Genomic DNA, 113,427 nt, shown 5'->3' with positions numbered 1-113,427 from the left:
GCAACGCGCCGAGCAACGCTGGAATGGCATAACACTCCCCCCTGTGCGGCGTCGGGACCACCCCGGCAGCGATATCGCGCCGCTGCTGCATTCGCGCGATTCGATAAAGGAGTGCAAATGTTCAATAAAGTCGTCAAGTCTTTCCAGTGGGGCCAAAACACGGTTCGCATGGAGACGGGTGAGATCGCTCGTCAAGCGTCGGGCGCTGTGCTCGTCGACATGGACGATACCGTCATTCTGGCAACGGTCGTTGGCGCAAAGAAGGCCAAGGCAGGCCAGGACTTCTTCCCGCTGACCGTCGATTACCTTGAAAAGACTTACGCCGCCGGCAAGATCCCGGGTGGCTTCTTCAAGCGTGAAGGCCGTCCGTCGGAAAACGAAACGCTGACGTCGCGCCTGATCGACCGTCCGATCCGCCCGCTGTTCCCGGAAGGCTTCTACAACGAAGTCCAGGTGGTGGTGCAGGTTGTCTCGCTGAACCCGGAAGTGCCGGCCGATATCCCGGCCCTGATCGGTGCTTCGGCCGCGCTGGCCATTTCGGGTCTGCCGTTCAACGGCCCGGTCGGTGCCGCACGCGTTGCCTACGTCGACAGCCAGTACGTGCTGAACCCGTCGCGTGAGCAGATCGCCAAGTCGCAACTGGATCTGGTCGTCGCCGGTACGGAACAAGCCGTGCTGATGGTGGAATCGGAAGCCAAGGAACTGCCGGAAGACGTGATGCTGGGCGCTGTGGTGTTCGGTCACGAGCAACTGCAAACGGCCATCAACGCGATTCACGACCTGGTGCGTGACGGTGGCAAGGCCGAGTGGGATTGGACCCCGGCCGGCAAGAACGAAGCCCTGATCGCACAAGTGACCGAGCTGGCTGACGCCTCGCTGCGCGCCGCTTACCAAACGCGTGAAAAGCAAGCACGTACGCAAGAACTGCGTACCGTGACGAGCGACGTGCTGGCCAAGCTGGGCGAAGCTGCTGCTGCCAAGGGCGAAGCGGCTCCGGACGCGATCGAAGTCGGCAACATCCTGTTCGATCTGGAAGCCAAGATCGTGCGTAGCCAGATTCTGGCAGGCGAGCCGCGTATCGACGGCCGCGACACGCGCACCGTGCGTCCGATCTCGATTCGCACCGGCGTGCTGCCGCGTGCGCACGGTTCGGCACTGTTCACGCGTGGCGAAACGCAGGCACTCGTGGTGGCCACGCTGGGCACCAAGAGCGACGAGCAGATCATCGACGCGCTGCAAGGCGAGTACCGTGACCGCTTCATGCTGCACTACAACTTCCCGCCGTTCTCGACGGGCGAAACGGGTCGCGTGGGTTCGCCCAAGCGTCGCGAAATCGGTCACGGCCGTCTGGCCAAGCGTGCTCTGGTGGCTTGCCTGCCGGGCGCTGACGATTTCGGCTACACCGTGCGCGTGGTGTCGGAAATTACCGAGTCGAACGGTTCGTCGTCGATGGCATCGGTGTGCGGCGGTAGCCTCGCCATGATGGACGCCGGTGTGCCGCTGACCTCGCCGGTCGCCGGTATCGCCATGGGCCTGATCCTCGACGGCAACAAGTTTGCCGTGCTGACCGACATTCTCGGCGACGAAGATCACCTGGGCGACATGGACTTCAAGGTGGCAGGTACGTCGAACGGCGTGACCGCACTCCAGATGGACATCAAGATCCAGGGCATCACGAAGGAAATCATGCAGGTCGCGCTGGCGCAAGCCAAGGAAGGCCGTCTGCATATTCTCGAAAAGATGACCGAGGCCCAGTCGGGCGTGCGTACGGAGCTGTCGGAATTCGCACCGCGCATGGTCACCATCAAGATCAACCCGGAAAAGATCCGTGACGTGATCGGCAAGGGTGGTTCGGTGATTCGCGCGCTGACCGAAGAAACGGGCACCAGCATCGACATCTCGGACGACGGCGTGGTTACCATCGCCAGCCCGAGCGCTGAAGGTATTGCTGAAGCCAAGCGCCGCATCGAGCTGATCACCGTGGAAGTGGAAGTCGGTCAGGTCTACGACGGCACCGTGCTCAAGCTGCTCGAGTTCGGCGCGATTGTCTCGGTGCTGCCGGGCAAGGATGGTCTGCTGCACATCTCGGAAATCCTGAACGAGCGCATCAACAACATCAACGACTACCTGAAGGAAGGTCAGTCGGTGCGTGTGAAGGTGATCCAGCAGGATGACAAGGGCCGTCTGCGTCTGTCGCACAAGGCACTGACCGAAGAAGAGCGCGTTGGCGCAGCGGTTGTGACCAAGCACGAAGGGTAAGCCACGACGGGCCGGTCGTTGAACTAATCAACCCGGCTTCGCAGTGGTTTCGGTGAGGTGGCATGCTTGCATGTTGCTGCGCTGAATGAGAACGGCGACTCTACGGAGTCGCCGTTTTTCATTTTTCGCACGAATCGGCAAAATAATGCGGAAAAAGTGCGAGAGGGGTATTTACAGGAAATGGGTTTGTCATTAGAATCTCATTTCTCTGTTCGGGGGGTATAGCTCAGCTGGGAGAGCGCTTGCATGGCATGCAAGAGGTCAGCGGTTCGATCCCGCTTACCTCCACCACGGATTCCGAAGCTTGATTTTTGGGCGCGTCGAAAGAGCAAGATTCTTGCAAAAACGATGCAAAAAACTTGAAAATAAAGCTTCACAAGCGAAGAAATGTTGTTTAGAATAGCGTTCTTCGCGAAATGCAGTAAAGAGAAGCAAACGCGAAACAGACAAAGTTTTGACGATTTTGTCCCCTTCGTCTAGAGGCCTAGGACATCACCCTTTCACGGTGAGTACAGGGGTTCGAATCCCCTAGGGGACGCCAGAATTGGTGCCGGTAGCGAGTCGGTGTCAGTTTGAAAATGCCACGAAGTCGGTGGCAAAAGCCCGCTGAAAGTTTGGCGGGTTTTTTTGTCGGTTTTGGAGCGGTAGTTCAGTTGGTTAGAATACCGGCCTGTCACGCCGGGGGTCGCGGGTTCGAGCCCCGTCCGCTCCGCCAAAACCTACGAAGTTCGGTGATCTGCGCATGAAAATGCTGCAATGCCGGACAACTAGCAGGAAAGCAAAGTGATTGACGTCACGATGCCGCAGCAAGTTTGGAGCGGTAGTTCAGTTGGTTAGAATACCGGCCTGTCACGCCGGGGGTCGCGGGTTCGAGCCCCGTCCGCTCCGCCAAATAAAAAGCCTGTTCAACGAAAGTTGGACAGGCTTTTTTCTTTGGCGCGGCGTTTTTGACGCGCTCCCGATAGGTTTCCCGGGAGCGTTATTTACCGCGAATTCATCTGAATTTTCTTCAAAAAGTGGCTTGCGGATGTTTCGCGCGATTTTCCAAAATCGCGCAGTTAGCTCGCATTGCGTCCCTGTCGTGACAGCCACCTTCCGATGACCCTCTCCAGTGCCCTCACCGCACGAGGCAGGGACGCTTCGGATCGAACTTCCAGTTAGGGATCAAATACTGCATCGCCACGCTGTCATCGCGCGCGCCGAGTCCGTGTTCAAGGTATTGCGCATGAGCAGCTTCCACGGCGTCCATGTCGAGCGTCACACCCAACCCGGGTGTCGACGGCACCTGCACCTTGCCATTCACGATCTGGAGCGGGTTTTGCGTCAGGTACTGACCGTCCTGCCAGATCCAGTGCGTATCGATCGCAGTGATGTTGCCCGGTGCCGCAGCCGCCACATGCGTGAACATGGCGAGCGACACATCGAAGTGATTGTTCGAATGCGAGCCCCACGTCAGGCCCCAGTCGTTACACATTTGCGCGACGCGCACCGAGCCTTGCATCGTCCAGAAGTGCGGGTCGGCCAGCGGAATGTCCACCGACTGCAACTGAATCGCGTGGCCCATCTGACGCCAGTCGGTCGCGATCATGTTGGTGGCCGTCGGCAGGCCGGTGGCGCGCCGGAATTCCGCCATCACCTCGCGTCCCGAGTAGCCGTTTTCTGCGCCGCACGGGTCTTCGGCGTAGGCGAGCACGTCGTGTTTGTCGCGGCATAGGCGAACGGCTTCGGCGAGCGACCATGCGCCGTTCGGATCGAGCGTGACGCGGGCTTGCGGAAAGCGTTTCGCCAGCGCCGTGACGGCTTCGATTTCTGCGTCGCCGTCGAGCACGCCGCCTTTGAGTTTGAAATCCTGAAAGCCGTATCGCGCATGGGCCGCTTCTGCCAGACGTACGACAGCGTCGGGGGTCATGGCCACTTCCGTGCGCACGCGCTCCCAGTCGTCGCGGGCGTGGCGGTTGTCGTCATACGGCAAGTCCGTCGCGTGCCGGTCACCGATGAAAAAGAGATAGCCCAGCATAGCCACTTCAGTGCGTTGCTGACCTTCGCCAAGCAGCGCTGCGACCGGCACTTCGAGATGCTGGCCCAGCAGATCGAGCAGCGCCGCTTCGAGCGCCGTGACGGCGTGAATCGTCGTACGCAGATCGAAGGTTTGCAGACCTCGGCCGCCGGCGTCGCGATCGGCAAACGCGCGGCGCGTCTGGCCGAGAATCGCCTGCACATTGGCAATCGACTGGCCAACGACATACTGACGTGCATCTTCGAGGGTCTTGCGAATCGATTCGCCACCAGGGACTTCGCCAACGCCGGTGTGCCCGGCGCTGTCTTTCAGGATCACCAGATTGCGCGTGAAGAACGGGCCGTGGGCGCCGCTCAGGTTCAGCAACATGCTGTCGCGTCCGGCGACAGGAACAACGCGCAGTTCGGTAACGATGGGGGTTCGGGTCATGGCGGGTGAGGTCTTGTCTGACGAAAGCGTGAGTGGGTACATACAGGCTTGTTGTATGTCGTCAGACAACATTCTAGGGAAACTTCTTTCCGATGCCTTTCCGGGTATACCCTTTTACGAATGAAATTACCGGCGATAGAACTCAGTCAGGTGTTCAGCCGAGAGGGAAGGGATGGCATCACCCACCCGGACGCGCCTGCCGAATCTCGCACCGATCCGCCATGTTCTTGATGAAATAGTTGTCGTACAACGATGCGTCAGGAGCGTCCGCCAAGACTGCCGCCGCCATCGACACCCAACACCTGCCCGGTGACGAAGCTGGCCGATTCCGACAGAAAGAAGACGGCGGCCGAAGCAATTTCTGCCGGGTCGCCGAGGCGGCGCATGGGGATCGTGGCGAGAATCCTGCGCTCGGCGTCGCTGCCGACGGGGCGCGATTTGCGGAACAACTCGGTTTCCACGGGGCCCGGCGCGACGGCGTTGCTGGTGATGCCGTATTCCGCGAGTTCGAGTGCCCACGTGCGCGTGCAACCCACTAACGCGCTTTTTGCTGCGGCGTACGCGGTGCGATCCAGTCCACCGTAGATGGCCCGGCTGGTGATGTTGACGATGCGCCCGTAACGGCGCGTCTTCATGGCGCCGACGAAGTGTTGCGTCACCTGAATCGCTGCACGCACGTTCAGATCGAAGACCTGTTGCAGCGTGGCGAAGTCCAGTTGTTCGAGCGGTTGCGGCGACGCGATGCCGGCGTTGTTCACGATGCCGGTGATCTCGAAGCGCTCGCCGATACTGCGTAACGCATTGCCTGTCTGGTCGACATCGGCGAGATCGCATTCGACGAGCGTGCCGGGAAAATTGACATCGGCCGTATGGCGCGCGATGCCCACGACGCGGTGGCCTTGTTCTGCGAGCAGGGCGCTGATCGCGAAGCCGATGCCGCGTGTGGCGCCGGTGACGAGAAACGTTTGTTGATGCATTTGGAAGCGGGCGCCGAGGCGAGCCTGCGAGGTCGGCCGGCGTTCTCAAAGGTGGCAGAACGAATGAGTGTATGCCTGAAGTGCGCCGACTGCCGGGCAGCCTCGGATGGCCCGATGCCCCCGCAGATATCACCCGGCGATCACTGGCCGATGCGTATCGGGCGCCCGGCTGACTAGCCAATCGATGAAGGTGGCCAGACGCGGGTCGTCGTCGGCCCGATACAGGCAGTGATAGGGCGGGCCTTCGAGACGGACGGTGTCGTCGAAGAGGGCGACCAGCTTGCCGCGATCCAGATCGTCCTGAATCACGGCGCGCGGGGCGAGACAGATACCGTGTCCGCTCGCCGCCGCGCGCAGCGCCAGCAGAAACTCGTCGAAGATCGGCCCGCGTAGCGTTTCGCCCACGCTGACTTGCGCGCAGTGGAACCAGTATTGCCAGCCTTGCGGCAGACCCGCGTAGTGCAGCAGCGGCGCATGAAGCAGATCGGCGGGGGTGTGCAGCGCGTCAAGCGACGGGAGATCCGGTGCGCAGACTGCCACGGCCTCGCTGCGCAGCCAGGGTTTCGAGATGAAGCCTTGTCGACGCAGTTCCGGGGTGTAGCGGCGAATCACGACATCGCTCGTTTCGTCGAGCTGCCCGATGTGTTGATCCGGCGTCGTGACGATTTCCACTTCGATATCGGGATGATGGCTGCGAAAGTGGGCCAGATGCGGCAGCAGCCACGCGTGAGTGAACGACGTCGAGGCGTTCACGCGAATCGGCAGGTGGTGGGTGTCATCCAGCATCTGCTCGGTGGCTTCGGCGAGCCGGCCCAGGCAGGCCGATACGTCCGTCCAGTAGTGACGGCCGCGCACCGTGAGGCGCACGGTGCGGCCATCGCGTTCGAACAGTTTTTGTCCGAAAAAGGATTCGAGCACGCGAATTTGCTGGGCAACGGCGCTCTGGGTGACGTTCAGCGCTTCGGCGGCAAGCGTCAGGCTGTTCAGCCGGCCGGCGGCTTCGAAACTTCGCAGAGCGTTCAGGGGTGGCAGTCGGCGCGAGGGGCGCAGGGGGCGCATGGCGGAACCTTGTAGAACGGCTAATGCGTTAGCAAGAATAAGTCGTTTGTGGCGGGCATCGCGGGTTCCTATTATAGGTGCGCTCTCTCGTCCTCCTAAGCTCATGAGTCATCTCTCGCCGCCGCACGCGTCTGTCGTGAAATCGCCTTGCCTTCCTGCCTTAGTCTGTCCTGTCAGCGGTACTGCCCGTCGCCTGCTGGCCGGTGTGGGGACTGCCATCGCAGGTCTCTCGTTGCTCGCCGGGATTTCCGCCTGCGCGAGCCCGCCGGCCAACGAGCGGGAGACGGGCAGCGGCGGGCAACTGGTGCGTTATAGCTCGCGGCAGGTCAGCGTCGATCTGACCGATGCGCAACGCGAGACGCTGCGGCAACTGCGGGATCATGTGCTCGCCGAAACGCAGCAGGCGCGCATTCTCGAGGCGATCTCCAGAACGCTCGCCAAGGAGGGTTACGCGCCGGTGTCGGTCGATACCGAGATGGGTGTCGTCGAGGCGGAGCGCAACACGGTGCTGGTGCCGAAATGGCGTCAGATTGCGCGGGGCGTTCTGAAGTCGCGCATCGGTGGTCTGCCGGCCAAGCCGGATCACGAGCGCATGGCGGTGATCGTCGCGGTGCGCTCGACGCAGGGCGAACAGGGCAAACAGGGCAAGTTAGGGGAACGGGGTGAGCGGGTTCAGCACGTCGAGCAGGGTTCGCTGGTGCGGGTGCGATTCGATCGCACCGTATGGGACAGCAATGGCGATGCGCGGACTGAGACCGTGCTGGAGAAGGATGTGTACGACGGGTTCTTCAGTGCGCTGGATCTGGCCGTTCGAGCCAACTAACGCAGACCAGCGCGGACCAGCGCGGACCAGAGAGAAGCAGCGCAAAGGAGCGGGGCTGGCTTGCGCGTTAGCTCGCCAGACCTCGTCCACCTTTCGCGCTGGCGACCCAGCGCAGGTAGCACAGCAGGCCGCACGCCGCGACCGCGAGGCTCGCGCCGTTGGCAAACCAGAAGCCGGTGGCGCCATGCAGCCATGCCGGGGAGAGCCCCCAGCTATCGAAGCCCAGCACGTAACCGCCACCCAAACCAACACCCCACAGCGACACCGCGTAGATGACGGTCGGGATGATCGCCACTTTCCATGCGCGCAGCACGAAGACGGCGCTCACTTGCAGTGCGTCGAACAGGTGATAGAACGCGACGAAGGCCAGCAGCGGTGTGGCCACGGCGGCGACCGCCGGGTCGGCCGTGTAGGCCTCCACGATCCATGGGCGGGTCAGCCAGACGAGGCTCGCCAGCCCTGCGCTGAGCGTGCCTGCGAACAGGATGCCGTGGCGTCCGACGAGGTGAGCCGCGTTGAAGTTGCGCGCGCCAATGGCCTGCGCCGTGAGTGTCGCGGTGGCAATGGCGATCGACATCGGCAGCATGTATGTCAATGCGCCGAGGTTGGCGGCGATCTGGTGACCGGCCAGTGTGGTGTCGCCCAAGCGCGTGATGAAAATCGCCATGAACGAGAACGCCGTGACTTCGATCAGGTAGCTCAATCCCATCGGCACGCCGAGCTTCAGCAGCGTGCGAATGGCGTGCCATTGCGGCCAGCAGAAGTGCGAGAAGATGCCGAATTCGCGCAGCTTCGAGTGCCGCACCATCAACGTGAGCCCCAGCGCGCAGGACACCCAGTTGATCGCTGTCGTCGCAATGGCGCAGCCCGTGCTGCCCAGCGGCGGAATGCCGATGCGCTCGACGCCATAAATCAGTGCGAGATTGAGCGGCACCTTTAGCGCAAGACCCGTGACCTGAATCGCCATGACGATGCGCGGTTGCGCGACGGCCGTCGACAGCGACGAGTACACACGGAACAGCAACGCGGCGGGCAGGCCGAACGCCAGAATCTGGAGATAAGCGCTTGCGCGGACTTCCAACGCAGGATTGGCTTCCGACAGGCGCAGGATGAATTGCGGATGCGTGAGCAGCAGGAAGCCCGGAATCGCCAGAAAGAGGGCGAGCCAGATCGCCTGACGCACTTCCTCGCCGATCTCCAGTCGCTCACCGGCACCAAAGCGTTGGGCGGCGATCGGGGAGAGTGCGACGAGAATGCCCATCAGGCCGACGTAGACGGTGATGTAGATCGAGCCGCCGAGCGCGAGCGAGGCCAGATCGAAGGCCGAGGCGCGCCCGACCATCGCCGTGTCCATCACCCCGAAGGCGATGACCGCGAGCTGGCCGATCAGTACCGGCCACGCGAGCGCGGCGATGCGCTTGATGTCATGCCACATGGGAAGCGAGGGAGAGGTCAACGCGGACGAGCCGAACGGCGCCACGGACGCTCTTGCAGCACGTAGAGACGGAAGCGTTCGTCACGGTCGGCCGCACGGCGGCCTTCCCAGAGCTGCCGCCATTCGTAAGGGGCGAGCGAGAGCGGTTCGCTATAGTCCTGCGAGTCCTGACGCAACAGCACGTCGCAATCGTCGTTGCTTGAGCCGAAACGCATCTTGCCGAAGTAAGCGAACGACGCGAGCTGCGCATCGCCCACGCGCACCGTGCGAATGCAGGTGTAGTCCGCCGGAAGGTGCGCCGAAATCTGTGCGGCCACGTCGCGATACGTCCGGCCGTAGTTCACCACCGGCAGCCAGAGCGTCATGAGCAGCACCCACATCAGCGTCGTGCCGCCCGAGGAGAGCACCACGCTGCGCCACATGACCTTCGGGCTGCGCGACACGCGCCACGCGACGAGCGTGACCCACGCGCCGGTTACGGCGAGCGCACTGATCAGCGTCACCCAGCTGAACTCCGGCACAAAGCCGGGCACCAGACGTCGCAGGTTGCGGGCGATCTGCGCAGGGAATCCGAAAACACCTGCCAGCCACACGATCCATACGAAGCCGGCCAGCACCGTGAACGACAGCACGGCGAACCAGTCGATGGCGTTGACCGTGCCGCGCTTGAGCGACGGCAGGCCGAACGCGGCGATGATCGAGAGCGCGGGCAGGGCCAGCATGAAGAGCTGATTGCCCTGATGCGCTTGCAATACGATCAACACCAGCACCGGCACCGCGAGCGCCAGCGGAATGGCGATGTGCGGGGCACGGCGCATGCCGCGCCACGAGTACAGCGACCACGCTGCCAGCGGCCATGCCGGCCACGCGAACAGCGCCAGATTCTTGGTGATGTAGCTGAGCGAGTTGATCGACGGGCCACTGAAGGCGTCGACACCGATGTCGGCCCATTCGCCCAGCCAGCTACGCGCGCCATCGGCAAACTTGAGTGCGGCAAGCGGCCATGCGCAGGCGATGATGAGCGCGACGGGTGTCGACACGATCAGCAACATGCGCAGCGGTACGGCGCGGCACAGCACGCCCACGGCGATACCGGCAATCCACAGCGAGAGCGTCATCAGCGGCGACGACGCGAGCGCCATGCCGCCGAGGGCGAGGCCAAACCAGACAGCGCCCTGGCGCGGCTTGTCGAGGCTGCGCACCAGACCGTAGATCGCCATCGAGATGAGCGTCAGTTGCCCGACCGTGGCGGTGGTTTCGTGACCGCGTTCGGCCAGACCGAAGCAGGCGAGCAGAATCAGCAGCGCGCCATCGGCGAGGGTTCGGCCGTAGTCGCGCGGTTCGGGTTCGCCGCCGAAGGCATATTTGAACGGTTGCACTTCCGGGCGGCGGCCCAGCAAATAGGTGCCGTACCAGATGAACGTGCAGGTGGCGTAGAAGCACAGACCGGTGACGATGCGCGCGGCGTCCGGCGCGTCGAGCCACGAGAAAGTGCGAATGGCGAGAGCGCCCAGCCACGAGACCAGCGGACCCGCGTCATAGATCGGCTTGCCGGCGATATTCGGCAGCAGCCAGTCGGACAACTGGCCGTGCGCCATCGTCCACATGATGCCGAAACCGGCGGCGTCTTCGTTCTTCCACGGATCGCGACCAAACAACCCCGCCAGCACATAGATGACGCAAATGGCAAAGAGCAGCGAGCGAGGAAGCGCGCTGGTGGCAGAGGCGGTGATGCGAACTCGTTTCATAGGCCGGACGACGTTACCGGCCATGGGGCCGGATCGCGGAAAAACAGGGCGCGAGCCAGAAATGGCTCAGGAGAAAATTCGGGGAAACCAGAAAAGCCGACAGTATGACAGTAACCCGCAGCATGGCGCAGGCCACGCCCAACAAAAAAGGGCAGCCTGAGCTGCCCCTTTCCGATGCTTTCCAACGCCGGGGAATTTCTCCCCCATTTGCCAGCCCGCCGGACATGCCGTGGGCCAGTTTTGCGTTGTGCGGCGTGTCGCCTGTAAAACTTAGGCGACCTTGCCGCCGGCGCGCGTGCCGAACTTCTTCTTGAACTTGTCGACGCGGCCTTCGGCATCCATGATGCGCGTTTCGCCGGTGTAGAAGTTGTGCGATGCCGACGACGTATCCAGCTTCACGAGCGGGTACGACTTGCCGTCGATCTCAACGGTTTCCTTCGTCTGGATCGTCGAGCGGCTGATGAATTGGAAGTCGATGCCCGGCGTCATGTCCTTGAACACGACTTCGCGGTAATTCGGGTGAATGCCTTCTTTCATGATGGACCTTAGGTTAAGTCGGTAGCCAGTCTGCGCGGGAGATTCCCCGCTAACGCCGTCGCGCGCGTTTGAACATACAAACCTGTGCGACTGAAATGGCGTCAACCACTTTCCGGGTGAGCAAAACGCGCATTATGCCACGGAAATCCGGAATTCTGCAACGATTTCATGGGCTTGGCGCGCCGGGCGGCGGTGCCTCGCCGGCCGTTGGCGGTGTCGCGGCCGGATCTTGCAGGAAATACCGGGAAAACAGCGTGTACAGCGCTGGATATTCGGTGCGGAACGCCACCGGGGCGACGAAGAACGCTTCGGCGCAGACCGCGAAAAACTCCGATTCGTGCTCCGTGGCGTAAGGGTCGAGCAGCGAGGTCGACGCGAAGGCGTCCCAGTGAGCGTCCGGCACATTCGACACGTGGTGGCAAAACTCCTCGTAAGCCGGGTCGAAGACCTCGCACCACACCGGTTCCGTCAGATCTCCGTGCAGGCGCCGGATCAGCGGGGGAACGCCATCGGCTTCGCCGTTCTCCATGTCGATCTTGTGGACGAACTCGTGAATCACCACGTTGTAGGCCAGCACGTCGCTGGCTTGCACGTCCTGCCATGAAAGCACGACCGGGCCGCCATCCCAGGCTTCGCCGCTGGCCTCTTGTGCCACGTCGTGCACGACGCCGTCTTCGTCCTGCACCGTCTTGCGAATCAGAAACTCGCCCGGATAGAGCACGATGCCCGACCAGCCGCGATAGAGCGCGGGCGGCAGATTGAGGATCGGCAGGCAGGCCTGCGCGGCCACCGACACCTGCATGGCTTCCGTGAGCGGCAGGTCATGGGCGGTGGAGAAGTGTTTGCCGCCGAGAAAATCGGCAGCCAGTGCGCGCAGCTTGTCGAGATCGGCGGCGCTGCGGGAGGCCAGAAACGGCAGGGCATCGACGACTTCGCGCCAAAGGTCATCGTCAATGGCACGGCTTGGCGTGCGCGACGGCATGAGGCGTGACAGCAGGGCTTTGAGCATGACGGCCGGGGCAGCGACAGCAAGAGTGGGGCGCCGGAAGCGGGGTCGCACGAGAACCGGCTTGAAACACAGGCCTGAACCCGTGTGCGTCCATGAGCGCGCCCTCCGGCGGGCACGTCACGATTCTAATTTAGCTGCTTCTGGAACGCTGCAAATATCGCGCCGCACAGTGCCACGATGGCAATGAAATGAAAGCCGTCGATGAACGACAGAAACGCGGCCTGCCGCTCGATCATCTGTGCAATCTGGGCGAGCGCCGCGCCGTGCGCCTGCGAGACCGCGACTCCCGCGTGCGTGAGCGCATTGGCGAGCGTGTCGAGCGTCTGCGTGAAGATCGGGTTGTAAGGGTTGGCGACTTCCGTGAGGCGAGTGCGATGCAGGGCTTCGCGATGCTGCTCGAACGCCACGATGGTCGACACGGCAAACGATCCCGAGAGCTGGCGCAGGATGTTCTTCAGCCGGTAGCCGTGCACGAAGCTTTCGTGATCGAACGTACGGAACGTGAGATTCGCGACCGGCAGCACCGTGAAGATCCCGAATACCGCTTTGAGCGCGAGCACCCCGTAGAGCTGATTTTGTCCGGCATCCGGTGGCATGGCGCCGAGCCACAGGCTGGTGGCGATCGTCATCACGAAGCCGCTCACGATCAGGTACTTCTTGCGCGTAATGAATTTCGCTACGCGGAAATAGGCCATGAGCAGGATGACCGTCAGCAGCGCCGAATAGCCGAGCAACTGCCCCGTGCGCTCCACCGTGAAACCGAGCCCTTGTTCGAGCAGGCGCGGCATCAGATAGCTCTGCGTGTTCGCCAGATAGTAATAGGCGGCGTAGAGCAGCAGGCCGACTTGAAACTCGCGTCGGCGCAGCGACTGCAATCGGATGAACGGTGCCGGGTGTTGCCACTGGTGGTAGCCGAACCACACCAGCGCGCCCACGCCGGCAACCGTCAGCAGCGGCAGCCAGGGCGTTTGCAGCCAGAGCGTGTAACGCATTTCCTGAAGCACGACCTGAAACGCGCCCATCGCGAGCGCGAACGCCATGAACGGTGCGAAGGGGTAGCTGCCGCCGGTGGCGCGATCACGCAATCGGCCGACATCCGGAATCGCGAACCATGCCAGCGCGGCGAGCAGCACGGCGGGTGGCGCCGTGCACAGGAACAGCGTGCGCCACGTGTACGCCGAGACCAGCATGCCGCCGATCAGCGGGGCGGCGGCCGAGCCCGTGAACAGCAGCAGGGCGAACGTCTGTACCGTTTTGCCGCGACGCTCAGGGGGCACGCTGACTTGCGCGAGGATCCGGCAAGAGCTCATCCAACTGCCCGCGCAAAAGCCTTGGCAGGCCCGGGCGATCACGAGTTGCGTGACGCTTTCACTGGTTCCCGCGAGCACCGCGCCGCACGCGTAGAGCAGCAGTGAGGCGGTGAGATAGCGCCGGTAGCCGATGCGTTCGACGAACCATTGTTGTTTGAGGATGGCGAGCACCGAGGCGATGCCGTAGGCCGTCGTCATCCAGACGAATTCTTTGGGCGAGGCGTCGACGCCGCCCGAGACGTAGACCGCAAAGTAGACCAGCAGCGCGTTCTCGAAGAATTCGAGTCCCGGGATGAGGCCCAGCGCGTAGCGATAGGCTTCGGCGCGGATGGGGCGCCGCGAGCCGGTGCCACTGGCGCTGCTGGCACCACCCGGCGCCGGCGCGCGGGGCGGCGGTGCGGAAGCGGAACCGGTGGGCGGGGTGGCAGAGGTCATGGCGGGCGAGGGGCGTTACGATTTGCGCAGTTTGGCCGCGCGTTCGGCGAGTAACTCGTCGGCGGGAACGCCTTGAAGCCGTTGGTCGATGTATTGGAGGTCGTGGGTGATTTGCGCTTCCATCTTTTCGGCTTCACGCAGTTCGCGCCGGACTTGAGCAGTGCGTTCGCGCAGCGTTTCGAGTTGCGAATGGAGGGCGTCGCGCACGACTTGGAGGTCTTCGTCATTCATGCGTGACTTGCCGGCTTCGACCAGACGCATGGGACGTTTGAGCATCTCGGTGATGGCGGCGATGGAGAAGCCGAGCGAGCGCATGCGGAGAATGCGGCCGAAGGTCGCGAGGTCGGCCTGCGTGTACATCCGGTAGCGGCCTTCGCTGCGAGCGGGCACGACGAGATTGAGTTCCTCGTAGTACTTCAGCGTGCGCGCCGTGACGCCGAGTGCCGTCGCGGCTTGGCTGACCGTCAGCAGGGCGTCGTCGTTAGGTGAGGCGTGTTCGGTGGGATCTGCGGGCATGGCTGCGCCTCCGATCGAGAATGGCGCATCGTAGCACAACATGTACGTGAACGTACAGGTCTGAGTGGGGCGAGAGAAGTTGGACCGCAAGCCGCTGGAGAGGCGGGGAACAGGGGCTTCGCAGGAGGCCCCCTGCGGAGGTGCGGGCGGGTGGCCAAAGCCCCTTCCTATGCGTTGCGGAAAGGGGCTTCGGTCGGCCTTGGCGGGCGGTTACGACGAGGCGTTAGCGCCCTGCTTCATTCGGTGCGGTTTCCCAGCGAATGGCGCGAACACCGGGCGTATCGCCGAGGGTGGAGACAAGGTGGACCAGCGCGGCGCGCCGGCTGCGTTCGCAGCGCAGGACGTAGTCGAGTTCCAGCAGGTAGCCGCCCGAGCGATCGGCGCGTGCGGCGGTTTCCAGCTTGAGTTGATGGGTTTGAAGAGCGGTGCGCACCTTGACGTCGATGGCGCTGGCCTTCGAGGCGAGCGTGAGCACGACCAGCCGGTATTGCGGCGAAGTCGTCGCGGTGACTGGCGTGGCGGGCGTACGGGCGCGATGGCGGCCGAACAGCGTGGGGATGAGCATTTGCAGCGTCATGGGTCCTCCTGAATCAAAGGCCGGGTGCGTGGCCTGAGACGGCGGATGCCGGGGCTTGGCGGCGTGTTTCGCTAATGCAGCGTAGTGCAGCGAAATGCAGGGCACGCGTGCAGGCCTTGGGCCCGCGCACATGGCGGCGCTGCGAATGCTGAAACACGTGAAGGCTACGCAAGCGTCGACAGGCTAGGCGTGCGTGTGTTTGCTGCCAGTGGGCTGGCGAGCCAACACGCGCATCAAGCGTGTCGTACCCGGGTGCGCGAAGGCATCCGGTGATAGCTGAACTGCGGTGGGGGTGCTGTGAAACGTGATCGCTGCCGATGAAATCGGTGCGATCGATGCACTACCGCTGCGACATTGGGGGCCGGCAGCGGCAGTCGGGGGACGACTGCGGGTTACCGGGCCAACGCCTCGTCGGTCATTGCCGACGCTTGCGTGCTACTAGAGCAACTGCCCACGGAAAACTCCGTCGTTATTGGAAAGACGTGATTTTAGGTTTTTACCGCGCTTCTGTAAAGAACGTGGCGCGATTTCGCGGCGTTTTGTCGCGAAATTGACGATATTTTTACGGAAAACGGGGCTTTTCGAGCGAAAGGCGCTGAAACCGGCCGAGACGTCAGTCCGGCAGCACCTTGCCCGGGTTCATCAGGCCGAGCGGATCAAACGCGGCCTTGATCTGGCGCATCAGTGCCAGTTCCACAGGCGACTTGTAATGTGCCGAGGCGTCGCGCTTGAACTGTCCGAGCCCGTGTTCCGCGCTGATCGTGCCGCGATGGGCATGCACGCTGTCGTGTACCGCCAACGTGACCGGCGTTTGCAAGTCGCGCAGGAAGGTTTCCGGATCGACGCCGTCCGGTGCCATCACGTTGTAGTGCAGATTGCCGTCGCCCAAGTGCCCGAACGTCACCATGCGGGCGCCCGGTGCGATCTTTTGCACGATCGGATCGGTTGCTGTGAGGAATGCAGGGACCTGTGACACCGGCACCGCAATGTCGTGCTTGATGTTCAAGCCGGTGGCCGACTGGGCGAGCGGAATGCTCTCGCGAAGGTGCCAGAGCGCATTCGACTGCGCGAGGCTGGCCGCGACGATGGCGTCGCGCACGATGCCGCGCTCGATGGCGGCCGCGAGCAGGCGCTCCAGCAAATCGCGCGCATGCGCTTCGCTCTCGTTGTCGGAGAGTTCGAGCAGCACCGCTTGCGGATGCGTTTCGGCAAACGGATAACGCTGCTGCGGGAAGACCTGCGCGACGAGACGCAGGCAGAAATCCGACATCAGCTCGAAGCCCGTGAGCAGCGGGCCTGCCATCGACTGCGCGAGATTGAGCAGCGCCAACGCCTGCGCCGGGCTATCGAGCGCGGCGAGGGCTGTCATACGTGCAGCGGGTTGTGCAAAGAGTTTCAGCGTCGCGGCGGTAATCAGGCCGAGCGTGCCTTCCGCGCCGATGAACAGATCGCGCAGATCGTAGCCGGTGTTGTCCTTGCGAAGGCCGCGCAGGCCATCCCACAATTCGCCTTGCGGCGTGACCACTTCCAGACCGAGACACAATTCACGCGCATTGCCGTAACGCAGCACTGCGGTGCCGCCTGCGTTCGTCGCCAGATTGCCACCAATCGTGCAACTGCCTTCCGCCGCGAGGCTCAACGGGAACAGGCGCTGCGCGGATGCCGCTGCGGCCTGCACATTGGCCAGCAGGCAACCGGCTTCGGCGGTGAGCGTCATGTTGTCCGCATCCACCTGACGAATGCGGTCCAGACGTCGCAGGCTGATGACCACCTGCCGCCCGCTCGCATCCGGTGTCGCGCCGCCTGCGAGCCCCGTGTTGCCGCCTTGCGGCACCATCGACACTCCATGTGCGACGCACAACCGCACGAGCGCAGCCGTCTGCATGGCATCGGCGGGGCGCAGCACGGCGAGCGCGCGGCCCACGTAACGCTTGCGTTGGTCGATCAGATACGGGGCGACGTCCGAGTCTTTATGCAACACGTGATCACGGCCGAGCAGGTCGATGCAGGCGGTGAGGAATGCGGTGTCGTTCATTGCGGCTGACGCGCTGCCGTTGCCTGCTGGCCGCGAGCCTTCGCGGCGCGCTTGAACGGGCGCAGATAGAAAACGGTGGCGAAGAAGAACACGGCCGACAACGCCGTTTCGATCCATGCGAGCAAGACGGACGGCCCCGTATCGGTCATGCCGCGCACGACCCCTTCGGCGAGAAACAGCAGGATGAACATGCTCGACCATTGCAGCGTGTACAGATTGCCGCGCAGCACACCGCGCAACGGCAGCAACAGCAGCAGCGCCTTGAGCACCAGCCACGACCCGCCCGGACGCAATGGCGCAAGCCAGAGCTCCCACGCGACCGAGAGGGCAATCAAGGCGAGCAGGCTGGCGATGCTGATGCGGCGTAGCGTGCTGGACGCGTCAGCGACGCCCGGAGCGGTCGATGCCGCTGCCGTGGCCGCACCGGCCGAGCCAGAAGCATGGGGCGTTTTCGACGTTCCCGACGTTGCCTGCTGCGGGGCAGGCAAGTCACGCGGATCGATCGATTCAGACTCGGGCGGTGTTGCAGTCATGGGCTGTCTCGGTTGCCTTAACTACTACGACTACTGCATGGGGTGACGTGCGGCGCGCGTCGCCTCTGGATGGGCGTTCCCGGCGCAGTCACGCAAAGAACGTCATTCTGCCAGCTTGAGTGCCGCGCGTGCGAGACGCGCGCCGAGTGCCGACGCCAACTGGCGCTCGTCCGCCGAGAGCGGGTTGCCGTCGTGCGCGAAGTGCGTTGCGCCATAAGGCGATCCGCCGGTGCGCGTGCTCGACAATGCCGGCTCCGTGTAGGGCAGGCCCATCAGCAACATGCCGTGATGCAACAGCGGAATCATCATCGACAGCAACGTACTTTCCTGACCGCCATGCAGGCTGGCCGACGACGTGAACACGCACGCGGGCTTGCCCGAGAGCGCGCCCGAGAGCCACTGCGGCGTGGTGCCATCGAGGAAATATTTCAGTGCGGCGGCCATGTTGCCGAAGCGCGTGGGCGAGCCGAGCGCGAGACCAGCGCATTCTTCGAGGTCGCGCAGTTCGACGTAAGGCGGGCCGCTGTCGGGAATGTCGGGGGCGCTGGCTTCACATACCGTCGAGACGGCGGGCACCGTGCGGACGCGAGCTTGCGCGCCCGGCACGCTGTCGATGCCGGAGGCGATGCACTGCGCGAGTTGAGCGGTCGTGCCGTGACGGCTGTAGTACAAGACGAGAATTTCGGTCATGAAGCGTGCGTGTCGAGTGAAAACCCAGCAAAAAGTGCGGGTATTATAGGGCGTTCCTACGCGAGTACCGTGGCTCTTGTCCTTGCGTGGCACGGCTTCTCCGTTGTCCCTCGGTTGTTCTGCTTTCGTTCTGCTTTCGTTCCTCTGCTGTTCTCTGTCCGTATTCAGGAGCCCGATTTGATCAAGCTGTCCCGCATTAACTGGAACAACGTTCGCCAACTGCTGAAATACGCGCTTGCGCGCGCTCAGGACGACCGGATTCCCCAGGTTGCGGGTAGCCTCACGTTCACGTCGATTCTCTCCATCGTGCCGCTCTTTGCCGTGACGTTCGCGTTGTTCACGGCGTTCCCGATTTTCAAATCGTTTCGCGACTCGCTACAGGGCTTTCTGATCGAGCACCTGATGCCGGAGAGCGTCAACGCACAAATTTTCGGCTATCTCAACCAGTTTGCGTCCAAGGCCACGAGCCTCACCGCGTTCGGCCTGATCGGTCTGCTGGTGACTGCCGTGCTCACGTTGATGACTGTCGAGTCCGCGTTCAACGTGATCTGGCGCGTGCCGCGCCCGCGTCCGCTGGCGCAGCGGCTGCTGATCTACTGGAGCCTGCTCACGCTCGGGCCGCTGCTGTTCGGCGTGAGCCTGTCGATCAGCTCGTACATCTTCACGCAGTCGATGTCGCTGGTCAGCACGCTGCCGCCTGCCGTCGCCTCGCTGCTCAGTCTGATTCCCCCGGCGCTGACGGCCGTGGCGTTCATGTTGATGTATCTGTACATGCCCAACTGCAAAGTCGACTGGCGCGATGCGCTTGCCGGTGGTGTAGTGGCCGCGGTGGCGCTGGATCTGACCAAGCGCGGGTTCGGTTTGTACATCCGGCAGTTTCCGACGTACACGGCGGTCTATGGGGCATTTGCGGCCGTGCCGATTTTCCTGTTGTGGATCTATCTGTCGTGGCTGGTGGCGCTGCTTGGCGCAACGATCGCATCCGTTCTGCCCGCGCTGCGGCTGGGGCATTTTCAGTACCCGCGTTTTCCGGGCAGCGATCTGCTCGATGGCCTCACGCTCATCCATTTGCTCAATGAGGATCGGGAGTCGGGCGGAAATGGCCGTACGACGGTGGAACTGGCCCGTGCCATGCGCACGAGTCTCGACCATGCCAACGAGCTGCTTTTGCGGCTCGAACGAATGGGCTGGGTTGGCCGCCTGATGATGCAACCGCCTGCCGAGCGCTGGCTGCTGCTGGCAAATCCGCATACGGCAACGCTATCCCCGCTGGTCGCTAAATTCGCGTTGAACGTGGAGGAATTGGCCCGGCAGATGGAGCGCCACGCGCTCGATGGGGCGCACGTGGCCGAGATTCTGCGAGAGGGCAAATGGGACGTGCCGCTCATCGACGCGCTGCCGCGCGAAGTCCCGCCGGACGATGGCACGTCGGCGGCGGGGCCTGAAAGTGGCGAAAACAGTGAACGAGGCGAAGGCCGTGAAGGTGAAGGCGCTAGAGCTTGATGCGCCCGAGGCAGATGTCGCGAAACATCACCCAATCGCCCAGCAGGCTGTAGAGCGGGTGGCGAAACGTGGCCGGCCGGTTCTTCTCGAAAAAGAAGTGGCCGACCCACGCAAATGCATAGCCGCACACTACGGCCGCCGGTAGCCACCAGACGTTGCCGGTGAACGCAAACACCAATACACACGCAATGACGCCCCACGAGCCGGCGAAGTGCAGTCGGCGGCAGGTGGCGTTACGGTGTTCGCCCAGATAAAACGGGTAGAAATCCGCAAACCGCTGAAACGCGGGTGCGGCGTCGTGGGAATCTCGCATGACCGGCCTCCTTTGCGAGTTGACGCATTAAGTGTCTCGTTCAGTGTCGCATGAATTGCACGAGGGCATCGAGCAGTGCGTCTGGCTGTTCTGTCATGATCGCGTGGCCTGCGTTGACGGTCTGAACCGTCACGGGGGCGCCGCCTTCACGCAAGGCGTCGAGCAGTGCCTTCGCGGCGCGCGGGGGCGTCATCTGATCGCGCTGCCCGAGCACCGCCAGCACGGGACACTTCACCTGAGCGGCGGCCTCCCAACCCCGATCGTAGCCATTGCAGGCTTCGAAGTCGGTCAGGAACACCTTTTCTCCCGGATTGCGTTTCGCCACGCGCTCCATCAGCCGCTGGTTGCCGCCCCACGTCCAGAACCCCGGCCCGGGGGCTGACGGCTTGGCGGCCATCGTGCTGTGCGACCACTCGTTGACGAGGGCGATGGCTTCCGGCTCGCGCTGTCCGGCGGCGTCCAGCAGCGCGTCGGAGACTTTCATCGGATACGCCGTGCCGACCAGTGCAATTTTCGACACGCGCGCCGGATGACGTGCGGCCGCGTCGAGCGCAATCAGCGAACCCATACTGTGGCCGACCCACGCGGCGGTGTCGACACCTGCCGCATCCAGCACGGCGGCCACCCAATCGGCCAGCGCGCCGATGCTCGTCAGCGGCGCGCCGCTGCTGCGATGGTGGCCGGGCAGGTCGAGTGCGAGCACGTTCATGCCGTGATTCGCGAGATAGCGGCTTTGCAGTCCCCACACGCTGTGATCATGCTGGGCGCCGTGCAAAAAGACGACCGTTGGCTGTGACGGCTGAATCGGTTTGCCTGCGGTGTACGCGTAGACGGTGTTGCCCGCGACATTGAAGTTCATGAATCGTGTCCCCGTTATCGTTTGGTCGATGCCGATGCCTTCAGGCCGCGCTTGAGGTCTTGAATCAGATCGTCCGGGTCTTCCAGACCGATCGACAGACGCACAGTGCCTTCGCCAATACCGGCCGCCGCCAGCGCAGCCGCGTCCATGCGGAAGTGAGTGGTCGATGCGGGATGGATGACGAGCGAGCGGGCGTCGCCGACGTTGGCCAGATGCGAGAACAACTGCAACGATTCGATGAATCGGCGCCCGGCTTCCCGGTCGCCTTTCAGATTGAAGCTGAACACGGCGCCCGCGCCGCGCGGCAACAACCGCTTGGCGAGCGCGTGATCCGGGTGCGTGGGCAGTTCGGGGTAGGCGACCGACGCCACGGTTTCATGCCCGGCCAGAAACTCGACCACGCGGCGCGCATTGTCGACGTGCCGGGCCATGCGCAGCGGCAGTGTTTCGATCCCTTGCAGCAACTGCCACGCCGCCTGCGGATGCAGACACGCGCCGAAGTCGCGCAACCCCTCGCGGCGCGCGCGCAGCAGGAAGGGGGCAACGGAGCTTTCTTCGGCAAACACCATGCCGTGAAAGCCGTCGTAAGGTTCCGTCAGCTCGGGAAATTTGCCGCTCGCTTCAAAGTCGAACGTGCCGCCGTCGATGAGCACACCGCCGATCGTCGTGCCGTGTCCGCCGAGAAACTTGGTGGCCGAGTGATACACGAGATCCGCGCCGTGATCGAACGGCTTGATCAACCATGGCGTGGTGAACGTGCTGTCTACCATCAGCGGCACGCCGGCGTCGTGGGCAATTTGTGCGACGTTCGGAATGTCGAGCACGTCGAGCCCCGGGTTGCCGAGCGTCTCACCGAAGAAGAGGCGCGTCTCGGGCCGTACCGCCGCACGCCAGCCGTCGAGATCGCCGGGGCGCACGAACGTGGTTTCGATGCCGAAACGGCGCAGCGTGTAATGCAGCAGGTTGTGCGAGCCGCCGTACAGCGCGCTCGATGCCACGATGTGCGCGCCCGCGCCCATCAACGTGGCAATGGCCAGATGCAGCGCTGCCTGACCGCTGGCGGTGGCAATCGCCCCCACGCCGTTTTCGAGCGCGGCCATGCGCTCTTCGAACACCGCGTTCGTCGGGTTCGAAATGCGCGAGTAGACATGCCCGGCGCGCTCCATATTGAAGAGCGCGGCGGCCTGATCCGAGTCAGTGAAGACGAACGACGTGGTCTGGTAGATCGGCGTGGCGCGTGCCCCCGTGGTGGGGTCGGGGGCGGCCCCGGCATGCAGGGCGAGCGTGTCGAAATGCGGTACGGACATATCGGTGATGGCCTCGTAGCACAAGAAGGAACAACGGAAAATGGGCTGGCAAGTCACGAGCGAGAACGTCAGCGGCAAGACCCATGACGCGCCGGCGACACTGAAATGTCATGTTCACGGCACGCTCACTTGACGTATACGGCAATCCTAGCACCACCTTCGTGCGCATCGACAGGCTTTCGTGGGGGCGTCAGGAAAATTGCGGTGCTGTCCGAGCCGGTGCATCAGGTGTTGTCCGAGCGAGAGGGCAGAATCGGCCGAAAACCCGCGCCACACGGCGATGGACGGCCCATCGCGCCTTTCCTTTTGGGAAGCTTTCCGATAGCATCACTTCAACTAATTACAATTCAGTGCGGAGACGCTGGCAGACCTGCCGGTGATTCGCGTCGCCATTCGGATTTTTGAATTTTCGAACTTTCGAAGTCCGGCGGTCGTTTTCGGCAGCGTTCCGAAATCGCCGCCCGAGTCATGCAAAGAGGAGTGTGTGCCATGCGTGTGTCTGACATCCTGAAGGTAAAGGGCAACACCCTTTTCACCGTGACCCCGGAAACGTCGCTGGCCGAAGCCGTCGACACGATGGCGGAGCACGATATCGGTTCGCTGGTCGTGATGGAGTTCGGCGATCTGGTGGGCATGCTGACGTTCCGGGAAATCATCAATACGATCAGCAAGAACGGCGGCACCGTCGGGACGTCGACGATCCGCAAGGTCATGGACGATCACCCGCTCACGTGCACGCCTGAAACGGACGTCAACGAAGTGCGCCGCATGATGCTGGAGCGTCACGCCCGCTATCTGCCGGTCATGGACAGCCGCACGTTGATGGGCGTGATCTCGTTCTACGACGTGGCGCGTGCCGTTGTCGAAGAGCAGTCGTTCGAGAATCGTATGCTCAAGGCCTACATTCGCGACTGGCCGGCTGAGGAAGCGGAAAGTACCAAGTGAGCGAACCGAGCCAGCGCGGGGTGCGCGGCGAGGGCCACCAATCCCGGTTATTGAAAGAGCGTCGTTTCGCGCCGTTTTTCTGGACCCAGTTCCTGGGCGCGATGAACGACAACGTGTTCAAGATCGCGTTCACGTCGCTCGTGACGTATCACGCGACCCTCTTCCAGAATGTCGACGGCAAGACGGCCGCGTTCCTGATTTCCGCGATCTTCATTGCGCCATTTCTGCTGTTTTCTGCCACAAGCGGTCAGATTGCCGACAAGTGGGACAAGGCGCGCCTGATCCGCTTCGTCAAGACGCTGGAGATCGCCATCATGGTCGTGGGTGCGGCCGGCTTTCTCTGGGCGAGCGCACCGCTGCTCTACGTCTGCACATTCCTCATGGGGTTGCACTCGACGCTGTTCGGGCCGGTGAAGTACGCCTATCTGCCGCAGCATCTCGGTAACCATGAACTGGTGGGGGGCAACGGGCTGGTCGAGATGGGCACGTTCGTGGCCATCCTGATCGGCACGATCATCGGCGGCGAGATTGCGGGCGTCGGGGCATCGGCGCTGCCGTGGCTCGGTGGCGTGTGCGTCACGCTGGCGCTGCTCGGGCGGCTCGTTTCCACGTGGGTGCCGTCGACACCGGCCGCGCAGCCGGATCTGCGCATCAATTGGAATCCGTTCACGGAAACGTGGCGTAACCTGCGCATCGCCCGCACCGATCGCGCAGTGTTCCTGAGTCTGCTGGGCATTTCGTGGCTGTGGTTTCTTGGGGCGACATTTCTCGCGTCGTTCTTCAATTTCTCGCGCGATGTGCTGGGGGCCAACCCGAATGTCGTGACGCTGCTGCTCGCCATGTTCTCGGTCGGTATCGGTATTGGCTCGATGCTGTGTGAACGCTTGTCGGGCGGCAAGGTGGAAATCGGGCTTGTGCCGTTCGGCTCGATCGGCATGACCGTCTTCGCGGTGGATCTGTACTTTGCGAGTCGCGGCGGCGTGCCCGGCGCGACCTTGCAGACCGTCGGCCAGTTTCTCGCCCAGCCGGGCCACTGGCGCATTCTGGCCGATCTGTTCCTGCTGGCGATGTTCGGCGGGTTTTACAGTGTGCCGCTCTACGCGCTGATTCAGAGTCGCAGCGCACCGTCGCACCGCGCGCGCATCATCGCCGCCAACAACATTCTCAATGCGTTATTCATGGTCGTGTCGTCGCTGATGGCCATGGCACTGACGCGCGCCGGTTTCACCATCGATCAGTTGTATCTCGTGACCGGGATTCTCAACGCACTGGTGGCCGTGTATCTCTATGCGTTGTTGCCCGAGTTCCTGATCCGGTTCGTGATGTGGTTGCTGCTGCATACGGTCTATCGCATCGGGGTCAAAGGCGCCGAGCGTATTCCGGATGAGGGGCCGTGTGTGCTGGTGTGCAACCACGTGAGCTTCGCGGACGCCGTGGTGATCGGTGCGTCCATCCGGCGGCCGGTGCGCTTCGTCATGGATCACCGGATTTTCCGTATCCCGGTGCTGTCCTGGTTCTTCCGGACCGTCAAGGCGATTCCGATTGCGCCGGCGCACGAAGATGCACAAGGTCTGACGCGCGCTTACGAAGCTATTGCGCAGGCGCTCGACGCGGGAGAAGTGGTCTGTATTTTCCCGGAGGGCAAACTTACGGCGTCCGGCGAGTTGCAGGCGTTCCGGCAAGGGGTGCGGCGTATTCTCGATCGGTCGCCCGTGCCGGTCGTGCCCATGGCGCTGCGCGGGCTGTGGGGCAGCTTCTTCTCGCGGCATGGCGGCGCAGCGATGACGCGTCCGTTCAAGCGCGGCATCCTCAACCGGCTGGAACTGGTCATCGGCGAGCCGGTGACGGCCGTGCAGGCGACCCCCGAGGTGCTGCGCGAGCGTGTCCTTGAATTGCGAGGTCCTTGGCCAGTCTGAGCGCGGCGGGGCGGGATCGCTGGCATAATAGGGCCTTCCCGTCTCACCCCAACCTGATCCCCGTATGTCTGGCAATACGCTTGGAACCCTGTTTACCGTCACCACTTTCGGCGAATCGCATGGCCCGGCCATCGGCTGCGTCATCGACGGCTGCCCGCCGGGAATGGCGCTCACGGAAGCCGACATTCAGGTCGAACTGGATCGCCGCCGCCCCGGCACGTCGCGCCACGTCACACAGCGCAACGAGCCCGATGCCGTCGAGATTCTCTCCGGTGTCTTCGAGGGCGTGACGACGGGCACCCCCATCGCCTTGCTCATCCGCAATACGGATCAGCGCAGCAAGGACTACGGCAATATCGTCGAGACCTTCCGTCCCGGCCATGCCGACTACACCTACTGGCAGAAATACGGCGTGCGCGATTATCGCGGCGGTGGCCGGTCGTCGGCGCGTCTGACGGCACCGGTGGTGGCAGCGGGCGCCGTTGCCAAGAAGTGGCTGGCCGAGCGCTATGGCGTGCAGATTCACGGGTGCATGACGCAACTCGGCGACATCGAAGTGCCGCAGACCGATTGGTCGCAAGTGTCGCAAAACCCGTTCTTCGCGGCGAATGCCGACGTCGTGCCGCAACTCGAAGCCTATATGGATGACCTGCGCAAGGCGGGCGACTCCGTCGGCGCGAAGCTGCGCGTGGTGGCGACGGGCGTGCCGGTGGGTCTCGGCGAGCCGCTGTTCGATCGCCTCGATGCCGACATCGCTCACGCGATGATGGGTCTCAACGCCGTGAAGGGCGTCGAGATCGGTGCGGGTTTCCGCAGCGTGACGCAAAAGGGCTCGGAGCACGGTGACGAGCTGACCCCGGAAGGCTTCGTCGGCAACAATGCCGGCGGGATTCTGGGCGGTATTTCCACCGGGCAGGATGTCGACGTTTCTATCGCCATCAAGCCGACCTCGAGCATTCGCACGCCGCGTCGCTCCATCGACAAGGCCGGCGATGCGGCGACGGTCGAAACGTTCGGGCGTCACGACCCGTGCGTCGGCATTCGCGCAACGCCGATTGCCGAGGCGCTGCTGGCCTTGGTGCTGATCGACCACGCACTGCGTCATCGCGCGCAATGTGGCGACGTTCATGTCGGCACGCCGGTGATCGCTTCGCACGCACCGGAGTAAATTTGCGACAGGTTTGCGGCGGCGCTGACCGTTCGCAACGCTCGCAAGCTGCATAAAAAAACGCCAGACAGAGTTGTCTGGCGTTTTGCTTTTCTACCGATCGCTACCGATCGCTACCGACCGTTACCGACCTATTCCTTGCACTGCGTGATCGGTTGCTCACCCTTCGCGGTGTACAGCGTGCCCTCCGGCCCTTTGCTCCACCAGATCAGTGTCCGCCCGACATGCTTCTCACCGCTCGCGGCACGGGTGGGCTTGAGCACTTCGCGCTTGCCGGCCCAATACAGCGTGACGTCGCCGCCCAGATTGTGATCGTCGTAGACCACGACCGCGACGTGACCGTTTTCGCAGAGATAACTCATGGTCTTTGCCTGCGCTGCCGGGCTGGCGATCAATAGTGCACCGGCGAGCGCGGCACCTGAGATAGCCGCTGAACGAAGGGAAAACATCGGGGAAAACAGCGAAGTTGGGGAAGTTCTTGGCATGAAGCCTCCTTGCCTTTGGCGTGAATCGAGCGAGGGTTCGCGATCGTCAGTCAGCGTTCGCGAAGCGACCCGCGAAACGACAAACCGCCGGGCGAACCGGCGGCTGTCGGGAATTACATGTTCGGATAGTTCGGCCCGCCGCCACCTTCCGGCGTGACCCACACGATGTTCTGCGTCGGGTCCTTGATGTCGCACGTCTTGCAATGCACGCAGTTCTGCGCATTGATTTGCAGACGCTCCGAATCGTCGTCGTTCTTCACGAACTCATACACCCCGGCCGGGCAATAACGCTGTTCCGGTCCGGCATATTCCGAGAGGTTGATACCGACCGGCACGCTCGGATCCTTGAGCGTGAGGTGAGCCGGCTGGTTCTCTTCGTGGTTGGTGTTGGAGATGAACACCGACGACAGACGATCGAACGTGAGCTTGCCGTCCGGCTTCGGATAGACGATCGGCTGGCACTGCGCCGCCGGCAGCAGACATTCGTGATCGGCCTTCTTGCGGTGGATCGTCCACGGCATCTTGCCGCCCAGGAGCTTCTGCTCGATGCCGGTCATCAGCGTCGCGACCGTCAGGCCCTTCTTGAACCACTGCTTGAAGTTGCGCGCCTTGTTCAGTTCCTCGAACAGCCACGATTGCTCGAACGCCACCGGAAAGGCGCTCAATTCATCGCGCTGGCGCTCGGCCGTGAGTGCGTCGAAGGCCGCATCGGCGGCCATCATGCCGGTCTTGATCGCGGCGTGGCTGCCCTTGATGCGGCTGGCGTTCAGGAAGCCGGCTTCGCAGCCGACCAGTGCGCCGCCCTTGAAGACGAGTTTGGGCAACGAGAGCAGGCCGCCGGCCGTGATCGCACGTGCGCCATACGACACGCGCTTGCCGCCTTCGAGGAAGTGGCGAATCGACGGGTGCGTCTTGTAGCGCTGGAATTCTTCGAACGGCGACAGATACGGGTTGCTGTAATCGAGACCGACGATAAAGCCGACGGCGACCTGATTATTCGGCAGGTGGTACAGGAACGAGCCGCCGTAGGTGTGCGAATTGAGCGGCCAGCCGGCCGTGTGCACGACCAGACCTTCCTTGTGCTTGGCCGGATCGATTTCCCACAGTTCTTTAATACCCAGACCATAGGCCTGCGGATCGCGGCCTTCGTCCAGATTGAACTTGCGCATCAACTGGCGGCCGAGGCTGCCGCGCGCGCCTTCCGAGAAGATGGTGTACTTGGCGTGCAGTTCCATGCCGAGCTGGAAGTTCTCGGTCGGCTCGCCGTCCTTGCCCACGCCCATGTTGCCGGTGGCAACGCCCATCACGGCGCCGTTCTCGTCATAGAGCACTTCGGCGGCGGCAAAGCCCGGGAAGATTTCGACGCCCAGCGCTTCGGCCTGCTGGCCCAGCCAGCGCACCACATTGCCCAGGCTGATGACGTAGTTGCCATGGTTCTGGAAGCAGGCAGGCAGCAGCCACGACGGCGTGGAGGTCGCGCCCGTTTCCGTCAGAAACAGGAAACGGTCTTCGCTGACGGGGGTGTCGAGCGGCGCGCCGCGTTCCTTCCAGTCGGGGATGAGTTCGGTGAGCGCCTGCGGATCCATGACGGCACCGGACAGGATGTGAGCGCCGATTTCCGAGCCTTTTTCCAACACACAAACGGAAATTTCCTTGCCGGCTTCCTGTGCGCGCTGCTTCAGACGGATGGCCGTGGACAGACCGGCCGGACCGCCGCCAACAATGACGACGTCATACTCCATCGATTCCCTCGGGCCGTACTGCTCGAGCAGCTTGGGATCCATTGATGCTCCTGTTATAAACGTTAGAATTCGTGGGTGCGGCCATTTTCCGGGAATGGGGAACACCTCGCAACCGCATATTAATAGCACGATCGTTCGGTTTGCTAGGTAAGAAGCTCTAGCGGCGGGCTATGCGGCAGTGTCGTTATTCAATGCGCGTCCGGGCGCGAGGGAGATCAGGATGGGGCGTTCGCTGAATCTGGAAGGGAAGGTGGCCTTGGTCACTGGCGCGTCGAGCGGGCTCGGCATGCAGTTTGCCAAGGTGCTCGCGCAGGCCGGGGCGAAGGTCGTGCTGGCCAGCCGCCGCGTGGAACGGCTCAAGGAGTTGCGCGCTGAAATCGAGGCGCTGGGCGGGGCGGCCCACGTGGTACCGCTCGATGTGACCGACTACGACAGCATTCGCGCGGGGGTGGCGCATGCCGAGACCGAGGCGGGGGCCATCGACATTCTCATCAACAACTCCGGCGTCTCGACACAGCAGAAGCTGGTCGATGTCACGCCGCAGGAATACGACTACGTACTCGACACCAACACGCGCGGCGCGTTCTTCGTGGCGCAGGAAGTGGCCAAGCGGATGCTCCGGCGCGCCAAGGGCGACCCGCAGCGTCAGCACCGGATCATCAACGTGGCGTCGGTGGCCGGTCAGCGCGCGATTCCGATGCTAGGTGTGTATTGCGTGAGCAAGGCCGCCGTTATTCACATGACGCGTGCGATGGCGCTCGAATGGGGCCGTTTCAACATCAATGTGAATGCGCTGTGTCCGGGCTATATCGACACCGAGATCAATCACGACCACTGGCAGACCGAAGCCGGCCGTAAGCTCATTCAGATGCTGCCGCGCCAGCGCGTCGGCGAGCCGAGCGATCTCGACGGGTTGATTCTGCTGCTGGCGTCGGACGATTCTCGTTTTATCAACGGCTCGATCATGACCATCGACGACGGTCTGGCCGTGGGTTGAATGACGTGAATTGACCGCATGCTGCAAGGTGGGTCCCCGATTGCGCAGGCTCGCTGCAATGCGGCAATCGGGGATTGTCCGAGGCAGTCAGTGTGCGGGGGGCGGGCGCATAATTCGTCGATGCACACGGGGTTGTGAACGACGTCGCGCTTCAGGTCGCGCCAGACGCCGGAACCCGAATCGTCTCGAGGACACCATGCGTAATCCAGGCTGGCGGGGGCTCATCGGAGTCGCGCTTGCCCTCGCCGCAACGGCATTGCCCGTTGCCGCTCAAACCTACAAGCCCGAATACACACTGTCGATCGTGCCCGATGCGGGCACGCCCTGGGGCAAAGGCACGCAACTCTGGGCCGATATGGTCCGGGAGCGCACGCACGGGCGCATCAATATCAAATTGCACCCGGGGGCGGCGCTGGTCGGCGGCGACCAGACGCGCGAATTTTCGGCGCTGCGTCAGGGCGTAATCGACATGGCCGTCGGTTCGACGATCAACTGGTCGTCGGCGATTCCCGAATTCAATGTGTTTTCGCTCCCGTTCCTGCTCAAGGGATATCGCTCGCTCGATGCCCTCACACACGGTGACGTCGGCCGCGAACTGTTCCGCCGTGTGGAGGAGCAGGGCGTGGTGCCGCTGGCGTGGGGCGAAAACGGCTTCCGGCAACTGACCAACTCCCGCCGCCCGATTCGCTCGCCCGACGACATGCGTGGCTTGCGTTTTCGCGTGGTCGGCTCATTGCTGTTCAACGATATTTTCACGGCACTCGGGGCCTATCCGACCCAGATGACGTGGAACGATGCGATTCGCGCGTTGCGCACCCGCAAGATCGACGGGCAGGAAAATCCGATGACGATCTATAACAATGTCCGGCTCGATACGGTCGGACAGCGTTACGTCACGGTGTGGGATTACGTCGCCGACCCGATCGTCTTCGTCGTCAACCGGCAGGTGTGGGATAGCTGGTCGGCGCAGGACCGCGACATCGTGCGCGACGCCGCCGTCGAAGCCGCTCGCTTCGAAGTCACGCTCGCGCGGGAAGACCTGCTCAGCTCGGGGCGCGCGATGTGGGAAGAGCTGGAGACGCGCGGCGTCAAGGTCACGCGGCTCACGCCCGACCAGCGCCAACGGTTCATCGACGCGACGCGCCCGGTTTATATGAAGTGGAAGGTGCTCGTCGGCCGCGATCTTGTGGAACGGGCCGAAGCTGCGGTGAAAGGCGACGAGGTCGCGGCCAACCGAAGCCAGCCCCTACGGCGCTAATCGGGCCAACGCGCTACACTTTGTCTCCATGACGCCCTGCCGACCGTCGGCGGGGCGTTGTCTTTTCACCATGGAGAATTCGCAGTGTCGTCGCAATACAAGGAAGTCTTTCGCATGAGCATGCCGATTCGCTGGGGCGATATGGATGCGTTCGGTCACGTCAACAACACCGTCTACTTCCGCTATATGGAGCAGGTGCGGATCAGTTGGCTGGAGACGCTCGACGTCGCCTCGGAAGAGCGCTCGGCGGGCGAGGGCCCGGTCATCATCAATGCGCACATGACGTTCCTGAAGCAACTGCGTTACCCGGGCGATATCGATTGCCGCATGTTCATTGGCGAGCCGGGACGCACGAGCGTGGACACCCGTTTCGAACTGCGCCGGGCCGACACGCCCGACGTTATCGCCGCCGAGGGTGGCGCGAAGATCGTATGGGTGAACTATCTGGAAGAGAAGTCGGTGCCGCTGCCGGCATCGATTCGCGCGCTGGTGGCGTAAGCCGGCGTCAGCGCGCGGGCATGGCGGGGTGGGTCAGTTGCCCAACAGTCGCTGAACCAGCTCGGTGGCGGTGCCCGCGCCGTATTTCTGCATCAGGCGCGCGCGGTAGATATCGACCGTGCGCGGGCTGATTTCGAGAATCTTGCCGATCTGCTTGCTGGTCTTGCCTTGCACCAGCTGTGCGGCAATTTCGCGCTCGCGTGCGGTGAGGGCGACGGCGACGCGGCGCGTGGCCGACATGTCCTCGAAGGTCCAGAGGCCAGCCGCATGCGGATCCTTCACGTCGAGCGAGCGTCCTGTCACATGGCACCAGAACAGTTCGCCGTTACCCCGGCGCATGATGCGCTCGTCGGAATATACGCCCTGCGAACTCATGATCGGCGGAATGCGCTCGCCAATGCGTTCGAACTCTTTCGGCGAGGGGTAGAGCACCTGAAACGACTGGCCGATCAGCGCTTCGTGCTCATAACCGAAGATCTTGCCAAGCTCGCGATTGCAGTCTTCGATGATCCGCTGGCGGGAGATGACCAGACCCACTGGGGCAATGTGAAAGGCTGTCTGGTAGTCGAACGTCGGCATGGGGGCTGGGCGGAGCAGGGGGCTGATCGGGTCGGTCCTCGCGCCGGAGCGCCGCGTGCAGCGGCCCGGCACGCGGGAAGATATGTAATTTCACGTATTGTGCCCCATTTGCACGGCACCGTAAGCTCTATGATTGCATGAGACGCGTGGCCGCAAGGTGGGACCGGGCAGCGCGAGCGACGCAACGCGCAAGCGCGCGGCATAATTTCAATTCTCAACCGAGGGAAAGGGACAAACGATGAACAAGGTATTCGCCAGCGCCAAGGAGGCGCTCGCCGGTGTCGTCGCAGACGGGCAAACGCTCGCTGTCGGCGGCTTCGGCCTGTGTGGCATTCCGGAGGCCCTGATCGCTGCGCTGCGCGACTCGGGTACGAAGGGGCTCACCTGCATCAGCAACAACGCGGGCGTCGACGGCTTCGGCCTCGGTCTGCTGCTCGAGACGCGTCAGATCAAGAAAATGATCTCGTCGTACGTCGGTGAGAACAAGGAGTTCGAGCGCCAGTATCTGGCCGGCGAACTCGAACTTGAATTCACGCCGCAAGGCACGCTCGCCGAAAAGCTGCGTGCCGGCGGTGCCGGTATCCCGGCATTCTTCACCAAGACCGGTGTGGGCACGGTCGTCGCCGAAGGCAAGGAAACGCGCGAATTCGACGGCGAAACCTACGTCATGGAGCGCTCGCTGCGCGCCGACGTTGCCCTGATCAAGGCCGCCAAGGCCGACCGCGCCGGCAACCTCGTGTTCCATCGCACGGCGCGCAACTTCAACCCGATGGCCGCCATGGCCGGAAAAGTCACGATCGTGGAAGTCGAAGAGCTGGTCGAGACCGGCGCCATCGATCCGGATGATGTGCATTTGGCAGGCATCTTCGTTCAGCGCATCGTGCTGAACAAGACGCCGGAAAAACGCATCGAACAGCGCACGGTACGTGCCAAGTAAGCGCCGGGATCAAGGAGATAACCATGGCATGGAATCGTGATGAAATGGCGGCGCGCGCTGCGCGTGAGCTTGAAGACGGCTTTTACGTGAACCTCGGCATCGGCTTGCCGACGTTGGTGGCCAACCATGTGCCGGACGGCATGGAAGTCTGGCTGCAATCGGAAAACGGCCTGCTGGGCATCGGCCCGTTCCCGACCGAAGACGAAGTTGACGCCGACATGATCAACGCCGGCAAGCAGACGGTGACGACGCTGGCGGGGTCGTCGATCTTCTCGTCGGCCGACTCGTTCGCGATGATTCGCGGCGGTCACATCAATCTGGCAATCCTCGGGGCGATGCAGGTCAGCGAGAAGGGCGATCTGGCGAACTGGATGATTCCGGGCAAGATGATCAAGGGCATGGGCGGCGCGATGGATCTCGTGGCCGGTGTCGGCCGTGTGATCGTGCTCATGGAACACGTGGCCAAGGGCGACGCGCACAAGATTCTGAAGGCGTGCGATCTGCCGCTCACAGGCGTGGGCGTGGTCAATCGCATCATCACCGACCTCGGTGTGATCGACGTGACGCCGGACGGCCTCAAGGTCGTCGAGCTGGCAACGGGCGTGACGAAGGAAGAAATTTCGCAGAAGACCGGCGCACCGCTCGATACGAGCGCTGTCTGAGGGCTGAAGCGTTACTGAAACGTTACTGAAACGTTAATGCGCTGAGGGCAGCCGGGCCGTTGAACCCGGTTGTCGATGGAAGGCAAAACGGGCGGGGATATCCCCGCCCGTTTTGTTTGGCCGCGCCGTTTCCGGTGCTGCCATGTGCTGCCCGGTGCTGTTCAGATCGCGATTACTGAGCGACCCACCCGCCATCCATATTCCACGCGACGCCGCGCACTTGCGCACCGGCATCGCTGCAAAGAAACACGGCGAGTGCGCCAAGTTGATCGGGCGTGACGAACTCGCCCGACGGTTGCTTCTCGCCCAGCAACGAGCGTTTGGCGTCGTCGCTCGACAGGTGTTCACGCGCGGCGCGATCGTCGATCTGCTTCTGCACGAGGGGTGTGAGCACGAACCCCGGGCAAATGGCGTTGGCCGTTACACCGCTTTGTGCATTCTCCAGCGCGGTGACCTTCGTCAGACCGACGATGCCGTGCTTCGCCGCAACATAGGCCGACTTGCCGGCCGAGCCGACCAGACCATGCACCGAGGCGATGTTGATGATGCGGCCCCAGTTGCGCGCACGCATCGTCGGCAGCGCGAGACGCGTGGTGTGAAAGGCCGACGTCAGATTGATCGCGATGATCGCGTCCCATTTGTCCGTCGGAAAATCCTGAACTTCGGCCACATGCTGAATGCCGGCGTTGTTCACGAGAATGTCGACGCCGCCGAATTCGGCTTCGGCGTATTGCATCATCGCTTCGATCTCGCTGGCGCGGCTCATGTCGGCACCGTGGTAACCGACCTTCGTGGCGGCGTGGCCGGCCTTGGCGGCGGCCTCGGCAATGGCCTTGCGGGCAGCGTCGGCGTCACCGAATCCGTTCGCGATCAGCGTGGCCCCTTGTGCCGCGAGCGCCTGTGCCATCCCCAGGCCAATACCGCTGGTCGAGCCGGTCACGAGGGCGATCTTTCCTTTCAGCATTACGTCGTCTCCGTTGGCATATTGCGCGTGAAAGTTGCCGCGAGCCGCCGCGACTGACGCGATATGCGGCCCATGAGTCGACCCATTCTAGCTTACGGTTCGCGGCAAGCGCGGTAGAATTCGGGCTGAATACCGATCTATACGATCCCTACCGATCCACATCGATCCGATGAGTCTGCCATGCCGATCCATGCGAACCACGTGCCACGTCTGTCGAGCGTTCAGTGTCTGAGCCCCTCCGGTCTGCATCGCATGGCGTATGCGGAGTGGGGTGACCCCGAGAACCCGCGCGTGTTGGTGTGCGTGCATGGGCTGACGCGCTGCGGTCGCGATTTTGACGCGATGGCGCGCGCGTTCGCCGACGACTATCGTGTTGTATGTCCCGATGTCGTCGGGCGCGGTCAATCGGACTGGTTGCGCAACGCGGCGGGCTACGTCGTGCCGCAGTACGCGTCCGACATGGTCACGCTGATTGCGCGTCTTGGCGTTGCGACGGTCGACTGGTTCGGCACGTCGATGGGCGGACTGATCGGCATGGGGCTGGCAGGTTTGCCCGACTCGCCCATTCGCAATATGGTGCTCAACGATGTGGGGCCGCATATCGATGCGTCGTCGCTCGTGCGCATCGGTCAGTACGTCGGCATCCCGAAACGATTCGCGTCGATGGATGAAGCGGTCGATTATCTCTGGTCGATCTCGTCGTCGTTCGGGCCGCACACGCGAGAGGAGTGGCGCACGCTGAGTGAGCCGTTGCTGAAGGCGGACGGCGATGGCTATGTGCTGCGCTACGATCCGGCGATCGGTGCTGCATTTTCGGCGGTCCCGGCAGAGGCGATTGCGGCCGGTGAGGCGATACTCTGGGCGTCGCTCGCCGCATTCCCGGGCCGCACGTTGATCGTGCGTGGCGAGCAGTCCGATCTGCTCTCGCGTACGACGCTAGAACAAATGCTGGCACACGCACAACATGCGCGTGCCGTAGAAATTCCCGGCGTGGGTCACGCGCCCACTTTCGTGCATGACGATCAGATTCAGATCGCACGCCGGTTTTTTGACGGATACGCCGACTGAAGGGGTGCCGAAGCGCACCAGACGGCGGTGGGTCCGAAGTCTTAGAAGAATACGAGGAGTCTTACATCATGGCAGTACAACGTTTCTACGTCGAAAAGCGCTGGTCGGATATGGCTGTGCATAACGGCACCGTCTACCTGGCCGGCCAGACGCCCGACGACCGCACGCAAGACATGGCGGGGCAGACGCGTCAGGTACTCGCCCACATCGATCGCCTGCTCGCCGAGGCCAACAGCGACAAGACCCTGATTCTGTCGTGTCAGATTTTTATCTCCGACATGAAGCACTTCGGTGAAATGAATCAGGTGTGGGATGACTGGGTGCCTGCCGGCAATGCGCCGCCGCGCGCGACGGTCGAGGCGGCTTTGGCCGACCCCGCAATGCTCGTTGAAATTGTGATCGTGGCCGCACAGCGCGAAAGCTGAGTGCCCGATCCGTACCCTGAGGGGCACCCGGTGCCCCGTGTAACGACATGACCCAACATCAAGCGCCAACGCCCGCTGCCCCGAACTCGACGAATTCCAAGAATCCGACGAGTGCCGCGGCGGGTGTGGGCGACGCATCGCCGTCCACATCATTGCCCGCGACGCTCGACGACGCGCTCGCGTTTGCCGGCGTGCTGTGCGGCGAGAACGTCCTCTCGTCCGGCGAGCCTGTCATGGCGCATGCGCGTGGCATGCTCGCCATTCTCGACACGCTGCGCGTGGACGAGGCGACGCATCAGGCCGCAGCGCTTTTTTGCGCGGGCGAATTTCTCTCCGATACCCAAACGACACTGACGCAGAAGTTCGGCGCAGAGGTCTCTGCGCTGGTCATCGACGTCCGTAAATTGCAGCGTCTCTCGGGCGCGGGCTCGCTGGCAGCCCATGCCATGCCGTCGGACGGGCGCGACCGCGATGCCTCCGATGAACGCAAGTCGCAGGTAGAAGCCTTGCGCAAGATGCTGCTCGCGTTCGCGCAGGATATTCGCGTCGTGATGATCCGGCTCGCGTCCAGGTTGCAATCGCTGCGCTGGTACGCCGCGCAGAAGAAGGCGCCGCCGGAGGACATGCCCCACGAAGTCCTCGAAATCTACGCGCCGCTGGCAAACCGTCTCGGGATCTGGCAACTGAAGTGGGAGCTGGAAGACCTGGCGTTCCGCTTTCTCGAGCCGGTGACGTACAAGCAGATCGCCAAGTTGCTCGAAGAGAAGCGGGTCGAGCGGCAGACCTTCATCGAAGGGGCGATCGAGCGGTTGCAGGACGAGCTGGCGCGTGCCGGCGTCAAGGCCGAAGTGTCCGGCCGGCCGAAGCACATCTTCAGCATCTGGAAGAAGATGCGCGGCAAGGCCGTCGACTTTGCCGAGCTTTACGACGTGCGCGCGTTTCGCGTGATCGTGGACGACATCAAGGATTGCTACACGGTGCTGGGCATTGTCCACAACCTGTGGCAGCCCATTCCGAAAGAGTTCGACGATTACATCTCGCGGCCCAAGCCCAACGGCTACAAGTCGTTGCATACCGTGGTCATCGGCGACGACGGCCGGGCGTTCGAAGTGCAGATCCGCACGCACGAGATGCACCACTTCGCCGAGTACGGCATCGCCGCGCACTGGCGCTACAAGGAAGCGGGGCAACGCGGGTACGGCGGCGCGTTTTCGGCAGGCGACGCCTACGACGAGAAGATTGCGTGGTTGCGGCAGTTGCTGGCGTGGAAAGACGATGTTGCGGACACGGTGGGCGCCGAAGGGGCCGCGCAGCCTTGGGAGCAGCTCAAGCGCGCGACTATCGACGACCACATCTATGTCCTGACGCCGCAAGCGCGCGTAATTTCGTTGCCGCAGGGCGCCACGCCGATCGACTTCGCGTATCACCTGCATTCCGAGCTGGGGCATCGCTGCCGCGGCGCACGGGTCGATGGCGCGATGGTGCCGCTCAACACCGGACTGCAAAACGGCCAGACGGTCGAGATAGTGACGGTCAAGCAGGGTGGGCCGTCGCGCGACTGGCTCAATCCGCAGTTGGGGTATTTGCAGAGCCACCGGGCGCGGCAGAAGGTGCGCCAATGGTTCAACACGATCGATCTCGAAGAGACGATTTCGCACGGCCGCGCGTTGATCGACAAGACGTTGCAGCGCGAAGGCAAGACGTCGGTCAATCTGGAAGAGCTGGCGGCACGGCTGGGCTTCAAGACGCCGGACGACCTGTACGCGTCGGTGGCGAAGGACGAGTTCAGTCTGCGTCACGTCGAGCAGGCGCTCTCGGGCAACCTGCCCGGGCCCGATCCGCGCGACGAAGATACGCTCGTCGCCAAGAAGAGTCTGGATACGAGCGTTGCGCAGGGTGCGAAGAGCGGCGTGCTGGTGGTCGGTGTGGGCGCCTTGCTCACGCAGTTGGCCAAATGCTGCCGTCCGGCGCCGCCTGACCCGATCGTGGGGTTTGTCACGCGTGGCAAAGGCGTGTCGATCCACCGGCAGGACTGCACGAGTTTTCAGGCGATGAAGGCGCGTGCGCCGGAGCGCGTGATCCAGACCGCTTGGTCGGGCGACGTGCTCGAGGGCCGTGGCGTAGCGGCATATCCGGTCGATATTCAGATCGAGGCGACGGACCGTCAGGGGCTGCTGCGCGACATCTCGGAAGTGTTTTCTCGCGAGAAGCTCAATGTCACGGGCGTGAGCACCCAGTCGAAGGGGGCGCAGGCGTTCATGCAATTCACCGTCGAAGTGCGCGATGGCGGTCAATTGCAGCGGGCACTGGCGCAACTCACCGGGGTGACGGGAGTCGTGTCGTCCCGGCGGCGATAGACGGGCAAAGCAAGACGGACGCACGGCAAAAGCGGGACAAAACCGGGTGGGCAAGGCTGAACGGTGGCGCGGTTTCTGCGCAAGGAAGCCACCGGAAAGCCCCACCCGACGCGGTTTTTAGTGATCAGGCACAATAATCGCTTGGCGATGTGCGGAAATCTTGCTAGAATCTCGTTCTCTTGCAATAGGCTCGTAGCTCAGCTGGTTAGAGCACCACCTTGACATGGTGGGGGTCGTTGGTTCGAGTCCAATCGAGCCTACCAACGAATTTTGAAGCATTACAGTCCGCGAGACCCCGCAGACACAGACGCTGGAAGAAAACACTCATGTTGAAAACGGCCCGAACTTTCACAGTGGTGAAGGTACGACGTTAGTCGAGGGTGTTTTTCGTCTGGATGCAAGGAATGAAGAGACGGCCTCGACGACAGTCGAGGCCGTTTTTTTTCGTGGTTTTGCCGCGTGGCGTGGGCCGCGCGTGACGTTTTAGCGCATGGGAGTGCGACATGATTTCGGTACGTTTGCCTGATGGTTCGCAACGCCAGTACGAAGCCCCGCTGACGGTGGCCCAGGTGGCCGGCTCGATCGGCACGGGTCTGGCCAAGGCGGCTCTCGCCGGCCGCGTCGACGGTACGCTCGTCGATACGTCCTATCTGATCGATCGCGACGTCAACCTGGCAATCGTCACGGACAAGGACGCCGACGGTCTCGATGTCATTCGTCACTCGACGGCTCACTTGCTGGCATATGCCGTGAAGGAGTTGTTCCCCGAGGCGCAGGTCACGATCGGCCCGGTCATCGAGAACGGCTTCTACTACGACTTCGCCTTCCACCGCCCCTTCACGCCGGAAGATCTGGAAGCCATCGAGAAGAAGATGCACGAGCTCGCCAAGAAGGACGAGCCGGTCACGCGCGAAGTGCTCTCGCGTGACGACGCCGTGCGTCTGTTCCTGTCGATGGGCGAGAAGTACAAGGCCGAGATCATCGAATCGATTCCCGCGACGGACGAAATCGGCCTGTACCGCGAAGGCAAGTTCGTCGATCTTTGCCGCGGTCCGCACGTGCCGTCCACGGGCAAGCTCAAAGTCTTCAAGCTGATGAAGGTGGCCGGCGCCTACTGGCGCGGCGACGCGAAGAACGAGCAGTTGCAGCGCATCTACGGTACGGCCTGGACGAAGAAGGAAGATCAGGAAGCGTACCTGCACATGCTGGAAGAGGCCGAAAAGCGCGATCACCGCAAGCTCGGCAAGGCGCTGGACCTCTACCACATGCAGGAAGAGGCGCCGGGTCTGGTGTTCTGGCACCCGAAGGGCTGGACGCTTTGGCAGCAGATCGAGCAATACATGCGCCGCGTCTACCGCAACAACGGTTACCAGGAAGTGAAGGGTCCGCAGATTCTCGACCGCTCGCTGTGGGAGAAGTCGGGCCACTGGCAGAACTACAAAGACAACATGTTCACGACGGAATCGGAGAACCGCTCTTACGCGCTCAAGCCGATGAACTGTCCGGGCCATGTGCTGATTTTCAACTCGTCGCTGCATAGCTATCGCGATCTGCCGCTGCGCTACGGTGAATTCGGTCAGTGCCACCGCAACGAGCCGTCGGGTGGCTTGCACGGCCTGATGCGCGTGCGCGGCTTCACGCAGGACGACGGTCACATCTTCTGTACGGAAGACCAGATTCTCGACGAGTGCGTGAACTACACGGCCTTGTTGCACGCGGTGTACAAGGATTTCGGCTTCTCGGACATGATCTACAAGGTCGCGACGCGCCCTGAGCATCGTGTCGGTTCCGACGAAAACTGGGATAAGGCCGAATTCGCGCTGATGGAATCGCTGCGCCGTTCGGGCTGCGAATTCGTGATCGCCGAGGGCGATGGTGCGTTCTACGGCCCGAAGATCGAGTACACGCTCAAGGACGCACTGGGCCGTCAGTGGCAGTGCGGCACGATGCAGGTCGATTTCTCGATGCCGGAGCGCCTGGACGCCGAGTACGTGGCGGAAGACAACAGCCGCAAGCGTCCGGTCATGCTTCACCGCGCCATTCTGGGTTCGTTAGAGCGGTTCATCGGTATTTTGATCGAGCACCATGCTGGTGCAATGCCCGCCTGGCTGGCGCCGGAGCAGCTGATCGTGATGAATGTGTCCGAAAAAACGGCCGATTACGCACTCGAAGTGACGAAAAAGTTGCAAGAACAAGGGCTTAGGGCTCGGGCCGATTTGCGCAACGAGAAAATTAGCTATAAAATACGCGAGCACTCGTTGCAGAAAGTTCCCTATCTCGTGGTAGTGGGGGACAAAGAGCAAGAGGCGAATACGGTAGCCGTGCGTGCCCGTGGCGGCGTGGATCTGGGTGTGATGCCCGTTGACGCGCTCATCGAACGTCTTGCGCAAGAATGCGCATCGTTCCAATAACGCCTGTCGGACAGCGCGGCTAAATTTTTGACTTTTTTCGAGGAATAGCAACATCGCTACCGATAAGTCGCATCGCATTAATGGCGAAATCACCGCGCCTGAAGTGCGTCTAACTGGCGTTGATGGCGAGGCTCTCGGCATCATGAAACTGGCCGAAGCTTTCCGTCTGTCCGAAGAGGCTGATGTCGATCTGGTGGAAATCGCACCGACGGCGCAGCCGCCGGTGTGCCGTCTGATGGACTACGGCAAGTTCAAGTATTCGGAACAGAAGAAGGCGCACGAGAACAAGCTGAAGCAGAAGATTGTCCAGATCAAGGAAGTCAAATTCCGGCCTGGCACTGACGACGGCGACTACAACGTCAAGTTGCGCAATCTGAAGCGGTTCCTCGAAGACGGCGATAAGACCAAGATCACGCTGCGTTTCCGCGGCCGTGAGATGGCTCACCAGGAAATCGGTGCTCGTATGCTGGAACGTCTGAAGTCCGATCTCGAAGAGTTCGGTCAGCCGGAACAGATGCCGAAGATGGAAGGCCGTCAGATGATCATGGTCATCGCGCCGAAGAAGAAATAAGCCGCGGCGGTGTCGACTGACACTGCCGGGCATTAAAGAATTGCACTGCGGCCCGAGAGGGTCGCGGTAGCGATACAGGGTGCAGTCAGGCCCTGAACACAAGTGATCCCGGGTTCTACAAGGGGCGCGATTTTGGCGTCACACCTGTGATCATGTTAAAAACCTCGGAGTTTTTCATGCCTAAGATGAAAACCAAGAGCGGTGCCAAGAAGCGCTTTCGCGTGCGTCCGGGCGGTACCGTTAAGCGTGGTCAGGCTTTCAAGCGTCACATTTTGACGAAGAAGTCCACCAAGAATAAGCGTCACCTGCGCGGTGCCGTCGGCGTTCATGAGTCTGATATGAACTCCGTACGCGCAATGCTGCCCTTCGCTTAAACCCCGACTTAGATAGGAGAGAAATATGCCTCGAGTCAAACGTGGGGTCACTGCACGGGCCCGCCATAAGAAAGTCATCGCAGCAGCCAAGGGTTTCCGCGGCCGCCGCAATAACGTCTTCCGCATCGCCAAGCAAGCGGTTATGCGCGCTGGGCAATACGCCTATCGCGATCGCCGTAACAAGAAGCGCGTGTTCCGCGCCTTGTGGATTGCGCGTATCAATGCAGGTGTGCGTCAGCACGGTATGACCTACAGCGTGTTTATCGCTGGTCTGAAGAAGGCCTCGATCGAACTCGACCGTAAGGTGCTGTCCGACATGGCCATCAACGACAAGCCGGCATTTGCCGCGGTTGTCGCCCAGGTGAAAGCCGCCGTCGCAGCCTAAGCTGTAGTTAGCGTATAGCGCGTTTTACCGCGCGCCATTCGCCAGGAGGGGGCTCTCATCGGAGCCCCCTTTTGTTTTTCGACTGCTTTTTTGCATGTACATGCGGCCATTCGACCGCCTAACTTGAGCCTGTAGCATATGGATCTGGAACTTATCGTCAGCGAAGCGCAGCGTGCGTTCGCCGCCGCTCCCGACGCCGCCGCGCTGGAAAACGAGAAAGCCCGCTTTCTTGGCAAAACCGGCCAATTGACCGAGTTGCTCAAAGGCCTCGGCAAGCTCGATCCCGAAGCCCGCAAGAGCGAAGGCGCACGGATCAACGCGGCCAAGCAACAGATCGAAGGCGCCTTGCAGGCGCGCCGTCAAGCCATGGCCGATGCGCTGCTCGATGCGCGCCTGTCCGCCGAGGCCATCGACGTGACGCTGCCCGGGCGCGGTCTGGGTGCCGGTAGCCTGCACCCCGTGCTCAATACCTGGGAGCGCGTTGAACAGATTTTCCGTTCCATCGGCTTCGACGTGGCCGACGGCCCCGAGATCGAAACCGACTGGTTCAACTTCACTGCCCTGAACAGCCCGGAGAACCACCCGGCCCGTTCGATGCAGGACACCTTCTATGTCGAAGGTAACGACGATGCCGGCAAGCCGTTGCTGCTGCGCACGCACACCAGCCCGATGCAGGTGCGTTACGCGCGCATGAACAAGCCGCCGATCAAGGTCATCGCCCCGGGGCGGACCTATCGCGTCGACTCCGATGCCACGCACTCGCCGATGTTCCATCAGGTCGAAGGCCTGTGGATTGCCGAAGACATCAGCTTTGCCGACCTGAAGGGCGTGTACACCGATTTTCTGCGCAAGTTCTTCGAGCGCGACGACATTCAGGTGCGCTTCCGCCCGTCGTACTTCCCGTTCACGGAACCGTCCGCCGAGATCGACATGCAATTCGAAACCGGCAAGAACGCCGGCAAGTGGCTGGAGATTTCGGGTTCGGGGCAGGTGCATCCGAGCGTGGTGCGCAACATGGGTCTCGACCCCGAGCGCTACATCGGTTTCGCATTCGGCTCCGGCCTTGAGCGTCTGACGATGCTGCGCTATGGCGTGCAGGATCTGCGTCTGTTCTACGAGAACGATCTGCGCTTCCTGCGCCAATTCATGTAATGAAGTCGACGGCCCTGTGCTGGCGCGCCAAGCCGCTGCCGCCGGGCTCTCGGATGTGAAGACTTAACTGCGAGCGAACTGATCCATGCAATTCTCTGAATCGTGGCTGCGTACCCTGGTCGACCCAGAGCTGTCGACCGACGCGTTGGCGCACGCCCTGACGATGTCCGGGCTCGAAGTCGAGGAAACCGACCCCGTTGCCCCGCCGTTTACCGGCGTCGTGGTGGCCAAGGTGCTCGAAGTGGCCCGTCACCCGGATGCTGACCGCCTGAATGTGTGTCAGGTGGATGCCGGCACCGGCGAGACGCTCACTATCGTGTGCGGCGCGCCCAACGTTGCCCCGGGCATCAAAGTGCCGTGCGCCACCGTTGGCGCCGCACTGCCGCCGGCAGAACCCGGCGCGGCCCCGTTCCAGATCAAGATCGGCAAACTGCGCGGCGTGCAAAGCTTCGGCATGCTGTGTTCTGCCCGTGAGCTCAAGCTCTCGGAAGACCATGGCGGTCTGATGATCCTGCCGGAAGATGCCCCGGTCGGCATGAACATCCGCGAGTATCTCGACCTGGACGACACCGTCTTCGTCGTGAAGCTCACCCCGAACAAGGCCGATTGCCTGTCGTTGCTCGGCGTCGCGCGCGAAGTGGCCGCGATCACCGGCGCCCCGCTGAAAGATTTGCCGGGCCAAGGCGCGCAGCCGTCGACGATCACCGACACGTTCCCCGTCAAGATCAGCTCGCCGGAAGGCTGCGGTCGTTTCGGTGGCCGTATCATCCGCAACGTGAATGCTGCGGCGCCGTCGCCGCGCTGGATGGTCGAGCGCCTCGAGCGCGCCGGTCAGCGCAGCATCTCGGCACTGGTCGACATCACCAACTACGTGATGCTCGAACTGGGCCAGCCGCTGCACGTGTACGACCTGAACCGTCTGCAAGGCGGTATCGACGTGCGCTTCGGCCGCGCGGGCGAAACGCTCAAGCTGCTCAACGAACAAACCGTCACGCTCGACGAGAGCGTGCTCGCCATTACTGACGCCAGCGGCCCGATCGGGCTGGCCGGCATCATGGGCGGCGACTCGACCAAGGCCGGTCTGGAAACGCAGAATATCTTCCTGGAAGGTGCTTTCTTCTTCCCGCAAGCCATTCAGGGCCGCGCCCGCAAGTACAACTTCACGAGCGATGCGTCGCACCGTTTCGAGCGCGGCGTCGACTTCGCCGGCAACGTGCGTGCGCTGGAACGCGCCACGCAACTCGTGCTTGAAATTTGCGGCGGCCAGGCTGGCCCGCTGGAAGATCAGGTGGCGCGTCTGCCCGAGCGCAAGCCGGTGACGATGCGTGTGGCCCGTGCCGTCAAGATTCTCGGCGTGCCCGTGAGCGAGCAGGAGATGGGTGAGATCTTCACGCGCCTCGGTCTGCCGTTCGCGCTGAAGGACGGTGTGTTCGAAGTCACGCCGCCGTCGTATCGCTTCGACATCGAAATCGAAGAAGACCTGATCGAAGAAATCGCGCGCATCTACGGTTTCGACCGCATTTCGGCCAACCCGCCGGTCGCGGCAAGCGCCATGCGTCCGACGCAGGAAGGCCGCCGCTCGCAACACGCGGTGCGTCACGCCATTGCCGCACGCGACTATCACGAGACGGTGGGCTTCAGCTTCGTCGATGTGGAGTGGGAAGCCGATTTCGCCGGCAACGACAACCCGATCAAGCTGCTCAACCCGATCGCGAGTCACCTTGCCGTGATGCGCTCCACGCTCATCGGCAGCTTGATCGCCACCACGCGCTACAACCTGAACCGCAAGGCATCGCGCGTTCGCGTGTTCGAAATCGGCCGCACGTACCACCGCGACAACACGGTGGCATCGGGTGAGCTGACGGTGGGCGGCTATCGCCAGCCGGTGACTGTGGCGGCTCTCGCATACGGTCCCGTGTTCGACGAGCAATGGGGCGCCGCATCGCGTCAGGTCGACTTCTTCGATGTGAAGGGCGATCTCGAAGCGCTGCTCGCACCGCGCTCGGCACGCTTTGTGAAGGCCGAGCATCCGGCGTTGCATCCGGGACGTAGCGCGGCCATCGAAGTGGACGGCAAGCGCGTCGGCTTCGTGGGGGAACTGCATCCGCGTTGGCAGCAGAAGTACGATCTGCCGCACGCACCGGTGCTGTTCGAGATCGAAGCGGAAGCGCTGTTCGCGCGCGATGTGGCGAGCTACGAGGAGATCTCGAAGTTCCCGCCGGTCACGCGAGACCTCGCACTCGTGGTGTCGCAATCGCAGGCGGTGCAGCCGCTGATCGACGCGATGCTGGCGGCACGTGAGGACGACCCGGCATGCAGCGTGATGCAGTCCGTGCGCCTGTTTGACGAGTTCCGTCCGAAGGCCGGCGCAGCATCGGGATCGCTTGGCGCGCAAGACAAAAGCCTGGCGTTTCGTGTTACTCTGCAAGACCCCTCGGGTACCCTCCAGGACGAGACCGTCGAGCGCGCTGTCGCTGCGTTGGTACAACGGGTTGGAGACGCGTTCGGCGCACGTTTGCGCGCGTAAAGCATTGTAGAGTCTGGTTGCGAGTGGTTTATCGCACTGTCATCGCCATCGCGTGGGACGTATGAACGAAATGAATCCTGGTGAATTTGAAGCCATGCTCGCGGCGCAGCGAATCGCGCTGGGTCGTAGCGAAGTGAATGAAGTCGGCACCGAAGCGCCGACGCTGACCAAGGCCGAACTGGCCGAGTTGTTGTTCGAGCACGTGGGTCTGAACAAGCGCGAGGCCAAGGATATGGTCGAAGCGTTTTTCGAATCGATCCGCGATGCGCTCGAATCGGGTGATAGCGTCAAGCTCTCCGGCTTCGGTAACTTCCAGTTGCGCGACAAGCCGCAACGCCCGGGCCGCAATCCGAAGACGGGGGAGGCGATTCCGATCGCCGCCCGTCGTGTCGTGACCTTCCACGCCAGTCAGAAGCTCAAGTCGATGGTGGAGTCTGGCGTACTGAGCAAGTAAGTCCCCGGCCGCCGCTTTCTGTGGCGGCCGTATCCTAACTGTCGTTCAAACACGCTGACGCCGCGATGGATCACGTTGCCTTGCCGCCGATTCCCGCCAAGCGTTACTTCACCATCGGTGAAGTGAGCGAGTTGTGTGGTGTCAAGCCGCACGTGCTGCGCTACTGGGAGCAGGAGTTCACGCAACTTCGCCCGGTCAAACGCCGCGGCAATCGACGGTACTACCAACATCATGAAGTCCTGCTGATCCGGCGTATCCGGGAGTTGCTCTATGAGCAGGGCTTCACCATCAACGGGGCGCGCAACCGGCTTGAAGCCGACACGCCGCGCGGTGCTCGCAACGCCGTTGCTGCGGCGGCACGCGCTGCCACCGAGGCGGGCGCGGACGATGCCGAGACCGGTTTCGACGTGGACGATCTGCGCCGCAAGCTCGAAGCGGTCATCGATCTGCTGAAGCCCTGAACTCCGCGTCAGCGCTTTCCCTGTAACGCGTCTGTCTCCGGGATTCTCCCGATGCAGCGAACGCCGAAAACTCCGTAATCCGAGATAAGAGACGCCGTTACGGCGGGGCTGCGCTCGCCGGTGGCAAAATCGACACGGCAAGTATCCGGATGCGCGATAAACATCCCCCGATTGAGTGACGTGGAACGGCTTTCAGGGCCGGGCCGATTGTCTTACACTTGCCGGAAAACATGGCGGCGATATCATTCGCCACCCGTTGGATCCTCTGAACATTCCGGGCCAACATCGACCATCGAGCGGGGGCGCGATGGCTGAAAGGATCTCGACCTATGGTGGAACCGAGCACGACGGGAGCGAGGCGAGGGCGCTGGACGACGTCCTATCGTTCAATCGTCGCGATTCTGATTTTCGGTTTCCTGATCCTTGTCCTCGTCTGGACAGCGGTGCTGTGGCGCATCTCCCTCGAACACAAGGCCATTCTGCGAGACGCCGCTGCGTCGGCGTCGACCGTCGCCAGCGCGCTGGAACAGCAGACCTTGCGCGCCATCCGTCAGGTCGACCAGATCACCCGCTTCGTCAAATTCGAGTTCGAACATCATCGCAGCGAGTTCAGCCTGAACGGGACGCTGGAGGCGGGGATCGTTGCCGACCGTCACATGGTGCTCGTGAGTCTGGCCGACGCCAAAGGCAACATCACGGCCGCCACCATCCCGGGGCGTAGCAACGGCGTGAGCATTGCCGATCGCGAGCACTTTCGCGTTCATCTCGACGATGCGAGCGAGAACCTCTTCATCAGTCACCCCGTATTCGGCCGCGTGTCACGCAAGTGGGTGCTGCAATTCTCGCGTCGTCTGAATAACCCGGATGGCAGCTTCGCCGGGGTCGTCGTCGTTTCGCAAGAGCCCAGTTACTTCACCGCAGACTTTTACACTAACGCCGTGCTCGGGCAGTACGGTCAGATCGCCGTCATCGCCGACGATGGCACGCTGCTTGCGCGCAGTACCGGCGCCGGGGTGGCCGTGACCGGGACGGGCGAGTTGCCGCCATTTCCGGCCGCACAGCGTAACTCGGGTGTACAGCGCGACCCGATCGACGGCGTCGAACGCGTGGTGGCTTACCGCCACCTCGGCGACTATCCGCTGGCCGTTCAGGTTGGCCTGTCGATGGATGAGGAACTGGCTGAGTATCGTCACGTGGAGCGTGTCTATCTCACGATGGCGACGTTCGTCTCGGTGGCACTGGTGGTGTTCTTCGCACTCATTGCCTATCTGATGCAACGCCTGATTGGTCGCGATCAGCAACTCACGCGCCTGATTTCCTACGATGCGCTGACCGGGTTGCCGAATCGCTACGCATTGATGGAATCGTTACGAAACGACCTGGCCGATACGGGCGGTGTCGGCAAAGTGGCCTTGCTGCATATTGATCTGGACAACTTCAAGAGCGTGAACGACACCCTGGGGCATGCGCAGGGTGATGAGATCATCCGGCAGGTGGCGGAGCGCTTTATCGCGCGCGTGCCGCCCGACGCCTTGTTGGCGCGCTTCGCCGGCGACGAGTTCATGGTGGTGTTGCGGGGCGACGAGGCGGTGACCCAAGCCGAGCCGCTCGCCGAGGCCCTGCTTGCCGTTTTGAAGGCACCGATGGTGGCTGACAGCACGTCGTTTGCGCTGCACGCGAGTATCGGCGTGACCTTCTGGTCCAAGCCGGAGGAAACCGAAGCCGATCTCATCAAGAAGGCCGACCTGGCCATGTATTCCGCGAAAGAGGCGGGCAAGAGCGTCGTGAGGGTGTACTCGCAACAGATGACGTATCAGGCGCATCAGTTAGTGGTGTGGGAGCGTCAGATGGAGCAAGCGCTCGCCAACGGTGAGTTTTTCCTGGCGTATCAGCCGATCGTCGCGCTTGAGTCCGATTGCATCTGCGGTATGGAGGCGTTGATCCGGTGGCGTCACCCCGAGCGTGGCGTGATTGCTGCGGGGGAATTCATCCCGCTGGCCGAGACGACGGGCCAGATTGTCGCCATCGGTGAATTCGCTTTGGCGCAGGCCTGCCGGCAACTGGCCGCATGGCGCGATACGCCGATGGCATCGCTGCGCCTCGCGGTGAACGTCTCATCGGTGCAGTTCTGGCGTGGTGATATCTGCGAGCTGGTCGAACGCTACGTCCGCGAATATGACATCGGGCCCAGCCGTCTGGAGCTGGAAATCACCGAGTCGGTGATGGTCAAGAACCCGGCGCTGGTCGAGTCGAAGATCAACCAGCTCAAGCGCACCGGCGTGCGTATTGCGCTCGACGACTTCGGTACCGGTTATTCGTCGTTATCCTATCTGACGCGCTTTGCCGTCGACACGCTCAAGGTCGACCGGTCTTTTGTCGAATCGATTCCCGACTCGTCGCGCTCGTGCCTGATGATCTCGAACATCGTGAACATCGCGCGCTCGCTGGGTATCGAGTTGATCGTCGAGGGTGTGGAGAACGAACGGCAACTGGCGTGGCTGCGTCACTTTGTTCCGTTGGCAGCTCAGGGCTACTGGTTTTCCCGGCCGGTGGAAATCGAACAGATGGAATCGGTAATTGAGCGTTTCGGTATTTGCGGATAAAGGAAGCGGAAATGATAAAGGCCGAACCTTTCTAGTTAATAGATTAAATAGGGATTCGTAATAAGTCGGTGTTTTGGTAGTCTTTGGTTCTGGCAGACCGTCGGAGTGCTATAGAATTAGCGGGACTTCGCCAGATAAAGAGAGCGCAAGCGGAACGCAAGAAGACCACCGGAAGCAGACCACGAGAATGATCACGGCAGACTGTCAACAGCCTGCAATTGTCGGGGTGGAGAATAGTTTGCAGCAAGGATCCGGAGGCACGGGGCGCGACAAGCCGAGGATCGGGAACGGGGAAAAGAGTTAGACGCGCAGACCAGAATTGGCAGGTATTTGCCGGCGCATCGGATGCCGGTCGCGACCAGAACTTCTGTCCGGGGAAAGACAGAAGCGCGATCAATTTAGGCGAACCGCTTTGCCAACGTAACAAGTGAAAAATATTAGAACGAGCGTTTGATTTTCGGATGAGGATACGGCATTGGCTTTATGCCGCCTGCGTTGCGGTTGGCGTGCTGGTCGCCTGCTGGGTCGCGGCGGACCGGACCGCCACCTCGTTGGTTGGCGATAAGCTCGCGCAGAGCGTGGAGGCCGGGCAGACCGTGGCCGATCGCGTGGCCGACGGCATGATTCACGCCATCAACACGGATTTGTCCATGGTGAGGGCGATTCCGTCGACGCTGGCCGAAGTGGACCTGCTGCGCGACGTGCTGCGCCCGGCCAACGGGCCGGCGAGCGCACCCGACGTCGTGGCGCGTGCCAACGACTTCCTGCAATCGGCGCAGGGCTATTTCGGCGTCGACCGGGTGTGGGTCATCGACACGCGGGGCGTTTGCGTAGCCGCGAGCAATTTCCGCGATACCCCTTCGCCCGTCGGGCAATCGGCGGCGGGAATGCCGTACTTCACTAACGCCATTCTGGGCGCACGCTTCGAAAGTTACGCGGCGGGTTGGGAGCATCAGGCCCCCGGCCTCTATTTCAGTGCGCCGGTATATCGCGAAGGCATTCTCATCGGCGTGGTGATGACCAAGATCGGGCTGGCACGCCTGCGTCACTGGGTCGCTAACGGCGAGTCCTTCATCACCGACGGCAACGGCGTGGTCATCATGGCCAACGATCCGCGCTTCGAAAACCGTTTCATGCTCGATGGCAAACTCGGCGGGCTGTCCGAGCCCGAGCGGCAGGCGCTTTACCAGCGCAACGATTTCTCGCGGATGCCCATCTTTCCGTTCAAGCGGGCACCGGGCCGTGCCAACGCCTGGGTGCCGCAGGAACTGCTCGACCAAATGTCGGAATTCGACGAGTTCCACAAGCCGTTTGTCATTACCACGCGCGCGAGTTCGAGCAACGATCTGACCGTCTACGCGGTGGAAAACGTCGACGCGTGGGAGAGCCTGACTCGCCAGCACGCGAAGGATTTCGCGTTGTGCTTCCTGCTGTACCTGGGCGGCGTAATCATCCTGATGATGGCCGGGCGCATCTATTGGCGCGAGCGCACACTGCACCGGCAGACGCGTCAGTCGAACGAGGAATTGCGCGCCGCAAACAACCAGTTGGCCTTCGAGGCGAGCTACGACGAACTGACCGGCAGTCTCACGCGCCGTTACTTCTTCCACCGCTTCGATCAGTTGCTGGAGGCGGCACAGCGCAAGAATGAACCGATGAGCCTGATCGTGGCCGATCTCGACCACTTCAAGTCAATCAACGACACCTACGGGCACGCGATCGGCGATCAGGTGCTGTGCCGCTTCGTGCTGGTCTGTTCGTCGACGCTGCGAGGTGACGATCTGATCGGGCGCATCGGTGGCGAAGAGTTTGCGATTTTGCTGCCGGGGGCGAGCGAGCGCGACGCGCTGCGTGTGGCCGACCGTATCCGCGAGCGTTGCAAGCGCGAGTCGCTCGAAGGCAGCGAGCCGCCGCTGCGCTTCTCGGCGAGCTTCGGTATCACCGAATGGCAGGATGAAGATTCGCCGATGAATATGGTCGAGCGCGCCGATATGGCGCTCTATCGTGCCAAGCGCGCCGGACGCGATCGCTGCTGGGTGTTCTAAGCGGTTCGCAGTATTCCGGCGCCGTTACCAATGTCACGTTTGGTAACCAAAGAGGGTGCACGCATCGTGCATCTTGCGGGAACCCGCATGTCTAACGAGTAAGCGTCGCACCGCATTTCGGCGGTGTGACCCGAGTGACTCATGCGGGAGACATCATCGTGAAACGCTTACTCATGCTGGCTGGCGGCGCGGCAATCGCGACGCTCATGGCGGGGTGCGTCGCTGTGCCTTATGGCGGCCCGGCGTACGGCACGGCCTACGGTTCCGACTACTACAACTACTACGGCTATGCGCCGGGATACGCCGTCGCACCTGCGCCGGTCGTGACCGTCGGCGTGGGCGGCTACTACGGCGGCGGTTACTACCGCGGTTGGCGTGGCCGAGGCTGGGGCGGCCGTGGCGGCTGGGGCTGGCACCACTAAGACGCGCTCAGAACTCCGAGAGGGCGAAGTCTTCCTTCGAGACGTCGCACTCCGGGCAGCGCCAGTCGGCGGGCACGTCGGCCCAGCGCGTACCGGGGGCAAGGCCATCGTCCGGTGCGCCTTCGGCTTCGTTGTAAATCCAGCCGCAGATCAGGCAGATCCAGCTCTTGAATTCGATCGGGGTATCCAGCGTGGTGGTCATGACGTTTTGGTAGCAGGGAAACTGACGCGACCCGCATTGTAAAACACGTGCCCGCCGAATTCCCGTTCATGCGATACCCGCCGACGGGAAAGTTAATCCAGATCAAATGCAAAAACGCCCGCGCGCAGGGATGCGGCGGGCGTTGTCGTATGCGTTGTCGACGATGTGACGGGTCCGGCCGGAAGTTACCAGTGGATCGAATTGAGCAGAATCGGGGCCATTTGCGCCAGCGAGTTGAGCAGCGACATGGCGGTATCCCGGTTCGACACTTCCCGCCACAACCGGCTTCGCTCGACGATCCGTTGCCGGTCTTCGGGCGTTTTCACGTCGGGGGAGCGCAGCTCCTTGATGAGATCGATGACGGAGGCGCGGTCGACCGTTTCGGTCACCGAGTGGTGCGCGAGCAATTCGTCCAGATGGACGCGTTCGGCCTCGCTGATATTGTCGGTATTGGCCGTAGCCGGGGAGGGGGACGATGGTGCAGCGGACGACGGTGCAGCAGACGGCTTGTCGGATTGGGTCATACCAGACGTTCTCCCGGAAGTCACTGAAGAGCCACGCCGCCATCGCGCCGCGAATGTAGCGCGAAGTGCGGCGGCTTGACTCCATCATAGGCCGATTCAGGGGCGCTGCGAACCCTCCCATGATGGGTAAAACAGAGGGGCGTGCGAGGTTTTCAGCGGCAACTTAATGCATGTCAAAGCCATGACATCGACGCCCAGATGCGGGGCAAATCGTCAAGCGCAAAAAATTTGCTCAAGGCTGACGCCGAAACGGGCAATCCTCTTGACAGCGTGGAACGGCGGGGCTTTTCAGTGGGTGGTACCGGGTTATCCAGTGGGTTATCCACAGAAGCTGTGGGTAACTTTTCGATATTCGCCAGCACGTTTACCCGCGTTGGCCGATCAACGGAAGAGCGGGCGCAGCATGAGCAGCGCGAAAAACAGCGCGACACCGACTGGCAGCAGGCCGGTGAAAAAGGCAGGCCACGGCGCACGGCCCTTGCGGCGCGCGCCGAACGACGAGATCAGGCCGGCGCAGAGGCACAGCACGCCGACGCCCCAGGTCGGATTGGGGTTCTTCAGCACCCAGGCGGCGGCGGCCAGCAGGCCGATCCAGGCCAGCGGCGTGGCGCCGGGCGGCGGCGGTTTGACGCTCGAAGCGGTGGCCGCAGCGGCGCGCGGGGGCTGACGGGGCGTGTCGGGTGTTTCGTTGGGCATCGAGGCTCCGGAGAATGCGGTGACTTGCACGGGCGTCGGGGTTGCCTCGCGCGCGAAAGCCGCAGCATAGCAAACGTCGACCGTCGACGCTCAGGAGGCAACCGTGGGCAAGGTAACACCGGGTGACGCCGTGGGCACAGCACGCGTCGCGTGAGATTCATGCGCCGCGTGGGCTGGCATGCTGACGTACCAGACGCTGGTGGTGTCGGTGTCGCGCGTCGGAGCGAACTCCGGGAGATTCGCGCAGCGGTCATCGAGGTCGACGTAGCGCTTGAATGGCTTGAGTGGCTTGATGGATTGGATCGGCCTGATCAGTGGCGCCTGCGGGTCGCTCGACGGTAGTACCGCACCGTCACCGTGCGGTGTCACGCGTATCTCGACGCAAGGCTGATGGAATGGGTCGGCCGGCGCACCGGTGCCCGGCGGGATGCCCTGCGCATGGGCGTGCGGCGCATACAGCACGGATAGCGCGGATAGGGCACTCAGCGCACAGAGCGCCATGAACCGCCGGGATGGCCCGGGCATGACGTTCCCAATACCTTCGGGCGCTTGGGCGATCCACGGAGCGCAGCTTGCGCGGGACTTGCGGGGTCTGGCAGGGCTCGGCGGCATGGCGGGCTCCGTCGGGACGAGCGTTGGATCGTCGAACATCGTCGGTGCCGGGCGATGCAAAACCGGCACTTCATAGCTGCCATAAGCCAATATCGTGCCGGAAGCGGTAATGCGATGATTTTTATGGAATTTTCAGTGCCGGATGGAAGGTACTGGTGCCGAAACCTGCATCAAGTGTTGCAGTTCCGAAACGTGGGCCTGAGAATCGGACTCTGTAAAAGGCGATTCAGGCGATTCTCTGATCTTGCGATTACTGTATATAATCACAGTATTCCATTCAACGGCGAGACCGAAATTCCGATGAAATCCAACTATTCCATCGCCGAAATCGAGCAGGCGATCAACTACTGGACCCGTCGTCAGGCGGCCGACAGCCATTGGGCGCTATGCCCGTCGGCGCGTGTGCTGGCCGATATCTACGGAGAGATGATTTACCGCCACGACACCAGCATTGCGGCCGATGCCCTCAATGAGCGCCAGAGTCAGGCGATCGAGACCGCCCTGCATCAGATGGAGTTGGGGCTCGCCCCCTGACCAACCGAAATCCCCGAGCCGTCAGCGCCCGAGCGCCGCAATGCCCTCAGGGCCGAACGATGGTCGTCACGGTGGTTGATGTGACCGTGGTCGCGCGACGCCGGGCATCCCAGCGTTCCAGCCACTTTTCGAGGTCCTCTGCGCTGAGTGCGGGCGCGAACAAAAAGCCCTGTGCCACCCGATAGCCCTGTGCGATCAGCAGATCGCGCTGGGCTTCGTCTTCGACCCCTTCCGCGACAACCGTCAGATGCAAGCTCCGGCCGATGCTGATGATGGCATTGGTGAGCGCACGCACGGTCTCGTCGCGCGTGACGTCGTGCACGAAACTGCGATCGAGCTTGAGTTCCGAGACGGGGAGGCGGCGCAGATAGCCGAGACTCGAATAGCCCGTGCCGAAATCGTCCATCGACAGGCGCACGCCCATGGCGTGCACCTCTTCGATGATGCGTCGCGTGCTCGGATTGTGGTCCATCAGCACGTTTTCGGTGATTTCGATGGCCAGACACGTCGGCGGCAGCTCATTGCCAGCGAGCGTATCGGCGATCATGCGCGGCAGGTCGTGATCGTGGAAGTTGGTCGGCGACAGGTTGACCGACATGTTGCCGATCGCCACCCCGCGACGGCGCCAGTCCGCCAGTTGGCGGCACGATTCGCGTAGCGTCCACGCGCCCAGTTCGCCGATCAATCCGCATTCCTCGGCCAGCGCAATAAAGCGCGTCGGCGAGACGTCGCCGTATTGCGGATGCACCCATCGGGTCAGCGCTTCCACACCGCACACCGACTCATCGAGCAGATTGATCTGCGGCTGGTAATGCAGCCGCAGGGTGTCGCGCCGCAGCGCGTCGCGCATGGCCGTTTCCAGCTCAAGGCGCTCCTGCGCGTGGATATTCATGTCCTCGTGATAGAACCGCACGCTGCCCGGGCTGGCCATCTTCGCCTGATACATCGCCATATCCGCGCGCTGGAGCAGGATGTCGAACTCCTGCCCGTGATTCGGATACAGGCTGATGCCGAAGCTGCCCGACGGGGTGAGCGTCACACCGTCGACCTGACACGGTGCGGTGAGCGCATTGCGCATGCGTTCGATGGCCGCGTCGAGCCGTTCGGGGTCGCACTCGGTGAGCACGGCCACGAACTCGTCACCTGAGAGGCGCGCAACGATATCAGCGCCACGCAGCGACCGGCGCAGGCGCTGGGCAATCGTGCGCAGCAGCACGTCACCGGCCTGATGGCCCAGCGAGTCGTTGACCTGCTTGAAGCGATCCAGATCGAGGAAAATCACCGCCATGCGCGTGTTCAGCTCATGCGCGCTGGCGATGGCCTGCGCAGCCAGCACGCCGAGCATGCTGCGATTTGGCAGGCCGGTGAGGCTGTCCGAGAACGCCAGTTGACGAATGCGCGTGCGCGATTCGTCGCGCTCGAACGCCAGTTTGCACAGGTGCACACACACGTCGACCAGCCGCTCGTGCAAGGCGTCGGGGCCGCGCGGGGTACGGTAATAGAACGCGAGCACGCCGAGCACCCGGCCATCGTTGGCGATGATCGGCATGGCCCACGAGGCGGCCAGTCCGTAGGTGGCTGCCATGTCGCGGAAATCGGCCCAACGCGGGTCGTGAGCGATGTCGGTCACGATGACGCGCCGCGCCTGAAAGGCGGCAGTGCCGCAAGTGCCCACATTCGGGCCGATGGCAATGCCGTCGATGAACTGGTGATACTGCGCCGGCAGGCTCGGGCCGGCTTGCGGCCGCAAGCGGCCTTCGGCGTCCACGCGCACGACCGAGGCCATGACTTCCGGCGCAATCTGCTCCAGCTCACGGCAAATCAGCATGAGCACTTCCACGAGGGGCGCGTCTCGCACCATCGCGGCCAGTGCCTTGTGCTGCAACACTTCCTGAATCTTGGACTGCGTGATGTCCGTGAAAAGCGCCACGGCATTCACGAGCTTGCCGTTCGCGTCGAGGATCGGGTTGGTGACGATCGACGCCCAGAGCGGTTGGCCCTGCGCCGTGCGCACGAGCACTTCGCAATGGCAACTGCGTCCGTCGCGGGCCGATACGAGGCAGCCCGTGAGGGCCTGCTGCACGTCGACGGCAGCTGCACCGCTGGCAAATTCGTCCACCGGGGTGTCGCCGAACGGGCTATGCCCCGATTTGCCGACCACTTCGTCGGCGCGATAGCCGAGCATGCGGGTGAAGCCCGCGTTCACATAACAGACCACGCCTTGCGCATCGGTGATGAGCACGGCGTTATCGGTTTCGTCCACGCCGAGCGAGAGCAGGTGCAGGCGGGCGTTGTCCTGTGCTTCGCGTTCGACGCGATCGGTCACATCGGCGGCGAGCTTGATCACGAAGGCGAGCTTGCCGTCGCGATCGAAAACGGGGTTGTAAGTGGCTTCGAACCAGACGGTGCCGCCATCGCGACGGCGGCGGCGCACTTGATCGGTGTGGGCCCGGCCGGTGCTGACCACGCGCTCGAGCGCGTCGCCACAGGTGGGGTCGCCCGCATCGCAAAGCGTGGCATGTGGCTGGCCGATCAGTTCGTCGCGGGTGTAGCCAACCACGCCGAGCAACTTGTCGTTGACGTCGACGATCGTGCCCTCGGGGGTGAGGGTGAGCATGCCGAGCGAGCGGTCGAGCGCTGCGAGCAACGCATCGCGCCCGGGCGTCGGTGTTGCGCCGGCGGTGGACGACGGTGAACCGGGCACGGCCATCGCAAGGGCCTCCTCAGACGACCTGCGGACATTGTCGGGTGTTACAGGGGCTGGCACACCAAAAACGCTTTCAAGTATAGCGGCCTGCGGCGGCAGGCCGACATGGGAGAAACCGGGAGAGCGCACGGCTTGCGTGCGCGCTGGGGCTGGGTGCGGGGCGGCTTGCGCTGGACGTGGGGCTGGATTTCAGGCGGCAACCCGTGAGGTGGCGGTCACTGAAGCGGCAACTCGTCAGGCGCCAACCACCTTGATCCGGACGCCGTCGAGCGAAACGATCTGCCCGGCGCGGATTTTGCACGTCTTGCGGGATTCGGGCTTGCCGTCGACGCGCACGAGGCCACTCGCGACGAGCGCCTTGCCGGCGCCTCCGGAGTCGGCCACGCCGGCGACTTTGAGCAAGTCGTTCAGGGCGATGAATTCGCCAGTGAGTTCAAAAGTAACGTTTTGCATGATGGACCGGATACTACGTAAAAACCCGATGCGCGTCGACTGTCGGAAGTTTCGGGTCGTCAGCTTGTCAGCTCTCGATCACATGTTCGATACGGCGGTCCGGAATGAGCCAGACGATGGCGACGAGCGCGTACAGGCCGAGCGACACCGCCGGCACCACGAACGCCAGGCCGATGGCCAGCGCATAGCCGAGCACGGAGAGCTTGCCCTTGGCGTCCCGGCCGATGGCGGCGGCCAGCTTGAGGTTGGCGCCTTCCCCGTGCACGGCCAGCAGGGCGCGCGTGAGAATGTAATAGGCCACGGCGGCCATGAAGAGCACCACGCCGTAGAGCGCGGTCGGCCACGCGGTGAGGTGGTTCTCGCCCAGCCAGTGGGTGACGAACGGAATCAACGACAGCCAGAACAGCAAATGCAGGTTGGCCCACAGCACACCGCCCGAGACGCGCTGCACCACATGAAACAGGTGGTGGTGGTTGTTCCAGTAAATGCCGACGTAGATGTAGCTCATGATGTACGTCAGAAAGGTCGGCAGTACCGGCAGCAACTCGTCGAGATCGGTGCCGTGCGGCGCTTTCATCTCGAGCACCATGATGGTGATGATGATGGCGATCACGCCATCGCTGAAGGCTTCCAGTCGGCTTTTGCCCATGGTGTCGGTTGGTTGATGCTGGTCAAAGTGGGAAGCGAAAACGCAGGGCGGCGCGGCGGGCGAAACACTTCGCCACGCGCCGCCGTCATTCAGACGATGGCGACGCGATTGCGGCCGGCTTGCTTGGCGGCGTACATCGCGCGGTCGGCGCGTTGCAGTACCGCACCGAAATCGGCGTCGTCGGGGCCAAGACTCCCCACGCCGATGCTCGCGGTGAAGCGCACGGGGCCGGTGGCGCCCGGCACGCTGGTGTTACTGATGGCAGAAAGCAGACGGTCGGCGGCCTGCACGGCGCGATGCGCATCGGCTTCGGGCAGCAGCACGGCGAATTCTTCCCCGCCGAGCCGTCCCATGACGGTGCCTTTGCGCAGCGTGGCGCGCGCCACCAGCGTCAATTCGACGATGACGCGGTCGCCGATGGCATGGCCCCAGGTGTCGTTGATGGCCTTGAAGTGATCGATGTCGATCATCAGCACGGCGAGCCGTCGGCGCTGGGCGCGGGCGTTGGCAAACGCTTGTTCGGCCTGCATGAGAAACGCACGCCGGTTGAGCGCACCGGTCAGGCCGTCGCGCATGGCCATGTCGCCGAGTACCTGATTGACGCGGCGCAGTTCGAGTTCGTCGACCACCAGCGCCGACAGATCGGCGAGCAGGCCACGCATTTCGGCGTCGAGCGTGCGCGGGCGGCGATCGATCACGCAGAGGGTGCCGAGCCGATGACCTTCGGGCGTGCGCAGCGGGGCGCCGGCGTAGAAGCGAATGTGCGGGTCGCCAGTGACGAGCGGGTTATCGGCGAAGCGCCGATCGGCGTGGGCGTCGGGCACCACGAGCACGTCGTCGCTCAGGATGGCGTGTGCGCAGAACGCCATCGAGCGTGGCGTCTGGGTGGCTTCGATACCTTGTTTCGCCTTGAACCACTGACGCGACTCGTCGATCAGCGACACGAGCGAGATCGGCGTGCCAAGTACGTACGAGGCGATTCGCACGATGCGATCGAACGCGGGTTCCGGGGAAGAATCGAGGATGTCATAGCGTCGCAGGGCCGCCAGACGTGCCGCCTCGTCGATGGTCGCGCCGCGGTTGGCGGCGAATGATGTGGGCAGCAGGCTATGCAGAGACTCTTGCGTTAGCGGTTGCGGCTGCGGTGAATGCGCTCCGGGTGTGGTCATATCGCGACGGGCAGGCATGGCGTAGCGAGTGGATGACAGCAGCTCCGTCACGGGCAGCATTGACGACGGCGACTGCGCGAAGGGTGTGGCGCCCATTCTGCCGCGCATGTCGTCGCTTGGCAAATGGGACGGCGACAGCAACTCGCCGTGCCAGAGTTCATGGGCGGCACGTGTGTTGTCGCCGGACGCCGGTGTCGGAGCGCTGTGGGTCATGATTTGACTTCGAAGGCTTCACCGGTCTCGAAGAAGTTGCCGCCGGCGATGTAGTGAATACTGCGCGACGCGCCGGGCGCGAACTGCCAGTGCCCATCGCGAAACGCACGCGGATCGGCCCAGGCCGCAACGACCTCGCCGAGAAAGAGATCGTAGCGATCCTGATTGTGCGGCTCGGGGATGACGCGGCATTCCAGCCAGGCGACACAACCCCCGATGAGGGGTGCCTGAATGTGACTGCCTTCGAACGCATGAACGCCGGTGCCGTCGGTGAACTTATCGGTGTCGCGGCCGGAGACGCTGCCGACGGCCAATGTTTCGCGGGCGATGATGCGCGCCGGCACGTTCAACGAAAACTCGCCCGAGGCTTCGACCAGTTCGCGGGTCAGCGTATTGCGATCGATGACGACGGCGACTTTGGGCGGCGAGAAGTCGAGCGGCATGTTCCACGCTGCCGCCATGACGTTGCGACGCCCGTCATGGGCGCTGCCGACGAGCACGGTTGGGCCGTGGTTGAGCAGCCGGTAGGCTTTGGGCAATTCGACGGGCAGGCGTTCGGTCATTTCGGTCATGGCGGGCACTCGACAAGCTTGGCTTCGGTAGAGCGGGTCATGATAGCGCGGCTCGCGCGGCGGCGACGCTTGCAATAGCGGGTATAGCGGATATCGCGGGAGTCAGACGATGCCCTGCGATGCAATCTGAAAAAACGGCCCGCAGGGTGAGCTGCGGGCCGACAAACGGCACGGTGCGGGGAGCTCGTGCCGGATCAGATGTGAAGCTAGTATGCAATGGCATCGTCCCAGTCCGGTCCCCACGAGGCGTGGCGATATCGCGTCCTATACTGATGCAAAACGCGACACCCGGTCGGCATTGCGACGATGACGCAATGCGCGTGGCCGATGCGTGCGATGTGCAAGAAGGCCAGCGCGAGTTTCCGAAGTTTCCAGCTTTTTAGAAATGGAAGGAGGGCGTATGAGCGCAAACGTATACGTGGGCACGGCATCGTGGACGGATAAGTCGCTCATCGCGTGCAAGCGGTTTTATCCACCGGGACACGCGTCGGCCGAAGCGCGTCTGCGCTACTACGCGAGCCGCTTTCCGATGGTCGAAGTCGACAGCAGCTACTATGCGATGCCGTCGGGATCCAATGCGCAGCTCTGGGCGGAACGCACGCCGCCGCCGTTCGTGTTCAACATCAAGGCATTCCGCCTGCTCACGGGCCACCAGACGCCACGTGTCGCCTTCCCCAAAGATTTACAGGGCGCCCTGCCACCCGGTCCGCGCGCGAATGTCTACTACAAGGATGTGCCCGCTGCGCTGCAAGATGAAATCTGGCGGCGCTATCTCGAAGCGCTCGCACCGCTCGCGCAGGCCGACAAACTCGGTCTGGTTCACTTCCAGTTTCCGCCTTGGCTCACCGGCGACAAAGCGAGCCGCACCCACATCGAAATGTGTGCCGAGCGCATGGCAGGCTATGGCGTGGCTGCCGAGTTTCGCCACCATCACTGGTTTGACGACGCGCATCGCGACGCCACACTCGCATGGCTGCGCGAACTGGGCTGGGTCAACACCATCGTCGACGAACCGCAGGGCTTTACGAACAGCATCCCGACGGTCTGGGCGAGCACTTCGACACGCGCCGCTGTCCTGAGGCTGCACGGGCGCAATCACGAAACTTGGAATGTGCGCGACAGCACGGCCGCGTCCGATCGCTTCAACTACGACTATCGCGAAGCGGAACTCGCCGCGCTCATCGACCCGATTCGCGTCATCGCCAAGGAAGTTGCCCGCGTGTACGTGGTGTTCAATAACAACTACGAAGATCAGGGGCAACGTAACGCGCTGGCGCTCATGAATCTGCTTGGCGACAGCGCGATCCTGCCAACCACTGAGCCGACGCAACGCCCACCCGATGACGTGGCTTCACTCTTCTGATCGGTTCGGTCTATCCTCTCTTCCTCTTCGGTATCTCTCACGAAACCGTCAGGTTGCTTCGAGGCTTGCCGGTGCTTCGTTTCTCTCTATTCGCTTGGAGTTTTGCGCGTGCCCACGCCGTCTCAAATGCTTTTCCTGCCCGGCGCTTCGGGCAACACCGCCTTCTGGCAACCGGTGGCCGACCAACTCGCTCATCCGGCAACCCGTGTCGTGCTCGGGTATCCCGGCTTTGGCGCTACCCCGGCCGACCCCGTGGTGAACGATATCGATGCGCTGACCCAAACCGTCATCGCTCGTCTCGACCGGCCCACGGCCATCATCGCGCAGTCGATGGGCGGCATACTTGCCATCCGGGCTGCCCTCGCCCGTCCGGAAATGGTCACGCACCTTGTGCTGTCGGTCACCTCGGGTGGCGTCGATATGCATGACCTCGGCGCCAAAGACTGGCGCGACGGGTTTGCCGACGCCAACCCAACGTTGCCCGATTGGTTTCTGACCTACCGCGCCGATCTCTCGCCCGATATCTCGCGAATCACGCAGCCAACGCTACTGCTCTGGGGGAACGCCGACCCGCTCAGCCCGGTTGCCGTCGGTGAGCGTTTGCACACTTTGCTGCCCGACGCACGCCTGCACGTGGTGGACGGCGGGGCGCACGATCTGGCCAACGCCCATGCGGCAGACGTGGTGCCGCTCATCGACGCCCATCTCGCACGTGTCTGATGCAACCCGGTCGCGGCGAAGGGTTCGCCGCGATTGTCATGCTGACGGTTTTTGACGCAGTAACATGTTTTGATAGCCGCACCTGTGTTCACCTCTGGAGGCAGACGAACATGACGACCGACCGGCGAATCACGTTTTTTCACGCACCCAACACGCGCTCGACCGGCGTGCTGGTGCTGCTCGACGAATTGCAGGCGGATTACGACCTGCATCTGCTGCGCTTCGCCACCGGCGAACAACGCAGCGCCGACTTTCTCGATATCAACCCGATGGGCAAGGTGCCGGCCATCCGCCATGGCGATGCCGTGGTCACGGAACAGGCGGCGGTGTACATGTACGTCGCGGAGTTGTATCCGGAGAAGGGCCTGTCGCCGCCGCCGGGAGACCCCCGCCGTGGCGCGTACCTGCGATGGATGGTGTTCTACGGTTCTTGTGTCGAACCCGCGGTGACCGACAAGGCGCTGGCCCGCCCGGTGATGGAACACTCACGCTCGCCCTATGGCGATTACGACGAAGTGATGTGGACGATCGAGCGACACCTGACGCAGAACCCCGGTCCTTGGTGGCTGGGCGAGTCGTTTACTGCCGCCGACGCGCTGTGGGGCAACGCGCTGCACTTTCTCACGCAGTTCAAGATGGTGCCGGCCAGCCCCGCCATTGCGGCGTACGTGGAACGCTTTCGCGCGCGCGACTCGGTCAAGCGCGGACACGCGCACGACGCCGAACTGGCCAAGAGCCTCGCGGCGAGTGGCACGTGACGCCACCCGCTGCGTGAGCTTTCGTCAGTCGGGCAGCACGTCGATTTGCGGTTCGCAGTCGATGGGGAAGTTGACGGAATTGGCGACGTAGCACTTGGCGTGGGCTTCGTGGTGCAGCTCGGCCGCAAGCTTGGCGTCGCTGCCCGCGCGTAAGGTCACGTGCGGGCGCAGCAGGATTCGCGTGAAGCGGCCTTCTTGCGGCGTATCGATCATCGTGCCGAGGGCATCGTCACGATATTGCTCGACCCGGATGCCCGCATCGGAACACAGGTGCAAGTACCAGAGTTTGTGACAGGTACTCGCGGAGGCCACCAGCAATTCCTCGGGGTTCCAGCGCGTGGCGTCGCCCCGGAAGGCCGGATCGGCAGAGCCCGGAATCTCGGGCTTGCCGTCGGCTTCGATCACATGATTGCGACCGTACTCGCGGTAGCCCGAGGTGCCGGTGCCCTGATTGCCGATCCACTCGATGCGAACGCGGTACTGGTGTTCTCCTGATGCCATGACGTGTCTCTCTGCGAAGGGTCAAGAAGTCGAAAAATCGAAAAACCAAAATGGGGGCGACGTGCAACGCGCCATTTTTGCAGGCGCGCGCGATCACCGCTAGCCATTTTCGGCCATCAAATTCTTGTGCTTCTCCCGCCGCATCACACCATGCCGTTCAGGCAATTGGTTCGGTCGTCAGCGCACGCGTGAGGCCGTGCATCGGCCGGCGCATGGCGACGTCGAACGGGTTGGTCTGCGGGCCGATGAGTTCGGCCTGACGCCGCAGCAGTTCCACCACCATCGGCAAACGGTCTTGTGAGAGCCGCGCCGCCAGTGTGCCGATACTCAGCGCGGCCACGGCGTGTCCGGTGCGGTCGAAGATCGGCACGGCGACGCCCGCCATGCCTTCGAGCACGCCGCTGTTGCTGCCCGCATAACCCAACTGCCGCACGCGCTCGATCTCGGTGCGCAGATAGACCTCGTCAAGCACACCGTAACCCCGCAGACGCGGCACGTTGAAGCGGATGATCTCTTCGCGCTCGGCTTCGGGCAGAAAGGCGAGGATCGCCAGACTGCCCTGACCGACCCCCAGCGCCACCCGTCCGCCAATGTCGCCGGTGAACGACCGGATCGGGAACGGGCCTTCGCACATGTCGAGACACACGGCATCGAAGCTGCTGCGTACCAGCAGGAAGATCGTGTCGCCAAGGCTGGCACACAGGCGCAGCAGCGACGGGCGGCAAAGCGTGCGCATGCCGCTCGGGTTGCCGGCCTGTGCCGCCATGGCGAAGAAGTCGACACTCAGCCGATACAGCTTGGAGGTTTCGTCCTGCTCGACGACTTGCTCGGCAATCAAGGCGTGCAAGATGCGGTGGACGGTGGCCTGACTGAGCCCGACCGCCTTGGCGATGTGCGTGACGCGCTCGCCTTCGGGTTTGGCGACACCGAGTGCGCGGATGACGGCGAAGGTGCGTTGCAGAATCCCCGCGCCGGCGGCGTCGGCGGCTGCGGGGGCATTGGCCTCGCGGGGTGAATCGGAAGTGCGCATTAGGGTCTCGAATTATTCCGTCAAACGAAATACTATCGCAATCGACTGCGGCTTGAAAACAGCCGTAATGCGTCGAGAACCGCGAAAACAGTGAATAATCATCATAAGTTAGGGATTATCCCGAGACGCTGACGCGAAACGAATGCGCAAGGCATTGGTGTATATATTCCGTCAAACGAAATAATCATAAAATTTATCTCGTTTCGTGGAATCGTTATCTTGCGGCAGGGAATTTGGCTCGCTACTGTTCGATGCAATTGCATCAACTGCGGTGCTCACGCGCTCGAAGGTAGTGACCATGTCTTTTCTGACTCTGACGGATGTCTCCAAAACGTTCGGCGAATTGAATGCCGTCTCGAACGTCAATCTCTCGGTGGAGAAGGGCGAGTTCGTCTCGCTGCTCGGCCCTTCGGGCTGTGGCAAGACCACCACGCTCCAGATGATCGCGGGCTTTGTGGAAGCCACGACCGGGCGCATTACGCTCGACGGGCGCGACATCACGAACATGCGCCCCAACAAGCGCGGTCTGGGCATCGTGTTCCAGAGCTACGCGCTGTTCCCACACATGACGGTGGCGGACAACGTCGGCTTCGGCCTCGAGATGCGCGGCGTCGACAAGACCGAACGTCAGGACCGGATCCGCGAAGCGCTCGCCCTCGTGCGCCTCGATGCACTGGGCCATCGTTTCCCGCGCGAGCTGTCGGGTGGCCAGCGCCAGCGTGTGGCGATTGCACGCGCCGTGGTCATCGCGCCGCCGGTGCTGCTGCTCGATGAGCCGATGTCGAACCTCGACGCCAAGCTGCGCGAGGACATGCAGTTCGAACTCCGCTCGATCCAGCGCAAGATCGGCACGACTACGATCATGGTCACGCACGATCAGTCGGAAGCACTGTCGATCAGCGACCGCGTGGTCGTGATGGAAGCGGGCCGCATCACGCAGGTCGATACGCCGTACCGCGCCTACGAGCGCCCGGAAAACCAGTTCGTCTCGCAGTTCATCGGCAAGGCGAACATGCTGGCGGGCCGCGTGTCGGCACGCGACGGCGACCATCTGCATGTGGAGCTCGACGGCCAGCTCAGTGGTCAACTCACGCAGCGCGCGCCGCTCGCCGACCTCTCGCCACGTGAGCGCAGTGTCGCCGTGGGCGACGCCATGACGTTGTGCCTGCGCCCGGAGAAGGTGCGTCTGTGTGCGCCGAACGCTGGCCGTGTGCCGGCGACGGTGACGAGCCGCTTCTTCCTCGGCAGCCAGTGGCTGTACCGCGTGGACAGCGCGCTGGGCGAAGTGCTGGTGTGTTGTCAGAACGAAGGCGGCGAGCCGCTGGCAGAAGGCGCGCCGGTCGGTCTCGACTGGCATGCGGACGCGGTGCGCTTCATCGCGCCGGCAGCATCGGCAGTATCGATCACTGCGGGAGGTCCGGCTCATGGCTGAGACGCTGCAAGTGACGCGGGCGGCACCGGCACCCAAGGCGCGCGCGCCGTGGCATGCCTATCTGCCGATGTGGGTGATGAGCGCGCCGGCCATGCTGTTGTTCACGGCACTGGTGCTCATTCCGTTGTTGATGACGCTTGCCCTCACGTTCTATCAGTTCGATCCGGCCAGCGGCCCGATTGCGGCGTTCCAGTTCGATAACTACGCCGAAGTCCTGTTCGACTCGTACTTCCACACGATCTTTCTGCGCACGTTCGGCATCTCGCTGACGGTCACGGCGGTGTGTGCCGTCGTGGGCACCTTCGAAGCCTATGTGCTCTCGCGCATGGGTGACCCGTGGCGCTCGATTTTCCTGCTGGTGATTCTCTCGCCGCTGCTGGTCTCGATCGTGGTGCGCGCGTTCGGCTGGAGCATGCTGCTCAGCTCCGGCGGCCTGATCAATCAGGCGTTCGCGTTCGTGGGCATGGGTCCGTACAAGATGGAGTACACGAACTTCGCCATCGTCGTGGCGCTGGTGCACGTGATGTTGCCGTTCATGGTGATTCCGGTGTGGACGTCGCTGCAACGCCTCGACCCGCAGACGGAGAACGCTGCGCTGTCGCTGATGGCCTCGCCCGCCACGACGCTGCGCCGCATCGTGCTGCCGCAACTGGTGCCGGGCATTCTGTCGGGCAGCCTGATGGTGTTCGGGTTGTCGGCCAGCGCGTTTGCGATTCCGAGCCTGTTGGGTGGACGGCGTCTGAAAGTGGCGGCAACGGCCGTGTACGACCAGTTCCTCAGTTCGCTCAACTGGCCGCTGGGCGCCACCATCGCCGTGCTGCTGCTCGTGGCAAACCTGATCGTGATGCTGACCTACTACCGCGTGCTCGAGCGCCGTTACGCGCGCAGCATGGGTTGAGCGCAGCGACCGCAGAACCGAACTCTACTGCCACCATCATGCGTAAAAACAGTCCTCTGGCGCTCGCGTTCCACACGCTCGTCATTCTCTTCGTGCTCGCGCCGCTGATCATCGTGACGCTGGTTGCCTTCACGCCGGAAGAAACGCTCTCGCTGCCCACGCACGGCTTCTCGCTGCGCTGGTTCCGCGCGATTCTCGACTATCCGGACTTCATTGCCTCGTTCTTCACGAGTCTGAAGCTCGCGTTCCTTTCGGCCACGCTGTCGCTGCTGATCTCGCTGCCGGCGGCGCTGGCCATCGGCCGGGCACGGTTTCCGGGGCGTAACTTCCTCAATGGTCTGCTGCTCTCGCCGCTGGTCATTCCGGGGCTGGTGCTCGGCATCGCACTGCTGCGTTTCTTCGCCATGCTCGGCGTGACGGGGTCGTTCGCCGCGCTGACGTTTGCTCACATGATCATGATCACGCCGTTCATCATGCGGCTCGTGCTCGCATCGATCAGCGGGCTCGATCGCAGCGTGGAACATGCCGCCGCGTCGCTGGGCGCCGGGTCGTGGACGACGTTTCGCCGCGTCACCATGCCGATGATCCTGCCGGGTATCACGGGTGGCTGGCTGCTGGCGTTCATCAACAGCTTCGATGAACTGACGATGTCGGTGTTCATCACGTCGCCGCAGACCATCACGTTGCCGGTGCGCATGTACATGTACGCGACCGAGTCGATCGACCCGATGATGGCGTCGGTGTCGGCACTCGTGATCGTCATCACGCTGGGCGCGATGTTGTTGCTCGACCGCGTCTACGGCCTGAACCGCATTCTGATCGGTCAGCACTGAGCGAGCGCTCACAGAGATTTCTCATGTCCCGCCTCATGCAAGATCTGCAACATTCCCCGCAACTGGCGCGTCTGGCCGAGACCTCGCGCGCGCCGGTGACGTTTTATCTCGACGGTGCCCCCGTGCAAGCGCTCACGGGCGACACGGTGCTCACGGCCATCCTCATGCATCAGCGCCACGTGCGCATCAGCGAATTCAGCGGTGCGCCGCGCGCAGGCTTCTGCCTGATCGGTGCCTGTCAGGATTGCTGGGTGCGCTGCGAGGCGGATTCGGCGGATGTCACTGACGCGGCTGATGCCGCGCGTGGTCACGCCGCCGCGAAACCTCAACAACTGACGCGTCTGCGCGCGTGCTCGACGCTCGTGCGTCCGGGCATGCGCATCGTGACGAATGCCGCGATCGCGCCGTTTGCAAACGACGCCGAGTCCACGGATTTCGCCGATTCCGCCGATTCCGCCGAGGCTGCGCCCGGAGGTCAGGCATGAGCGCCCGTCCCGAGGTCGTGATCGTCGGCGCCGGCCCGGCCGGTATTCGCGCGGCGCAGACACTCGTCGCGGCAGGCATTCGCCCGATCGTGCTCGATGAAAATGCCCGCTGGGGCGGCCAGATCTACCGTCAGCCGCCGGCCGACGCAGGCTTTGCCCGAAGTAAGCAGACGCTCTACGGTTTCGAGGCGGCGAAGGCGGATGCCGTCCACACCACCATGGCGGCACTGCTGCCGCAGATCGACTACCGCCCCGACACGCTTGTCTGGGCGTGCGATCCGGCAGACCCATCGGCCGATGCAGTGAATGCGTCGCAAGGCGCGAGCCGTGGGCAACGTCTTCACACGATGCATGCGGGACGCGAGATCGCGGTGCCGTTCACGCATCTGCTCATCGCCAGCGGCGCGACCGATCGCGTCTTGCCGGTCCCCGGATGGACGCTGCCGGGTGTGTACACACTGGGCGGCGCGCAAGTGGCGCTCAAGGCCCAAGGCTGTGCCATCGGCGAGCGCGTGGTCTTCGCGGGCACCGGGCCGTTGCTGTACCTCGTCGCGTATCAATACGTGAAAGCGGGCGCTAACGTCGTTGCCGTACTCGACACCAGCGAATTCGCTGCGCAGGTGAAGGCGACGCCGCGTCTGCTCAACCAGCCCGGCACGTTGGCGAAGGGCCTCTATTACGTCGGCTGGCTGCGTGCGCGGGGTGTTCGCATCGAACATGGCGTGACGCTGAACGGTATCGATGGAACCGCCGGCGTGCGGGCCGTTCGCTGGCAGCGCGACGGACGTGAGCACACACTGGGGTGCACCGCACTCGGCCTGGGTTTCGGGCTGCGTCCCGAGACGCAACTGGCCGACCTCGCCGGCTGCCGCTTTGTCTTTGACGATCTGAATCAGTGCTGGCTGCCGGCGCGTGACGCGGCGGGCCGTAGTTCGCAAGCGGGCATCTATCTGGCGGGGGATGGCGCGGGTATCGCCGGTGCCGATGCCGCCGAGATGGCTGGCCGTCGCGTGGCACTCGCGATGCTCGAAGACCTCGGCATCGCGGCACCGTCGCTCCCCGGCGCCCCCGACGCGCTCACGCTTGAGCGACGCCTCGCGAGCATCCGGCGTTTTCGCGTCGGCATCGAGCAGGCGTTTGCGTTGCCCGCTGACCCGTCGGCCCAATGGCCCGACGACATGCTGGTGTGCCGTTGTGAAGAGATCGACGCGCGCACGTTGCGCGAATGCGTGCGCCACGACGGTGTCACCGAAATCAACCGGCTGAAGGCGTTGACCCGCGTGGGCATGGGCCGTTGTCAGGGCCGCATGTGTGGCGAGGCGGCCTGCCATCTGTTGGCTGAAGCGACGGGGCAGACGCTCTCGCAGGTCGGACGCCTGCGTGCCCAAGCCCCCATCAAACCGATTCCGATTGCCCCGATGCTTTTTGACGAAAACGTCGCCGCCATTCCCGAGGAGGCGCGCGATGAGTGAGCCCTTGCATTACGACGTCGTGGTGGCTGGTGGTGGCCTCGTCGGCGCATCGGCGGCCCGTGCGCTGGCCGAACGCGGCCTGCGCGTGGCGCTGTTCGAGCGCCGTTACTGCGGCGCGCAAGCGAGCGGCGTGAACTACGGCGGCGTGCGCTGTCAGGGCCGCCCGGAAGAACAATTGCCGCTGGCCATGCGCGCTCGCCGCCTGTGGGACCGCTTGCCCGAACTGGTCGGCATCGATGGCGAGTTCGTGCGTTCGGGCCACCTGCGGCTGGCGCGTCGCGAGGCCGATCTTGAACCGCTCGACGCGTGGTCGGCGATGGCCCGCACACATGGTCTGGAAACGGAAGTGTTTCGTGGCGCGGCGTTTCGGCAACGTTTTCCGTGGTTAGGCGACGGTGCGGTCGGCGGCTCGTTGTGCCTGAGCGACGGCCATGCCAACCCGCGTCTCGTGTCGCCGGCCTTCGCGCGCGCAGCACGCGCACTCGGTGCCGACGTGCGCGAACGCACACCGATTACCGCCATCGCTCACGACGGCGTGCGCTTTCAGTTGACGGCGCAACCGGCCGAGGGCGACACGCTGCGCGTGAGCGCCGACTGGTTGCTCAACACATCCGGCGCGTGGGCCAATCACATTGCCGGCACGTTTGGCGAGCGGGTGCCGATGCACCCCATCTATCCGAACATGTGGGTGACCGAACCGCTGCCGAAGTGCATCGGCCACAACCTCGGCGTGTATGGCGGCGGTGTGTACGCGCGTCAGGTCGAGCGCGGCAACTGCGTGATCGGCGGTGGACGCGGCACCGGCAACGGCGAGTACGCCCAGCCGTCCGCCGACACCACGCGCGCGGTGATGCGCGAAGCCTGTGCACTGGTACCCGCCTTACGCAACGCGCTGCTTATCCGCACGTGGAGCGGGGTGGAGGGCGAGACGCCGGACAACAACCCGATCATCGGCGCGAGCCGCACGACACCGCGCCTGCTGCATGCGTTCGGCTTCTCGGGCGGTGGCTTCCTGCTGGCCCCGGGCGTGGGCGAAGTGCTGGCCGATCTCGTGACGCAAGGCGAGACCGTCACGCCGATCGATGCCTTCGGGATCGACCGTTTCACTCAGGTGGCGTCGAATGCCGCGCTCGCCTGACGCATCACGCAGTCGCTCGCTATTTCATAAGTTACGCAATCACTCAACGTCAAAAAACGTCACTCACACGTTCCTTACCTCTCGAAACGCAAGGAGAACCACGATGAAGCTATCCAAGAAGGTCGTCATGTGCGCTGCGGCGCTGGCACTGGGCACGAGCAGCGCAGCCTGGTCGCAGGCCAAAACGCTCTACATCGGCATGAACGGCGGCCCGATGGAAAAGGCCTATACGAGCCAGGTCTTTCCGGAGTTCGAGAAGGCCAACAACGTGAAGGTCGTGGTGGTGCCGGGCACGTCGTCGGACGTGCTGGCCAAGCTGCTCGCCAACCGTAACAGCCCGCAGATGCACGTCGTGTTTCTCGACGACGGCGTGATGGCGCGCGCCATCAGCATGGGTGTGTGCCAGAAGCTCGACGACTCGCCCGTGCTCAAGGAGCTGTACCCGTTCGCACGTGTGAAAGACGACATGGGCGCAGGCGTGCAACTGGGCATGACCGGCATCGGCTACAACACCAAGATCTTCAAGGAAAAGGGCTGGGCGGCACCGACCTCGTGGACCGACTTTGCCGATCCGAAGTTCAAGGGCAAGGTAGTGTTCCAGTCGGCATCGAGCAGCACGTTCGGCCTGCATGGCTTCCTGGCGCTCAACCGCATCTGGGGCGGCAGCGAGACCAACGTCGAGCCGGGCTTCACGAAGTGGGCGACGACCGTCGGCCCGAACGTGGTCGAGTACATCCCGAATTCGGCCAAGCTCTCGGAAATGATCCAGACGGGTGAAGCTGCCATCTTCCCGCTCACGCCGACGGCCGTCAGCGATCTTCAGGACAAGAACATCCCGGTGGCCTACGTGGCACCGAAGGAAGGCGCGGTGCAACTGCTGGTCGACCTGTGCGTGGTGAAGAACAGCCCGGACAACGCTTTGGCGCAGAAGCTCGCCCAGTACCTCCTGTCGGCACGCGGTCAAACGCTGGCCGCTGCGGCGGGCGCCTACATCCCGACCAATCCGCAGGCCACCGTGCCGGCATCGATGCAAAAGCGTCTGGGCAAGATCGACGATCTGGTCAAGGACATCAAGACCGTGGACTGGGACGCCATCAACCAACGCCGTGCCCAGTGGGATCAGCGCTGGAACCGTCAGGTCGAGCGCTAAGATTGCACGCTACGACCGGGCGCAGCGTCGGATCGGGACGGCATGACAACATGGCCGCCTGATCCAGCGGCTGGCAAGCGCCTCTGATGTAACGACAAACGCCGGGCACCTCTGGGGGGCTGCCCGGCGTTTTGTTGTTGGCCTGTCGTTGGCTTGCGCCGGAGAGGATTACATCGCGTCCGATTTTTCGGCGAGACTGGCAAACGCGGCCACCAGCGCGGCATGATCGGCCGGCATGACGAACGCGCGCAGGGCCTGCGCCGGGGTGTCGAGCATCAGATAGCCCAGACTCCAGGTCGGGAAAGCGCCCGGCGTACGGGGTGTGCCGTCGAGCAGCACGTGAATGTCGTCATGATGTTGCGAGGCTTCGATGCGCTGGCGCGCGTCGGCGAGCGGCTCGCTCGGACCTTCAATGTATTGATAGAACGTCACGCCATCGTAGAGCAGTACCCCGGTGATGCCATAGGTCGCGTTGAAGCCTCGCGAATTGACGATGATCTTCGAGAGCATGAGCGGATCCAGGTCGGGCAAGGCACGGCTCAGGTACGCATAGCACTCGGTCATGGGAGGGGTCCGGAAGGCGGCAATGAAATACGATGATGGATCGGGGTGACGCGCATTAGAATACCTCATCTCCTCGCGAGGAAAGGACGGGCATGTCGACACCTCCAGGCCCTCACCGTCTTCAGATCTGGGCAGGCAAACGCCTGCGGCGGGTGGTCGACAAGTTCGACCGCCGGCCGGTCATGATCGGCATCGTCGGCACGGTCATCGCGCTGGCTATCCTGATCGGCGTGGCCATCTCGCTCGAGAACAACCGCGAGGGGCGGATCGAGTCCACGCTGGACCGCGCCCAGAGCGCGGCGACCGTGGTCGCGACCAGTCTGGGCGGCAACATCGCCGTCTACGACACCTTGCTCAAAGACATGGTGCGCGACGCGGAGAACCCCGCCACGCCGCTCTTTACCGACCGGGTGCGCGACCGCGTGCGATTCGGCCAGATGCTGAGCCGCGATTTTCTCGACGACGCTTACGTGGTCGACAAGACGGGCCAGATCGCGGCACCTCTGCACCCGGATTCCGACCGGCTGGTCGATGTTTCCGATCGCGACTATTTCCGCTCGCATCTGGGCAACCCCTCGCTCGGCCTGTACATCTCGCAGCCGTATGCGTCACGCGTGCATGGCGGCCTGTTGTCGGTCGCGCTCACGCGCCGCGTGAACGCACCGGATCATTCGTTTGCGGGGGTGGCGGTCATCGCCCTGCGGCTCGATCACTTCCAGAATCTGGTGACGGAGGTCGAATCGATCGACATCAAGACCATTCAGATCGTGGAAGACAAGGGCACCGTGCTGGCGTGTGCGCCCTGTGGCGACGTACGCCCGGGGACTGTCGTGAGGTTGCCCGGCAATGCCACACGTGACGGCGATCTGCTCACGGCGTTGTCGTTTCCCGCAGGCGCCCGCGCCCATGACTACCGGTCGGTGCGTGTGCCGGGAGCGTCGTTGTACGTGGTGATCACGCCGTTGACCACGGGCACGATGCGCGAATGGCGCTGGAACGTGGCGACCTTCGGTTCGATTGCGCTGGCCTGCGCGGCCACCCTGATTGCCGGGTCGTGGCTGCTGGTCGCTGCGATTCGTATGCGCACCACGGCCATGACGCGGCTCGCGAGTCTGTCGGTGACCGACGGTCTTACGGGGCTGAGCAACCGCCGTGCTCTTGACAGCAAGCTCGCGCTGGAATGGCGGCGGGCGCAACGCTCGGGCACGTCGCTGTCGGTGCTGTTCATCGACGTCGATTACTTCAAGCACTTCAACGACGAGTACGGCCACGCCGTGGGTGACGATGTGTTGCGCGCGGTGGCGCACAACATCGCCGGGCATATGCGCCGCGACGCCGATATGGCCGCGCGCTTCGGTGGCGAAGAATTTGCCGTGGTCATGCCCGATACCCCGGCAGCGGGGGCAGCGAAGATGGCCGAGCAGATCCGGCACGCCATTGAGCGCCTGCAAATTGCGCATACGGGCAGCGCAATGGGCACGGTGACGGTGAGTGTGGGGGCGGCCACCGGACTGGCTGCCGAAAGCGAGAGTGGCGAGGCGATTCTGCGCGCGGCCGACGAGCAACTCTATCTGGCGAAACAGGCGGGCCGCAACTGCACGCGCAGCACGATACTCAAAGCCTGATCACGACGCGATTGAGCCGCAACTAAGCCACGCTCAGTCTGCGCTCAGGCTGGGATCACGGACTGAGCATGGCGGCGAGACGCAGCAATTCCCCCTGACGATGGCAACCAGTCTTGCGCAGAATCGCCGATAGCTGGGTGCGCAGCGTGCTCGTGCCCAGTTGCAGCACGTCGCTGCATTCGCCGATCGTGAGACCTGCCACGAGATGATGAAACAGGCGCGCCTCGGCCCGTGTGAGCGCGAAGTGTTCGCGCAGCGCGGCCTCGGTCGGCACGTTGAAGATGCTGCGCCGTTCCACCCGAATGCCGACTGCCGAGCGCAGCCCGTGATTCATTTGGTTGCCGAGCGGGCGCAACGTCAGCCGGAACGCATGGCCCCATGAGTCGGGGACCACGAGCGAGGCGGCCACCCCGGTAGTACTCACTTCGGCGAGCGTCGCTGCCAGCCGTGCCTGCCAGTCGGACTGCCGGTGTGTGAGGCGCCGTTGTTTGAGCACGAGTTGGCAGTCGGGGCTGCCGAGCAGGACGTCGAGACCTGCTGCGGCGTCGAGGGTCCAGCCGTCGGGCGAGGCAATGAGGAAACCTTCACGCGTGGGATCGAGCATCTGGCCGAGCGCATCGAGGCTCATGCGGGTGGACGCACGTCGCGCGGCGAACGCTGCGGCGAGCAGGCGTTCGTATTCGGCGATGCGGGCGGCGTGGGCGAAGTTCGGTTCGACCACATGCATGCGCTGGATGCTCAGGGCGGTGAGCACGTCGTTGTCGTTGCAAATGACGACGCCGACCAGTTGCTGAAGCTGGTACGGGCGCATGAATTCGTTCCAGAACACGCGGTCGTTCGGCGATTCGTGCTTGAGCGCGATGGACGAGTCGTACCAAGTGCCTGCGGGGGCGTCCCAGAAGCGGCGGGTCGAGTCGTCGTACTGGTAGTAATGCTGCGCGTATTCCTGAATCAGGCTGTCTTCGTGCCCCGCATGCTCAATGAAACGCACCGAGCGGCTTTGTTTGTCGTGGCACAGGAACGTGGCCGCTTCCGCACCGAGAAAGTCGCGTGCGGTCTGTACAACGTCGAGCCAGTCTGCCTGACCGGCACCGACCGCCTGAACGGCGTCCGACGCCCGTTGAAAACTGATGTCGTCCGACATGGGATCCCCCGTCATCACCTGCTATCCCGTGGGCCTGAGGCCCATTTTTTGCGCAGTGTAACAGAAGAAACTACCGGAAATGACAGGGGTGGGGATACCCCTCGGGGGCACAGTTGAACGGTGACGCAACTGTGATTTGTGCGGGCGACAAATGGCTTTTCGGCTGAGACAATTCAGTCATGTCGAAAGACCCACAACAGATGACCTCAGGTCATCAACTAAGCCAAACGGGGGCCCATAAGATCCGCACCAACTTCATCGCTGTCTGCCTGTGTCTGGCGGTTGCATTGTTCGGCGGCAACGCCAGCGCCCAGTCGTATCTGGGCGCGAGTGATCTTGGCAGCATTCGTCAGGGCAATCAGGCGGCGCCTGCACTGCACCCGTCGACCGGACTCCGTGCCTCGGCACCCGTCGCCGACGCGCAATCGGCCAGCGAAGCCATCAACCGTGCCGCGAGCGAGCGCAATGGTGCGCAGCCGGGCCCGAGCGCTCAGGATGTCGCCGCAACGCAGCGGGCGCTCGATACGCGTGACTTGCAGCATCCGCGGCAGACCCGCACGTTCGATGCGATTGCTCGTCCGTCGCGGCCCGACTGATCACTCGGGATGGGAGCGCCGGGCGTTCAGCGGTGTTCGCGATGAATACGGTGAATCCATGACGAGTGAATCGAACGTTTGCTTATTCGGCGAGTGCCGGAATCGCGCCCTCCTGAAACAGAACGCGCGGCGAATCCATCGTGCCGGACTCGTCATCGACCAGCACTTCGTAGGCGGCGATGCCGGCAAAACCCGAGGCCATGGCCTGTGCGATACGCACGGCACCGAATTCGGTACTGGCTTGGCGAAGCTCGCCGGGTTGCAGGGCGCCGTCCTTGTTCTTGCGATAGGGCACGACGATGAATTTGACGGATTTCGGATCACTCACGATGCAACTCCCCAAGGAACATTGGTGAAGGGAATGTAGCACAAGATACTGTACAAAAAAACAGTAATGTTTAAATGTACAGTGTTTTTGAGAGCGAACGGCGGGGTGGGAGGCGACCGCAGCACGGTTACGGCAGCATTGCTTTAGCGCTTGCGCGCGCGCGTTGCGAGAAACGTGGGCAGAAAGCGATCGACAACGAAGCGCGGGTTGGGCTGCTGGTCTTCGTAAAACCCTTCGATCGCGAAACCGGCGTCAAGTTGTCCGCCGATCAAATCCCCGAGTGAGTGACCGAAGACCAACGCTTCACCGGCGTCGCGCTTCTTTTGAAGCTGGTCAGGCGGCAGATCGTTCAGATCGGAGTAGGGCAGTGTGTATTGCGGACGGATCAGGCCTTGTTTCGCAAAGTCGGGATCACGGTCGCCGATGAACACGACCGGATTGTAGAAACTCGCGAGCAATGCGCCACCGGCTTTCAATACGCGATGGCATTCGCGCCAGACCGGGCGCACATCGGGCACGTAAAGATTCGAGATCGGGTGAAAGACGATGTCGAACGACGCGTTATCGAACGCGCTTAAATCGCGCATGTCGCCTTGTCGGGTGTTTAGCGTAAGGCCGTCGCGCTCGGCGACCTTGCGATCCTGTTCAAGCTGCGCGTCCGAGATGTCGAAGACCGTCACGAGCGCGCCGGCAGCCGCAAGTACGGGGGCTTGCTGCCCGCCTGCTGAGGCGAGGCAGAGGATGCGTCTCCCGGCAATATCGCCCAGCCAGTCCTTCGGCAACGGACGCGGCGTGAGATGCACGTTCCAGTTGCCGAGCTTGGCCGCCGCCACCGTTTCCGGACTCACGGGACGTGACCACTCGCGCACTTCAGCCGCTTGTTTGTCCCAGGCGGCGCGATTGTGCGAGAGGAAGTCGAGAGGGGGAGTCGTCGTTGTGGACATCGGCGGTATTACGCGGGATGGTTGTATTTCAGCCGCCGGCGAGTTTCTTGGTCAGGTTTTCGAGAAGGCTGTGCAGATACGCTGCATCGCGCTCACCTGAAGCTGCCGGGTCGGTGACGCCCTTCGATCCTGTCAGGGGAATGCCTTGAGCCTTGATGAGCTCCTGGACGAAGGTTCGTGCAATTTGCCGGGCTTCCGGCAGTTCGTAGAGGGCCATGTTGTGACTCCGATGTTGTGACAAGAGCCGCGATTGTGCCATAGGGGCCATCTGTCTCACCGATAGCGGTTGCACGCCGAGGATTTAGAATTGACCAGTACGTCCATTCCAAGTCGCTTTGAGTGAGTTGCGTCATGCCGATCAATTACCTGCGAGGATTCACCCAACCCGTGCGCACGGAGGCGGCCAATCGACGGCTGGGGTGCTCGCTGGCGTTCGTTGCCGGTGCCGCTAACGCGGGCGGTTTTCTCGCGGTCGGGCAGTACACATCTCACATGTCCGGCATCGTGGCATCGCTCTCGGATGATCTGGTGCTGGGACAGTTGGTGTACGTGCTCACCGGCGTCAGCGCACTTCTCGCGTTTCTCTTCGGCGCGGCCACTTCCTCCATCCTCGTCAACTGGGGGCGCCGTCATCAGACGCACAGCGCCTACGCCGCGCCATTGTTGCTGGAGGCGGTACTGCTCATTGGTTTCGGACTGCTGGGGGCCAGCCTCGAACATCATCGATGGCTGTTTGCGTCGGCAACGGTGGCACTGCTGTGCTATGTGATGGGGCTTCAGAACGCGATCATCACGAAGATATCGAAGGCGGAAATACGAACGACGCATGTCACCGGTTTAGTGACCGACATCGGTATCGAGCTGGGGAAAATGCTGTACTGGAATCGACCGGGTCTCTCGGCAGAACCGCAACGGGTCGCCGCCGATCAGGGCAAGCTTCGGCTGCTGGCATCGCTGCTCGGGATGTTCTTCCTCGGCGGCGTCGCGGGTGCCCTCGGCTTTAAACATCTTGGCTTCGTGTCGACGGTGCCGCTGGCGCTGATTCTCATCATGCTGGCGATCGTGCCGTTGCTTGACGATATTTCGCATCGACCGATGCGGTGAAATGTCGGCGAGTGTCAGCCCGGATTCATCAAACGCCGACAGCGTTACGCATCAAGAACGGCAGAGCTTGAATATCTCTTCCGGCAGCAGACGGTTGGCGCCGAAGCGCAAGCCTGCCCCGGCGGCGGCCACTGAAAAAAGCGTCAATTTTTCGGCCTTGGAGAGCGCCTTCGGGTTCAGGGCCTCGGGAGGTATCGCATACCACCACTGCACGCGGGTAATTTGGTTGCGGCTGGCCTGCTCGTGGGTCAGCGGTGCGACGGGCGTGTGTATCAGCGAAGTCGCGTCTTTGGAGAGGTGCATATAGATGGCTTTCTGGGCATGCTTGCCGACGGCTTTGTTCTTCAACGTATTCATGTCTTTGCCGTTCTCAATCAGATGCAGCACCCCGTTGCCGTCGATATAGGAGACGTCGACATTCTTGGTCATTTCTTCATAATCGGCATCTTTGTAGTTCGAGCCGCTGAAGACGACTTCGCCGTGCGCAAGCTCGTCAGGTCGCACGTTGAGGATGGCGTCCAGCTCGGAAGTGATGCCTTCAAAGGAAAGCGGGATGCCCCCTCCCTTGCTGATACCGAAAAACGCATCGAAGTGTTCGCCGCCAAACGGGCTGTAGTCCATCGGCACGCCTGGCAGAGGGGCCGTTACCATATCAAGCGTCGCCTTAATGCCGGGCCAGTCGTACGGTAGGCACGCCAGCTTGGCGCGGCCGAGATCGACGATCCGGCGCACAAATTCACCTGCGATGTCACGGCGGAACTTCGAGACAAGGGTCAACTTGAAGCAGATCAACGCTGCGCTTTGGCGACCTGCAATGCCTGATAGCGTTGCTTCAAGCGGCATGAAAGGCGATGCAAAGTTTGGCCAATCACCTGCCCAGTCTTCTTCAGATGTGTTTGACGCATACGCTTTGCGTTTCTCCTCGATTTTCGGCGCCTCCTCTTCGTCCCGTTTCTCCCGTTTCACCGCCTTCGCGCTGCGAATCTCCTTGTTGATCGCAGCGATCAGCGCCTTGGTGTTGTGGAACTCCGTGTCTTTCCACGTGACATCGAGCAGCGTTTGCAGGGCGGGTGGTGGAAACAGGCGCTCATATTCTTTCACGGGGTCCGCTAGCGCGAATTCCGGCGTTGCCATCAGTTCAGCGTAAGACTTTGAACCGCTTTCGCTCTTTATATTGACGCGCTGGATGGGGGAGGGGGTGCCTGATCCGGGGCGGGCAAGTGAAAGCTGCCGGGGTGCGCTGTTGCCTGGTCGTACGGGGGCGACATGCATCGCCGCCTCATTCGATATCGCTTCAGTTGGCTTTATTCGGCGTTGTGCCGGTTGCCCGAAAAGCGACTGCATACGCTGGTGCTGTGCGAGCACGCGCGGACTGGTGTCGGCTACAGCCTGTAACGTTGCCAAAGGCGAGCGTTCAGTCCGGTTGTCGGCCGGTCGGTGCTCGGGGATTTGAGCGCCCCGGGCGGTAATCTTCGCCCCGGGCAAAGTGTCCTGAGTCGGTTGCGGCTTCTCTGCGTAAGATTTCACAGCATCGTGCTCCTGGGTGCGTGGCGCATTCTCGGATACAACGTGGCGAATTGGCTCAGAGTATCTGTATTTCTACGGGCAAGGGAAATAGGTAATATCCGTCTGGATGGTTTGCCTTGTATCACACAACGATCATAGTTCGTCATCCCATCAATTTCGTTAGCGCATCGGCACGCAGCGTCATATTTACACCGGCTTCCTAAGCGAATTCGATCACCCCGTAGTGTTCCGAAGTCAGGAGAGCATGGATGAAAAACGCGATTCTCGTTGCACTGCTGCTGTCCTCCCAAGCGATGCAGACCAATGCCGAAACACCACTGGCGCTGAATCGAACCGAGGTCAGCCGCGCTGAGCAAGCGGTCATCTGGGCGATGCCGGCCGTCAATACCGATCTGATGCGGCAAGCCGCCATCAAGGCAGGTGCCGGGGATAACCAGATTGTCTATTGGTCGCGTCCGGTGGACTGGCGCAACCAGACGCTCACGCCCAATCCGGATGCGATCTACCTGATGCCTTTCTTCAATACGAAGCAAGGGCCGATGGTGCTCGAGATTCCGCCAGCGGTTCGGGATGGCTCGATCACCGGCAACATTGACGACGTGTGGCAGATGCCGCTCGAGGATGCCGGTCCTTCAGGGGCGGACAAGGGGGCAGGTGGCAAGTACTTGATACTTCCGCCGAGCTATCGCGGTCAGATTCCGAAGGGCTACATCGTGCTGCGTTCTCCGACGTACAGCGGCTATGCATTGATCCGCTCCACGTTGCGCAGTCACAGCGATGCCGATGCTGCTGAGGCTGTGGCCTACGGCAAGCGGGTCAAGTTGTACGCGCTTGCAAATGCCGCGAAGCCGCCGCCGACGCGGTTCGTCGACGCGAACAATGCGCTCTTCGATTCGACGATCCCTTACGACATTCGCTATTTCCAGTCGCTGGATCGTATCGTCCAGAACGAACCGTGGCTCGAACGGGACAAGGTCATGATCGATTTGCTCCGCTCAATTGGCATCGAGAAAGGGAAGGCGTTTGCCCCTGACGACAGGAGAGTTGCCGCGCTCAACGAGGGCGCGCGCAACGCGCATGATTGGATCGCCTATCAGTCGGAGCGGGCCTACGAACCTTATTTTCCTAATACGCGTTGGGTGGTTCCTGCGGCATCGGCGTTGGTTCAGGATGCGTCGAAGGGTTATACGGAACCCGACATCTATCCAGTCGATGCCCGTGCGATCGTTTACTCGATGGGGTACGTGGGGATCAAGCGGTTGGGCGCGGGGCAGTTTTATCTGCTGTCGTGGCAAGACAAGAGCGGAGAGGCGCTTGATGGCGGGCAGCAATATCGGCTGACGGTGCCGCGTGACGCGCCGATGCGCCAGTATTGGTCGGTGACGGCATATAGCCGCGCCACGCATGCGCTTATTAAAGACGTGCCGGGCGCGAGCCGTTCCTCGCAAGTCCCCGATATGGAGAAGGGTCCTGACGGCTCGGTGACTGTTTACTTTGGTCCCGAAGCGCCGGCGGGTCACGAGAAGAATTGGGTGCCGACGAAGCGCGGAGAGAAGTTTGAGTTGCTGTTCCGTTTATACGGACCCACGCAGCCGCTCTTCGACAAGACGTGGGTGCTGCCGGATCTTGTGAAGACCGGGGCCGAATGATTGGCGTTCGTGAGAAACGAAAAAACCCGCACAGTCAAAGACTGTGCGGGTTCAATTCTGGTCGGGGCGAGAGGATTTGAACCTCCGACCACCTGCACCCCATGCAGGTACGCTACCAGGCTGCGCTACGCCCCGTGAGAGACACATCGTTAAATGTATCGCTCGAAAGCAGGCGATTATAGCAGAGCTTTTTGCAGGAATGAAAGCGTCTGTGCGCATTCTCCGCATATTTTTTCTTTCGCCTACATCACCCACCCTCGCACACCCAACGCATCCCCATCGCGCATCGCGCCCGCATCCGTCGTAAGTGCACACCCGAACCCCATGATGGTTATCCCGAATGTCGCATTCAGGGGGCCTCCTCATAATGGAATCCTGCCTATCGAGGCTTGGAGACAAGCGATGCCGCATATCCAGGGATTCGACGCCGCGCGCGACCTCTTGCTCGCGCAGCGCGCCCACTACGACGTGGCGTACCGTGACTTCCGCTGGCCCGTGCTTACCCGCTTCAACTGGGCCCTCGACTTCTTCGATCCGCAAGCACAGAACAACTCCCAACCCGCCCTCTGGGTCGTCGAAGAAGACGGCAGCGAAACGCGCCTCTCCTTCGCTCAGATGTCCGCACGCTCGAATCAGGTCGCCAACTTCCTGCGCGCCCAAGGCGTCGCGCGTGGCGATCGCGTGCTGTTGATGCTGCCCAATCAAGTCGAACTCTGGGACCTCATGCTCGCCTGCATGAAACTCGGTGCCGTCATGATTCCCGCCACCACACTGCTCGCCGCGGGCGATCTCGTCGATCGCATCGAACGTGGCCGCGTGCGGCACGTCGTCACCACCACACGCGACGCGCTCAAGTTCGCCAGCCTGCCCGGCCATTACCAACGCATTGCCGTCGGCGAACATCCACCCGATGGCTGGACCTCCCTCGCGCCCGCCTACGACGAGCCCGACACCTTCACGCCCGACGGCACCACGCTCGCCACCGACCCGTTGCTGCTGTACTTCACGTCCGGCACCACGTCGCGTCCGAAGCTCGTGCTTCACACGCATCAAAGCTATCCCGTCGGGCACCTCGCCACGATGTACTGGCTTGGCTTACAGCCGGGCGACGTGCACTGGAATATCAGCTCACCCGGCTGGGCCAAGCACGCGTGGAGCTGCTTCTTCGCCCCTTGGAACGCGGGCGCGACGATCTTCATCTACAACTTCTCACGCTTCGACGCGCGTGCCGCGCTCGAGACGGCCGCGCGCTGTGGCGTCACCACGTTGTGCGCACCGCCCACAGTCTGGCGGATGATGATTCAGGAAGACCTTGCCCGGCACCCGGTGAAATTCCGTGAACTGATCGGTGCAGGCGAGCCGCTCAATCCCGAAGTGATCGATCAGGTCAAACGCGCGTGGAACATCACGATTCGCGACGGCTACGGGCAAACCGAAACGTGCTGCCAGATTGGCAACTCGCCGGGACAACCCGTCAAAGCCGGAGCGATGGGGCGGCCGATGCCCGGCTATCGCGTCGTCTTGCTCGACCACGATGGCGTACCGGCCGATGAAGGGGAGATCGCACTCGTCATCTCGCAGCGCCCAACGGGGCTGATGCAAGGCTACGAAGACGATCCGGAGAAGACCGCCGACGTCATGCGCGATGGCTACTACCGCACGGGCGATGTCGCCATGCGCGACGACCACGGTTACTTCACCTATGTCGGACGTGCTGACGATGTGTTCAAAGCCTCGGACTATCGCATCAGCCCGTTCGAGCTTGAAAGCGAACTGATCAAGCATCCGGCCGTGGCAGAGGCGGGCGTAGTACCCAGCCCCGACCCCGTGCGGCTCGCTGTGCCCAAGGCGTTCGTCTCGCTTCGCACCGGTTTCGTGGCCGACGAGAAACTCGCGCTCGATATCCTCAGGTTCTGCCGCGATCATCTGGCGCCATACAAGCGTATTCGCCGTCTGGAATTCTGTGAATTGCCGAAGACCATCTCGGGCAAGATTCGACGCGTCGAACTACGCCGTACGGAAGAAGGGCGAAGTCTCGACGCCCGGCGCGAACTTGAATTCTGGGATGTCGATTTCGCCGACTTGAAGTGATGCGCGGGTGCTCGCCCCACGCCGCTTTCTGCTTGCCCGCCGGTTTCACCGCATGTGCTGAATCACAAGCTCGGCACCCAGCATCGCCAGACCGACGAAGAAGCAGCGGCGGAATACCGGCGCGCTGACACGTCCGCGAACCCATTGTCCGAAGAACATGCCGCCGAGCGCCGGGGCAAGCGCCAGCAGTGACACACCGATGGCATGTCCATGAAAGATGCCGTCACGTGCCAGTCCGGCGGCGAGCGCCACCGTCGACACAGTGAACGACAAGCCCAGCGCCTGCACCAGATCGTCCTTGTCGAGTTCGAGCGCTTGCAGAAAGGGCACGGCCGGAATGACGAAGACGCCGGTCGCCGCTGTCACCAGCCCCGTGATCACCCCGATCACGCCGCCCAACGCGCTGACCCGCCCGTGCGTCCACGTCGGCGGAATCCGCATGCGCACCGCCGCGAGCCCCAGCGCCGCGTAAGCCAGCAACGCCACGCCCAGTGCAATGCCGGGCGTATTTCCCCCGTTTGCCAGCCAGCCGCCACCGGCCCACGTGCCGATGCAGATACCCGCGAGCATCGGCCACAGCCGTTTCGCCAGCGCCGCGAAACGCGGGCCGGCAAGCAATTGCCAGACGTTGGTGACCAACGAGGGCACGATCAGCAGGGCGGCGGCCTCGGCCGTCGGCATTGCCAGCCCGAGCAGGCCGACGGCGACCGTCGGTAACCCCAGTCCGATCACGCCTTTGACGAAGCCCGCGAGCAAGAAGGTGACGAGCCCCAGCGAGAGCAGGGGGATGAGGTCGTTAAGGTGTTGTGTATTCATCATGCCGCCCAGTATCGGTGCGCATGACCCCATCACCAATGTGGCATTCGCGCAGGGGGACTCAGGCTGACACTGAGGCTCTTGTTTCCCGCTGTCCGGCCCTGACCCAACTCCCGCGATGGGGTTGAAAAGGCCGCCGCACTGGCGTGCGCCGGGCCGCCCGGGAAGCGCTCTCACGCCGCCAGCCAACGGTCAACGCACTCGCGATCGGCAGGCGTTGACGCGTGATGATGGCGTTTTCGGCGGCGTCCGACGCGCTTTGGCGTTTTCAGTTATGCTCAGGCCAAATTCGCGCCGTGCCGCGCCTGAAGTGCCTCCCGGAGCCATGCCCCGGCGAGCGCCGCGTCAGGCCATCGGCACCCCGTAGACCACCGTACGCCACCGTGCCCTCGACAGATCATGGCTTTGCCGTGACAGGCACCGGCGGCGACAGCCATGCCGTACAGCATCGCGCCTCACCAGAGGGATGGAAGTTGGAAAACAAGAATTGCCAGAACGAACGACGCGACGCGTCGACCGCCGGTGACGTGCTCGACCGGCGCCTCGCACTCATCATGCAGCCCGCCCACCGCGCGCTGCTTGGCCAGGGCTTGTCCGGTATCGAACGCGAAACCCTGCGCGTCGAAGACAACGGCGCCCTCGCGCTCACGCCGCACCCGCGTGCGTTGGGCTCGGCCCTCACCAACGAAGAAATCACCACCGATTACTCGGAATCGCTGCTCGAGTTCATCACGCCGCCCCAGCACGACGCCGCCGAAGTCATCGCCCGCCTCGACGAGATCCATCAGTTCGCCTACCGCAAGCTCGGCACCGAACTGCTCTGGAGCGACTCGATGCCGCCCGCCTTGCCGCCGGAAGAGATCATTCCGATCGCCGACTACGGCACGTCGCATATCGGCCTGCTCAAGCACGTGTACCGTCGCGGTCTGGCGCTGCGCTACGGCAAGCCGATGCAATGTATCGCCGGCATCCACTACAACTTCTCGCTGGCAGAGCCCGTCTGGGAACTGCTGCGCGAACAAGAGGGTGTCACCGACGCAACGGCGTCCGCTCGCGACTATCAGTCCGCGCGCTATGTCGCGCTGATTCGTAACTTCCGCCGCTATAGCTGGCTGCTGATGTATCTGTTCGGCGCATCGCCGGTGCTGCATGCCGAGTTTCTGCGCGGGCGTGAACATGGGCTCGATTCGTTCGATGCCGGCACGCTGGGTCTGCCTTACGCGACCAGCCTGCGCATGAGCGATCTGGGCTATCAGAACAGCGCGCAATCGGAAGTCTCGCCGTGCTACGACTGCCTGCCGAGCTATATCGACGCCCTCACGCAAGCCGTCAGCCAGCCGCATCCGCCTTACGAGGCGCTGGGTACGAAGCGCAACGGCGAGTGGATTCAGCTCTCGACCAACCTGCTGCAAATCGAAAACGAGTTCTACGCCACGATTCGCCCGAAGCGCGTGACATACAGCGGCGAGCGCCCGGTGCAGGCGCTCGCGCGTCGCGGTGTGCAGTATGTGGAAGTGCGTTGCGTCGACATCGACCCGTTCCTGCCGGTCGGTATCGACGTGGATACGGCACGCTTCATCGACGCCTTCATGCTGTTCTGCGCGTTCGAAGACAGCCCGTCGTGCTCGAATGCCGAGAACATGGAGAACCGCGACAACTTCGCGCACGTGGTCAAGGAAGGCCGCAAGCCGGGCCTCGTGCTGCATCGCGCCGGTGAAGCCATCACGCTGTTCGACTGGGCCGAGCAACTGCTCGATCGCATCGACCGCACGGCGGCCGCGTTCGACGCCCAGCGTGGCGGTGCGCATTACGCCCACACGATGGCCGTGCAACGCGCCAAGGTGCAGGACGTGACGCTCACGCCGTCGGCCCGCGTCATGGCGGCGCTCGAACCGCTGCGCGGCACCGAGGGCGGCGCGTTTCAGGCGTTCTCGCTGGCACAGAGCAAGCGGCATGCGCAGACGCTGCGTGCCATGCCGCTCGATGACAAGATCGTCGAGCACTTCGAAACGCTGGCCCGCAAGTCGCTGGAGACGCAAGCCGAGTTGGAGCGCACGCAAGTCGGCGACTTCGACGCCTTCGTCGCAGCGTATCGCGCAGGCACGCTCGGGACGGTGTCGGTCTGACGTTGCCGTGAGAGGGGTTTCCCCCTCGGCACTGGGCGATCGAAATCCATTGCTCAAATGCTCAAATGAAAAAAGCGCCTCGCAAGGGCGCTTTTTTCTTATGGCCAAGCCGGTGATTCGATCGCCGGTGGCGCGATATCAGCCCAGCACACCGAACTGCCAGCCGAAGAACACGGCCAACCCGAGGCCGATGGTGAGCAACTGATGCCGCGTTGCGGCACACACCGCAATCGCGGCGAGCGCGGCGACCAATTGCGGATTGCGCCACGTCAGCTCGAGTCCATGGCCATGCGGTGCGAGCGTCATGGGCACGATGATCGCCGTGAGCACGGTCACGGGGACGAACGACAGCGCCTCGCGCAGCCACTCGGGGAAGCGCACCCGGTCGCCCAGCACGAAGATACCGGCCTTCACCGCGAAGGTCACCACGGCCATGCCGAGAATCGCGACGACGTAGTTCATTGCGCACCTCCCGGGCCCGGCGTGGATTTGCGCGTCAGTGTGTCGCCGCGCCGGCGGGCGTGCAGCGTCACCATGCCGGCCACGATGCCGGCCGTTACCGCCACGAGCAGCCCCAGCTTGTACGGCAGCCCCTGACAGAGATACGCGGCGGCGCCCGCCACCACCGTGGCCACGGCCCACGGCATACGTGCCATCTGCGGCACGATGATCGCGATGAACGTTGCCACCATCGCGAAATCGAGACCGAGCGTTTGCAAGCGCGGGAAAGCCGCCCCGAAGATCAATCCCACCAGCGTCCAGAACTGCCAGTTCGCATACATCGACAGACCGGAGCCGAGGAAGTACCAGTGCCCCATCGGGTCGTCGGGATGCTTGTGGAAATGGCTGCTCGTCACAGCAAACGTCTCGTCCGTCAACGTAAAGCCGAGCAGGCAGCGCCAGCGCAGATTCAGATGGCGCACGTGCGGCAGCAAGTTGGCCGCGTACAGCATGTGACGCAAGTTGACGATGAAGGTCGTTGCCCAGAGCACCGCGTAACCGACGCCCGTTGCAAATAGCCCGGCCGCGATGAACTGGCTGGAGCCGGCAAAGACGGTCAGCGACATGAGCTGGCCATGCCACGTAGCCATTGGCGTGGTGGCGACCAGCGCGCCGAAGATCAGCCCAAAGGGCGCGGCGCCGACGATCATCGGGAAGGTGTCGCGAATGCCTGCGGTAAAGCTGGCCGCGCGGGACGGGACGGACATGACGGTGCTGACCTCAAAAAAACGGTTGCGAGTGGCTGTGAGCATATCGTGCTGCCCCGGCGCTGACTTGTACGTTCTTGCGAACGGCGGGTAAGCCCTGAGTCGGTCCCGAACTAGCGGCGAGTCAGCCGTTGGAAGCCCGGAAGGGCGGCGCACAGCCGCCGCCCGGCAGCGAGTCCGTCCCGCGTCAAATGCGTCAAATGCAAACGGCCGCCATGAAGGCGGCCGTTTCAGTCCTGCAATCCAGCCAAAGCCTGCGGCGGCTTTGGCCGGTCAAGCCCGGTCAATCATCAGGGATGTTTGAACATGTCGAGAATACGGGCTTTCTCGCTCGCGTCCACGCCACCCGGCGACGGTGCCTGACCGGCAGCCGGCGGCGGTGCGACCGGCGCGTTCGAGTTGTTGCCGAAGAACGGCAGCGAGAAACCACCGCTGTTGTCGTCGATGCCGATGCTCGCCACGAAGCCGTTGCCCGGCATCTTGTCGGACTCGTAAAGCTCGCCGTTCACCACGCTCACGCCGTCGGGCATGGCCATCTGCTGCTGCGGCACGCCGTTGAGGGCGACGCCCATGTACTTTGTCCACACCGGCAATGCCAGTTGCGCGCCGAATTCGCGGCTGCCCAGCGTCTTGGGTTGGTCGAAGCCGAGCCACGCCACCGCGACCAGCGAGTGCTGATAGCCGGCAAACCAGCCGTCGAGCGCGTCGTTGGTCGTGCCCGTCTTGCCCGCCAAGTCGTTGCGCTTGAGCACGTTGGTGCCCGAGCCCGTGCCGCGCTGGGCCACGCTTTGCAGCAGGCTGTTCATGATGAACGCGTTGGGTGCCGAGATCGCACGAGCGGCATTGATGCCCGCGATCACCGGCGTGGCCTTGTTCAGCACGTTGCCGCGCGCATCGCGAATTTCGCTGATCAGGTAGGGCGCCACGCGGTAACCGCCATTCGCGAACACGGCGTACGCACCGGCCAGTTGCAACGGCGTCGTCTGACCGGCACCGAGAGCCATCGGCAGATACGGCGGCACCTTGTCGGCATCGAAGCCGAAGCGGGTCGCAAAGTCCTGCGTGAACTGCGTGCCTGCGAATTGCAGCAGTCGGATGGCGACCAGATTCTTCGAACGTTGCAGCCCTTCGCGCACGGTCATCGGGCCGCTGAAGGCGTCGTCGTCGTGCGGGTCCCACGCTTGTCCGCCGGTCTGGGCGGGCGGCAGGTTGAGCGGGCCGTCCATCACCATCGTCGCCGGGCTCACACCCTTTTCGATCGCTGCGGAGTACACCACCGGCTTGAACGTCGAACCCGGCTGACGCCATGCCTGCGTCGCGCGGTTGAACTTGCTCTGATTGAAGTCGAAACCACCGACCAGCGCACGAATCGCGCCGTCATCCGGCGAGAGCGACACGAGCGAGCCCTGCACCTCGGGCAACTGGGTCACGCGCCACTTGCCGCGCGCGTCCTTCATGATGCGAATGATCGAGCCCGGACGAATGCGTACTTTCTCGGCAGCCTTCGCCGACAGCGCAGAGGATGCAAAACCGATGCCGTCGCCGCTGATGGTCACGGCATCGCCCGAGAGCGGAATCGCCGTGATCTGCGATGAGCTGGCGGCGACCACGACTGCGGCCACCAGATCGCCGTTGTCAGGGTGTTCGAGCAGGGCGTCTTCAATCGACTGCTGACGGTCGGGCATCGGGGCGGGCAGTTCGACGAAGCCCTCGGGGCCGCGATACGAGTGGCGGCGCTCGTAATCGAGCACGCCCATGCGCACCGCTTCATACGCCGCCTGCTGCTTCTTCGAGTCGAGCGTCGTAATGACGGTCAGGCCACGCGTGTACGTCTCGTCCTTGTACTGGTCGTACACCGCCTGACGCACCATTTCGGCCACGTACTCGGCATGCACGTTGTATTCGTTGCCGGCCGTGCGTGTGCGAATCGGCTCGTGCAGGGCATCTTCATACTGATTGCGCGTGATGTAGCCCAGATCGAGCATGCGCTTGAGGATGTATTCCTGACGGATCTTGGCGCGCTTCGGATTGACGATCGGGTTGTACGCCGACGGTGCCTTGGGCAGCCCGGCCAGCATGGCCGCTTCACCCAGCGAAATGTCCTTCAGATCCTTGCCGAAATAGATGCGCGCGGCGCTCGCGAAACCATAAGCACGCTGACCCAGATAAATCTGGTTCATGTACAGCTCGAGAATCTGGTCTTTGGAGAGAGCCGACTCGATCTTGTAGGCGAGCAGCATTTCGTAGATCTTGCGCGTGGCCGTCTTCTCGCGGGAGAGGAAGAAGTTGCGGGCCACCTGCATCGTGATCGTACTGGCGCCTTGCGCCGCACCACGGTGGATAACGTCGGAGACGCCCGCCCGCAGAATGCCGATGAAGTCGACGCCGCCGTGATCGTAGAAGCGGTAGTCCTCGATCGCGAGCACGGCCTTTTTCATCACGTCGGGAATCTGGTCGATGGTGACCAGGCTGCGGCGCTCTTCGCCAAATTCGCCGATCAGCACGTTATCCGACGTGTACACGCGCAGCGGCACCTTGGGCCGGTAGTCGGTGATGACGTCGAGCGGCGGCAGGTTCGGGCGCATGACGATCAGCGCATAGCCGACGATCAGGGCACCGATCACGGCCAGCCCGGCAAACGCGGTAATGATGACGCCGAGCGTGCCGAAGCCGCGCTGGCGGCCGGCAGCGCGCAGGGCGAGCCTGCCGCGGCGAGTGCCGGATGTAAGGGCGGGAGTGGAAGTAGCTGACGTACTGGGCACCGGATCAGACGGCGCACGAGGCGGCAAATAATGCTTCAAGGACATACCCAACGAAAATTGCAGGATGGGAACAGGCCGGCCGGCCTAGCGCTGCGTGGATCCCCGCCGCGCGGCGAATTTGGGAAATCGGAAAATCGCAGAAGTATGCCACGCCATGGCGGGCCACCTCCAAAAACTCAACGGCGTGCTTCGGTGGCCATGCGCAGGGCCAGCGCACCCAACACACCGCCCATCAGCCAGCGCTGAATGCGCAGCCACGCCGGGCGTTGTGCGAAGAACGTCGCAATGGCCCCGGCCGACAGCGCCACGCTGGCATTCACCAGTACGCTGCAAACGATCTGCGTGGTCCCCAGCACCAGCGACTGGGTGAGCACGCTGCCATTTTCCGGGTGCACGAACTGCGGCAGCAGCGCCAGATACAACATGGCGATCTTCGGGTTGAGCACGCTGGTGAACAGGCCCATCAGGAACAGGCGGCGATTGCTGTCACGCGGCAAGGCGCGCACTTCGAACGGCGAACGCCCGCCCGGCTTGAGTGCCTGCCACGCCAGCCAGAGCAGATAGACCGCACCGCCGAAGCGCAGCACGTCGTACGCAAACGGCACCGCGAAGAGCAGGGCGGTAATGCCGAAGGCGGCGCTGATCATGTAGACCACGAAGCCGAGCGCGACACCGCCCAACGAGACCAGTCCCGCCGCAGGCCCCTGACACAGGGAGCGCGAGATCAGATACATCATGTTCGGCCCGGGCGTGAGGGCCATACCGATGGCGACAAGCGCGAAGGCCAGCCAGGTTGCGATTGAAGGCATGTTGGGCGAGGCAGTCGAGTGGGGGCCGGTGGATGACCCGGGGCAATCGTGGCGAGGGTGCGAGGGCAGACATTGCAGCCATGGCAGCGATCGCGGCAATCACGACGATCTCGGGTATACCAGCGGGTCAAAAAACGTAAGCTGCAAGATACCACGTCAATGGCGTGCACGCCGGTTGAGTGCCGTGGGTGACGTCAAACCCTTATCTGGCGGGCTTCCCCGCCATTTCAGCAGGGTCAGCCCAGCCGTTTCAGAAAAATCGTCATTTCCTTCTCCGCCTGACGGTCGCCGTGCGATTGCGCTGCCGCAATGCCACGCGTCCATGCGTCGCGGGCGCCCTCGATATCCCCCGCCCCCTGACGTGCTTTGCCCAGCAGCTTCCACGCGGCGGTGTAAGCCGGATCGAACGCCACGCAATGGGTGAGGTGCTCAGCCGCCACCGCGAAGTTCTGGGCATCCAGATAGGCTTTTCCCAGCCCGAATCGCAGCAACGCGTTGTCTTTGCCAGCGGCCAATAGCTTCTCGAGACCTTCGATCATGATTCGAATAAGTTGTTTAGATATATAAAATATGACATATCATCGGACCGGCTCCCCAGTCCGTCGAGTACATCTCTGGTTTTGCTGCACAAGACGGCCGCGCGGCGGTGAGGCGTGCATCGCTCGCTTGATTTACGTCAAGACGAGCGTGTGTCAAAGGCTTGGCGGGTGGGCACGTAAACCCGCAGGATGCTCAAGTCTGGCGCGCGCCGCGCCGATGTCACAAGTATGACCGGCCCGTCAGAGGCCGGACAGGGGGTGAGCCACCCATGATAGAGACGGAGACGACAGCATGTTGCGGAGCTTTTCGATTAAGGCGCGCCTGGGCTTGACCATGGCGCTGTTGGCGGCATTGTTGATTCTGATGGGCGCGCTGGGTATCGCCGGCATGACGCGCACGGGCGATGCACTGCGTGAGACGTATGCAAGTCATCTTGCGGCGACGGTGGCACTGGGCAAGGACAACGCCACACTGGCCCGCACGCGCGCCATTCTGGACCGGGTGGTGCTTCACCCCGATTCTCCCGACGTCCCCAAGGTCGTCAGCCGGGCGCAGGGCATGCTCAAGGATGCCGACGCGGCGTGGGCTGCCTATCTGGCACTGCCCCGTGGCGCCGAGGAACAACGCATGGCTGATGAGGTTGCCGCGCGCCGTGCGACGTTCTTCGAGAAAGGCATGAACCCGATGATCGCCGCCATCAACGCCGGCGATCGCGTGGCCATGGACGATATCACCATGAACTCGCTGCCCAAGAACTATGCGGCGCTGACGACAGTGAGCGACGCGCTGGCGGCCTACAAGATGAAGCTCGGACGCGAGACCTATGAGGCCTCGATGGCCGAGCTCGCCATATTCCGCTGGGTGAGCGTGGCCGCCACCGTGCTGGGCGTGCTGCTCTCGATTGCCTGTTACTTCTCGCTGCGCGGCGCGATCATGCGGCCGCTGCACGACGCGCTGGCACATTTCGAAGCCATCTCGGCAGGTCAACTCGACAACCAAATTGAAGTGCGGGGCAAGGACGAGATGTCGCTGCTCATGCGCGGCGTCGATGCAATGCAGTCGCGGCTGGCGGGCACGATTCGCGGGGTACGCCGCAGTTGCGATGCGATGGCCACTGCGACGGCAGAGATTGCGGCAGGCAACACGGATCTGTCGGCCCGTACGGAGCAGCAGGCGGCATCGCTGGAAGAGACGGCGTCGTCGATGGAAGAGTTGACCGCGACCGTCAAACAGAATGCCGACAATGCGCGTCAGGCGAGCCAGCTTGCCGTCAACGCATCGGACATTGCTTCGCGCGGCGGACAGGTAGTCGCACGCGTGGTCGATACGATGCACGGCATTTCCAGCAGCTCGTCGCAGGTCGTGGAGATCATCAGCGTGATCGACGGCATCGCGTTCCAGACCAATATTCTGGCGCTCAATGCGGCGGTGGAAGCGGCGCGAGCAGGCGAGCAGGGACGGGGCTTCGCGGTGGTGGCCGGGGAAGTGCGCACGCTCGCGCAACGCAGCGCCACGGCAGCCCGCGAGATCAAGGCGTTGATCGAGGCCTCGGCGCAAAAGGTGTCTGACGGGTCATCGCTGGTGGCCGAAGCTGGCCGCACGATGAACGACATCGTGCAAGCGGTGCAGCGCGTGACCGACATCATGGGCGAAATCTCGGCAGCGTCCGACGAGCAGAGCGGCGGCATCGAGCAGGTGAATCAGGCCGTCACGCAAATGGATACCGTCACGCAGCAGAACGCGGCGCTGGTCGAGCAGGCGGCCGCCGCAGCCGCCTCGCTCGAAGATCAGACGAGTGCCTTGCGTGCCGAGATGGCTCGCTTCCGGTTAGGCGATGAAAGTCACGCGGCCAGCCAACGGCGTGCCGCGCTGCATGCCGTAGCGACGCCGCCGTTGACGTTGGCGGCATGACGTCGGCAGCCGTTGCCGTGCCTCGCTTTGGGCGGGTTCATGGCGGCGGCGCGCCGAACCGGGTAACATTCGGCATCTTTTGTTCAGTTGAGGGTGTCGAGGTATGAAGCGAATGGCGCTGTTGGCGGCAGTAGCGATCCTGGCAGGTTGCGGTCCGATCAACCAGATGAGCCGGCCCGATCCGGCAACGGGGCGACTGCTCGACCAGGGGACCGAAGCCGACCGCTTCATGGTGCTCAACTGCATCTATCACGGCTGGAGCGAACTGTCTCCGAACGTCGATTCGACCGGCTATGCGCGTCAAGGCGCCGACCGCGTGCGCGTCTATCGTGGACCGGATGCCGAGGGCAAAGCGACCTACAACCCGTACGTGGACATCATGCAGGGTGGCTTCGGCGCCCGCGTGCAGTACTACGAGACGCCGGGCAGCAAGGTCTCGCCTGACTTCGAAGCCACCGTCAGGCGCTGCATGGTGCCGTACGCAGGCAGCAACGACTGACGTATGAGGTGGTGATGCAGGACTTCGGTGCTGCACTCGTACGGTAAGCCATCAACAAAAACGCGACGGGAAAACCGTCGCGTTTTTGTTTTCTGCTCACACCGTGCCGATCAGCCGTGGAAGTCCTCGCGGGCATCGACCACTTCCTTCACGATGCCTTGCCGCACGAGGAAGTCACCGAACTTCTCACCCGCTTCGCGCGTCTTGGCATATTGCTGGAAGAGGGGAGTGAGCTCCGCCACGATCTGGTCGTCGTTCACCGACTCCTTGTAGAGCTTGTTCAGACGCTGGCCGTGGAAGCCGGCACCCAGATACAGGTTGTACTTGCCCGTTGACTTGCCGACCAGACCGATCTCGGCCAGATACGGGCGTGCGCAGCCGTTCGGGCAGCCCGTCGTGCGAATGGTGATCGGCTCGCCGGCAAGGCCGGTGTCATCCAGCACCTTTTCCAGACGCGTCACCAGTTCGGGCAGCGCGCGTTCGCTTTCTGCCAGCGCCAGACCGCAGGTCGGGAAGCCGACGCAGGCCATCGAGTTCAGGCGCAGGGCCCCTTGATGCTTGCCGTCGAGCAGACCGTACTCCTTCACCAGTGCTTCGATCTGCGGCTTGTTCGCTTCACTGACGCGACCGATGATCAGGTTCTGATTGCCGGTGATGCGGATGTCGCCGTCGTGCACCTTGGCGACTTCACGCAGGCCGGTCATCAGGCGGTAGTCGTCCCAGTCCTTCACGCGGCCGTTCTGGATGAACAGCGTCAGGTGCCACAGATCGTCGGCGCCCTTGAGCCAGCCGTACTGATCGCCGTTGGTGGTGAACTTGAAGGCGCGCACCGGCTCGAGATTCCAGCCCAGATAGCGATTGAGTTCTTCCTTGAACCACTCCACACCACGGTCGTCGATGGTGTACTTCAGGCGTGCATGCTTGCGGTTCGTACGGTCGCCGAAGTCGCGCTGCACGAGCAGCACTTTCTCGGCCACGTCGACGATGCGGTCTGCCGGCGTGTAGCCGATGACGGTGCCCGCACGCGGATACGTCGCGGCGTCGCCGTGCGTCATGCCCATGCCGCCGCCTACCGTCACGTTGAAGCCTTCGAGCTGGCCGTCGGCGTTCACGATCGCGATGAAGCCCAGATCGTTGGCGTAGATATCGACGTCGTTGTTCGGCGGAATCGCGATGGCGATCTTGAACTTGCGCGGCAGATAGTGCTTGCCGTAGATCGGCTCGTGATCTTCCTTGCCCGCACCCAGACGCTTGTCGCCCAGCCAGATTTCACGGTACGCGGTGGTTTGCGGCAGCAGGTGCTGGTCGATCTTCAGGCACCAGTCGAGCGCGGCCGCGTGGGCCGGCGACAGATGCGGGTTGTTCGACACCAGCGTGTTGCGGTTCACGTCGCCGCAGGCGGCGATGCTGGTCATGGCCACTTCGTCCATGCCGCGAATGAGCGGGCGCAACTGGTGCTTGAGCACGTTGTGATACTGCACGGTCTGACGCGTGGTCAGACGAATGGTGTTGCCGCCGTATTTCTGCGCCAGATCGTCGAGCTTGAGCCATTGCTCGGGCGTGCACACGCCGCCCGGCATGCGCAGCCGGATCATGAACTGGTAGGCCGGTTCGAGTTTCTGCTTCTGACGTTCGCCGCGCAGGTCGCGGTCGTCCTGCATGTACGAGCCGTGGAACTTGAGCAACTGGGCGTCACGCTCGAAGATCGCGCCCGTGAGCGGGTCGGCGAGGCCTTCGGCAATGGTGCCGCGCAGGTAGTTGCTGACGTCCTTGATCTTCTCGACCTCGGAGCGCGCTGCCGCGGGCGCGGCGTTGGCTTGCGTTGTTTGCGTCATGTGGGCTGCTGTTATCGACTGCTGTTATCGGTTCAGGCTGAATCGTTCTTCGATCAGTACACGTCGCGCTGATAGCGCTTTTCGCGTTGCAGCGTCTTCACGTACTCGGCGGCGGCGTCGGCGGCCAGACCGCCATGCTCGGCCACGATGTCCACCAGTGCGGTGTTCACGTCACGTGCCATCTGGTCGGCGTCGCCGCACACGTAGAGGTGCGCGCCTTCTTGCAGCCATGCGTACAGTTCCTTGCCTTGCTCGCGCATGCGGTGCTGCACGTAGACCTTGTCTTCGGTGTCGCGCGAGAACGCCAGATCAATCTTGTTGAGTGCGCCGTCTTTCACGTAGCGCTGCCATTCGCGCTGGTACAGGAAGTCGGTGCGGAAGTTGCGATCGCCGAAGAACAACCAGTTCTTGCCCGGGGCGTCGAGCGCCTGACGCTCTTCGACGAAGGCGCGGAACGGGGCGATGCCGGTACCCGGGCCGATCATGATGACCGGGGCGTTGGTGTCGCCCGGCAACTTGAAGTTGCGGTTCGCTTCAATATAGACCGGCACCGTTTCGCCTTCGCGGGCGATGTCGGCCAGATACGTCGATGCCACCCCGCGACGCGCGCGGCCATGGCTGTCGTAGCGCACGGCACCCACGGTGATGTGCACGGCTTCCGGGTTCGCGGCGAGGCTCGATGCGATCGAGTACAGACGCGGCTGAAGCGTGCGCAGCGTGCCGACGAATTCGGCCGCCTTCACCTTGCGGGCCGGGAACTGGCGCACCACGTCGAGCACGTCGCGGCCATACAGATAGTCGCGCAGGGCGGCTTCGTTACCCACCGCGAGCAGCGCCTTGAGTTCGGTCGACTCGGCCAGCGCGGCGTACTTCTCGAGGAAGGCGCGCGAGAGCGTGGTGATGTCGTAAGCGCGCAGGAACGCGTCGCGCAGGGTGAGGGTGCTGTCTTGCGTAGTCGTGGTCGCTTGCGGGTCGAGGGCGAGCGTATCGATCAGGTCGTCGACCAGCGTGTCGTCGTTCTTCACGACCACACCCAGCGCGTCGCCCGGCTCGTACGTGAGGCCCGAGCCTTCGAGCGAGAGTTCGACGTGATGCACTTCCTTCGAGGAGCCACGGCCGGAGAGCTTGATGTTCTCGAGCACGGTCGCTTCGAACGGATGCTTGCGGCTGTACTGGCTGGCCGCGGCGGCCGGGGCTACGCCGCTGGCGAGGGCGGCGAGGCTGAAGCCGTCGTTGCCAGCGGCATTGCCGGCGCCTGCCGTGGCCGGTGCGGCCACGCGCTTGAGGGCTTCAACCGCTTCTTCGATCCAGCGCTCGGCCGGGGCGTCGTAGTCGACATCGCTGTCGACACGGTTGACCAGACGCTCGGCGCCCAACGCGGCGAGGCGCGTATCGAAGTCCTTGCCGGCCTGGCAGAACTTCTCATAGCTCGAATCGCCCAGACCCAGCACGGCAAAGCGGGTGCCCTGAAGCTTCGGGGCCTTCTCGCCATGCAGGAATTCGTAGAAATCGCGGGCATCGTCGGGCGGTTCGCCCTCGCCCTGCGTGGAGACTGCGACGAGCAGCAGCTTGTCGTTCTTCAGGCGCGACGCTTTATAGTCACCCATCGCGAACAGGTCGACCTTGAAGCCGGCGGCGACGGCACGTGTCTTCGCGTGTTCGGCGACTTCCTGTGCGTGGCCCGTCTGCGAACCATACAGAATGGTCAGCTGCGGGGCGGCGGCGCTGGCCGTCGCGGCCGGGGCTTGCGTGCCTGCTTGCTTGACCGAGTGATTGATACCGGCGAGAAAGCCGCGCACCCACGCGAGCTGTTCGGTAGAAAGGCCTTGGACCAGTTGGCTGAGCAACTGGGCCTGCTGGGCAGTGAGAGGCGTCGTCTCTTGCATGTCTTTGTTGGCTCCAGGGGCCGGACCAGCACGGAAGCCCGGGCGGGTCTGACCCGTCAAGCCACCCCCAGATGGACCGGCAAGGGGATAGTCGACACGATATCGGTCACTGATTAGAAATTAAAATAATAAAATTTAATTCCTATATATCCAATTTCCATATAAACATAAAGCGGAAACCGTTTGCCGATAACATCTGGCGTTACCGCGTCATGCGTGATGACGGCGTGTTGACGGCGCATTCGAGGGGCAGTGTCGCAAAATCAGGGTCGAATAGCGGCAGGTTAGCGGCAGCCGGTTTTGGGGCGTCAATGCGTCAAACGCCCGTTTGCGGGGCTGTGAAGGCCGTCCGGGAGCCTAATGGAGCGTAACGGACGGTAACGCCGGTCAGCCCCGTGTGACGGCTTTCCGGCCCGGTGGGTGCGGGGAAAACGTGCTATGCTCCTCGCCGTGATTGATCAGGTCCTTCCAAGCACCACTTGATTCACGCAATCCGCTATCCGGTCAGGCCGTGTCGCGGAAGGTTTCGTAACCCGCTATTTCTCGAGCTACTCGTAGAAAAGGTGAGCGCAAAATGAGTTTGATGGAACAATTCCAAGCGAACTCGTATCTCTTCGGCGGCAATGCCCCCTACGTTGAAGAGTTGTACGAGTCGTATCTTGATAATCCGGCTTCTGTGCCGGACAACTGGCGCCAGTATTTCGACGCGCTGCAAAACGTTCCCGCTGTTGATGGTTCCAACGCCAACGACGTGGCTCACGCCCCGATCGTGGAGTCGTTCGCCCAACGCGCGAAGGCCAATGCCTTCCTGCCGCGTACCGGTGCGTCCGACATGGCCGTGGCCCGCAAGCAGGTTCACGTGCAGTCGCTCGTTGCCGCCTACCGTTTTCTGGGTGCCCGCTGGGCCAACCTGGATCCGCTCAAGCGTCAGGAACGCCCGGCCATTCCGGAACTGGAACCGGCCTTCTACGACCTGACCGAAGCCGACATGGATGGCGTGTACTCCGCTGAGAACACGTACTTCGGTTTCGAGCAAGCCAGCCTGCGTGACCTCCTGAAGTCGCTGCGCGACACGTACTGCGGCTCGATCGGCGCCGAGTACATGTACATCAGCGACCCGGTGCAGAAGCGCTGGTGGCAAGAGCGTTTGGAGAAGGCGCGTGCAACGCCCAACTTCACCGCTGAAAAGAAAAAGCACATTCTGGAACGCCTGACGGCCGCTGAAGGCCTCGAGCGCTTCCTGCATACCAAGTTCGTCGGCCAGAAGCGCTTCTCGCTCGAAGGCGGCGAATCGTTCATCGTGGCGATGGACGAACTGGTTCACCACGCCGGTGCCAAGGGCGTGCAAGAAATCGTGATCGGCATGGCCCACCGCGGCCGTCTGAACGTGCTGGTCAACACCCTCGGCAAGATGCCGTCGGACCTGTTCGCCGAATTCGAAGGCAAGCACGTCGACGACCTGCCGGCTGGTGACGTGAAGTACCACAAGGGTTTCTCGAGCGACGTCTCGACGAGCGGTGGCCCGGTCCACCTGTCGCTGGCGTTCAACCCGTCGCACCTGGAAATCGTGAACCCGGTGGTCGAAGGTTCGGCCAAGGCCCGTATGGACCGCCGTGGCGAAGCCGATGCCGCCAGCGTGCTGCCGGTGCAAGTGCACGGCGACGCGGCCTTCGCAGGCCAGGGCGTCGTGATGGAAACGCTGAACCTCGCGCAAACGCGTGGTTACGGCACGCACGGCACGGTGCACATCGTCATCAACAACCAGATCGGCTTCACCACGTCGGACCCGCGTGACGCCCGTTCGACGACGTACTGCTCGGACGTGGTCAAGATGATCGAAGCGCCGGTGCTGCACGTGAACGGTGACGATCCGGAAGCGGTCGTGCTGGCCATGCAACTGGCCCTCGAATTCCGTCAGGAATTCAAGAAGGACGCCGTGGTCGACATCGTTTGCTACCGCAAGCTGGGTCACAACGAGCAAGACACCCCGGCGGTCACGCAGCCGCTGATGTACAAGAAGATTGCCCAACACCCGGGCACGCGCGCGCTGTACGTCGAGAAGCTGGTCACGCAAGGCGTGATCACCGCCGAAGAAGGCGACGGCTTCGTCAAGGCCTACCGCAAGGCCATGGACGACGGTCACCACACCATCGATCCGGTGCTCTCGAACTACAAGAGCAAGTACTCGGTGGACTGGGTGCCGTTCCTGAACAAGCAGTGGACCGACAAGGCCGACACGGCCGTGCCGCTGGCTGAACTCAAGCGTCTGGCTGAGCGCATCACGACGATCCCGGCGAACTTCAAGGTTCACCCGCTCGTCGAGAAGGTCATCAACGACCGTCGCAAGATGGGTCTGGGCGAGCAGCCGCTCGACTGGGGTATGGGCGAACACCTGGCCTTCGCATCGCTGGTCTCGTCGGGCTTCGCAGTGCGCCTGACCGGTCAGGATTCGGGCCGTGGCACGTTCACGCACCGCCACTCGGTGCTGCACGATCAAAACCGCGAACGCTGGAACGACGGTACGTACGTGCCGCTGCAACACGTGGCCGAAGGTCAGGCCAACTTCACGGTGATCGACTCGGTGCTGTCCGAAGAAGCCGTGCTGGGCTTCGAATACGGTTACTCGACGGCTGAGCCGAACACGATGGTGCTGTGGGAAGGCCAGTTCGGCGACTTCGCCAACGGCGCCCAAGTCGTGATCGACCAGTTCATCTCGAGCGGTGAAGTGAAGTGGGGCCGCGTGTCGGGCCTGACGATGCTGCTGCCGCACGGCTATGAAGGCCAGGGTCCGGAACACTCGTCGGCACGTATCGAACGCTACCTGCAACTGTGCGCCGATACGAACATGCAAGTGGTTCAGCCGACCACGCCGGCACAGATTTTCCACCTGCTGCGCCGTCAGATGATCCGCCAGCTGCGCAAGCCGCTGATCGTGTTCACGCCGAAGTCGCTGCTGCGTCACAAGGAAGCCGTGAGCGACCTGTCGGAACTCGCCAAGGGCGGCTTCCAGACGGTCATCGGCGAGACCGATGCTTCGATCGACGCCAAGAAGGTCAAGCGCGTGGTCGCCTGCTCGGGCCGCCTGTACTACGACCTGATTGCCCGCCGTCGCGAAGACAAGTCGACCGACACCGCGATCGTCCGTGTGGAACAGCTCTACCCGTTCCCGCACAAGGCGTTCGAGAACGAGCTGAAGAAGTACGAAAACCTCGCCGAAGTGGTGTGGGCCCAGGACGAACCGCAAAACCAGGGTCCGTGGTTCTACATCGAACACCATCTGGCAGAGAGCATGAGCGCCGGTCAGAAGCTGGCTTACGCCGGTCGTCCGGCCTCGGCCTCGCCTGCGGTGGGCTACTACGCCAAGCATTACGAACAGCTCAAGCAGTTGCTCGATACGGCTTTCGGTCGCCTGAAGGGCGCGACCGTGGTGCAGTAACCGGTTAGGTCTTACAGCGGTCGTCCTCCCCCAGGGACGGCCGCTGCCGTATTTCCGAATTGAACGTTTATCGAATCCAGGATCCAGAAATGGCCATTGTTGAAGTCAAAGTCCCCCAGTTTTCCGAGTCGGTTTCCGAAGGCACCCTGCTCGACTGGAAGAAAAAAGTCGGCGAAGCCATCGCCCAAGATGAAACCGTGATCGAAGTCGAGACCGACAAGGTCGTGCTCGAAGTGCCGGCCCCGGCCGCAGGCGTGCTCGTCGAAGTGACGGCCAGCGCTGGCGACACGGTGACGTCGGAACAAATCATCGCCAAGATCGACACCGAAGCCAAGGCAGGCGCTGCTGCGCCGGTCGCCGCCAAGCCGGCGGAAGCCGCTGCACCGGCCGCTGCCCCCGCAGCCGCTGCTGCCACGGGTGGTGCTTCGGGTGGCATCGCCAGCCCGGCCGCTGCCAAGGTGCTGGCCGAGAAGAACCTGTCGGCAACCGACGTTGCCGGCTCGGGCCGCGACGGCCGCGTGACCAAGGGCGACGCCCTGGCCGCTGGCGCCGCCAAGCCGGCCGCTGCTGCTTCGATCCCGGCCCCGGCGCAACGCGCCTCGCTGCCGTCGGTGGCTGCCGCCGTTGGCCGCGACACGTCGCTGGAAGGCCGTCCGGAACAGCGCGTGCCGATGTCGCGTCTGCGCGCCCGTATCGCCGAGCGCCTGCTGCAATCGCAACAGACCAACGCCATTCTGACCACGTTCAACGAAGTGGACATGAAGCCGGTGATGGACCTGCGCAACAAGTACAAGGACAAGTTCGAGAAGGAACACGGCGTGAAGCTGGGTTTCATGTCGTTCTTCGTCAAGGCTGCTGTGCACGCGCTCAAGAAGTACCCGGCCGTGAACGCCTCGATCGACGGTAACGACATCGTCTACCACGGCTACTTCGACATCGGTATCGCTGTCGGCTCGCCGCGTGGTCTGGTGGTGCCGATTCTGCGCAATGCCGACCAGATGAGCCTGGCCGACATCGAGAAGAAGATCGCCGAGTACGGCAAGAAGGCTGCCGACGGCAAGCTGTCGATCGAAGAAATGACCGGCGGTACGTTCTCGATCTCGAACGGCGGTGTGTTCGGCTCGATGCTGTCGACCCCGATTATCAACCCGCCCCAGTCGGCCATTCTTGGCGTGCACGCCACGAAGGAACGCGCTGTCGTGGTGAACGGCGAGATCGTCATCCGTCCGATGAACTATCTGGCCATGAGCTACGACCACCGCATCATCGACGGCCGCGAAGCCGTGCTGAGCCTCGTCGCCATGAAGGAAGCGCTGGAAGATCCGGCGCGCCTGCTGCTCGACCTGTAAGCGTTAGCGCGCACTGCGCGGTGTCTGCCCGGCCATGCTTAGCATGGTGGCCGGCACACCGCGCCTCCCCCTGCCGTCAACCTCACTGAGTCTCAAAATGGCAAACAAAGAATTTGATGTCGTCGTTATCGGCGCCGGCCCCGGCGGTTATATCGCCGCGATCCGCGCTGCCCAACTCGGTTTCTCGGTCGCTTGCGTCGAGAAGTGGACCAACCCGGCCGGCAAGATGGTGCTGGGCGGTACGTGCCTGAACGTGGGCTGCATTCCGTCGAAGGCACTGCTCGCGTCGTCGGAAGAGTTCGAAAAGGTCGGTCATCACCTGGCCGATCACGGCATTACGACGTCGGACGTGAAGATCGACATCGCCAAGATGCTCACGCGCAAGCAAGGCATCGTCGACAAGATGACGGGCGGTATCGAGTATCTGTTCAAGAAGAACAAGATCACGTGGCTCAAGGGTCACGGCAAGATCATCGCCAAGAACGACGCTGGCTATCAGATCGATGTGACGGGCGCCGAGAACGAATCGGTCAACGCCAAGAACATCATCATCGCCACGGGTTCGAAGGCCCGTCACCTGCCGGGCATGCCGGTCGACAACCAGCTCATCTCGGATAACGAAGGTGCGCTCTCGTTCGACACCGTGCCGAAGAAGCTGGGCGTGATCGGCGCTGGCGTGATCGGTCTGGAACTGGGTTCGGTGTGGCGCCGTCTGGGTGCCGAAGTCACCGTGCTCGAAGCCATGCCGGAATTCCTGGCTGCCGCCGACGCCGGCGTCGCCAAGGAAGCCGCCAAGCAGTTCAAGAAGCAAGGTCTGGACATCAACGTCGGCGTGAAGGTCGGCGAAGTCAAGACCGGCAAGGATAACGTCACGGTCGAGTACACGGACAACGCGGGCAACGCCAAGACGCTCGTCGTCGACCGTCTGATCGTGTCGGTCGGCCGCGTGCCGAACACCGACGATCTGGGCCTGGGCAACATCGGTCTCGCGACCGACGAGCGCGGCTTCATCCCGGTGGACGACCACTGCGCCACCAAGCTGCCGAACGTGTACGCGATCGGTGACGTGGTGCGTGGCCCGATGCTGGCCCACAAGGCGGAAGACGAAGGCGTGCTGGTGGCCGAAGTCATCGCCGGTCAAAAGCCGCACATCGACTACAACTGCATTCCGTGGGTGATCTACACCTCGCCGGAAATCGCCTGGGTCGGCAAGACCGAGCAGCAGCTGAAGGCCGAAGGCCGTGAGTTCAAGCCGGGTCAGTTCCCGTTCGCGGCCAATGGCCGTGCGCTGGGCATGGGCTCGTCGGATGGGTTCGTGAAGGTGCTGGCCGATGCCAAGACCGACGAAATCCTCGGCGTGCACGTGATCGGCCTGAACGCTTCGGACCTGATTGCCGAAGCCGTGGTGGCGATGGAGTTCAAGGCGGCGTCGGAAGACATCGGCCGTATCTGCCATCCGCACCCGTCGCTGTCCGAAGTGATGCGCGAAGCCGCCCTCGATGTCGAGAAGCGCGCGCTGAACAAGTAAGCGGGTTGCACTGAGAAGTACGAACAAAGGCGAGGCAACTCGCCTTTGTTTTTTCCCGACTCCTGATCCACGTTGCTCTTTTTGCCCGTCTTCCGGCGCGCTGTCCGCATGAACGTTCGCGAATACTACCTACAAGAACTGGCCGCGCGCGGCTACCAGCCCGACGAAGCGCAGGAGCGTGCCGTCGATCGACTGCAACAGTGCTACGACGAATGGGCGGCCTACAAGGCCAAGCGCTCGAACACGCTCAAGAAGTGGCTCGTGCACCCGGATCTGCCCAAGGGCGTGTACCTGTGGGGCGGGGTAGGGCGCGGCAAGAGCTTCCTGATGGACAGCTTCTACTCGGTGGTGCCGTTGCAGCGCAAGACGCGCCTGCACTTCCACGAGTTCATGCGCGAAGTGCACCACCAGTTGCAGGCGCTCAAGGGCTTGCCTGATCCGCTGGACGAATTGGCCAAGCGCATCGCCAAGCGGTACCGGCTCATCTGCTTCGATGAATTTCACGTGTCCGACGTGGCCGACGCGATGATTCTGCACCGCCTGCTCTCGGAGCTGTTCAAGAACGGCGTGCAGTTCGTGATGACGTCGAACTATCGTCCCGACACGCTGTACCCGGACGGCCTGCATCGCGATCGCGTGCTGCCCGCCATCAGGCTGCTCGAAGAGAAGCTCGACGTGCTCAACGTCGATGCCGGTATCGACTATCGCCGCCGCACGCTGGCGCAGGTGCAGGTCTATCACTACCCGCTGGGCAATGAAGCGAACCGCGCGCTGCGCGCCGCGTTTGCCGAGATTGCCGGGGTGCCGGACGAAAGCCCGCTGCTGCATATCGAACAACGGGAATTGAAGGCACTGCGTCGCGCAGGCGGTGTGGTGTGGTTCGACTTCCACACGCTTTGCGGCGGCCCGCGCTCACAGAACGATTACCTCGAACTGGCGAACCGTTTCCATACCGTGGTGCTGTCGGATGTGCCGCAGATGACACCGCGTATGGCGTCGGAAGCGCGTCGCTTCACGTGGCTCGTAGACGTGTTCTACGACCATAAGGTGAAGCTGCTGATGTCGGCGGCGGTGCCGCCCGAGCAGTTGTACACCGAGGGCACGCTCGCCAACGAATTCACCCGTACGGTGTCGCGTCTGGTTGAGATGCAGTCGCTGGAATATCTCGAAACACCGCGCCGTGTGGTGGACACGTCGCTGACGTGATGTGGCCGGTCTGATGCCGCGGCGCTAATCAGCGCCCGCGATTGTTGTTGCGCTCGCGCGGCGGTTGCGGCGGCGGGGCCTGGCGCTGTTCGCGAATGTGGTTGTAGATATCGCCCCGCAAGTCACCTTGCGGACGCACCTCTTGCGGCGGACGCGACGGCCCGCCCGGGCCACCGCGAGCCCCATTGTTACCGCCGTTGTTGTTGCCATTGCCGCGCCCGTCCGGGCGCTCGCTTCCCTGCGCAAACCAGCCGGCGAAGAACCGGCTGTGCGACGTTGTCTGCGCCATGGTGCCCATCGAGGCACCGGCCAGCAGGACGAAACAGAGTATCGGGACAAGTCGGGTGTGACGCATGCTGCCACCTCCTTGTCGGTTAAGTTGCCGCTCGGTTCAGCCTGAAATTCGGTCTGCCAGCCGGCCAATCGTATGGCCAGTGACGGCGCGTGCGCCATCAGCGTCCCGAAAGGGGAAACTGACGCTCGCGCGTGTACGGATCGTGCGGCTACGCTTCGAGAGTAAGAGGGCTGGGTCCCACTTGCTGTAAAGATTTGTAAAGCAATGTAAGCCGGTACGCAGGCAACGTAATGTGCTACGTACCATGCGATGTTTATCGTCGGAGTCTGCGCAATGCGTAAGTTGTGGATTGCCCTAGTGGCGTTGGTGGTGGTGCTGGGCTTGCTGTTCGGCACGCCTTATTACACGTTGTGGCGCGCACGCGACGCGGCGAACGCGCGTGACGCCGATACGCTGTCGACGTATGTCGACTATCCGGCCGTGCGCGAAAGCCTGAAATCGAGCCTGCACGACGAACTCTCGCGCCAAATGGACAAACAGCGCGGCAATGCACTGGGCGCGCTGGCGCTGGCGTTTGGTGGCTGGGTGTCGGACCGGGTGGTCGAAGCGCTGCTCACGCCGGAGGCGGTGGCCGCCATGCTGCGTGGCGACAGCACCGGCTTGCCGCCCGCACCGGGCGCGCCTGCGCCGCGTGATGTCACGCCACCGAGCGCGGCGAATGAGGGCGGCAGCCCGGCACCGGCCACACCGTCGACCGGCAGCGGCGATACCGCACCGTCCGGCGCGGCACCGGCCAACGAGCGCGCGCGCACGCTCACGCGCACCGAGTTTCAGGACTTCAACCACTTCCTCGTGCACGTCTCACGCAGCGACCGTCCCGAGCGTGTGGTGACGTTCACGCTCACGCGCCGAAACCTTGTGCAGTGGCGGTTGACGGCCATTGCGGTGCCCCCGCTGTAATCGACCGAGCGCCGTCGCCGTGCCGCGTTCGGGCCATCCCGGGCAGCGTGGTAAGCACCGGAAATAAAAACGACGCAAAATGCGGTGACAATGCCCGGTTTCGGCCAACGGAATTCCGTCTGGCGCACGAGTCAGGGGTAGTCGCACAAGGAAACAGAACCTCCCTTCTACGGGACGAAGGTAAGTCTGATGCAGATTTTGAATACGACGTCATGGCGGCGACTGGGCGCCGGTGCGCTACTGGCCATGTCACTGATGGGCGGCGCGGCACATGCCGCGTTTGCCGACGAGACGACACCTGCTGGTGTGTGGCGGATCATCGACGACAAGTCGGGTGAGCCCAAGGCGCTCATCACCATCACCGAGAAGAACGGGGAATACGTCGGCGCGCTCACGCGAAGTCTCGGCCGCCACGACGCGCTCGAACGTGTCTGCTCCGCGTGCACCGACTGGCGCAAGGGGAAGAAGCTTCAGGGGCTTGAGATCATTCGCGGCCTGCACAAAGAGGGCGACGAATATACCGGCGGCAAGATTCTCGACCCGGACAGCGGCAGCGAATATGGCTGCAAGGTGCGGGTGGTCGACGGCGGCAAGAAGCTCGAAGTGCGCGGCTACCTCGGCGTGACCCTGCTGGGGCGAACCCAGACGTGGGTGCGCGAAGAGTAGCGCTCAACCGCCTCCCCGAGATCGCAGGAAACTACCGGAATTGACGCATTGAAGCGGCCCCGCGCTAGAGGACTTCCTCAGCACGGGGCCACGCCTTTGGCGTAATCTTCAAAACGGCTGACGCGCGCGGCAGCACGAGACTTGCCGGCGAGTGAGTCCTACGAGAATCAATTCCGTATCTGGGAGGAAGACAATCATGATGCAGATTTCCAATGCGACGTCGTGGCGACGTCTGGGTGCACGTGCACTGGTGGCGGTGGCCCTGATGGGCGGCGCGACGTTGGCGATGGCCGCCGACGCGATGACACCGGCAGGTGTCTGGAAGACGATCGACGACAACACCGGCAAGCCGAAGGCGCTCGTGACGATCACCGAAAAAGACGGTGAATACATTGGCACGATTACCAAGGGTCTTGGCGAGAGCGACGATCCCGAACGTATTTGCACGGCTTGCACCGACGCCCGCAAGGGGCAGAAGATGCTGGGACTTCAGATCATCAACGGCGTGCGCCGCGACGGCGACGGATTCGACGGCGGCAAGATTCTCGACCCGGAGAACGGCAAGGAATACCGCTGCAAGATGACGGTGATCGAAGGCGGCAAGAAGCTAGAGGTGCGTGGCTACATCGGCGTATCGCTGCTGGGCCGCACGCAAACCTGGATTCGCGAACAGTAAGCCGTACGCGTTCTCGGCACGAAACAAAAACACCCGCTACGGCGGGTGTTTTGTTTGGGGCTCAGATCACGGACGCGACACGCACCACACGCACCACACGCACGACACGCACGTAGGGGTACAAAAACACGCATGCGACAAAGCCCGGGCAGTGTCGCCACACTGTCCGGGCTTGCCGCCCTCCCTCGCCCTTCAGACACTCATTTCAAGACGCCTTCTTCAGGCTGTCTGCACTACGCCGCCTTCCACCCCCAGCACTGCTCCCTCTCGCGAACTGCGAACTACCGGCCCTGCATTCGATGCCGATTCACCGCTTATTTCCTAGCCCGCCCAGCAAACCCGTCACCGGCGCGAGCAGGCCGCCTGCGCCGCCAGAACCGCCCGACGTATTGCCTGCAATCGACGTGAGCGGTGCGGTCACCGAGCTCAGCAATGTGGTCACCGGTGCGAGCGGATTGCTGGCGCTGCCAGAGCCGCCCGCCGTGTTGGTCACACCGCCTAACAGGCCCGTGACAGCACCGAGCGGATTACTGGCCGATGACCCTGACCCGGTCGATCCAGACAACCCGCCCAACAAACCGGTAACGGCCCCAAGCGGATTGCTGCCTGTCCCGCCCGACGAACCCGTCGCTCCACCGAGACCACCCAACAGGCCCGTCAGCGCGCCCAGCGGATTCGTGCCGCTGGCCGATGTCGGCGTGACGGTCGTATTGCCGACGTTGGCGAGTACCGTGCCGAGCGCATTGGCGTTCGAGCTGCTGGTGCTGCCGGTCAGCAATCCCCCCGCACTGGTCACGGTGTTGCCGAGTGCCATGAGCGGATTGGCGAGACTCGCCACCACCGCATTCGGTGCCGCTCCCTTGACCTGTGCGCCAGCGGAATTCAAGGCACCGCCCACGGTACCGAGCAGCCCGGAAAGCGGCGCACCCAACCCGGTGGTGTTACCCAATGTTTGCGTGGTGTTCACCACCGTGTTCGTGATCGGCGTGACGGCGGACGAGAGTGCTGTCGTCGCCTGCACGACCGGTGCACTGGTCAGCACTTGCGTGAGTGCCGCGCCGCCTTTCACGCCACCCTGACCGACGGTCGCGACCACATTCCCGAGCACACCCGTCAGCGTGTCGACCGGTGTACCGGCGAGCGGACCGCTCTTGCCGATACCGGCGATACCGCTGCCGAGCGAGACTCCGGCATTGCCCAGATCGGTCACCACGTTGCCGGTGCTGGCGAGCGTGGTGCCGACGGGGTCGGTGCCGGATTTACCCAGTTGTCCGAGCCCGTTGCCCACGCCGGTACCCAAGTCGGTGACGGCATTGCCGGTTTGCGTGAGCGCGCCGCCAAGGCCCTGATTGACTTGCGGCGAGACGCCCGGAATCGTCGTGCCCGACACCTGATTACCGACTGCGCTCACCACCGAGCCCACGGAGCTGACAACACCATTGCTGCTGGTGGGCGTGGTCGGGTTGGTGGGGTTTGTCGGGTTCGTCGGATTGGTGGGGTTCGTCGGGTTGGTGGGCGTGTTGCCCGTCGCACCGCTGCCGCTGCCCGAACTCGAGCAACCCGTAACTCCCACGACACCTGCCACCAGCGCGGCGAGCAGGGTAGGACGCAAGTGCTTCGACATGACGTGTCTCCATAATGTGGCAAACCCGGTGGCCAACTCGAGGGCCGGCCCGGCGGCAGATGCGTCGCGCACACTCACGTGCGCGCCGGGGCCGGCCTGCCGGTCGAAACCAGTCCGGCGATGTCCTGATCCGCTTCGAAGCGCAGACGGAAGGTCTCGCTCTTGAGCGTGCGAATGCTCTGCACCAGAAAGTCGTGAATGGCGGCGAGTTCGTTCTGGTCGTACGCGGCACTCACGGCCGTGAGTTCGCGCGACACCGACGACAGGAACTGTTCGATTTGTGCACAGCGTTCTTCGATGGGGTGAATCATCACCATGCGGCGATCGTGCGGGTTCTTCTCGCGCTCGACGAAACCTGCGCGCTCCAGCCGGTCGATGACGGTGGTGATGCCGCCGGAGCTCACACCCATGAGTTCGGCGAGTTGCCCCGCGGTAATCGATTCGAGTTCGAGAATCAGATCGAGCGCGTTCAGATCGGTGACGTTCAGGCCGAGTTGTTCGGCGAGTGCGGCGTGATAGAGCGCGGTGTACACGGCGAGCCGGCGTCCAAGCGAGCGGACGATGCCAGAGACGAGATCGTTGCGGTTCGTGTGTCGATCGCTCATGGTGCTGTGCGCTCCGTTGAGCTGGGAGGCGGACGACGCCGCCCCGTAAGCGGCACCGTGGTCGGTGCCGGAGGTGTTGTGCAAGTGGTTCGAAAATGCGCCGTTGCCGGTATCGCGAATGGCTGCCGGTTCGGTCATTTGCGTGGCAGATTCGCCATGGCCGCGCATCAAAAGGCCGGTGTCGGGAATGAAGCGGGCCATGGCATCTCCTTATCGATCAAGTGCGCATCAACCAGTCAGTGGGTGACCGTTGCGCGAGGGGTATTTCGCTAGAACGCTGCGCGTTACTTCGCCACCGTTCCGAGACTGCCGAGCAAGCCGGTGACCGGTGCGAGCAGTCCGCCGAGGCCACCTGCCGCGCCCGAGCCGGTGCTGCCGCCTGCCGCACCGGTGACACCGGAGAGCAGATTCGTCACGGGAGCGAGGGGGCTGCTGCCGCCCGAGCCGCCTGCGGCGCCTGACACGCCCGAGAGCAGGTTGGTGACCGGGGCGAGCGGGCTGCTGCCGCCCGAGCCGCCTGCGGCACCCGACAAGCCCGAGAGCAAGTTGGTAACCGGGGCCAACGGGCTGCTGCCGCCGCTCGCACCACCGAGGCCGCCCAGCAGGCCCGTGATCGAGCCGAGCGGGTTGCCCGCCGAGCCGGTGCCGCCGCCTGCGGCCGTGGTGCCCAGGTTGCCGAGCAGCGAGCCGAACGGGTTCGAAGAACCGGTGGACGTCTGACCATTCACGAAGCCACCCAGCCCTGCCACCGTATTGCCGGTAGCGATGACCGTGCCGCCCAGGGCATAGACGACCTGGTTCGAGGACGCACCGCGCAACGTCGTGCCGACGGTGCCCACGGTGTTGCCCAGCGTGGTGAGCAGGTTCTGTACCGGTCCGCCGAGGCCCGTGGTGTTACCCACGGTGCGGGTCGTATCCGAGACCACATTGGTGATCGGGGTGATGGCCGACGAGAGTGCGGTGGTCGCCGTCACGAGCGGGCCGCCGGAGAAGGCCTGCTTGAGGATCGCGCCGCCGGCAATGCCGCCTTGACCGACCGTGGCCACGACGTTGCCGAGGGCACCGGTCAGCGTGTCGACCGGCGTACCGGCGAGCGGGCCGCTCTTGCCGATACCGGCGACGCCGCTACCCAGCGAGACGCCTGCGTTACCGAGATCGGTCACGACGTTGCCGGTGCTGGCGAGCGTGGTGCCGACGGGGTCTTTCGACGCGCCGATCTGGCCGAGGCCGCTGCTCACGCCGTTGCCGAGATCGGTGACGGCGTTGCCGGTCTGCACGAGAGCGTTGCCCATGCCTTGCGTGGCTTGCGGCGAGACCAGCGGCAGGTTGGTGCTGGCGACCTGATTGCCCAAGGCGCTCACGACGTTGCCGGCGGAGCTGACGACGCCGCCGGCGCCGGTGGCCGTGGTGCCGACAGCATTCGGGGTGCCCGTGGTGCCGGTGGCCGTGGCGCCGCTTCCGCCGCCGCCGCTGGAGCAGCCGGTGAGTGCGATCATGCCGATAGCGGCAGAGGCCAGAAGGGTACGTTGCAGTGCGTTCGACATGATGTTCATCTCCCTGATCGTTTTACTGTGTCCCGGCGGCGTGCCGCGCGGAGTCGTCTGTGGTTATGTCTTCGATTGCCGGGTTACTTCCATTTCAGAAACCTGGGCCGGTCGCTCTGTAGCCGCTGAAGTCTGGTGAGGCGGCGAGGGCGGGCGGCGTTTGGGGTGGACCGGATCCGGACCTTCTCGACCCGATGTGCGGACATCGGGAGGAGGGCCGGATCGCGGCGATCGCAGGCGGGTGGGGGAATCGCTCGGGTCATGATCGTGACTCCTGTTCTCGCGTCTGTCGGTCGATGGTTGGGCCGGGGCGGCTTACTTCTTGCCGCCGCCGAGCAGGCCGCCGAGCAAGCCCGTCACCGGGGCCAGCAGACCGCCGTTGGCGCCTGCCGAACCGGTGGCACCGCCTGCGGCACCCGTGACGGCGCCAAGGAGGTTGGTCACCGGTGCCAGGGCACCCGTGGAGGCCGAGCCGCCTGCGCCTGCCGAAGCACCGCCCGAGCCGGCCGAGCCGCCGGCACCTGCCGAGGCCGAACCACCCAGCGCGCCCGTCAGGCCGGCCACGAGGTTGGTCACCGGGGCCAGCGGGTTGCTACCCGACGTGCCACCCGTCGCGCCACCGAGGCCACCCGTCAGGCCGGCAACCAGATTGGTCACCGGGGCCAGCGGGTTGCTGCCCGACGACCCGCCTGCGGCACCGCCGAGGCCACCCGTCAAACCGGAGAGCAGGTTCGTGACCGGGGCCAGCGGGTTGTTGCCCGAGGTGCCGCCAGCGGCGCCGCCGAGGCCGCCCGTCAGACCGGTCAGCAGATTCGTGACCGGAGCGAGCGGGCTGTTGCCCGTGCCCGTGCCGCCAAGACCTCCCAGACCACCGAGACCGCCGAGGGCCGAGGTGAGCGGGGCGAGCGGGTTGGTGCTGGTGGGTGTGCCATGCACGAGGCCGCCGAGGCTGGCCACCGTGTTGCCCACGCCTGCCACCAGACCGCCGACGTCCGTGGCAATCGGGTTGTTGAGTTGCGAGGCCACCTTGGTGCCGACACCGGCCAGGCCGCCGCCGACTTGCGCCAGCAGGCCAGCCACCGGCGTACCGAGGCCCGTGACGTTGCCGACCGTTTGCGTGGTGTTGGTCACTACATTCGTAATCGGCGTGATGGCCGACGACAGGCCCGTGGTGAGTTGTTGCACCGGGGCGCTGGTGATCGTGCTCGTCAGGCTGTTGCCGATGGCGACGCCACCGTTGCCGACGGCCGTCACGACACCGCCAAGCAGCGTCGTAACGCCGTTGATCGGGGTGTTGGCCAGCGGGCCCGTTTGACCGAGACCGGCGACGGCGCTACCCAGTTGCGTGCCGGCGGTACCCAGGTTCGAGACCACGCCGCCCAAGCTGGCGAGCGTCGGGTTGAGCGGGTCGGAGACCGAACCCAGCTTGCCCAGACCGTTCGTCAGGCCGTTGCCCAGCGTTTGCACGGCGTTGCCGGTGGAGACGACTGCGCCCGAGAGGCCGCTTTTCGTTTGCGTGCTGACCAGCGGCAGTTGCGTGCTGCCGAGCGTGGTGCCCAGATCGCTGACCGTCTTGCCCACTTGCGTGACGACACCGGTGCTGGCAGTGCCGGCGACCGTGCCGATCGGGTTGGTAGACGCGCCGCCGCTGCTGCTGCCGCCGCTGCTGCTGCCACCGCTGCTGCT

The 113,427-nt window shown here is 63.2% G+C and carries 100 protein-coding genes, 6 tRNA genes and 1 pseudogene; 56 read left to right on the top strand and 51 right to left on the bottom strand.

The window, feature by feature from the left end; all coding sequences use genetic code 11:
* Nucleotides 1–111: 111 nt before the first annotated feature.
* The 5 genes from pnp (at nt 112) to CDV46_RS21005 (ending at nt 3,150) form a co-directional block, all read left to right on the top strand.
* Nucleotides 112–2,259 carry a polyribonucleotide nucleotidyltransferase gene (gene pnp, locus CDV46_RS21025; RefSeq protein WP_058378143.1) on the top strand — a complete coding sequence of 716 codons (2,148 nt, stop codon included), beginning with the start codon at nt 112–114 and terminating at the stop codon, nt 2,257–2,259.
* A 215-nt stretch (nt 2,260–2,474) separates the two neighbouring features.
* A tRNA-Ala gene (locus CDV46_RS21020) sits at nt 2,475–2,550 on the top strand.
* Between the two features lie 174 nt (nt 2,551–2,724).
* Nucleotides 2,725–2,800: transfer RNA gene (locus tag CDV46_RS21015), tRNA-Glu, on the top strand.
* A gap of 97 nt (nt 2,801–2,897) precedes the next feature.
* A tRNA-Asp gene (locus CDV46_RS21010) sits at nt 2,898–2,974 on the top strand.
* A gap of 99 nt (nt 2,975–3,073) precedes the next feature.
* Nucleotides 3,074–3,150 (top strand) — tRNA-Asp (locus CDV46_RS21005).
* Nucleotides 3,151–3,376: 226 nt separating this feature from the next.
* Here CDV46_RS21005 and gudD read toward each other — a convergent pair.
* The 3 genes from gudD to CDV46_RS20990 all read right to left on the bottom strand — a co-directional run bounded on the left by gudD (nt 3,377) and on the right by CDV46_RS20990 (nt 6,741).
* Nucleotides 3,377–4,705, bottom strand: a complete 1,329-nt coding sequence (gene gudD, locus CDV46_RS21000) for a glucarate dehydratase (RefSeq protein WP_441339348.1) — start codon at nt 4,703–4,705, stop codon at nt 3,377–3,379.
* A gap of 257 nt (nt 4,706–4,962) precedes the next feature.
* Nucleotides 4,963–5,682, bottom strand: a complete 720-nt coding sequence (locus CDV46_RS20995) for an SDR family oxidoreductase (protein WP_087724742.1) — start codon at nt 5,680–5,682, stop codon at nt 4,963–4,965.
* A 129-nt stretch (nt 5,683–5,811) separates the two neighbouring features.
* Nucleotides 5,812–6,741, bottom strand: coding sequence for a LysR substrate-binding domain-containing protein (locus CDV46_RS20990; RefSeq protein WP_087724739.1), 930 nt, complete (start codon nt 6,739–6,741; stop codon nt 5,812–5,814).
* Nucleotides 6,742–6,877: 136 nt separating this feature from the next.
* Between CDV46_RS20990 and CDV46_RS20985 the strand changes: the two genes are divergently transcribed.
* On the top strand, nt 6,878–7,564 hold the full coding sequence (locus CDV46_RS20985; protein WP_254916147.1) for a hypothetical protein: 687 nt from the start codon (nt 6,878–6,880) through the stop codon (nt 7,562–7,564).
* A gap of 67 nt (nt 7,565–7,631) precedes the next feature.
* On the opposite strand, the gene CDV46_RS20980 is transcribed toward CDV46_RS20985, so the two are convergent.
* From CDV46_RS20980 to wrbA, 10 genes are all read right to left on the bottom strand, one after another.
* The gene (locus CDV46_RS20980) at nt 7,632–8,999 is read right to left on the bottom strand and encodes an MATE family efflux transporter (RefSeq protein ID WP_087724737.1); all 1,368 of its coding nucleotides are present in this window, start codon (nt 8,997–8,999) and stop codon (nt 7,632–7,634) included.
* Nucleotides 9,000–9,016: 17 nt separating this feature from the next.
* On the bottom strand, nt 9,017–10,747 hold the full coding sequence (locus tag CDV46_RS20975; protein WP_087687024.1) for an ArnT family glycosyltransferase: 1,731 nt from the start codon (nt 10,745–10,747) through the stop codon (nt 9,017–9,019).
* Between the two features lie 270 nt (nt 10,748–11,017).
* Nucleotides 11,018–11,284 carry a type B 50S ribosomal protein L31 gene (locus CDV46_RS20970; RefSeq protein WP_058378148.1) on the bottom strand — a complete coding sequence of 89 codons (267 nt, stop codon included), beginning with the start codon at nt 11,282–11,284 and terminating at the stop codon, nt 11,018–11,020.
* Nucleotides 11,285–11,450: 166 nt separating this feature from the next.
* Nucleotides 11,451–12,293 carry a zinc-dependent peptidase gene (locus CDV46_RS20965; protein WP_087687025.1) on the bottom strand — a complete coding sequence of 281 codons (843 nt, stop codon included), beginning with the start codon at nt 12,291–12,293 and terminating at the stop codon, nt 11,451–11,453.
* Between the two features lie 125 nt (nt 12,294–12,418).
* A complete protein-coding gene (locus CDV46_RS20960; protein ID WP_087724735.1) occupies nt 12,419–14,038 on the bottom strand; it encodes an MFS transporter in 1,620 nt (539 codons plus the stop codon).
* Between the two features lie 15 nt (nt 14,039–14,053).
* A complete protein-coding gene (locus CDV46_RS20955) occupies nt 14,054–14,554 on the bottom strand; it encodes a MerR family transcriptional regulator (protein ID WP_087724733.1) in 501 nt (166 codons plus the stop codon).
* Between the two features lie 223 nt (nt 14,555–14,777).
* Nucleotides 14,778–15,131: a hypothetical protein gene (locus tag CDV46_RS20950; protein ID WP_087687028.1), complete on the bottom strand. Its 354-nt coding sequence runs from the start codon at nt 15,129–15,131 to the stop codon at nt 14,778–14,780.
* 613 nt (nt 15,132–15,744) lie between these two features.
* The gene (locus CDV46_RS20945) at nt 15,745–17,166 is read right to left on the bottom strand and encodes an FAD-binding oxidoreductase (RefSeq protein WP_087687029.1); all 1,422 of its coding nucleotides are present in this window, start codon (nt 17,164–17,166) and stop codon (nt 15,745–15,747) included.
* The gene (locus CDV46_RS20940) at nt 17,163–17,699 is read right to left on the bottom strand and encodes a DUF2069 domain-containing protein (RefSeq protein WP_087687030.1); all 537 of its coding nucleotides are present in this window, start codon (nt 17,697–17,699) and stop codon (nt 17,163–17,165) included. Before CDV46_RS20940 ends, CDV46_RS20945 begins: the two co-directional genes overlap by 4 nt.
* Nucleotides 17,700–17,801: 102 nt before the next feature.
* Complete coding sequence (wrbA, locus tag CDV46_RS20935; protein ID WP_058378154.1) at nt 17,802–18,389, bottom strand: NAD(P)H:quinone oxidoreductase; 588 nt, start codon at nt 18,387–18,389, stop codon at nt 17,802–17,804.
* Between the two features lie 177 nt (nt 18,390–18,566).
* Here wrbA and CDV46_RS20930 point away from each other — a divergent pair, with 177 nt between their 5' ends.
* Entirely contained in the window at nt 18,567–19,892 is a 1,326-nt protein-coding gene (locus tag CDV46_RS20930; RefSeq protein ID WP_087724731.1) for a YihY family inner membrane protein, read from the top strand.
* Here CDV46_RS20930 and CDV46_RS20925 read toward each other — a convergent pair.
* Genes CDV46_RS20925 through CDV46_RS20915 form a run of 3 tightly spaced genes read right to left on the bottom strand, consistent with a single transcriptional unit; the run spans nt 19,882 to nt 22,371 of the window.
* A complete protein-coding gene (locus CDV46_RS20925; protein ID WP_087724729.1) occupies nt 19,882–20,205 on the bottom strand; it encodes a DUF962 domain-containing protein in 324 nt (107 codons plus the stop codon). The genes CDV46_RS20930 and CDV46_RS20925 overlap by 11 nt on opposite strands.
* Nucleotides 20,206–20,245: 40 nt before the next feature.
* Complete coding sequence (locus tag CDV46_RS20920) at nt 20,246–21,064, bottom strand: alpha/beta fold hydrolase (protein ID WP_087724727.1); 819 nt, start codon at nt 21,062–21,064, stop codon at nt 20,246–20,248.
* Between the two features lie 14 nt (nt 21,065–21,078).
* Complete coding sequence (locus tag CDV46_RS20915) at nt 21,079–22,371, bottom strand: O-acetylhomoserine aminocarboxypropyltransferase (protein ID WP_087725073.1); 1,293 nt, start codon at nt 22,369–22,371, stop codon at nt 21,079–21,081.
* 489 nt (nt 22,372–22,860) lie between these two features.
* On the opposite strand from CDV46_RS20915, the gene CDV46_RS20910 reads away from it, so the two are divergent.
* From CDV46_RS20910 to aroC, 3 genes are all read left to right on the top strand, one after another.
* Nucleotides 22,861–23,316 carry a CBS domain-containing protein gene (locus CDV46_RS20910; RefSeq protein WP_058378157.1) on the top strand — a complete coding sequence of 152 codons (456 nt, stop codon included), beginning with the start codon at nt 22,861–22,863 and terminating at the stop codon, nt 23,314–23,316.
* Nucleotides 23,313–25,232: an MFS transporter gene (locus CDV46_RS20905; protein WP_087687035.1), complete on the top strand. Its 1,920-nt coding sequence runs from the start codon at nt 23,313–23,315 to the stop codon at nt 25,230–25,232. Before CDV46_RS20910 ends, CDV46_RS20905 begins: the two co-directional genes overlap by 4 nt.
* A 64-nt stretch (nt 25,233–25,296) precedes the next feature.
* Nucleotides 25,297–26,400, top strand: coding sequence for a chorismate synthase (gene aroC / locus CDV46_RS20900; protein ID WP_058378158.1), 1,104 nt, complete (start codon nt 25,297–25,299; stop codon nt 26,398–26,400).
* 131 nt (nt 26,401–26,531) lie between these two features.
* On the opposite strand, the gene CDV46_RS20895 is transcribed toward aroC, so the two are convergent.
* A complete protein-coding gene (locus CDV46_RS20895; RefSeq protein ID WP_176399142.1) occupies nt 26,532–26,762 on the bottom strand; it encodes an MliC family protein in 231 nt (76 codons plus the stop codon).
* A gap of 236 nt (nt 26,763–26,998) precedes the next feature.
* Nucleotides 26,999–28,669, bottom strand: coding sequence for an electron transfer flavoprotein-ubiquinone oxidoreductase (locus CDV46_RS20890; RefSeq protein ID WP_087724723.1), 1,671 nt, complete (start codon nt 28,667–28,669; stop codon nt 26,999–27,001).
* A 178-nt stretch (nt 28,670–28,847) separates the two neighbouring features.
* Between CDV46_RS20890 and CDV46_RS20885 the strand changes: the two genes are divergently transcribed.
* From CDV46_RS20885 to CDV46_RS20875, 3 genes are all read left to right on the top strand, one after another.
* Nucleotides 28,848–29,624, top strand: coding sequence for an SDR family oxidoreductase (locus CDV46_RS20885; protein WP_058378161.1), 777 nt, complete (start codon nt 28,848–28,850; stop codon nt 29,622–29,624).
* Nucleotides 29,625–29,820: 196 nt separating this feature from the next.
* Nucleotides 29,821–30,882, top strand: a complete 1,062-nt coding sequence (gene dctP, locus CDV46_RS20880) for a TRAP transporter substrate-binding protein DctP (RefSeq protein WP_087724721.1) — start codon at nt 29,821–29,823, stop codon at nt 30,880–30,882.
* A gap of 84 nt (nt 30,883–30,966) precedes the next feature.
* Nucleotides 30,967–31,380 carry an acyl-CoA thioesterase gene (locus tag CDV46_RS20875; RefSeq protein WP_140413447.1) on the top strand — a complete coding sequence of 138 codons (414 nt, stop codon included), beginning with the start codon at nt 30,967–30,969 and terminating at the stop codon, nt 31,378–31,380.
* Nucleotides 31,381–31,413: 33 nt separating this feature from the next.
* Here CDV46_RS20875 and CDV46_RS20870 read toward each other — a convergent pair whose 3' ends face one another.
* A complete protein-coding gene (locus CDV46_RS20870; protein ID WP_058378163.1) occupies nt 31,414–31,959 on the bottom strand; it encodes a PAS and helix-turn-helix domain-containing protein in 546 nt (181 codons plus the stop codon).
* 238 nt (nt 31,960–32,197) lie between these two features.
* Here CDV46_RS20870 and CDV46_RS20865 point away from each other — a divergent pair, with 238 nt between their 5' ends.
* Both CDV46_RS20865 and CDV46_RS20860 read left to right on the top strand, forming a co-directional pair.
* Entirely contained in the window at nt 32,198–32,896 is a 699-nt protein-coding gene (locus CDV46_RS20865; RefSeq protein WP_058378164.1) for a CoA transferase subunit A, read from the top strand.
* A gap of 23 nt (nt 32,897–32,919) precedes the next feature.
* Nucleotides 32,920–33,558: a CoA transferase subunit B gene (locus tag CDV46_RS20860; RefSeq protein WP_058378165.1), complete on the top strand. Its 639-nt coding sequence runs from the start codon at nt 32,920–32,922 to the stop codon at nt 33,556–33,558.
* A gap of 172 nt (nt 33,559–33,730) precedes the next feature.
* On the opposite strand, the gene CDV46_RS20855 is transcribed toward CDV46_RS20860, so the two are convergent.
* Nucleotides 33,731–34,522, bottom strand: a complete 792-nt coding sequence (locus tag CDV46_RS20855; RefSeq protein ID WP_087687038.1) for a 3-hydroxybutyrate dehydrogenase — start codon at nt 34,520–34,522, stop codon at nt 33,731–33,733.
* 180 nt (nt 34,523–34,702) lie between these two features.
* Between CDV46_RS20855 and CDV46_RS20850 the strand changes: the two genes are divergently transcribed.
* The 15 genes from CDV46_RS20850 to CDV46_RS20780 all read left to right on the top strand — a co-directional run bounded on the left by CDV46_RS20850 (nt 34,703) and on the right by CDV46_RS20780 (nt 51,777).
* Nucleotides 34,703–35,590 carry an alpha/beta fold hydrolase gene (locus tag CDV46_RS20850; RefSeq protein ID WP_087724719.1) on the top strand — a complete coding sequence of 296 codons (888 nt, stop codon included), beginning with the start codon at nt 34,703–34,705 and terminating at the stop codon, nt 35,588–35,590.
* A 68-nt stretch (nt 35,591–35,658) separates the two neighbouring features.
* A complete protein-coding gene (locus CDV46_RS20845) occupies nt 35,659–36,015 on the top strand; it encodes a RidA family protein (RefSeq protein WP_087687040.1) in 357 nt (118 codons plus the stop codon).
* A gap of 47 nt (nt 36,016–36,062) precedes the next feature.
* Nucleotides 36,063–38,372 carry a RelA/SpoT family protein gene (locus tag CDV46_RS20840; protein ID WP_441339347.1) on the top strand — a complete coding sequence of 770 codons (2,310 nt, stop codon included), beginning with the start codon at nt 36,063–36,065 and terminating at the stop codon, nt 38,370–38,372.
* 186 nt (nt 38,373–38,558) lie between these two features.
* A tRNA-Val gene (locus CDV46_RS20835) sits at nt 38,559–38,635 on the top strand.
* A 240-nt stretch (nt 38,636–38,875) separates the two neighbouring features.
* The gene (gene thrS / locus CDV46_RS20830) at nt 38,876–40,783 is read left to right on the top strand and encodes a threonine--tRNA ligase (protein WP_087687041.1); all 1,908 of its coding nucleotides are present in this window, start codon (nt 38,876–38,878) and stop codon (nt 40,781–40,783) included.
* 52 nt (nt 40,784–40,835) lie between these two features.
* Nucleotides 40,836–41,354 (top strand): translation initiation factor IF-3, encoded by a 519-nt coding sequence (infC, locus tag CDV46_RS20825; RefSeq protein WP_084656116.1) that lies wholly within the window; start codon nt 40,836–40,838, stop codon nt 41,352–41,354.
* A gap of 176 nt (nt 41,355–41,530) precedes the next feature.
* Entirely contained in the window at nt 41,531–41,728 is a 198-nt protein-coding gene (gene rpmI, locus CDV46_RS20820) for a 50S ribosomal protein L35 (protein WP_087687042.1), read from the top strand.
* A 25-nt stretch (nt 41,729–41,753) separates the two neighbouring features.
* The gene (gene rplT, locus CDV46_RS20815) at nt 41,754–42,113 is read left to right on the top strand and encodes a 50S ribosomal protein L20 (RefSeq protein WP_058378172.1); all 360 of its coding nucleotides are present in this window, start codon (nt 41,754–41,756) and stop codon (nt 42,111–42,113) included.
* A gap of 138 nt (nt 42,114–42,251) precedes the next feature.
* Nucleotides 42,252–43,265 (top strand): phenylalanine--tRNA ligase subunit alpha, encoded by a 1,014-nt coding sequence (gene pheS / locus CDV46_RS20810; RefSeq protein WP_058378173.1) that lies wholly within the window; start codon nt 42,252–42,254, stop codon nt 43,263–43,265.
* Between the two features lie 85 nt (nt 43,266–43,350).
* Nucleotides 43,351–45,792 carry a phenylalanine--tRNA ligase subunit beta gene (gene pheT, locus CDV46_RS20805; protein WP_087724717.1) on the top strand — a complete coding sequence of 814 codons (2,442 nt, stop codon included), beginning with the start codon at nt 43,351–43,353 and terminating at the stop codon, nt 45,790–45,792.
* 61 nt (nt 45,793–45,853) lie between these two features.
* Nucleotides 45,854–46,246 (top strand): integration host factor subunit alpha, encoded by a 393-nt coding sequence (locus CDV46_RS20800; RefSeq protein ID WP_058378175.1) that lies wholly within the window; start codon nt 45,854–45,856, stop codon nt 46,244–46,246.
* Nucleotides 46,247–46,311: 65 nt separating this feature from the next.
* Nucleotides 46,312–46,707 carry a MerR family transcriptional regulator gene (locus tag CDV46_RS20795; RefSeq protein WP_087687044.1) on the top strand — a complete coding sequence of 132 codons (396 nt, stop codon included), beginning with the start codon at nt 46,312–46,314 and terminating at the stop codon, nt 46,705–46,707.
* Between the two features lie 329 nt (nt 46,708–47,036).
* On the top strand, nt 47,037–49,310 hold the full coding sequence (locus CDV46_RS20790) for a bifunctional diguanylate cyclase/phosphodiesterase (RefSeq protein WP_087687045.1): 2,274 nt from the start codon (nt 47,037–47,039) through the stop codon (nt 49,308–49,310).
* A gap of 461 nt (nt 49,311–49,771) precedes the next feature.
* Nucleotides 49,772–51,355 (top strand): sensor domain-containing diguanylate cyclase, encoded by a 1,584-nt coding sequence (locus CDV46_RS20785; protein ID WP_087687046.1) that lies wholly within the window; start codon nt 49,772–49,774, stop codon nt 51,353–51,355.
* A 158-nt stretch (nt 51,356–51,513) separates the two neighbouring features.
* The gene (locus tag CDV46_RS20780) at nt 51,514–51,777 is read left to right on the top strand and encodes a hypothetical protein (protein ID WP_174554605.1); all 264 of its coding nucleotides are present in this window, start codon (nt 51,514–51,516) and stop codon (nt 51,775–51,777) included.
* A gap of 7 nt (nt 51,778–51,784) precedes the next feature.
* Here the strand turns inward: CDV46_RS20780 and CDV46_RS20775 are convergent.
* The 4 genes and pseudogenes from CDV46_RS20775 to CDV46_RS20760 all read right to left on the bottom strand — a co-directional run.
* Nucleotides 51,785–51,952, bottom strand: a pseudogene (locus CDV46_RS20775) (rubredoxin); the annotation flags it as partial.
* Between the two features lie 212 nt (nt 51,953–52,164).
* On the bottom strand, nt 52,165–52,503 hold the full coding sequence (locus CDV46_RS20770) for a hypothetical protein (RefSeq protein WP_087687048.1): 339 nt from the start codon (nt 52,501–52,503) through the stop codon (nt 52,165–52,167).
* A 381-nt stretch (nt 52,504–52,884) separates the two neighbouring features.
* Complete coding sequence (locus CDV46_RS20765; RefSeq protein ID WP_087724715.1) at nt 52,885–53,199, bottom strand: hypothetical protein; 315 nt, start codon at nt 53,197–53,199, stop codon at nt 52,885–52,887.
* A gap of 90 nt (nt 53,200–53,289) precedes the next feature.
* Entirely contained in the window at nt 53,290–53,724 is a 435-nt protein-coding gene (locus CDV46_RS20760) for a hypothetical protein (RefSeq protein WP_140413446.1), read from the bottom strand.
* Nucleotides 53,725–54,111: 387 nt separating this feature from the next.
* Here CDV46_RS20760 and CDV46_RS20755 point away from each other — a divergent pair, with 387 nt between their 5' ends.
* Nucleotides 54,112–54,345, top strand: coding sequence for a DUF3717 domain-containing protein (locus tag CDV46_RS20755; RefSeq protein WP_087687051.1), 234 nt, complete (start codon nt 54,112–54,114; stop codon nt 54,343–54,345).
* A 46-nt stretch (nt 54,346–54,391) separates the two neighbouring features.
* On the opposite strand, the gene CDV46_RS20750 is transcribed toward CDV46_RS20755, so the two are convergent.
* The 5 genes from CDV46_RS20750 to CDV46_RS20725 all read right to left on the bottom strand — a co-directional run bounded on the left by CDV46_RS20750 (nt 54,392) and on the right by CDV46_RS20725 (nt 60,099).
* Nucleotides 54,392–57,055, bottom strand: a complete 2,664-nt coding sequence (locus CDV46_RS20750) for a sensor domain-containing protein (protein WP_087724713.1) — start codon at nt 57,053–57,055, stop codon at nt 54,392–54,394.
* 231 nt (nt 57,056–57,286) lie between these two features.
* The gene (locus CDV46_RS20745) at nt 57,287–57,505 is read right to left on the bottom strand and encodes an RNA-binding S4 domain-containing protein (protein ID WP_058378184.1); all 219 of its coding nucleotides are present in this window, start codon (nt 57,503–57,505) and stop codon (nt 57,287–57,289) included.
* 67 nt (nt 57,506–57,572) lie between these two features.
* Nucleotides 57,573–58,154 (bottom strand): TMEM175 family protein, encoded by a 582-nt coding sequence (locus CDV46_RS20740; RefSeq protein WP_087724711.1) that lies wholly within the window; start codon nt 58,152–58,154, stop codon nt 57,573–57,575.
* An 89-nt stretch (nt 58,155–58,243) separates the two neighbouring features.
* Nucleotides 58,244–59,536 (bottom strand): GGDEF domain-containing protein, encoded by a 1,293-nt coding sequence (locus CDV46_RS20735; protein ID WP_217896760.1) that lies wholly within the window; start codon nt 59,534–59,536, stop codon nt 58,244–58,246.
* Nucleotides 59,533–60,099, bottom strand: a complete 567-nt coding sequence (locus tag CDV46_RS20725; RefSeq protein WP_087725067.1) for a flavin reductase family protein — start codon at nt 60,097–60,099, stop codon at nt 59,533–59,535. The genes CDV46_RS20735 and CDV46_RS20725 overlap by 4 nt, the downstream gene beginning before the upstream one ends.
* 409 nt (nt 60,100–60,508) lie before the next feature.
* Between CDV46_RS20725 and CDV46_RS20720 the strand changes: the two genes are divergently transcribed.
* From CDV46_RS20720 to CDV46_RS20710, 3 genes are all read left to right on the top strand, one after another.
* Nucleotides 60,509–61,471 (top strand): DUF72 domain-containing protein, encoded by a 963-nt coding sequence (locus CDV46_RS20720; RefSeq protein WP_176399141.1) that lies wholly within the window; start codon nt 60,509–60,511, stop codon nt 61,469–61,471.
* Between the two features lie 108 nt (nt 61,472–61,579).
* Entirely contained in the window at nt 61,580–62,191 is a 612-nt protein-coding gene (locus CDV46_RS20715; RefSeq protein ID WP_087724708.1) for an alpha/beta fold hydrolase, read from the top strand.
* 110 nt (nt 62,192–62,301) lie between these two features.
* On the top strand, nt 62,302–62,949 hold the full coding sequence (locus tag CDV46_RS20710) for a glutathione S-transferase family protein (RefSeq protein WP_058378189.1): 648 nt from the start codon (nt 62,302–62,304) through the stop codon (nt 62,947–62,949).
* Between the two features lie 24 nt (nt 62,950–62,973).
* Here the strand turns inward: CDV46_RS20710 and CDV46_RS20705 are convergent, their stop codons facing one another.
* On the bottom strand, nt 62,974–63,450 hold the full coding sequence (locus CDV46_RS20705; protein ID WP_087687056.1) for an OsmC family protein: 477 nt from the start codon (nt 63,448–63,450) through the stop codon (nt 62,974–62,976).
* 157 nt (nt 63,451–63,607) lie between these two features.
* Nucleotides 63,608–64,480 (bottom strand): IclR family transcriptional regulator, encoded by an 873-nt coding sequence (locus CDV46_RS20700; protein ID WP_087724706.1) that lies wholly within the window; start codon nt 64,478–64,480, stop codon nt 63,608–63,610.
* Nucleotides 64,481–64,778: 298 nt separating this feature from the next.
* Here CDV46_RS20700 and CDV46_RS20695 point away from each other — a divergent pair, with 298 nt between their 5' ends.
* From CDV46_RS20695 to CDV46_RS20665, 7 genes are all read left to right on the top strand, one after another.
* Nucleotides 64,779–65,912, top strand: coding sequence for an ABC transporter ATP-binding protein (locus CDV46_RS20695; protein ID WP_087724704.1), 1,134 nt, complete (start codon nt 64,779–64,781; stop codon nt 65,910–65,912).
* Nucleotides 65,905–66,810 (top strand): ABC transporter permease, encoded by a 906-nt coding sequence (locus CDV46_RS20690; protein ID WP_087724702.1) that lies wholly within the window; start codon nt 65,905–65,907, stop codon nt 66,808–66,810. Before CDV46_RS20695 ends, CDV46_RS20690 begins: the two co-directional genes overlap by 8 nt.
* A gap of 38 nt (nt 66,811–66,848) precedes the next feature.
* Nucleotides 66,849–67,643 (top strand): ABC transporter permease, encoded by a 795-nt coding sequence (locus CDV46_RS20685; protein WP_087724700.1) that lies wholly within the window; start codon nt 66,849–66,851, stop codon nt 67,641–67,643.
* 23 nt (nt 67,644–67,666) lie between these two features.
* Nucleotides 67,667–68,128: a (2Fe-2S)-binding protein gene (locus tag CDV46_RS20680; RefSeq protein WP_087724698.1), complete on the top strand. Its 462-nt coding sequence runs from the start codon at nt 67,667–67,669 to the stop codon at nt 68,126–68,128.
* On the top strand, nt 68,125–69,600 hold the full coding sequence (locus tag CDV46_RS20675) for an FAD/NAD(P)-dependent oxidoreductase (RefSeq protein WP_087724696.1): 1,476 nt from the start codon (nt 68,125–68,127) through the stop codon (nt 69,598–69,600). The genes CDV46_RS20680 and CDV46_RS20675 overlap by 4 nt, the downstream gene beginning before the upstream one ends.
* The gene (locus tag CDV46_RS20670; protein ID WP_087724694.1) at nt 69,593–70,738 is read left to right on the top strand and encodes an NAD(P)/FAD-dependent oxidoreductase; all 1,146 of its coding nucleotides are present in this window, start codon (nt 69,593–69,595) and stop codon (nt 70,736–70,738) included. The genes CDV46_RS20675 and CDV46_RS20670 overlap by 8 nt, the downstream gene beginning before the upstream one ends.
* Nucleotides 70,739–70,841: 103 nt before the next feature.
* Nucleotides 70,842–71,888 carry an ABC transporter substrate-binding protein gene (locus tag CDV46_RS20665; protein ID WP_058378197.1) on the top strand — a complete coding sequence of 349 codons (1,047 nt, stop codon included), beginning with the start codon at nt 70,842–70,844 and terminating at the stop codon, nt 71,886–71,888.
* Nucleotides 71,889–72,056: 168 nt separating this feature from the next.
* Here the strand turns inward: CDV46_RS20665 and CDV46_RS20660 are convergent, their stop codons facing one another.
* Nucleotides 72,057–72,452 (bottom strand): BLUF domain-containing protein, encoded by a 396-nt coding sequence (locus CDV46_RS20660; protein ID WP_170935858.1) that lies wholly within the window; start codon nt 72,450–72,452, stop codon nt 72,057–72,059.
* Between the two features lie 92 nt (nt 72,453–72,544).
* Here CDV46_RS20660 and CDV46_RS20655 point away from each other — a divergent pair, with 92 nt between their 5' ends.
* The gene (locus CDV46_RS20655; RefSeq protein ID WP_087687063.1) at nt 72,545–74,077 is read left to right on the top strand and encodes a GGDEF domain-containing protein; all 1,533 of its coding nucleotides are present in this window, start codon (nt 72,545–72,547) and stop codon (nt 74,075–74,077) included.
* Nucleotides 74,078–74,132: 55 nt separating this feature from the next.
* Here CDV46_RS20655 and CDV46_RS20650 read toward each other — a convergent pair whose 3' ends face one another.
* A complete protein-coding gene (locus tag CDV46_RS20650) occupies nt 74,133–75,236 on the bottom strand; it encodes a helix-turn-helix transcriptional regulator (RefSeq protein WP_087724692.1) in 1,104 nt (367 codons plus the stop codon).
* Between the two features lie 164 nt (nt 75,237–75,400).
* Between CDV46_RS20650 and CDV46_RS20645 the strand changes: the two genes are divergently transcribed.
* Nucleotides 75,401–75,817: a hypothetical protein gene (locus CDV46_RS20645; protein ID WP_087724690.1), complete on the top strand. Its 417-nt coding sequence runs from the start codon at nt 75,401–75,403 to the stop codon at nt 75,815–75,817.
* A gap of 82 nt (nt 75,818–75,899) precedes the next feature.
* Here CDV46_RS20645 and CDV46_RS20640 read toward each other — a convergent pair whose 3' ends face one another.
* The 3 genes from CDV46_RS20640 to CDV46_RS20630 form a co-directional block, all read right to left on the bottom strand.
* Nucleotides 75,900–76,145 carry a hypothetical protein gene (locus CDV46_RS20640; RefSeq protein ID WP_058378207.1) on the bottom strand — a complete coding sequence of 82 codons (246 nt, stop codon included), beginning with the start codon at nt 76,143–76,145 and terminating at the stop codon, nt 75,900–75,902.
* Nucleotides 76,146–76,288: 143 nt separating this feature from the next.
* Entirely contained in the window at nt 76,289–77,089 is an 801-nt protein-coding gene (locus CDV46_RS20635; RefSeq protein ID WP_087724689.1) for a class I SAM-dependent methyltransferase, read from the bottom strand.
* A gap of 28 nt (nt 77,090–77,117) precedes the next feature.
* The gene (locus tag CDV46_RS20630; protein WP_058378210.1) at nt 77,118–77,306 is read right to left on the bottom strand and encodes a hypothetical protein; all 189 of its coding nucleotides are present in this window, start codon (nt 77,304–77,306) and stop codon (nt 77,118–77,120) included.
* Nucleotides 77,307–77,440: 134 nt separating this feature from the next.
* Between CDV46_RS20630 and CDV46_RS20625 the strand changes: the two genes are divergently transcribed.
* Nucleotides 77,441–78,193 carry a YoaK family protein gene (locus CDV46_RS20625; protein WP_087687069.1) on the top strand — a complete coding sequence of 251 codons (753 nt, stop codon included), beginning with the start codon at nt 77,441–77,443 and terminating at the stop codon, nt 78,191–78,193.
* A gap of 51 nt (nt 78,194–78,244) precedes the next feature.
* Here CDV46_RS20625 and CDV46_RS20620 read toward each other — a convergent pair whose 3' ends face one another.
* Nucleotides 78,245–79,720, bottom strand: coding sequence for a hypothetical protein (locus tag CDV46_RS20620; RefSeq protein ID WP_140413444.1), 1,476 nt, complete (start codon nt 79,718–79,720; stop codon nt 78,245–78,247).
* A gap of 248 nt (nt 79,721–79,968) precedes the next feature.
* Here CDV46_RS20620 and CDV46_RS20615 point away from each other — a divergent pair, with 248 nt between their 5' ends.
* The gene (locus CDV46_RS20615) at nt 79,969–81,369 is read left to right on the top strand and encodes a DUF1254 domain-containing protein (RefSeq protein WP_087724684.1); all 1,401 of its coding nucleotides are present in this window, start codon (nt 79,969–79,971) and stop codon (nt 81,367–81,369) included.
* A 58-nt stretch (nt 81,370–81,427) separates the two neighbouring features.
* Here the strand turns inward: CDV46_RS20615 and CDV46_RS20610 are convergent.
* Nucleotides 81,428–81,504, bottom strand: a tRNA-Pro gene (locus CDV46_RS20610).
* Nucleotides 81,505–81,771: 267 nt separating this feature from the next.
* Here CDV46_RS20610 and CDV46_RS20605 point away from each other — a divergent pair.
* The gene (locus CDV46_RS20605; protein WP_087724682.1) at nt 81,772–83,460 is read left to right on the top strand and encodes an AMP-binding protein; all 1,689 of its coding nucleotides are present in this window, start codon (nt 81,772–81,774) and stop codon (nt 83,458–83,460) included.
* A gap of 45 nt (nt 83,461–83,505) precedes the next feature.
* Here the strand turns inward: CDV46_RS20605 and CDV46_RS20600 are convergent, their stop codons facing one another.
* On the bottom strand, nt 83,506–84,279 hold the full coding sequence (locus CDV46_RS20600) for a sulfite exporter TauE/SafE family protein (RefSeq protein ID WP_087724680.1): 774 nt from the start codon (nt 84,277–84,279) through the stop codon (nt 83,506–83,508).
* Between the two features lie 470 nt (nt 84,280–84,749).
* Between CDV46_RS20600 and gshA the strand changes: the two genes are divergently transcribed.
* Nucleotides 84,750–86,402, top strand: coding sequence for a glutamate--cysteine ligase (gshA, locus tag CDV46_RS20595; RefSeq protein WP_371328735.1), 1,653 nt, complete (start codon nt 84,750–84,752; stop codon nt 86,400–86,402).
* A 138-nt stretch (nt 86,403–86,540) separates the two neighbouring features.
* Here the strand turns inward: gshA and CDV46_RS20590 are convergent, their stop codons facing one another.
* The 5 genes from CDV46_RS20590 to CDV46_RS20570 all read right to left on the bottom strand — a co-directional run bounded on the left by CDV46_RS20590 (nt 86,541) and on the right by CDV46_RS20570 (nt 91,720).
* Nucleotides 86,541–86,864: an AzlD domain-containing protein gene (locus tag CDV46_RS20590; protein ID WP_087687074.1), complete on the bottom strand. Its 324-nt coding sequence runs from the start codon at nt 86,862–86,864 to the stop codon at nt 86,541–86,543.
* Nucleotides 86,861–87,610, bottom strand: a complete 750-nt coding sequence (locus tag CDV46_RS20585) for an AzlC family ABC transporter permease (RefSeq protein ID WP_087725065.1) — start codon at nt 87,608–87,610, stop codon at nt 86,861–86,863. Before CDV46_RS20585 ends, CDV46_RS20590 begins: the two co-directional genes overlap by 4 nt.
* Before the next feature lie 290 nt (nt 87,611–87,900).
* Nucleotides 87,901–90,417 (bottom strand): penicillin-binding protein 1A, encoded by a 2,517-nt coding sequence (locus tag CDV46_RS20580; protein ID WP_441339346.1) that lies wholly within the window; start codon nt 90,415–90,417, stop codon nt 87,901–87,903.
* A 131-nt stretch (nt 90,418–90,548) separates the two neighbouring features.
* Nucleotides 90,549–91,181, bottom strand: a complete 633-nt coding sequence (locus CDV46_RS20575; protein WP_087687076.1) for a LysE family translocator — start codon at nt 91,179–91,181, stop codon at nt 90,549–90,551.
* Between the two features lie 236 nt (nt 91,182–91,417).
* On the bottom strand, nt 91,418–91,720 hold the full coding sequence (locus tag CDV46_RS20570) for a hypothetical protein (protein ID WP_087687077.1): 303 nt from the start codon (nt 91,718–91,720) through the stop codon (nt 91,418–91,420).
* A gap of 292 nt (nt 91,721–92,012) precedes the next feature.
* Here CDV46_RS20570 and CDV46_RS27580 point away from each other — a divergent pair, with 292 nt between their 5' ends.
* Both CDV46_RS27580 and CDV46_RS20560 read left to right on the top strand, forming a co-directional pair.
* Nucleotides 92,013–93,632, top strand: a complete 1,620-nt coding sequence (locus tag CDV46_RS27580) for a methyl-accepting chemotaxis protein (protein WP_087724679.1) — start codon at nt 92,013–92,015, stop codon at nt 93,630–93,632.
* 103 nt (nt 93,633–93,735) lie between these two features.
* Nucleotides 93,736–94,131 carry a hypothetical protein gene (locus tag CDV46_RS20560; RefSeq protein WP_087724677.1) on the top strand — a complete coding sequence of 132 codons (396 nt, stop codon included), beginning with the start codon at nt 93,736–93,738 and terminating at the stop codon, nt 94,129–94,131.
* A gap of 110 nt (nt 94,132–94,241) precedes the next feature.
* Here CDV46_RS20560 and CDV46_RS20555 read toward each other — a convergent pair whose 3' ends face one another.
* Nucleotides 94,242–95,966: an NADPH-dependent assimilatory sulfite reductase hemoprotein subunit gene (locus tag CDV46_RS20555; protein WP_087724675.1), complete on the bottom strand. Its 1,725-nt coding sequence runs from the start codon at nt 95,964–95,966 to the stop codon at nt 94,242–94,244.
* Between the two features lie 53 nt (nt 95,967–96,019).
* On the bottom strand, nt 96,020–97,852 hold the full coding sequence (locus CDV46_RS20550; protein WP_087724673.1) for an assimilatory sulfite reductase (NADPH) flavoprotein subunit: 1,833 nt from the start codon (nt 97,850–97,852) through the stop codon (nt 96,020–96,022).
* A 574-nt stretch (nt 97,853–98,426) separates the two neighbouring features.
* On the opposite strand from CDV46_RS20550, the gene CDV46_RS20545 reads away from it, so the two are divergent.
* From CDV46_RS20545 to zapE, 4 genes are all read left to right on the top strand, one after another.
* Nucleotides 98,427–101,288: a 2-oxoglutarate dehydrogenase E1 component gene (locus tag CDV46_RS20545; protein WP_087687082.1), complete on the top strand. Its 2,862-nt coding sequence runs from the start codon at nt 98,427–98,429 to the stop codon at nt 101,286–101,288.
* Nucleotides 101,289–101,377: 89 nt separating this feature from the next.
* Nucleotides 101,378–102,637 (top strand): 2-oxoglutarate dehydrogenase complex dihydrolipoyllysine-residue succinyltransferase, encoded by a 1,260-nt coding sequence (odhB, locus tag CDV46_RS20540; RefSeq protein ID WP_058378224.1) that lies wholly within the window; start codon nt 101,378–101,380, stop codon nt 102,635–102,637.
* Between the two features lie 97 nt (nt 102,638–102,734).
* Nucleotides 102,735–104,165, top strand: a complete 1,431-nt coding sequence (lpdA, locus tag CDV46_RS20535; protein ID WP_058378225.1) for a dihydrolipoyl dehydrogenase — start codon at nt 102,735–102,737, stop codon at nt 104,163–104,165.
* 108 nt (nt 104,166–104,273) lie between these two features.
* Nucleotides 104,274–105,371 (top strand): cell division protein ZapE, encoded by a 1,098-nt coding sequence (gene zapE / locus CDV46_RS20530; RefSeq protein ID WP_087687083.1) that lies wholly within the window; start codon nt 104,274–104,276, stop codon nt 105,369–105,371.
* A 28-nt stretch (nt 105,372–105,399) separates the two neighbouring features.
* On the opposite strand, the gene CDV46_RS20525 is transcribed toward zapE, so the two are convergent.
* The gene (locus CDV46_RS20525) at nt 105,400–105,726 is read right to left on the bottom strand and encodes a hypothetical protein (RefSeq protein ID WP_087687084.1); all 327 of its coding nucleotides are present in this window, start codon (nt 105,724–105,726) and stop codon (nt 105,400–105,402) included.
* 273 nt (nt 105,727–105,999) lie between these two features.
* Between CDV46_RS20525 and CDV46_RS20520 the strand changes: the two genes are divergently transcribed.
* The 3 genes from CDV46_RS20520 to CDV46_RS20510 all read left to right on the top strand — a co-directional run bounded on the left by CDV46_RS20520 (nt 106,000) and on the right by CDV46_RS20510 (nt 107,968).
* Nucleotides 106,000–106,626: a DUF2939 domain-containing protein gene (locus CDV46_RS20520; RefSeq protein WP_176399140.1), complete on the top strand. Its 627-nt coding sequence runs from the start codon at nt 106,000–106,002 to the stop codon at nt 106,624–106,626.
* Nucleotides 106,627–106,815: 189 nt separating this feature from the next.
* The gene (locus CDV46_RS20515; RefSeq protein ID WP_170935861.1) at nt 106,816–107,292 is read left to right on the top strand and encodes a DUF2147 domain-containing protein; all 477 of its coding nucleotides are present in this window, start codon (nt 106,816–106,818) and stop codon (nt 107,290–107,292) included.
* 265 nt (nt 107,293–107,557) lie between these two features.
* Nucleotides 107,558–107,968 carry a DUF2147 domain-containing protein gene (locus CDV46_RS20510; RefSeq protein ID WP_249277425.1) on the top strand — a complete coding sequence of 137 codons (411 nt, stop codon included), beginning with the start codon at nt 107,558–107,560 and terminating at the stop codon, nt 107,966–107,968.
* Nucleotides 107,969–108,275: 307 nt separating this feature from the next.
* On the opposite strand, the gene CDV46_RS20505 is transcribed toward CDV46_RS20510, so the two are convergent.
* The 4 genes from CDV46_RS20505 to CDV46_RS20490 form a co-directional block, all read right to left on the bottom strand.
* Nucleotides 108,276–109,592 (bottom strand): collagen-like triple helix repeat-containing protein, encoded by a 1,317-nt coding sequence (locus tag CDV46_RS20505; protein ID WP_087724669.1) that lies wholly within the window; start codon nt 109,590–109,592, stop codon nt 108,276–108,278.
* Nucleotides 109,593–109,666: 74 nt separating this feature from the next.
* Nucleotides 109,667–110,398: a MarR family winged helix-turn-helix transcriptional regulator gene (locus CDV46_RS20500; RefSeq protein ID WP_087687089.1), complete on the bottom strand. Its 732-nt coding sequence runs from the start codon at nt 110,396–110,398 to the stop codon at nt 109,667–109,669.
* 83 nt (nt 110,399–110,481) lie between these two features.
* Nucleotides 110,482–111,741 carry a collagen-like triple helix repeat-containing protein gene (locus tag CDV46_RS20495; RefSeq protein WP_140413443.1) on the bottom strand — a complete coding sequence of 420 codons (1,260 nt, stop codon included), beginning with the start codon at nt 111,739–111,741 and terminating at the stop codon, nt 110,482–110,484.
* A 315-nt stretch (nt 111,742–112,056) separates the two neighbouring features.
* Nucleotides 112,057–113,427, bottom strand: a 1,371-nt coding sequence (locus tag CDV46_RS20490; protein ID WP_087724667.1) for a collagen-like triple helix repeat-containing protein, incomplete at its 5' end; no start/stop codon positions are given.

Source organism: Pandoraea sp. PE-S2T-3 (assembly GCF_002179965.1).
Lineage (GTDB): Bacteria > Pseudomonadota > Gammaproteobacteria > Burkholderiales > Burkholderiaceae > Pandoraea.
The sequence above is the reverse complement of the archived record's forward strand: the minus strand, read 5'-3'. Positions and strand labels throughout refer to the sequence as shown.

Excerpts from the sequence above, each read along its gene's own strand:
- gudD (WP_441339348.1), bottom strand. The coding sequence starts at position 4,705 with ATGACCCGAACCCCCATCGTTACCGAACTGCGCGTTGTTCCTGTCGCC.
- CDV46_RS20995 (WP_087724742.1), bottom strand. The coding sequence starts at position 5,682 with ATGCATCAACAAACGTTTCTCGTCACCGGCGCCACACGCGGCATCGGC.
- CDV46_RS20990 (WP_087724739.1), bottom strand. The coding sequence starts at position 6,741 with ATGCGCCCCCTGCGCCCCTCGCGCCGACTGCCACCCCTGAACGCTCTG.
- CDV46_RS20980 (WP_087724737.1), bottom strand. The coding sequence starts at position 8,999 with ATGTGGCATGACATCAAGCGCATCGCCGCGCTCGCGTGGCCGGTACTG.
- CDV46_RS20975 (WP_087687024.1), bottom strand. The coding sequence starts at position 10,747 with ATGAAACGAGTTCGCATCACCGCCTCTGCCACCAGCGCGCTTCCTCGC.
- CDV46_RS20970 (WP_058378148.1), bottom strand. The coding sequence starts at position 11,284 with ATGAAAGAAGGCATTCACCCGAATTACCGCGAAGTCGTGTTCAAGGAC.
- CDV46_RS20965 (WP_087687025.1), bottom strand. The coding sequence starts at position 12,293 with ATGCTCAAAGCCCTGCTGTCACGCCTCATGCCGTCGCGCACGCCAAGC.
- CDV46_RS20960 (WP_087724735.1), bottom strand. The coding sequence starts at position 14,038 with ATGACCTCTGCCACCCCGCCCACCGGTTCCGCTTCCGCACCGCCGCCC.
- CDV46_RS20955 (WP_087724733.1), bottom strand. The coding sequence starts at position 14,554 with ATGCCCGCAGATCCCACCGAACACGCCTCACCTAACGACGACGCCCTG.
- CDV46_RS20950 (WP_087687028.1), bottom strand. The coding sequence starts at position 15,131 with ATGACGCTGCAAATGCTCATCCCCACGCTGTTCGGCCGCCATCGCGCC.
- CDV46_RS20945 (WP_087687029.1), bottom strand. The coding sequence starts at position 17,166 with ATGAACGACACCGCATTCCTCACCGCCTGCATCGACCTGCTCGGCCGT.
- CDV46_RS20940 (WP_087687030.1), bottom strand. The coding sequence starts at position 17,699 with ATGACTGCAACACCGCCCGAGTCTGAATCGATCGATCCGCGTGACTTG.
- wrbA (WP_058378154.1), bottom strand. The coding sequence starts at position 18,389 with ATGACCGAAATTCTCGTCTTGTACTACAGCCGTCACGGCACGACCGCT.
- CDV46_RS20925 (WP_087724729.1), bottom strand. The coding sequence starts at position 20,205 with ATGCGAGATTCCCACGACGCCGCACCCGCGTTTCAGCGGTTTGCGGAT.
- CDV46_RS20920 (WP_087724727.1), bottom strand. The coding sequence starts at position 21,064 with ATGAACTTCAATGTCGCGGGCAACACCGTCTACGCGTACACCGCAGGC.
- CDV46_RS20915 (WP_087725073.1), bottom strand. The coding sequence starts at position 22,371 with ATGTCCGTACCGCATTTCGACACGCTCGCCCTGCATGCCGGGGCCGCC.
- CDV46_RS20910 (WP_058378157.1), top strand. The coding sequence starts at position 22,861 with ATGCGTGTGTCTGACATCCTGAAGGTAAAGGGCAACACCCTTTTCACC.
- aroC (WP_058378158.1), top strand. The coding sequence starts at position 25,297 with ATGTCTGGCAATACGCTTGGAACCCTGTTTACCGTCACCACTTTCGGC.
- CDV46_RS20895 (WP_176399142.1), bottom strand. The coding sequence starts at position 26,762 with ATGAGTTATCTCTGCGAAAACGGTCACGTCGCGGTCGTGGTCTACGAC.
- CDV46_RS20890 (WP_087724723.1), bottom strand. The coding sequence starts at position 28,669 with ATGGATCCCAAGCTGCTCGAGCAGTACGGCCCGAGGGAATCGATGGAG.
- CDV46_RS20885 (WP_058378161.1), top strand. The coding sequence starts at position 28,848 with ATGGGGCGTTCGCTGAATCTGGAAGGGAAGGTGGCCTTGGTCACTGGC.
- dctP (WP_087724721.1), top strand. The coding sequence starts at position 29,821 with ATGCGTAATCCAGGCTGGCGGGGGCTCATCGGAGTCGCGCTTGCCCTC.
- CDV46_RS20870 (WP_058378163.1), bottom strand. The coding sequence starts at position 31,959 with ATGCCGACGTTCGACTACCAGACAGCCTTTCACATTGCCCCAGTGGGT.
- CDV46_RS20865 (WP_058378164.1), top strand. The coding sequence starts at position 32,198 with ATGAACAAGGTATTCGCCAGCGCCAAGGAGGCGCTCGCCGGTGTCGTC.
- CDV46_RS20860 (WP_058378165.1), top strand. The coding sequence starts at position 32,920 with ATGGCATGGAATCGTGATGAAATGGCGGCGCGCGCTGCGCGTGAGCTT.
- CDV46_RS20855 (WP_087687038.1), bottom strand. The coding sequence starts at position 34,522 with ATGCTGAAAGGAAAGATCGCCCTCGTGACCGGCTCGACCAGCGGTATT.
- CDV46_RS20850 (WP_087724719.1), top strand. The coding sequence starts at position 34,703 with ATGCCGATCCATGCGAACCACGTGCCACGTCTGTCGAGCGTTCAGTGT.
- CDV46_RS20845 (WP_087687040.1), top strand. The coding sequence starts at position 35,659 with ATGGCAGTACAACGTTTCTACGTCGAAAAGCGCTGGTCGGATATGGCT.
- CDV46_RS20840 (WP_441339347.1), top strand. The coding sequence starts at position 36,063 with ATGACCCAACATCAAGCGCCAACGCCCGCTGCCCCGAACTCGACGAAT.
- thrS (WP_087687041.1), top strand. The coding sequence starts at position 38,876 with ATGATTTCGGTACGTTTGCCTGATGGTTCGCAACGCCAGTACGAAGCC.
- rpmI (WP_087687042.1), top strand. The coding sequence starts at position 41,531 with ATGCCTAAGATGAAAACCAAGAGCGGTGCCAAGAAGCGCTTTCGCGTG.
- rplT (WP_058378172.1), top strand. The coding sequence starts at position 41,754 with ATGCCTCGAGTCAAACGTGGGGTCACTGCACGGGCCCGCCATAAGAAA.
- pheS (WP_058378173.1), top strand. The coding sequence starts at position 42,252 with ATGGATCTGGAACTTATCGTCAGCGAAGCGCAGCGTGCGTTCGCCGCC.
- pheT (WP_087724717.1), top strand. The coding sequence starts at position 43,351 with ATGCAATTCTCTGAATCGTGGCTGCGTACCCTGGTCGACCCAGAGCTG.
- CDV46_RS20800 (WP_058378175.1), top strand. The coding sequence starts at position 45,854 with ATGAACGAAATGAATCCTGGTGAATTTGAAGCCATGCTCGCGGCGCAG.
- CDV46_RS20795 (WP_087687044.1), top strand. The coding sequence starts at position 46,312 with ATGGATCACGTTGCCTTGCCGCCGATTCCCGCCAAGCGTTACTTCACC.
- CDV46_RS20790 (WP_087687045.1), top strand. The coding sequence starts at position 47,037 with ATGGTGGAACCGAGCACGACGGGAGCGAGGCGAGGGCGCTGGACGACG.
- CDV46_RS20785 (WP_087687046.1), top strand. The coding sequence starts at position 49,772 with ATGAGGATACGGCATTGGCTTTATGCCGCCTGCGTTGCGGTTGGCGTG.
- CDV46_RS20770 (WP_087687048.1), bottom strand. The coding sequence starts at position 52,503 with ATGACCCAATCCGACAAGCCGTCTGCTGCACCGTCGTCCGCTGCACCA.
- CDV46_RS20765 (WP_087724715.1), bottom strand. The coding sequence starts at position 53,199 with ATGCCCAACGAAACACCCGACACGCCCCGTCAGCCCCCGCGCGCCGCT.
- CDV46_RS20760 (WP_140413446.1), bottom strand. The coding sequence starts at position 53,724 with ATGCCCGGGCCATCCCGGCGGTTCATGGCGCTCTGTGCGCTGAGTGCC.
- CDV46_RS20755 (WP_087687051.1), top strand. The coding sequence starts at position 54,112 with ATGAAATCCAACTATTCCATCGCCGAAATCGAGCAGGCGATCAACTAC.
- CDV46_RS20750 (WP_087724713.1), bottom strand. The coding sequence starts at position 57,055 with ATGGCCGTGCCCGGTTCACCGTCGTCCACCGCCGGCGCAACACCGACG.
- CDV46_RS20745 (WP_058378184.1), bottom strand. The coding sequence starts at position 57,505 with ATGCAAAACGTTACTTTTGAACTCACTGGCGAATTCATCGCCCTGAAC.
- CDV46_RS20740 (WP_087724711.1), bottom strand. The coding sequence starts at position 58,154 with ATGGGCAAAAGCCGACTGGAAGCCTTCAGCGATGGCGTGATCGCCATC.
- CDV46_RS20735 (WP_217896760.1), bottom strand. The coding sequence starts at position 59,536 with ATGACCCACAGCGCTCCGACACCGGCGTCCGGCGACAACACACGTGCC.
- CDV46_RS20725 (WP_087725067.1), bottom strand. The coding sequence starts at position 60,099 with ATGACCGAACGCCTGCCCGTCGAATTGCCCAAAGCCTACCGGCTGCTC.
- CDV46_RS20720 (WP_176399141.1), top strand. The coding sequence starts at position 60,509 with ATGAGCGCAAACGTATACGTGGGCACGGCATCGTGGACGGATAAGTCG.
- CDV46_RS20710 (WP_058378189.1), top strand. The coding sequence starts at position 62,302 with ATGACGACCGACCGGCGAATCACGTTTTTTCACGCACCCAACACGCGC.
- CDV46_RS20705 (WP_087687056.1), bottom strand. The coding sequence starts at position 63,450 with ATGGCATCAGGAGAACACCAGTACCGCGTTCGCATCGAGTGGATCGGC.
- CDV46_RS20700 (WP_087724706.1), bottom strand. The coding sequence starts at position 64,480 with ATGCGCACTTCCGATTCACCCCGCGAGGCCAATGCCCCCGCAGCCGCC.
- CDV46_RS20695 (WP_087724704.1), top strand. The coding sequence starts at position 64,779 with ATGTCTTTTCTGACTCTGACGGATGTCTCCAAAACGTTCGGCGAATTG.
- CDV46_RS20690 (WP_087724702.1), top strand. The coding sequence starts at position 65,905 with ATGGCTGAGACGCTGCAAGTGACGCGGGCGGCACCGGCACCCAAGGCG.
- CDV46_RS20685 (WP_087724700.1), top strand. The coding sequence starts at position 66,849 with ATGCGTAAAAACAGTCCTCTGGCGCTCGCGTTCCACACGCTCGTCATT.
- CDV46_RS20680 (WP_087724698.1), top strand. The coding sequence starts at position 67,667 with ATGTCCCGCCTCATGCAAGATCTGCAACATTCCCCGCAACTGGCGCGT.
- CDV46_RS20675 (WP_087724696.1), top strand. The coding sequence starts at position 68,125 with ATGAGCGCCCGTCCCGAGGTCGTGATCGTCGGCGCCGGCCCGGCCGGT.
- CDV46_RS20670 (WP_087724694.1), top strand. The coding sequence starts at position 69,593 with ATGAGTGAGCCCTTGCATTACGACGTCGTGGTGGCTGGTGGTGGCCTC.
- CDV46_RS20665 (WP_058378197.1), top strand. The coding sequence starts at position 70,842 with ATGAAGCTATCCAAGAAGGTCGTCATGTGCGCTGCGGCGCTGGCACTG.
- CDV46_RS20660 (WP_170935858.1), bottom strand. The coding sequence starts at position 72,452 with ATGACCGAGTGCTATGCGTACCTGAGCCGTGCCTTGCCCGACCTGGAT.
- CDV46_RS20655 (WP_087687063.1), top strand. The coding sequence starts at position 72,545 with ATGTCGACACCTCCAGGCCCTCACCGTCTTCAGATCTGGGCAGGCAAA.
- CDV46_RS20650 (WP_087724692.1), bottom strand. The coding sequence starts at position 75,236 with ATGACGGGGGATCCCATGTCGGACGACATCAGTTTTCAACGGGCGTCG.
- CDV46_RS20645 (WP_087724690.1), top strand. The coding sequence starts at position 75,401 with ATGTCGAAAGACCCACAACAGATGACCTCAGGTCATCAACTAAGCCAA.
- CDV46_RS20635 (WP_087724689.1), bottom strand. The coding sequence starts at position 77,089 with ATGTCCACAACGACGACTCCCCCTCTCGACTTCCTCTCGCACAATCGC.
- CDV46_RS20630 (WP_058378210.1), bottom strand. The coding sequence starts at position 77,306 with ATGGCCCTCTACGAACTGCCGGAAGCCCGGCAAATTGCACGAACCTTC.
- CDV46_RS20625 (WP_087687069.1), top strand. The coding sequence starts at position 77,441 with ATGCCGATCAATTACCTGCGAGGATTCACCCAACCCGTGCGCACGGAG.
- CDV46_RS20615 (WP_087724684.1), top strand. The coding sequence starts at position 79,969 with ATGAAAAACGCGATTCTCGTTGCACTGCTGCTGTCCTCCCAAGCGATG.
- CDV46_RS20605 (WP_087724682.1), top strand. The coding sequence starts at position 81,772 with ATGCCGCATATCCAGGGATTCGACGCCGCGCGCGACCTCTTGCTCGCG.
- CDV46_RS20600 (WP_087724680.1), bottom strand. The coding sequence starts at position 84,279 with ATGATGAATACACAACACCTTAACGACCTCATCCCCCTGCTCTCGCTG.
- CDV46_RS20590 (WP_087687074.1), bottom strand. The coding sequence starts at position 86,864 with ATGAACTACGTCGTCGCGATTCTCGGCATGGCCGTGGTGACCTTCGCG.
- CDV46_RS20585 (WP_087725065.1), bottom strand. The coding sequence starts at position 87,610 with ATGTCCGTCCCGTCCCGCGCGGCCAGCTTTACCGCAGGCATTCGCGAC.
- CDV46_RS20580 (WP_441339346.1), bottom strand. The coding sequence starts at position 90,417 with ATGTCCTTGAAGCATTATTTGCCGCCTCGTGCGCCGTCTGATCCGGTG.
- CDV46_RS20575 (WP_087687076.1), bottom strand. The coding sequence starts at position 91,181 with ATGCCTTCAATCGCAACCTGGCTGGCCTTCGCGCTTGTCGCCATCGGT.
- CDV46_RS20570 (WP_087687077.1), bottom strand. The coding sequence starts at position 91,720 with ATGATCGAAGGTCTCGAGAAGCTATTGGCCGCTGGCAAAGACAACGCG.
- CDV46_RS27580 (WP_087724679.1), top strand. The coding sequence starts at position 92,013 with ATGTTGCGGAGCTTTTCGATTAAGGCGCGCCTGGGCTTGACCATGGCG.
- CDV46_RS20560 (WP_087724677.1), top strand. The coding sequence starts at position 93,736 with ATGAAGCGAATGGCGCTGTTGGCGGCAGTAGCGATCCTGGCAGGTTGC.
- CDV46_RS20555 (WP_087724675.1), bottom strand. The coding sequence starts at position 95,966 with ATGACGCAAACAACGCAAGCCAACGCCGCGCCCGCGGCAGCGCGCTCC.
- CDV46_RS20550 (WP_087724673.1), bottom strand. The coding sequence starts at position 97,852 with ATGCAAGAGACGACGCCTCTCACTGCCCAGCAGGCCCAGTTGCTCAGC.
- CDV46_RS20545 (WP_087687082.1), top strand. The coding sequence starts at position 98,427 with ATGAGTTTGATGGAACAATTCCAAGCGAACTCGTATCTCTTCGGCGGC.
- odhB (WP_058378224.1), top strand. The coding sequence starts at position 101,378 with ATGGCCATTGTTGAAGTCAAAGTCCCCCAGTTTTCCGAGTCGGTTTCC.
- lpdA (WP_058378225.1), top strand. The coding sequence starts at position 102,735 with ATGGCAAACAAAGAATTTGATGTCGTCGTTATCGGCGCCGGCCCCGGC.
- zapE (WP_087687083.1), top strand. The coding sequence starts at position 104,274 with ATGAACGTTCGCGAATACTACCTACAAGAACTGGCCGCGCGCGGCTAC.
- CDV46_RS20525 (WP_087687084.1), bottom strand. The coding sequence starts at position 105,726 with ATGCGTCACACCCGACTTGTCCCGATACTCTGTTTCGTCCTGCTGGCC.
- CDV46_RS20520 (WP_176399140.1), top strand. The coding sequence starts at position 106,000 with ATGCGTAAGTTGTGGATTGCCCTAGTGGCGTTGGTGGTGGTGCTGGGC.
- CDV46_RS20515 (WP_170935861.1), top strand. The coding sequence starts at position 106,816 with ATGCAGATTTTGAATACGACGTCATGGCGGCGACTGGGCGCCGGTGCG.
- CDV46_RS20510 (WP_249277425.1), top strand. The coding sequence starts at position 107,558 with ATGGGCGGCGCGACGTTGGCGATGGCCGCCGACGCGATGACACCGGCA.
- CDV46_RS20505 (WP_087724669.1), bottom strand. The coding sequence starts at position 109,592 with ATGTCGAAGCACTTGCGTCCTACCCTGCTCGCCGCGCTGGTGGCAGGT.
- CDV46_RS20500 (WP_087687089.1), bottom strand. The coding sequence starts at position 110,398 with ATGGCCCGCTTCATTCCCGACACCGGCCTTTTGATGCGCGGCCATGGC.
- CDV46_RS20495 (WP_140413443.1), bottom strand. The coding sequence starts at position 111,741 with ATGTCGAACGCACTGCAACGTACCCTTCTGGCCTCTGCCGCTATCGGC.